The sequence below is a fragment of the Aquimarina algiphila genome (genome assembly GCF_007489275.1).
GTDB classification, from domain to species: Bacteria; Bacteroidota; Bacteroidia; order Flavobacteriales; family Flavobacteriaceae; genus Aquimarina; species Aquimarina algiphila.
In genome coordinates this window covers 1-98,229 of sequence record NZ_VLNR01000016.1, presented here as the reverse complement: position 1 = coordinate 98,229, position 98,229 = coordinate 1, and the positions used below count along the sequence as shown (strand labels likewise).

Annotated in this window: 98 protein-coding genes and 1 other RNA gene; 50 read left to right on the top strand and 49 right to left on the bottom strand. The window is 31.4% G+C overall.

Features of this window, described 5'->3' with window-relative positions:
• Positions 1–75 precede the first annotated feature (75 nt).
• The gene (locus tag FOF46_RS09965; RefSeq protein WP_143916357.1) at positions 76–1,560 is read right to left on the bottom strand and encodes an NADP-dependent isocitrate dehydrogenase; all 1,485 of its coding nucleotides are present in this window, start codon (positions 1,558–1,560) and stop codon (positions 76–78) included.
• A gap of 397 nt (positions 1,561–1,957) precedes the next feature.
• On the opposite strand from FOF46_RS09965, the gene FOF46_RS09960 reads away from it, so the two are divergent.
• Positions 1,958–2,194: a hypothetical protein gene (locus FOF46_RS09960; protein ID WP_143916356.1), complete on the top strand. Its 237-nt coding sequence runs from the start codon at positions 1,958–1,960 to the stop codon at positions 2,192–2,194.
• Between the two features lie 248 nt (positions 2,195–2,442).
• Here the strand turns inward: FOF46_RS09960 and FOF46_RS09955 are convergent, their stop codons facing one another.
• The 3 genes from FOF46_RS09955 to FOF46_RS09945 all read right to left on the bottom strand — a co-directional run bounded on the left by FOF46_RS09955 (position 2,443) and on the right by FOF46_RS09945 (position 6,741).
• Entirely contained in the window at positions 2,443–3,954 is a 1,512-nt protein-coding gene (locus tag FOF46_RS09955) for a serine hydrolase (protein WP_143916355.1), read from the bottom strand.
• A 107-nt stretch (positions 3,955–4,061) separates the two neighbouring features.
• Entirely contained in the window at positions 4,062–4,598 is a 537-nt protein-coding gene (locus tag FOF46_RS09950; protein ID WP_143916354.1) for a helix-turn-helix domain-containing protein, read from the bottom strand.
• Positions 4,599–5,022: 424 nt separating this feature from the next.
• The gene (locus tag FOF46_RS09945) at positions 5,023–6,741 is read right to left on the bottom strand and encodes a carbohydrate-binding protein (protein ID WP_143916353.1); all 1,719 of its coding nucleotides are present in this window, start codon (positions 6,739–6,741) and stop codon (positions 5,023–5,025) included.
• A 317-nt stretch (positions 6,742–7,058) separates the two neighbouring features.
• Between FOF46_RS09945 and FOF46_RS09940 the strand changes: the two genes are divergently transcribed.
• From FOF46_RS09940 to FOF46_RS09890, 11 genes are all read left to right on the top strand, one after another.
• Positions 7,059–7,373 carry an EF-hand domain-containing protein gene (locus FOF46_RS09940; protein ID WP_143916352.1) on the top strand — a complete coding sequence of 105 codons (315 nt, stop codon included), beginning with the start codon at positions 7,059–7,061 and terminating at the stop codon, positions 7,371–7,373.
• An 81-nt stretch (positions 7,374–7,454) separates the two neighbouring features.
• Positions 7,455–8,042, top strand: coding sequence for an RNA polymerase sigma factor (locus FOF46_RS09935; protein WP_200825180.1), 588 nt, complete (start codon positions 7,455–7,457; stop codon positions 8,040–8,042).
• Positions 8,042–8,350 carry a hypothetical protein gene (locus FOF46_RS09930; protein ID WP_143916351.1) on the top strand — a complete coding sequence of 103 codons (309 nt, stop codon included), beginning with the start codon at positions 8,042–8,044 and terminating at the stop codon, positions 8,348–8,350. Before FOF46_RS09935 ends, FOF46_RS09930 begins: the two co-directional genes overlap by 1 nt.
• Positions 8,351–8,361: 11 nt before the next feature.
• The gene (locus FOF46_RS09925; RefSeq protein WP_109439078.1) at positions 8,362–8,775 is read left to right on the top strand and encodes a hypothetical protein; all 414 of its coding nucleotides are present in this window, start codon (positions 8,362–8,364) and stop codon (positions 8,773–8,775) included.
• Between the two features lie 81 nt (positions 8,776–8,856).
• Positions 8,857–10,191 (top strand): YHYH protein, encoded by a 1,335-nt coding sequence (locus FOF46_RS09920; RefSeq protein WP_143916350.1) that lies wholly within the window; start codon positions 8,857–8,859, stop codon positions 10,189–10,191.
• 81 nt (positions 10,192–10,272) lie between these two features.
• A complete protein-coding gene (locus FOF46_RS09915) occupies positions 10,273–11,301 on the top strand; it encodes a hypothetical protein (protein ID WP_208746766.1) in 1,029 nt (342 codons plus the stop codon).
• 147 nt (positions 11,302–11,448) lie between these two features.
• On the top strand, positions 11,449–13,908 hold the full coding sequence (locus FOF46_RS09910) for a TonB-dependent receptor (RefSeq protein ID WP_143916349.1): 2,460 nt from the start codon (positions 11,449–11,451) through the stop codon (positions 13,906–13,908).
• 298 nt (positions 13,909–14,206) lie between these two features.
• Complete coding sequence (locus FOF46_RS09905) at positions 14,207–14,518, top strand: EF-hand domain-containing protein (protein ID WP_143916362.1); 312 nt, start codon at positions 14,207–14,209, stop codon at positions 14,516–14,518.
• Positions 14,519–15,073: 555 nt separating this feature from the next.
• Positions 15,074–17,170: a PAS domain-containing protein gene (locus tag FOF46_RS09900; RefSeq protein ID WP_143916348.1), complete on the top strand. Its 2,097-nt coding sequence runs from the start codon at positions 15,074–15,076 to the stop codon at positions 17,168–17,170.
• Between the two features lie 92 nt (positions 17,171–17,262).
• Entirely contained in the window at positions 17,263–17,799 is a 537-nt protein-coding gene (locus tag FOF46_RS09895) for an ATP-binding protein (RefSeq protein WP_167571786.1), read from the top strand.
• Positions 17,786–18,187, top strand: coding sequence for a response regulator (locus FOF46_RS09890; RefSeq protein ID WP_143916346.1), 402 nt, complete (start codon positions 17,786–17,788; stop codon positions 18,185–18,187). The genes FOF46_RS09895 and FOF46_RS09890 overlap by 14 nt, the downstream gene beginning before the upstream one ends.
• 307 nt (positions 18,188–18,494) lie before the next feature.
• Here FOF46_RS09890 and FOF46_RS09885 read toward each other — a convergent pair whose 3' ends face one another.
• The 3 genes from FOF46_RS09885 to FOF46_RS09875 form a co-directional block, all read right to left on the bottom strand.
• Complete coding sequence (locus tag FOF46_RS09885; RefSeq protein ID WP_143916345.1) at positions 18,495–18,854, bottom strand: hypothetical protein; 360 nt, start codon at positions 18,852–18,854, stop codon at positions 18,495–18,497.
• A 197-nt stretch (positions 18,855–19,051) separates the two neighbouring features.
• Positions 19,052–19,945, bottom strand: coding sequence for a YihY/virulence factor BrkB family protein (locus FOF46_RS09880; protein WP_143916344.1), 894 nt, complete (start codon positions 19,943–19,945; stop codon positions 19,052–19,054).
• 33 nt (positions 19,946–19,978) lie between these two features.
• Positions 19,979–20,392, bottom strand: coding sequence for an alkaline phosphatase family protein (locus FOF46_RS09875; RefSeq protein WP_244299601.1), 414 nt, complete (start codon positions 20,390–20,392; stop codon positions 19,979–19,981).
• A gap of 39 nt (positions 20,393–20,431) precedes the next feature.
• On the opposite strand from FOF46_RS09875, the gene FOF46_RS09870 reads away from it, so the two are divergent.
• The 6 genes from FOF46_RS09870 to FOF46_RS09845 all read left to right on the top strand — a co-directional run bounded on the left by FOF46_RS09870 (position 20,432) and on the right by FOF46_RS09845 (position 30,111).
• Positions 20,432–21,886, top strand: coding sequence for a CotH kinase family protein (locus FOF46_RS09870; protein WP_143916343.1), 1,455 nt, complete (start codon positions 20,432–20,434; stop codon positions 21,884–21,886).
• A gap of 199 nt (positions 21,887–22,085) precedes the next feature.
• Complete coding sequence (locus tag FOF46_RS09865; protein ID WP_143916342.1) at positions 22,086–22,658, top strand: M48 family metalloprotease; 573 nt, start codon at positions 22,086–22,088, stop codon at positions 22,656–22,658.
• A 53-nt stretch (positions 22,659–22,711) separates the two neighbouring features.
• Positions 22,712–23,935, top strand: a complete 1,224-nt coding sequence (locus FOF46_RS09860) for a Pycsar system effector family protein (RefSeq protein ID WP_143916341.1) — start codon at positions 22,712–22,714, stop codon at positions 23,933–23,935.
• 7 nt (positions 23,936–23,942) lie between these two features.
• A complete protein-coding gene (locus FOF46_RS09855) occupies positions 23,943–25,472 on the top strand; it encodes a GH3 family acyl-acid amido synthetase (protein ID WP_143916340.1) in 1,530 nt (509 codons plus the stop codon).
• A 12-nt stretch (positions 25,473–25,484) separates the two neighbouring features.
• The gene (locus tag FOF46_RS09850) at positions 25,485–29,195 is read left to right on the top strand and encodes a metallophosphoesterase (protein WP_143916339.1); all 3,711 of its coding nucleotides are present in this window, start codon (positions 25,485–25,487) and stop codon (positions 29,193–29,195) included.
• Between the two features lie 10 nt (positions 29,196–29,205).
• A complete protein-coding gene (locus FOF46_RS09845; RefSeq protein WP_244299600.1) occupies positions 29,206–30,111 on the top strand; it encodes a DUF6268 family outer membrane beta-barrel protein in 906 nt (301 codons plus the stop codon).
• 6 nt (positions 30,112–30,117) lie between these two features.
• Here FOF46_RS09845 and FOF46_RS09840 read toward each other — a convergent pair whose 3' ends face one another.
• From FOF46_RS09840 to FOF46_RS09830, 3 genes are all read right to left on the bottom strand, one after another.
• Positions 30,118–30,717, bottom strand: coding sequence for a porin family protein (locus tag FOF46_RS09840; RefSeq protein ID WP_244299599.1), 600 nt, complete (start codon positions 30,715–30,717; stop codon positions 30,118–30,120).
• A 279-nt stretch (positions 30,718–30,996) separates the two neighbouring features.
• Entirely contained in the window at positions 30,997–31,530 is a 534-nt protein-coding gene (locus FOF46_RS09835; protein WP_143916338.1) for a mechanosensitive ion channel family protein, read from the bottom strand.
• 71 nt (positions 31,531–31,601) lie between these two features.
• Positions 31,602–32,450 carry a universal stress protein gene (locus FOF46_RS09830; protein WP_143916337.1) on the bottom strand — a complete coding sequence of 283 codons (849 nt, stop codon included), beginning with the start codon at positions 32,448–32,450 and terminating at the stop codon, positions 31,602–31,604.
• 127 nt (positions 32,451–32,577) lie between these two features.
• Between FOF46_RS09830 and FOF46_RS09825 the strand changes: the two genes are divergently transcribed.
• Positions 32,578–33,762: a cation:proton antiporter gene (locus FOF46_RS09825; protein WP_143916336.1), complete on the top strand. Its 1,185-nt coding sequence runs from the start codon at positions 32,578–32,580 to the stop codon at positions 33,760–33,762.
• 407 nt (positions 33,763–34,169) lie between these two features.
• Here the strand turns inward: FOF46_RS09825 and FOF46_RS09820 are convergent, their stop codons facing one another.
• Both FOF46_RS09820 and cls read right to left on the bottom strand, forming a co-directional pair.
• Positions 34,170–34,772 carry a porin family protein gene (locus FOF46_RS09820; protein ID WP_143916335.1) on the bottom strand — a complete coding sequence of 201 codons (603 nt, stop codon included), beginning with the start codon at positions 34,770–34,772 and terminating at the stop codon, positions 34,170–34,172.
• Between the two features lie 153 nt (positions 34,773–34,925).
• Complete coding sequence (gene cls, locus FOF46_RS09815) at positions 34,926–36,347, bottom strand: cardiolipin synthase (RefSeq protein ID WP_167571785.1); 1,422 nt, start codon at positions 36,345–36,347, stop codon at positions 34,926–34,928.
• A gap of 390 nt (positions 36,348–36,737) precedes the next feature.
• Here cls and FOF46_RS31465 point away from each other — a divergent pair, with 390 nt between their 5' ends.
• Entirely contained in the window at positions 36,738–36,875 is a 138-nt protein-coding gene (locus FOF46_RS31465) for a hypothetical protein (RefSeq protein ID WP_167571784.1), read from the top strand.
• A 29-nt stretch (positions 36,876–36,904) separates the two neighbouring features.
• Here FOF46_RS31465 and FOF46_RS09810 read toward each other — a convergent pair whose 3' ends face one another.
• From FOF46_RS09810 to FOF46_RS09800, 3 genes are all read right to left on the bottom strand, one after another.
• A complete protein-coding gene (locus tag FOF46_RS09810; protein ID WP_143916333.1) occupies positions 36,905–37,240 on the bottom strand; it encodes a hypothetical protein in 336 nt (111 codons plus the stop codon).
• 235 nt (positions 37,241–37,475) lie between these two features.
• Complete coding sequence (locus tag FOF46_RS09805; RefSeq protein ID WP_143916332.1) at positions 37,476–37,655, bottom strand: hypothetical protein; 180 nt, start codon at positions 37,653–37,655, stop codon at positions 37,476–37,478.
• A gap of 21 nt (positions 37,656–37,676) precedes the next feature.
• A complete protein-coding gene (locus FOF46_RS09800; protein ID WP_101447995.1) occupies positions 37,677–37,841 on the bottom strand; it encodes a DUF1328 domain-containing protein in 165 nt (54 codons plus the stop codon).
• A 206-nt stretch (positions 37,842–38,047) separates the two neighbouring features.
• Here FOF46_RS09800 and FOF46_RS09795 point away from each other — a divergent pair, with 206 nt between their 5' ends.
• The 3 genes from FOF46_RS09795 to FOF46_RS09785 all read left to right on the top strand — a co-directional run bounded on the left by FOF46_RS09795 (position 38,048) and on the right by FOF46_RS09785 (position 40,746).
• Complete coding sequence (locus FOF46_RS09795; protein WP_143916331.1) at positions 38,048–39,091, top strand: helix-turn-helix domain-containing protein; 1,044 nt, start codon at positions 38,048–38,050, stop codon at positions 39,089–39,091.
• A gap of 177 nt (positions 39,092–39,268) precedes the next feature.
• Positions 39,269–40,288 carry an AraC family transcriptional regulator gene (locus tag FOF46_RS09790; RefSeq protein ID WP_143916330.1) on the top strand — a complete coding sequence of 340 codons (1,020 nt, stop codon included), beginning with the start codon at positions 39,269–39,271 and terminating at the stop codon, positions 40,286–40,288.
• A 146-nt stretch (positions 40,289–40,434) separates the two neighbouring features.
• Positions 40,435–40,746 (top strand): hypothetical protein, encoded by a 312-nt coding sequence (locus tag FOF46_RS09785; RefSeq protein WP_143916329.1) that lies wholly within the window; start codon positions 40,435–40,437, stop codon positions 40,744–40,746.
• A gap of 88 nt (positions 40,747–40,834) precedes the next feature.
• Here FOF46_RS09785 and FOF46_RS09780 read toward each other — a convergent pair whose 3' ends face one another.
• Positions 40,835–41,536 (bottom strand): SOS response-associated peptidase, encoded by a 702-nt coding sequence (locus tag FOF46_RS09780; RefSeq protein ID WP_143916328.1) that lies wholly within the window; start codon positions 41,534–41,536, stop codon positions 40,835–40,837.
• A gap of 239 nt (positions 41,537–41,775) precedes the next feature.
• Between FOF46_RS09780 and FOF46_RS09775 the strand changes: the two genes are divergently transcribed.
• The 3 genes from FOF46_RS09775 (at position 41,776) to FOF46_RS09765 (ending at position 44,774) form a co-directional block, all read left to right on the top strand.
• Complete coding sequence (locus FOF46_RS09775; protein WP_143916327.1) at positions 41,776–42,801, top strand: helix-turn-helix domain-containing protein; 1,026 nt, start codon at positions 41,776–41,778, stop codon at positions 42,799–42,801.
• Positions 42,802–43,013: 212 nt separating this feature from the next.
• Positions 43,014–43,595, top strand: coding sequence for a DUF3332 domain-containing protein (locus FOF46_RS09770; RefSeq protein ID WP_143916326.1), 582 nt, complete (start codon positions 43,014–43,016; stop codon positions 43,593–43,595).
• 147 nt (positions 43,596–43,742) lie between these two features.
• Positions 43,743–44,774 (top strand): DUF748 domain-containing protein, encoded by a 1,032-nt coding sequence (locus FOF46_RS09765; RefSeq protein WP_244299598.1) that lies wholly within the window; start codon positions 43,743–43,745, stop codon positions 44,772–44,774.
• Positions 44,775–44,869: 95 nt separating this feature from the next.
• Here the strand turns inward: FOF46_RS09765 and FOF46_RS09760 are convergent, their stop codons facing one another.
• From FOF46_RS09760 to FOF46_RS09725, 8 genes are all read right to left on the bottom strand, one after another.
• On the bottom strand, positions 44,870–45,319 hold the full coding sequence (locus FOF46_RS09760) for a ferritin-like domain-containing protein (RefSeq protein ID WP_143916324.1): 450 nt from the start codon (positions 45,317–45,319) through the stop codon (positions 44,870–44,872).
• Positions 45,320–46,052: 733 nt separating this feature from the next.
• Positions 46,053–46,205: a lmo0937 family membrane protein gene (locus FOF46_RS09755; protein ID WP_143916323.1), complete on the bottom strand. Its 153-nt coding sequence runs from the start codon at positions 46,203–46,205 to the stop codon at positions 46,053–46,055.
• 151 nt (positions 46,206–46,356) lie between these two features.
• A complete protein-coding gene (locus tag FOF46_RS09750; protein WP_143916322.1) occupies positions 46,357–46,785 on the bottom strand; it encodes a PepSY-like domain-containing protein in 429 nt (142 codons plus the stop codon).
• A gap of 64 nt (positions 46,786–46,849) precedes the next feature.
• On the bottom strand, positions 46,850–47,185 hold the full coding sequence (locus FOF46_RS09745; protein WP_143916321.1) for a four-helix bundle copper-binding protein: 336 nt from the start codon (positions 47,183–47,185) through the stop codon (positions 46,850–46,852).
• A gap of 239 nt (positions 47,186–47,424) precedes the next feature.
• Complete coding sequence (locus FOF46_RS09740) at positions 47,425–48,459, bottom strand: AI-2E family transporter (protein ID WP_143916320.1); 1,035 nt, start codon at positions 48,457–48,459, stop codon at positions 47,425–47,427.
• Between the two features lie 35 nt (positions 48,460–48,494).
• Positions 48,495–49,385, bottom strand: coding sequence for a mechanosensitive ion channel family protein (locus tag FOF46_RS09735; RefSeq protein WP_143916319.1), 891 nt, complete (start codon positions 49,383–49,385; stop codon positions 48,495–48,497).
• A gap of 17 nt (positions 49,386–49,402) precedes the next feature.
• On the bottom strand, positions 49,403–50,500 hold the full coding sequence (locus tag FOF46_RS09730; RefSeq protein WP_143916318.1) for a DNA topoisomerase IB: 1,098 nt from the start codon (positions 50,498–50,500) through the stop codon (positions 49,403–49,405).
• A gap of 91 nt (positions 50,501–50,591) precedes the next feature.
• Positions 50,592–51,167 (bottom strand): hypothetical protein, encoded by a 576-nt coding sequence (locus FOF46_RS09725; protein ID WP_143916317.1) that lies wholly within the window; start codon positions 51,165–51,167, stop codon positions 50,592–50,594.
• Positions 51,168–51,475: 308 nt separating this feature from the next.
• On the opposite strand from FOF46_RS09725, the gene FOF46_RS09720 reads away from it, so the two are divergent.
• From FOF46_RS09720 to FOF46_RS09695, 6 genes are all read left to right on the top strand, one after another.
• Entirely contained in the window at positions 51,476–52,195 is a 720-nt protein-coding gene (locus FOF46_RS09720; RefSeq protein ID WP_143916316.1) for a flavodoxin family protein, read from the top strand.
• Positions 52,196–52,228: 33 nt separating this feature from the next.
• On the top strand, positions 52,229–53,512 hold the full coding sequence (locus FOF46_RS09715) for a DUF2254 domain-containing protein (protein WP_143916315.1): 1,284 nt from the start codon (positions 52,229–52,231) through the stop codon (positions 53,510–53,512).
• 15 nt (positions 53,513–53,527) lie between these two features.
• On the top strand, positions 53,528–54,130 hold the full coding sequence (locus FOF46_RS09710; protein ID WP_143916314.1) for a DUF2652 domain-containing protein: 603 nt from the start codon (positions 53,528–53,530) through the stop codon (positions 54,128–54,130).
• A 226-nt stretch (positions 54,131–54,356) separates the two neighbouring features.
• Entirely contained in the window at positions 54,357–54,863 is a 507-nt protein-coding gene (locus FOF46_RS09705) for a Dps family protein (RefSeq protein WP_143916313.1), read from the top strand.
• Positions 54,864–54,898: 35 nt separating this feature from the next.
• Entirely contained in the window at positions 54,899–55,366 is a 468-nt protein-coding gene (locus FOF46_RS09700) for a hypothetical protein (RefSeq protein ID WP_143916312.1), read from the top strand.
• Between the two features lie 208 nt (positions 55,367–55,574).
• Positions 55,575–56,639 carry a helix-turn-helix domain-containing protein gene (locus FOF46_RS09695; protein ID WP_143916311.1) on the top strand — a complete coding sequence of 355 codons (1,065 nt, stop codon included), beginning with the start codon at positions 55,575–55,577 and terminating at the stop codon, positions 56,637–56,639.
• Positions 56,640–56,644: 5 nt separating this feature from the next.
• Here FOF46_RS09695 and FOF46_RS09690 read toward each other — a convergent pair whose 3' ends face one another.
• From FOF46_RS09690 to FOF46_RS09680, 3 genes are read right to left on the bottom strand one after another with little or no spacing between them, the layout of a single operon-like run.
• Positions 56,645–56,848: a DUF6327 family protein gene (locus FOF46_RS09690; RefSeq protein WP_143916310.1), complete on the bottom strand. Its 204-nt coding sequence runs from the start codon at positions 56,846–56,848 to the stop codon at positions 56,645–56,647.
• A 4-nt stretch (positions 56,849–56,852) separates the two neighbouring features.
• Positions 56,853–57,194, bottom strand: a complete 342-nt coding sequence (locus FOF46_RS09685; RefSeq protein ID WP_208746765.1) for a phage holin family protein — start codon at positions 57,192–57,194, stop codon at positions 56,853–56,855.
• 5 nt (positions 57,195–57,199) lie between these two features.
• Positions 57,200–57,529, bottom strand: a complete 330-nt coding sequence (locus FOF46_RS09680) for a YtxH domain-containing protein (protein WP_143916308.1) — start codon at positions 57,527–57,529, stop codon at positions 57,200–57,202.
• 187 nt (positions 57,530–57,716) lie between these two features.
• Between FOF46_RS09680 and FOF46_RS09675 the strand changes: the two genes are divergently transcribed.
• The 4 genes from FOF46_RS09675 (at position 57,717) to FOF46_RS09665 (ending at position 60,841) form a co-directional block, all read left to right on the top strand.
• The gene (locus tag FOF46_RS09675) at positions 57,717–59,078 is read left to right on the top strand and encodes an NAD-dependent succinate-semialdehyde dehydrogenase (RefSeq protein ID WP_143916307.1); all 1,362 of its coding nucleotides are present in this window, start codon (positions 57,717–57,719) and stop codon (positions 59,076–59,078) included.
• A gap of 21 nt (positions 59,079–59,099) precedes the next feature.
• Positions 59,100–59,252 carry a hypothetical protein gene (locus tag FOF46_RS31460; protein WP_167571783.1) on the top strand — a complete coding sequence of 51 codons (153 nt, stop codon included), beginning with the start codon at positions 59,100–59,102 and terminating at the stop codon, positions 59,250–59,252.
• Positions 59,253–59,452: 200 nt separating this feature from the next.
• On the top strand, positions 59,453–59,911 hold the full coding sequence (locus tag FOF46_RS09670) for a hypothetical protein (protein ID WP_143916306.1): 459 nt from the start codon (positions 59,453–59,455) through the stop codon (positions 59,909–59,911).
• A 69-nt stretch (positions 59,912–59,980) separates the two neighbouring features.
• A complete protein-coding gene (locus FOF46_RS09665) occupies positions 59,981–60,841 on the top strand; it encodes a mechanosensitive ion channel family protein (RefSeq protein WP_143916305.1) in 861 nt (286 codons plus the stop codon).
• A 423-nt stretch (positions 60,842–61,264) separates the two neighbouring features.
• Here FOF46_RS09665 and FOF46_RS09660 read toward each other — a convergent pair whose 3' ends face one another.
• The 8 genes from FOF46_RS09660 to corA all read right to left on the bottom strand — a co-directional run bounded on the left by FOF46_RS09660 (position 61,265) and on the right by corA (position 67,186).
• Positions 61,265–61,945, bottom strand: a complete 681-nt coding sequence (locus FOF46_RS09660; RefSeq protein WP_143916304.1) for a type 1 glutamine amidotransferase domain-containing protein — start codon at positions 61,943–61,945, stop codon at positions 61,265–61,267.
• A 26-nt stretch (positions 61,946–61,971) separates the two neighbouring features.
• Positions 61,972–62,271 (bottom strand): HPF/RaiA family ribosome-associated protein, encoded by a 300-nt coding sequence (locus FOF46_RS09655; RefSeq protein WP_143916303.1) that lies wholly within the window; start codon positions 62,269–62,271, stop codon positions 61,972–61,974.
• Positions 62,272–62,292: 21 nt separating this feature from the next.
• On the bottom strand, positions 62,293–63,111 hold the full coding sequence (locus tag FOF46_RS09650; RefSeq protein WP_244299597.1) for a formate/nitrite transporter family protein: 819 nt from the start codon (positions 63,109–63,111) through the stop codon (positions 62,293–62,295).
• 42 nt (positions 63,112–63,153) lie between these two features.
• Entirely contained in the window at positions 63,154–63,822 is a 669-nt protein-coding gene (locus FOF46_RS09645; RefSeq protein ID WP_143916302.1) for a nitroreductase family protein, read from the bottom strand.
• Between the two features lie 32 nt (positions 63,823–63,854).
• Positions 63,855–64,268 carry a hypothetical protein gene (locus FOF46_RS09640; protein WP_143916301.1) on the bottom strand — a complete coding sequence of 138 codons (414 nt, stop codon included), beginning with the start codon at positions 64,266–64,268 and terminating at the stop codon, positions 63,855–63,857.
• A 782-nt stretch (positions 64,269–65,050) separates the two neighbouring features.
• Entirely contained in the window at positions 65,051–65,548 is a 498-nt protein-coding gene (locus FOF46_RS09635; protein WP_143916300.1) for a Dps family protein, read from the bottom strand.
• Between the two features lie 18 nt (positions 65,549–65,566).
• On the bottom strand, positions 65,567–65,881 hold the full coding sequence (locus tag FOF46_RS09630; RefSeq protein ID WP_143916299.1) for a lipopolysaccharide assembly protein LapA domain-containing protein: 315 nt from the start codon (positions 65,879–65,881) through the stop codon (positions 65,567–65,569).
• 216 nt (positions 65,882–66,097) lie between these two features.
• A complete protein-coding gene (corA, locus tag FOF46_RS09625) occupies positions 66,098–67,186 on the bottom strand; it encodes a magnesium/cobalt transporter CorA (protein WP_143916298.1) in 1,089 nt (362 codons plus the stop codon).
• A 124-nt stretch (positions 67,187–67,310) separates the two neighbouring features.
• Here corA and FOF46_RS09620 point away from each other — a divergent pair, with 124 nt between their 5' ends.
• A complete protein-coding gene (locus FOF46_RS09620; RefSeq protein ID WP_143916297.1) occupies positions 67,311–67,832 on the top strand; it encodes a DUF3124 domain-containing protein in 522 nt (173 codons plus the stop codon).
• Between the two features lie 306 nt (positions 67,833–68,138).
• Here FOF46_RS09620 and ssrA read toward each other — a convergent pair.
• Positions 68,139–68,537, bottom strand: a transfer-messenger RNA (tmRNA) gene (gene ssrA / locus FOF46_RS09615).
• A 150-nt stretch (positions 68,538–68,687) separates the two neighbouring features.
• Here ssrA and FOF46_RS09610 point away from each other — a divergent pair.
• From FOF46_RS09610 to FOF46_RS09595, 4 genes are all read left to right on the top strand, one after another.
• Complete coding sequence (locus FOF46_RS09610; RefSeq protein WP_143916296.1) at positions 68,688–69,896, top strand: NAD(P)-dependent oxidoreductase; 1,209 nt, start codon at positions 68,688–68,690, stop codon at positions 69,894–69,896.
• Positions 69,897–69,925: 29 nt separating this feature from the next.
• Entirely contained in the window at positions 69,926–70,747 is an 822-nt protein-coding gene (pyrF, locus tag FOF46_RS09605) for an orotidine-5'-phosphate decarboxylase (RefSeq protein WP_143916295.1), read from the top strand.
• Positions 70,748–71,058: 311 nt separating this feature from the next.
• Positions 71,059–71,841 carry an ABC transporter substrate-binding protein gene (locus FOF46_RS09600; protein WP_143916294.1) on the top strand — a complete coding sequence of 261 codons (783 nt, stop codon included), beginning with the start codon at positions 71,059–71,061 and terminating at the stop codon, positions 71,839–71,841.
• A 149-nt stretch (positions 71,842–71,990) separates the two neighbouring features.
• Positions 71,991–72,770, top strand: coding sequence for an alpha/beta fold hydrolase (locus tag FOF46_RS09595; RefSeq protein ID WP_109437240.1), 780 nt, complete (start codon positions 71,991–71,993; stop codon positions 72,768–72,770).
• 10 nt (positions 72,771–72,780) lie between these two features.
• Here FOF46_RS09595 and FOF46_RS09590 read toward each other — a convergent pair whose 3' ends face one another.
• The 3 genes from FOF46_RS09590 to purU all read right to left on the bottom strand — a co-directional run bounded on the left by FOF46_RS09590 (position 72,781) and on the right by purU (position 74,733).
• On the bottom strand, positions 72,781–72,951 hold the full coding sequence (locus FOF46_RS09590; RefSeq protein ID WP_109437239.1) for a Lacal_2735 family protein: 171 nt from the start codon (positions 72,949–72,951) through the stop codon (positions 72,781–72,783).
• Between the two features lie 155 nt (positions 72,952–73,106).
• On the bottom strand, positions 73,107–73,817 hold the full coding sequence (locus FOF46_RS09585) for a DUF4197 domain-containing protein (protein ID WP_109437238.1): 711 nt from the start codon (positions 73,815–73,817) through the stop codon (positions 73,107–73,109).
• 61 nt (positions 73,818–73,878) lie between these two features.
• Positions 73,879–74,733: a formyltetrahydrofolate deformylase gene (gene purU, locus FOF46_RS09580; protein WP_143916293.1), complete on the bottom strand. Its 855-nt coding sequence runs from the start codon at positions 74,731–74,733 to the stop codon at positions 73,879–73,881.
• A 282-nt stretch (positions 74,734–75,015) separates the two neighbouring features.
• Between purU and FOF46_RS09575 the strand changes: the two genes are divergently transcribed.
• Positions 75,016–78,450 (top strand): methylmalonyl-CoA mutase family protein, encoded by a 3,435-nt coding sequence (locus FOF46_RS09575; RefSeq protein ID WP_109437236.1) that lies wholly within the window; start codon positions 75,016–75,018, stop codon positions 78,448–78,450.
• A 233-nt stretch (positions 78,451–78,683) separates the two neighbouring features.
• On the opposite strand, the gene FOF46_RS09570 is transcribed toward FOF46_RS09575, so the two are convergent.
• Positions 78,684–78,896, bottom strand: a complete 213-nt coding sequence (locus tag FOF46_RS09570; RefSeq protein ID WP_143916292.1) for a hypothetical protein — start codon at positions 78,894–78,896, stop codon at positions 78,684–78,686.
• Positions 78,897–79,099: 203 nt separating this feature from the next.
• Between FOF46_RS09570 and FOF46_RS09565 the strand changes: the two genes are divergently transcribed.
• The 4 genes from FOF46_RS09565 to FOF46_RS09550 all read left to right on the top strand — a co-directional run bounded on the left by FOF46_RS09565 (position 79,100) and on the right by FOF46_RS09550 (position 84,458).
• A complete protein-coding gene (locus FOF46_RS09565) occupies positions 79,100–80,218 on the top strand; it encodes a helix-turn-helix transcriptional regulator (protein ID WP_143916291.1) in 1,119 nt (372 codons plus the stop codon).
• A 93-nt stretch (positions 80,219–80,311) separates the two neighbouring features.
• Positions 80,312–81,865 carry an alanine/glycine:cation symporter family protein gene (locus FOF46_RS09560; RefSeq protein WP_143916290.1) on the top strand — a complete coding sequence of 518 codons (1,554 nt, stop codon included), beginning with the start codon at positions 80,312–80,314 and terminating at the stop codon, positions 81,863–81,865.
• Positions 81,866–81,930: 65 nt separating this feature from the next.
• Positions 81,931–83,259: an amidohydrolase family protein gene (locus FOF46_RS09555; protein WP_143916289.1), complete on the top strand. Its 1,329-nt coding sequence runs from the start codon at positions 81,931–81,933 to the stop codon at positions 83,257–83,259.
• On the top strand, positions 83,256–84,458 hold the full coding sequence (locus FOF46_RS09550) for an alpha/beta hydrolase (protein ID WP_143916288.1): 1,203 nt from the start codon (positions 83,256–83,258) through the stop codon (positions 84,456–84,458). The genes FOF46_RS09555 and FOF46_RS09550 overlap by 4 nt, the downstream gene beginning before the upstream one ends.
• Before the next feature lie 8 nt (positions 84,459–84,466).
• On the opposite strand, the gene FOF46_RS09545 is transcribed toward FOF46_RS09550, so the two are convergent.
• Positions 84,467–84,850 (bottom strand): hypothetical protein, encoded by a 384-nt coding sequence (locus FOF46_RS09545; RefSeq protein WP_109437230.1) that lies wholly within the window; start codon positions 84,848–84,850, stop codon positions 84,467–84,469.
• A gap of 216 nt (positions 84,851–85,066) precedes the next feature.
• Here FOF46_RS09545 and FOF46_RS09540 point away from each other — a divergent pair, with 216 nt between their 5' ends.
• Together FOF46_RS09540 and FOF46_RS09535 are read left to right on the top strand one after the other, a co-directional pair.
• Entirely contained in the window at positions 85,067–85,531 is a 465-nt protein-coding gene (locus FOF46_RS09540; RefSeq protein ID WP_109437229.1) for an Lrp/AsnC family transcriptional regulator, read from the top strand.
• 250 nt (positions 85,532–85,781) lie between these two features.
• Complete coding sequence (locus FOF46_RS09535) at positions 85,782–87,260, top strand: hypothetical protein (protein ID WP_167571782.1); 1,479 nt, start codon at positions 85,782–85,784, stop codon at positions 87,258–87,260.
• A 432-nt stretch (positions 87,261–87,692) separates the two neighbouring features.
• Here the strand turns inward: FOF46_RS09535 and FOF46_RS09530 are convergent, their stop codons facing one another.
• Positions 87,693–88,445 carry a DJ-1/PfpI family protein gene (locus tag FOF46_RS09530; RefSeq protein ID WP_143916286.1) on the bottom strand — a complete coding sequence of 251 codons (753 nt, stop codon included), beginning with the start codon at positions 88,443–88,445 and terminating at the stop codon, positions 87,693–87,695.
• Positions 88,446–88,468: 23 nt separating this feature from the next.
• Entirely contained in the window at positions 88,469–89,683 is a 1,215-nt protein-coding gene (locus FOF46_RS09525) for an MFS transporter (protein ID WP_143916285.1), read from the bottom strand.
• Between the two features lie 136 nt (positions 89,684–89,819).
• On the opposite strand from FOF46_RS09525, the gene FOF46_RS09520 reads away from it, so the two are divergent.
• A complete protein-coding gene (locus FOF46_RS09520) occupies positions 89,820–90,434 on the top strand; it encodes a DUF1684 domain-containing protein (RefSeq protein ID WP_109437225.1) in 615 nt (204 codons plus the stop codon).
• A gap of 71 nt (positions 90,435–90,505) precedes the next feature.
• Here the strand turns inward: FOF46_RS09520 and FOF46_RS09515 are convergent, their stop codons facing one another.
• The 4 genes from FOF46_RS09515 to FOF46_RS09500 form a co-directional block, all read right to left on the bottom strand.
• Positions 90,506–91,642, bottom strand: coding sequence for a porin (locus FOF46_RS09515; protein ID WP_109437262.1), 1,137 nt, complete (start codon positions 91,640–91,642; stop codon positions 90,506–90,508).
• A 303-nt stretch (positions 91,643–91,945) separates the two neighbouring features.
• Positions 91,946–92,284: a P-II family nitrogen regulator gene (locus FOF46_RS09510; RefSeq protein WP_109437224.1), complete on the bottom strand. Its 339-nt coding sequence runs from the start codon at positions 92,282–92,284 to the stop codon at positions 91,946–91,948.
• Between the two features lie 15 nt (positions 92,285–92,299).
• On the bottom strand, positions 92,300–92,665 hold the full coding sequence (crcB, locus tag FOF46_RS09505) for a fluoride efflux transporter CrcB (RefSeq protein ID WP_109437223.1): 366 nt from the start codon (positions 92,663–92,665) through the stop codon (positions 92,300–92,302).
• Positions 92,666–92,726: 61 nt separating this feature from the next.
• Positions 92,727–93,761, bottom strand: a complete 1,035-nt coding sequence (locus tag FOF46_RS09500; protein WP_109437222.1) for an SRPBCC family protein — start codon at positions 93,759–93,761, stop codon at positions 92,727–92,729.
• 93 nt (positions 93,762–93,854) lie between these two features.
• Between FOF46_RS09500 and FOF46_RS09495 the strand changes: the two genes are divergently transcribed.
• Positions 93,855–95,906 carry a dipeptidyl-peptidase 3 family protein gene (locus tag FOF46_RS09495; protein WP_143916284.1) on the top strand — a complete coding sequence of 684 codons (2,052 nt, stop codon included), beginning with the start codon at positions 93,855–93,857 and terminating at the stop codon, positions 95,904–95,906.
• Positions 95,907–95,974: 68 nt separating this feature from the next.
• Here the strand turns inward: FOF46_RS09495 and FOF46_RS09490 are convergent, their stop codons facing one another.
• Positions 95,975–96,601 carry a response regulator gene (locus FOF46_RS09490; protein WP_109437220.1) on the bottom strand — a complete coding sequence of 209 codons (627 nt, stop codon included), beginning with the start codon at positions 96,599–96,601 and terminating at the stop codon, positions 95,975–95,977.
• A complete protein-coding gene (locus tag FOF46_RS09485; RefSeq protein ID WP_143916283.1) occupies positions 96,598–97,335 on the bottom strand; it encodes a sensor histidine kinase in 738 nt (245 codons plus the stop codon). Before FOF46_RS09485 ends, FOF46_RS09490 begins: the two co-directional genes overlap by 4 nt.
• Between the last annotated feature and the right edge of the window lie 894 nt (positions 97,336–98,229).

Genomic DNA, 98,229 nt, shown 5'->3' with positions numbered 1-98,229 from the left:
ACAAGTTATTTAATACACACACTTTTGGGGGTGGGTCAATTTAAACAAGAATAGGTGGGTCAGTTTAAATAGGATTTACTGGGTCAATATAATAGGAATAGGTGGGTCAGTTTGGCAAGAATTTCCACTATGTAACTTAGACAAAAGAGCTATGATTTGTTCGTGATCAATAGCATTATAAATTGGAATTGTTTTCAGTATTTCAGCGTCCACAGCCACAAATCGACATCTCCAATGATCTGTACAATATGTTTCTTCTAAACCGTTTGGGTATACTTTCACTCCGCGATTTGTAATCATTTTCAGTTTTAGATTATAGGAATTAATTATAGACAAAGCATCTCCAATTTCTTTCGGGTCAGAACCTTCCCAATCAATAAATACGTCGACACCTACTAATACTTTCTTTGATTTTTTTCTTTTGTACTCGAAGGTTTTCATAACTCCAGAACCTTCGGTCAATTTGCTAGTGATTAAATCTTTTGGAGCGGTTCCTAATCTAGCGATTACTTCATCTGCAAATTCTTGTGTTGATACCTTTTTCTTGCTTTTTCCTTCCTGATAAATATCTGCTGTATGATATCCTTGTTCAATTGTTGTTAACCAGGCATTTTTAATTTGATCAGCGATTTCTAATTGACCTAAATGTGCTAACATAAGTACAGAAGCATTTATAAGTCCTGAAGGATTTGCAATATGTTGTCCGGCAATATCAGGAGCAGAACCATGGATCGCTTCAAACATAGCGACATTAGTACCAATATTTGCAGAGCCTGCCATCCCCACAGATCCAGCTATTTCGGCTGCAATATCTGATATGATGTCTCCATATAAATTTGAGGTCACAATAACATCATAGTTCTCTGGATGAGCGGCTAGTTTTGCAGATCCTATATCGATAATCTGAGATTCACTTTTGATATCTTCATATTCTAATGCGATTTCATTAAATACTTGATGAAATAATCCATCGGTCAGCTTCATAATATTATCTTTCACCATACAAGTGACTTTTTTTCTTCCATATGCTTTTGCGTATTCAAAAGCATATCGAATTATTCGCTCACAACCTGGTCTTGTAATTAGTTTTAAACATTGTACTACATCTTGTGTTTGTTGATGTTCTATTCCTGCATATAAGTCTTCTTCATTCTCACGGATAATAACCACATCCATATCAGGGAAGTGAGTTTGAACAAAAGGGTGCAAGGCGTTAACCGGACGTACATTGGCATATAATCCAAGTGATTTTCTCAGAGTCACATTTAGACTCTTATACCCCTTACCTTGTGGAGTAGTAATCGGTGCTTTCAAGATTAATTTATTGCGATTTATGACCTCCCAGGAGTTCTTACTAATACCAGCTGTGTTTCCCGATAAGTACACTTGTTCTCCAAGATCTATGAACTCAGGCTCAATATTCGCTCCTGCAGCTGTTAAAATTTTCAGCGTAGCAGACATTATTTCGGGACCTATACCATCACCTTGAGCTACAGCAACTTTTATTAACTTATCCGACCTATTTATATTCTTGTTTTGAACTAAAGTGTTGTGCTTCATCTTTATTTTATTTTTGATTAAAGCAAAGATGCAAATTACATATCATAAATTTTTATTTATATATTTTATTAAAATCATTAATAAATTTAATGAATTGATGTGATGTCTCTTAAATCTGAAGGTTTATATCTGGTAGACTCTAAAGGAGCATAGGTTTTTTTATTGTATAAAAATAGTTAATACTAATTATTATAAGTATAAATAGAGAGTTAATGATTTTTCTATGTTAACTTTGAAAATAGAACAGTATACATATATAAATATGAAAACCATAAGTCAATTTGTATAAATGCCTTGGTTGTACATTTAAGCTATTTTTTATAGATTGTTTTGTATAGTATTTTGTCTGTTTTTCATTTTCCTATTTAGAATTTTAAAGAAAATTAAAAAAAGAACTGTGGCAATAATTTCAAGGATTATAAATACAATAATTCTATTAATTAAAGGTGATGAATCAGAAAATATTACAAGAATTAGCACACTTGAATGTAGCATAAAACTTACGATAAGGAAATACTTTAAAAATACACTCTCTTTAAATAGAAAAGAAAGGGAAAAGTTAATAAATATATTGGCAATTAGAAGTGTAAATCCAAAACCCATATCTCTTCTTCCAAATCCATTTAAGGCTTGAAATAAAATGAATAAAGACACTATTATATTTACTATCAATATTCTTATTTCTCTTGAATTGCTTTCTTTTTTTTCTATCATAATTTCTTACACTATTTAGTGTATCCACAATTTATATATCAAAGTGCAAATTTTGGAGTAACTTGTGATTCTATCTGATATTGTGCATAATATGCTTTGTATGGTAGATTGTGGCCTAAAAAGATGTATATGTAATATACAAATTGTTGTGTATTCGATATGATTCTTCTATTTCATATTTCTACTCATTATTTCTGCCCCAAAATTCGGTAAATATTCATTCAATAATTTATTCCATAAAATCATTCCGTTTTCAGAATTTGCAAATACAACTAATCCTTTTTTAGATTTTAATGAAATAATAGCAAGTGTTTTGGTTCCATAATCTCCTCCGGTATGCATTAACACAGTTTCGTTTTTGTTTAAGTTGGGTAATATTTGTATTCCTAAGCCCCAAAATATTCCTTCTTTTTCTTTAGACTGTGGTTTGATGAATTCTTGATATAATTCTCTGGAAATTCCCGCACCATTTAAAATATGAACTAAAAATTTAGAATAATCTTCTGTAGTTGTTAGTAAGTTTGCTGCAGCATTAGTTTTAGTATATTTTTTAAAGGCAATCTTTTTACCATTTTCGTCGTGTTCTACGGCATATAGATCCTCGTTAACATCTGATGTCCAATAAAATGAAGTGTTTCTCATTTCTAAAGGAACAAACAGTAATTCTTGAGCTATTACTTCTAGAGGTTTTTGGAGTTTACTTTCAATGGCTTTTCGTAAATATTCAAACCCTTCTCCAGAATACTCCCATTGGATACCAGGCTCTCTTAGAAAACTTAATTTTTTATTTTTTGTTAAATATCTCCAATTAGGTAAACCAGATTGATGTGTTAATATGTTGCGTGCGGTTAATTTAGTCAAAAATGGATGTCCTTTTAAATCATTATCAACATAGTATTTGGATAGTGGTTCATCAAGGTTTAGCTTATTCATATCTACCAGTTTTAGTACTACATTGGCGACAACAGGTTTAGTCAATGAAGCCACTTTATAAATACTATTAATTCCAGTTTTTATGGTATCTTGTTGAAAACCAAAAGTTCTTATTTGACTCACTTTACCTTGCTGGATTAAGCCAATTGATATAGATGGGATTTTATGTTTTTTTAATAGTGCTTCTACTTCTTTATCATTCTCAAATAATGGTATTGGGTAATTTGCATTAAAGCCAGATCCGTAATCTGCTTTCGGTTCTTTGTGATCATAACTTAAGACTCTGGATAGTTTCCATTGCCCATTTTTGATATTCCAAACAGATGTAAATTTTGCAATATTAGTAAGATACATTCGTTTATTAGGTTCTTTGATATAAAATAGATGAACACCTTTTTGAATAGCTCCGTATGTTTCTCCATTGTTTTTTAATCTAAAAACCTGGAGACTTTCTTTAACTACTTTTCTGATTGGCTTCTTTTCGGTATTTGAACAAATACTTTCTTTAAAACCTTTTATAAACTGTTCTCTGTTTTGTACACCGTTTTCATCATGATAAAACTCAAAATCTGATGGGATATATTTTTCTAGTATTTGAAAGTTACATTTATTAAAGCCTTCCTCAAAGAATAGACTATCAACACTTTTTAACTCTTTAAAAAATGTTGAATTTTTAGAAACTTGTGACTGAATATTTTTAGAAAGAAGAATTAAGATTGTAAAAATAAGTAGATTGAATTGCTTCATTGTTATTGATTATAATTTTGGTTAAACAATGATGCAATACTCAGTAAATTAAAAATAAATTAGTAGGAAAACACCCCGATAAAATCCCGACAAATTCCCGACATTTTTTATATGATGCTAAATTTCAGGTGTATACGAAGACTTTTGTTTTTGTCTAATCCTATAGCATTTATTAGGATTATTATAATGTTTAATAAAATAGAAACTATCAGGACAGGTAAGGTAAGTCTAATATCTGATGTAAATACTCTATTGAAAAAAGGGCTCAATAAAAATAAAGTACCTGAAACAATAGTCCACATTATTTGAACTGAAATAATTTGTTTTGTCAATGAATTATATTCTTTTTTAAAATAAATAATAGCAGCTGGAACGAGTATGTTTGCAAAGGGAATTGCAACAAATGGTAACGAAGATAGATTAATCAATTTTACAAGCTTAAGATCCAAAGTTTCTTCACTTTTTTCTTTGACTAATTCTTCTTTACTAATATTTAATGCTTCAGAAATAGCATTTAAAGTATGTCCTTTTAGTCTAGCTCCAGCTTCAATTCTCTGTATCGTTCTGACAGAGATTCTTGATTTTTCTGCCAGTTCTTCTTGGGTAAGATTTAATTTCTCTCGATATTCTAGAAGTTTGGACATTTATTATATTATATAAAATTATGATTTGGTTAGTCTTTTTTCTAGTAGTATATATACTATGTTGATATTGGTAGTTTTAATCTATAATATTTATTTCATTAGCTTCAATTTTAGTTTGTTTATAACATTGTATATATAATGTACATCCTTAAGGCTGCATATGCAATATACAAATTGTTATCACTATTTTATTTTTTTTGTAAACTACTTAGTTTAACATTTACGTCACATTTCTTCTTCTCATAATCGGAATGAAAAGTGTCCTGAAAAAGAACAATGTTATCTCAATTTAAAAAGCTTTTATAATCTTTTGATGAATAATAGTATTAATCAACTTTTAATTTTTCCAAAATTTCAAATTTGGTTTCTGCTTTTTTAAAAAAGTCGAGCGACAGCGTATTCAATTCCAACTATCGAGTTGGTGTTATGGTTTTGCAATAAACTCCAAATAGTCGAGGTTTATACACCAGCGACTTGTAGTGAAAAACTTAACACGCAGCACATGTTCTCCAGCTTCCAATTTTGTGTTAACAGAATATTCAGCCCAATCCGAAAACCAATCGTCTGATGGTGTTACACTAATTTTATCGGTTAAAGCTTTTCCATCCAAAAAAAGATGTAAACCCTTTTGTTCCATAGCATCATTACGTGCAGTAGCCATTGCTTTAATCATATATTCGCCTGTGTTTTTTACCTGTATGGTGTATTCTAGCCATTCATTATCTCTTGTCCAGCTTATTATATGTCTGTTTGATTGGTTTGGTTTTGTTTCAATCTCAACATCCAAATCTTGTTCACTCCGGTAATTGGTTTCTGATTTCTTATTGGTATTAACTTCATGAAAAGCAATACCTTCTCCTCCTGTGTCAAAATCTTCAGCCTCAATTCGTCCAGGAATAGTATGAACTTCTTTAAAAGGTTTTTGCTTATCCTCAAGATTACTTTCAGAAGGTAAGTTATGCACCATAGCCTGACCAATATAAATAGATGTTCCGTCCGGTAATTTCGTTACTTTTAGTTTTGCGGTATGCTGTCCAACCTCTTGTTGTTTGGCATAAAAGAATTTTGAAAAATATACATTTCCTGAGCTTTGCTCAAAAGTAAAGGTCTCGGGTGCACCGTTGTCAATGATAATTTCAACTTCCATGCCTTTACCTTGAGGAATGGTTGTGAAGCAAATTAAATCTCCTTCCCAGTTAAATGTCAGAGTTTCATTCACCTTTGAACACTTAAGTGCATCGCTTAACATACTGTTAGTTCTATATCGGTCACTAATATAAACAGCATCTGTATTTATGTCCACACTTTGCCAACCTGAACTTTTTATGACATTGTGGACCGATAACAATGAGCTGTTTGAAAAATGATTGTACACAATGGGATTAGGAATTGTATGCGGTCCACTTTCACCTATTTCATGCATAGACAAAATAGATCGAATGGCTATATCACTATATATTTTGTGGCCATCAGTATTTGGATGCACGCCGTCTTTAGAAAATACTACTTTGCCCTCAACCGGATTGGAATTTTTAAAAACCAGCTGATTGGCTTTTAGTTGTTTCACTACTTCGACTCCAAAATCAATTGAAGGGATGCCGTATTTATTGGCCATTTCCTCTATAATAATACCAAAACCGTATTGTTTACCATTCATTAACCTATCTAACATCCATTCTCCTACGGTATATACGAAGCAGATATCGATATTTGGATCTGTTTCCCATATTTGGCAGATCAAGCCTTCAATGGCACGTGCTTCATATCCACCTCCACCGTTTACACGATATTCAATAAAAACCACATCAGGTTTATGAATGAGTAAATTATCCTTTACTCGACTAGCTGCAAAATCTGCTCCTGTGCCAGGAACTGCTGCATTTATTTCGGTAAAACTAATATCCTTATATTGATTTTGAAACCAGGTAAATACATTATCACTCCAGCCGGTTTGTCGAGTAATGCTGCCCCCAATAAACCCTATGGTAATATTACTTTTATTGTTTGTTTTTTTGAATAAATTAGGCATCCCGTCCCTCATACGAAGTTCTTCAGATATATTGGGATCGAACGATTGGGGTAGTGAAGCGTAAGACAGGAAATGAAAGAATAACGTAGTGGTAACCCAAAAAATTTTGCTCATTATATAAAGTTTAATTTGACCTATGCTTTTGCTACTTGATTATTTGAACCTTAAGCTTAAAGATACTAAAAGGTTTAAACGTAGGTCATAAAATAGCTTGCATCAGTATTCTTTTTGTTTTTTAAATAACACAAACAGGAGACAAATTAAATGAGAGGTTTCCCAAAAATGGGCTCAAAACGAATAAGTAAAAATTGGTTTGCAGAGCCAAAATTTTCATTCACTGAAAACTTTGTTTGACTCACTGAAAACAACATCTTTTTTCTTCACTTTTCCCAAAATTCATAGTCTTATTTAATAAACAAAAAATGTTAATTATGAAAAGCAATATGCTAAAATTATTGATCGTATTGATGGTGTCATCATTTGTTTCATCTTGTAAATCTACTAATGAAACTACAAATTCGAAAGCAAGAGGTAAAGGAAATCAAGGGCCTCCTAATATAGATCAGATTTTTGAAACTATGGATGTAGATAAAGATGGTAAACTATCAGAAACAGAAGTCAAAGGTCCTTTAAAAAATGATTTTTCTAAAATCGATACTAACAGCGATGGTTTTCTTTCAAAAGAGGAAATAGAAAAAGCACCAAAACCTAATCGACAAAGACCGCAGCAGGGAAGAAGGCAATAAAAGAATAAATAAGGTAAAAAGATACTTTTTATAGATAAGGTATAGCGAGTTATTGTAAAAGTACTGTTCTGAAAAAAAAGAATACAACAAAGGTTAACCATAATTTGTAAGCATATAGAAACTCGGCTTCTTAAAAAAATAGCACAAGGTAATCACAGGGCATTTCATCGGTTATATGTATTGTATAAGGATAAAGTATACCATACGGCAATTGGCTATTTACAAAATATCGAGGAGGCCGAAGAGATTACACAAGATGTTTTTTTAACTATTTATAATAAAGCAGAAACATTTAGAGGAAAATCTAAAGTAAGTACTTGGATCTATAGAATAACTATAAACAAAGCACTTAATCAGTTGGAAAAAAGAAAGAGGTTACCCTTGTCAGGAAGTGAAATCCAAGAATCACATAGTGTAGATTTTAATCATCCTGGAATTCAGCTAGAAAACCAAGAAAAAGCCTGGTTTTTGCTTACTGCGATTGATAAACTTCCAGCCAATCAAAAGACCGCTTTTATTTTGAGTTATATTGAAGGGTTGCCGCGACATGAAGTAGGTAATATAATGGGGGTTACTCTAAAATCAATTGAAGGTTTGTTACAAAGGGCAAAATCTCAATTGAGAAAACAATTAATTTCTATTTACCCCGAAGGAAAATCAAAAAAATAGTGTCTAAAGGAAGTAATTTTAAAGTAATGGGTAAAAAAGAACAATGGGTAGATGAGGTTTTAAGAAGTTTTGATAATGCAAAACGTGCTATTCCTAAAGATGGTTTATTTAATGAAATAATTGCTAAGATTCCGAATAATAAAGAAAGTAAAATTATTCCATTGGTTCATCTAACATGGATAGCTGCTGCATCAATAATTATTGTTATAGTAAATGTATATGCATTGAAACTACAAAATGATAATATAAAGAATGTATTAGAGAGCCACAATAATGAAATCTCTTTACTATCAGATTATACTTTTTAAAAACATAAAGAATGAAAAAAGAACTACTGTATAAAACTGTCGTAATTATTTTATTAGTACTTAATATAATACAGGTTGGTTATACCTTATGGGTAAAAAAACCATTGGATAAATCTAACAGACCTTCCAAACCTGATGCCATAGAAATTCTGCATTTGGATCAAGCTCAAGACATACAATTCAAAAAAATTAGTAGAAGGCATGGTAAAGCCATGTCTGAATTAAGAAATAAACAAAAGCAATGCATTCAAGAATATTTTCGGGCTCCGTCAAACTCTTTTTTAGATTGCATAAAAGATATTGAAGCTCAAAAAATAAAAATTACAGAAGAGCATTTTGAAGCTATGAAATCCGTTTTAAGAAAAGAACAACTGATTCAATATAAATATTTTAAAGACAAAGCAGTGAAATTCATACTTAGATAAAAAAACTTTAAAAAAAACTCAAAATCTGCGAAGGATTTGATCTTGGTTCTTGTCAAAAGATAAACTCAAAATTATTTTATTATGAAACCATTCTCATTTTCACTTTTAGCAGTTTTTTTAATATTTAGTATAAATATATCTGCTCACCCAGAAGGACATGGATCTAAAAATGGTACAAAATGGACAATCGATAACAAAACTATTGAAGCCTCTTTTTTAAAATCAGAAGAAGGTATCGTGTTTTTGGAGACAAAATCAGGAAAAATTGTAGCGTATCATATAAGTTCATTCTCTTATGATGATCAAAAGCGTATTGAAAAAAGGGTTGCATTTATCAATGCCATCAATCATCTTGGCCATTATGATCAAAGTGGTAACAAAAATCAATCTTGGCTATCGATAGAAACAACAAAAAAGAAAGTTCTAGCAGGACTATTTTTTTTATCTGTTGTACTCTTTTTTCTTTTTAAAAAGAGAAAGCAATTGATGGTGAATACATTATTTGCTATATTGGTTTTGATCTTGCTTGCTTGTGATAATTCTACAGATGATTCTACAAATGAACCAATATCTGTCCCAGCAAACGATATTATAGCATTAGAAGCATATTTTGGACATTTTTCTGATGTCACAACAAACTCAGATGACACCTTTTTTTATGTTTCGTCAGCAGGAATTCCTGAGCATAGCATGATGGTTGGTATTACAAATTGGCAGCAACAAGTTCCAATAGATCAAAATTATACAGGAGAAAATAGCTGGGCTTTCCCATTACAACCTGTGTTAGCAGAAACCCCATTGTTGTCTTCAGAACATTTTATGAGAGGTGCTATTGCTGTAGCAGTTAACGGAATCCCAATTTTTAATCCTCTAAACAACCGTGGAGAAGACGCATTGATTATTGGTGAATTAGATAATTGGGGAGGACATTGCGGAAGAGCAGACGATTATCATTATCATATTCCTCCAACACATTTAGAAGCGATTATAGGCTCTGATCAACCTTTAGCATACGCACTTGATGGTTTTCCAGTTTATGGAAAAACGACAGATGAATTGGACGAATATCTGGGAAAGTTTAATGAAGATGGTTCATACCAATATCATACCACGGATACATTTCCATATTTTATAGCAGGGATGCGAGGTGAAGTAGCATTAGATCCAAACACGACTGCTCCTGAAGATCAAATCTTGCCACAAGCTATGACCCAAGAGGTCAGACCTGCATTAACACCATTACCAGGTGCAGTAATTACTGGATTTACTTCAACAGGTACTAATGCATACTCCCTAGAATATCAAATTGAAACTGATTTATATTATATCAATTATAGCTGGGATGAAAACAATTTATACACTTATGAATACATTGACAATGAGGGGAATGTAATGATTGAAACTTATCAGAGATAAGGATTCGATTGTTGAAAATAAATTGGAGGTACTGAAATCTCAGCAATGATAATTAACTCTTTAATCCATAAATAAATAAAAATGAAAACTAGTAGATATATGTATATGATGATTCTATGGCTTATGGCCTTATCTTGTTTAAATTGTGATAACGACAATTCTGATGATAATAATACAGATTCAGATGATGATAACCCAGTTACTGGTGAATATTTAGGTACAGCTTCTGTATCACAGGGTTTGGCAACTACAACAATAGATAACTTATATCTTCCAGGCCAACGAGTGGCCGGAGTTGGAACGATAACCGCGGCAGACAATTCGGTTTGGACTGTACCGGCAGAAGTAAACTATAATAATAGTGTTTTTCCATTTGCTCCTGATTTGTTTAATCCTGATGGCATTCAATATTCTACAGCAACAGAGGCCTTAGCAGCATTTGATGACAATGATATTATAGAAATTGATACTGATGGAGAAGTTATTACCGGATACATTTTTGCTGATAATTATTTCGAGCTTTACATAAATGGAGAGTTTGTAGGTAAAGACGCCATACCATTTACTGAATTCAACTCACATATCGTAAAGTTTAGAGTGTCGCGACCATTTACAATTGCTATGAAATTGGTGGATTGGGAAGAAAATTTGGGATTAGGTTCAGAGAACAATCAAGGTAGTGATTATTATACTGGTGATGGTGGTATGGTGGCTGTTTTTAAGGATGTTTTACAAAATATAATAGCTACTACCGGAAGTGAGTGGAAGGCACAAACATTTTATACGTCTCCTATCAAAGATTTAAGCTGTCCTACTGAAAGCGGAACGACAAGAAGTTCATCTAATTGCGATACGGCTAGTGAGAATGATGGGACTTCATTTTATGCCTTACACTGGGAATTACCTAGTACTTGGATGAATGAAAATTTTGATACTTCTGATTGGCCTGATGCGACAACCTATACCAATGAAACTATTGTCGTGAATAACAAACCATCATATACGAACTTTACTGATATTTTTGACGATCCAGAAAATGATGCAGAATTCATATGGTCTACCAATGTTATTTTGGACAATGAAGTGATTGTTAGCTATACTGTTCAATAAAATATCTTTCACAATATTACTTACTGAACCGCAATTAGAGTTTAATGAAAAGCTATGTCTATTGGCTGAAATTAGCTTTTGTTAACATCATATTCCTTTAAGTTTAAGCAATAAATATTCGATTTAATACAATTCTGCTAAAAAAATATGAATTTCAAGGGCTTTATACTGTTATTATTGTTTTTCAACTTTTATCTGGCTTCTGCCCAAAGAAATACTATAGATATAAAAGGGGTTGTTTTGGACGAAGCAACTGATGAACCTCTGGAATACGCAACTTTAGTGCTTCAAAATTTAGATAATCCGGGTGTGGTTAATGGAGGGATTACAGATGCAAGTGGAAAGTTTAATATAAAAACCTCACCCGGAAACTATATCATACGCGTAGAATATATTTCTTATAAGCCCTATGTCCTTGAAAAACAAAATTTACAAAGTTCAATTGACTTGGGAGCTATTACTCTTACCATCGATACAGAGGCATTAGATGAAGTAACAATAATTGGAGAAAAAACTACCGTAGAACTTAGGTTGGATAAAAAAATCTACAACATAGGTAAGGATCTTACTGTAGGTGGTGCCAATATAAGTGATGTCTTGAACAATGTTCCTTCGGTAGCTGTGGATGTAGATGGTACGATAAGTTTAAGAGGAAATGAAAATGTTCGCATACTGATCAATGGTAAACCATCTGCCTTAGTGGGATTTGGATCTAGTGATATTTTACAGCAATTACCAGCTGATGCCATAGAACGGGTAGAGGTAATTACAAGTCCATCGGCAAGATACGATGCAGAGGGAACAGCAGGGATATTAAATATTATTCTTCGAAAAGAAAAGACTCTTGGTCTAAATGGATCTATCAATACTAATATTGGGTATCCCACAGCAAGTCAGATTACTACTAACTTTAATTTACGTTCGGATAAATTCAACATTTTTAATACTCTTGGTTATTTTTATCGCGAACCGCCCGGAAGTGCATTTTTTGACAATTCATATACCAATGGGACTTATACCAGGATTATTGAAGAAAGAGACGTATCTCGTGAAAATTTGGGATTTAATGTCAATTTGGGTATGGAGTATTATCTAACCAAAAAATCTTCACTTACCGGAAGCATTTTTGCACGCTTTTCTGATGAACATGAAACCACAGAAAACAATAGTCAACGATTTGCTCAGAATGATATTAACGATATTACATTAAGAAATGAAGATCAAAGTGAAGATGATAAAAGTTATCAAGCTTCTTTGAATTATACCAATAATTTTAATGACGAAGGTCATCAACTTACTGCTGATTTTCAATATGGATATAATAAAGAGGAGGTAATTACTACTATTGATGAGAATATTATTATTCCTGATAATCAGTTGCTTAGTGAAGAGGCGGTTTTTGAGACCGAAACACAGAATGAGTTTCTGTTACAGACGGATTATGTATTGCCTATTGGGGATAAGCAATTTGAGGCAGGGTATCGAGGTGATTTTGAAAAAGAAGTTACAGTGTATCAATTGGATACCCTTAATCTTAATACAGGAGAATTTGAGATCAATCAAGATCTTACCAATCAATTTAACTATACAGAGAACATCAATGCATTGTATTCTCAATATGGTGATAAAACTGGGAAATTATCTTTTTTGTTTGGGTTACGCCTAGAAAACACTCGTTTAAAAGGTGAGGTTATATCAGAGTACGATGCAGATGCATTACAGGAACTGTTAGGAGAGGATGTTGATCTAAATTTTGATAAGAATTATTTAGGTCTTTTTCCAACAGTAAACTTAATATACGAATTAGCAGAGGATGAGAATATTTCTCTTGGTTATAACAGGAGGATTAATAGACCCAGAGGGTTTTTTATTAATCCGTTTTCTTCGAGATCTAGTGTTATCAATATATTTCAGGGAAATCCGGATCTTGACCCTGCTTATGCTAATGCTTTTGACTTAGGATATTTAAAACGTTGGGAAAAGCTAACGTTGACATCATCAATATACTATCAAAGGGAAACAAATTCTTTTGAAGTAATTCAGGAAGAAACCGGACAAACTACAGCTGATGGGATATTTATTATTCGCTCCATACCTGTTAATTTATCTACCAACAAACGTTATGGAGCAGAATTAGGAATACTATATAACCCATCCAGAAAGATACGATTCAATTGGAGCTTCAACCTCTTTAAATTCGTCTCAGATGGAATTTTTAACGATGTAGACTATGGGACTGAAAATACAAGTTGGTTTTCTCGTTTTAGTTCAAATATTAGACTTCCTGGAGAAATACAATGGCAAACCAATGCCAATTACAGAGGTCCCAGGAAGAATTCACAAACAAAGTATGATGGTATCTTTTTCTTAGATCTGGCCTTTAGTAAAGATATTTTGAGTGAAAAAGCTTCTGTTACCCTGAATGTAAGAGACTTACTAAACTCCAGAAAACGGTTATTGTCAACCGAAACAGATTTCTTTACCTCTGAAGGAGAACTGCAGCGGCGTGAAAGGCAAATCACTCTATCTTTTATTTATCGTATCAATCAAAAAAAGGAAAGAAACGGACGTCAAAAGCAAAATAATGAAGAGGAAGAAGGATTTTAAAAATAACTAAAAATGTATAATTCTGATAATCAAATTTATAGTCTTCCTAAAGGAACCAGAGAAATTATTAAATATCAAGGGTTCCGGTTTTATGAATGTAATGGGATCATATACAAAGAGATTAAAAATAATAATAAAACCTGTTATCAAATAATTAATCGATTAGAGAAGAATTTATTTAAATAATGATAAAAAAATTTCGCTTAAAAGAGTATAGGATTTATTTAAAATACTCATAACAAGAACAACTATTGTTGAAATTTTTGGTCTAAGAATAAATAACATAAAAACAAAAACAATGAAATCTGTTATGATAAAACTGATGTCACTATCCATTATGTTTACACTACTAAGCTCATGGGAGGCAACAAGCCAACACTTAGGCAATAGATCGAAAACTGGCACACTTCCCAAATGGGAAAAATTATTTAATAAATTTGATAAAGACGGAGATGGTCTACTATCGATTAAAGAAGTAAAAGGTTCAACTAATAAACACTTTTACAGAATAGATATAAATAAAGATTATTTTATCTCTATGGAAGAATTTGAGAAATTTCTAATACCAAAGAAAGATCTGGTATGTAACAAAAGAAATTGTAAAATTTAGGCATATAAAAATCATAGTCAAATTATAGAAAAAGATTACAAATCGAAAAACAAAGAAACTACCTTTATTTTGTGTTAAATTTCGGTGGAATTGAAGAGAGTTGAACTGCTAAGAATTGATCCAGTGGATCAATTTAACAAAAGAGCCAGTTGACGCATTGGCAGAGTCTCCTGAATACAGAAAATCCTGCCGTAAGACAGGATTAAAGTGGAGTCGGAGGGTCTAACCGATAGTTTTTAAGATATTGAAAATCAAAATATTAAATATGAATTTCGAAATACACGCACCGAATTACGCACCAATCAGGATTTTGTGTATTTTATATAGTTATTTTATTTCTGGATCTAGTTTTAGGATCATGGGGTTAATTTTTCCGAAAAAATAGCTGTCTACTTGTTATATAATTTTTTGTTAGATTTTGGACTCGAATAACGATGTTTTTATATTTTAAGGTAAAAACGTAGTAAATTTGAGGTTTACGCGTGTTGTTAATCAATATGAAATCCTTAATTTTATGTTAACATAAAAATTACCCCCCAATATGAAATTAACTATATGTACCAAAATTCTAAACAGTCTTTGGGAACTGTTGAATATGATGAAAATTATTTAAAAGAAGAATTATATAATTTATTAAAACAAGATAAATCAATTTTTGATTTTATCCAAAACTCTGCTTTAGATGGTTTGTGGTTCTGGGATTTAGAATATCCTGAAAATGAGTGGATGAATCCTAAGTTTTGGATTACTTTGGGTTATGATCCTAATCAAATGCCACATCTTTCTTCTACATGGCAGAATATTATTAATCAAGACGATCTCGCTCTAGCACTGGACAATTTTAATGATCATTGTGAGGATCCATCATGTCCGTACGATCAAATAGTTCGTTATACGCATAAATTAGGTCATACAGTATGGATTCATTGTAGGGGTATTATAATACGTGATAGTAAAGGAAAACCTACGAGAATGTTAGGAGCCCATACTGATGTAACAAAGCTTAAGAAAACAGAACTTAAATTAAGGCACCAAGTAGAACGTTATCAGCATATTATAGAGAGTACAGATCTTGGTACTTGGGAATGGAATATGCAGATTGATCGTTTGATTTGTAATGAACGTTGGGCAGAAATTTTAGGATTTACCTTACTAGAATTAGAACCGATTACAATGGATACATTTAAAAAAAGTATTCATCCTTCTGATCTAGAAAAATTTGAAAAAAATGTGGCACAACATTTTATTGGAGAAACACTATTTTATAAGTTTGAGGTTAGAGTAAAGCATAAAAATGGAGAATGGATTTGGGTTTTAAATCGAGGTAAAATAGTTAGTTGGACAAAACAAGATGAGCCAGAATGGATTATTAGATCGTTGCAAGAAATAACTCAAAGCAAAAAAGATCTTGAGAAACATAAATTATTTATCGAACAAGCTCCTAGTGCAATTGCTATGTTCGATAAGAACATGTGCTATATAGCTCATTCTAAAAAATGGAAAGTCGATTATAGTATTAGTGAAGAGAATATTATAGGGAAGTCACATTATGAAATTTTTCCAGAGATTGGAGAGAATTGGAAAAAAGATCATCAAAATTGTCTTTCAGGAAAAATACTTAGTTCTGATGAGGATAGATTTGAAAGAGAAGATGGATCTGTTCAATGGTTATCTTGGAAATTACATCCTTGGTATAAGAGCAATAACGAAGTAGGAGGAATAATTATGCTTACCACAGATATCACAAAGATAAAAGATACTGAAATCCAATTAAGGTTAAGTGAAAAGAAATTTAGGGAAAATTTTGAAAATGCTGCTATAGGTATGGCCATTTTAGATTTAAAGGGTAAATGGTTAGAGGTAAATGATACGCTTTGTTCCATTGTTGGTTATACTTCAGAAGAACTTTTGGGTTTAACTTTTCAAGATATTACTTATTCAGATGACCTTAGTAAGGATTTAGAATTGTTTCAAGAATTGTTAGATGGAGATAGATCTTACTATCATATGGAAAAAAGATATCTCCATAAAAAAGGCCATATTGTCCATGTGATCCTTTCTGCTTCTATAATTAGGGATGAAAATGAGAAACCGTTATATTTTATTTCACAAATAACTGATATTACCCTTAGAGTTAATGCTAATCAAAAACTGAAGGAAACATTGGCGCAATTAGAGGGGGTATTAGAAGCAAGTACACAAGTAAGTATTATAGAAACTAATCTTGAAGGTGTTATAACTAAATTTAATAAAGGAGCAGAAAATTTATTAGGATATAAACGAGATGAAGTTATCAATAAAGAAACTGTCAAGCTAATTCACTTAGATGAGGAAGTGCTTGAATATGGTTATGAATTATCAAAAGAATTAGGTAAGGAAATCAATGGTTACGATATTATTGAAACTCCTTTGAATAGGCAAAAACATTTGAACAAAGAGTGGACCTATGTGAAAAAAGATGGAACAAAGTTCCCAGTTCAACTAGCTACAACTGCAATAAAAATTAACAATTCTATTACAGGTTATTTAAGAGTTGCTACCAATATAAGCGAAATTAAGGAAGTAGAGAAAGAAATAAAATCTCTATTGCAAGTAGCAATGAACAAAACGAGAGACTCAAAAACTTTGCTCATATCGTATCTCATAATCTAAAATCACATTCGGGTAACTTTAATATGTTGTTAGATCTCTTCATTCAGGAAAATCCTGATTTTAAAAATCATGAAATCATAAAACTATTTAATATGGCTTCAAATGATCTAACTGAAACTATAGGACATTTAAATGAGGTAGTTTTAATGAATACATCAGTAGATCAAAATCTGGTTGGAATAAACCTTTGCGAAGCTATTGATAGGGTAGTTAATAGTGTTGCTATGAATGCTAAAAAATTGGGAGTGAGAATAATAAATGAAGTGGAAGAGCACGTTACTATATTGGGTATACCAGCTTATTTAGATAGTATACTTCTTAATTTTACTACAAATGGAATAAAATATAGATCACCAAAAAGAGATAGTTATTTAATCTTTAATACTTATTTAGAAGGTGATTTTATAGTATTAAATATAGAAGATAATGGTTTAGGAATAGACTTGAATAAACATCATGCCAAACTTTTTGGTATGTATAAAACTTTTCACAGAAACAAAGAGGCAAGAGGAATAGGACTATTTATAACAAAAAATCAAGTCGAAGCTATTGGTGGCAAAATTGATATAGAAAGTCAAGTAGATAAGGGCACCACATTTAAAATATATATACAAAATGAAAAAAATTGATATAGCATGTATTATTGATGATGATACAATTTTTATTTACGGTGTTAAAAAAGTAATGCAACTTACAGAGGTTTGTAATAATTTTTTGATATATCGTGATGGAAAGGAAGCTTTGGACGCCTTAACATCCTTAGTTACCTCGAATGAAAAATTACCAGATATTATACTGTTAGATCTCAATATGCCTGTTCTTGATGGATGGCAGTTTTTAGAAGAATTTGTAAAAGTTCATGTGCCAAAGAAGATATTGATTTATATTGTTTCTTCGTCGGTTGATCCTTCGGATATTCTTAAGGCAAAATCTTATGAAATTGTAAGTAATTATATTGTGAAACCAATCACGATGGAAAAGCTTGTAAGCTTAGTAGAAGATTTTGAAAATGCATAAAAATAGGTATATGAAGATTTTTAAATCTTAAAAAGGTATACCTAATTCGTTTGTCATATTTTTCCGATGAATTAGGTCTGTATGTTTTATCTTCATTGATATATTTCTATTATATTAATCCTTTTCATTTTTTTTGTTTCATGGCATCTAATGGTTTTATATGTTGTTAATTAAGTGCTTATTTGATCAATACAAACTGAATATAAAATTCCCGAGTATTTTCTTAACTAGGTTTTCAATAGCAAATTAATTTTATATGGTGCTATGATTTTGTTTTTTTTATTCTTGTTTGATTTTTGTGAAGCTATCAAAATGGGGCATTCTCATTTACTTTTGATAATAACCATTGAATATCGTCTTCAATAATATCCTCAATATTATTGAATTTGATGTGTTTGGCGTGTTTACCTTTCTCACTATATTTTAGTCTATCATGTTTAAGCTTGACCATGTGGTGTATATAAAGCATACAAGAGTCATTATTTCCTTCCTGAATTCCGCATAATACATTATTCTTCCCATTCCTTGAGTATAAAACCAATTTTACTTTTTCTCCACCAATAATGTTCCATTCAATATTATCAAAATTAGATTCGATGATTTCCTTTAATTTGTTTCCTATTTCATTTGCTTTTGAGCTTTTGAATATCTGATTGAAATTTTTCATATCAATTATATAGATTATTAATGCATCGCAACGTGAGAAGTATGTGTTTTAGCATAAAAAATAATACGAATTTTTTCGTTTTTTTCTACGCATTGGTTGCTAAACTTTTTCTTTTGAGGAAGTATTGCTCCTTATCAAGGATACAATAATCATTCGATTTATCATATCATTAGAGTATTTGTTCAATTTTATTCTTTTTAAGAAACTTTCTCTGCATACGAAGAAGGTTTTATTCCTGACCCATATTTTAGAGCGAGTACTTGAGTAAACTCTGCTCCAAAAAATAAAATAAGACTAGAGTATGAAACCCATAATAGGATTAATATTACAGATCCTGCTGCGCCAAATGTAGATCCAGGATTCACAGTTCCAAAATAAATACCTAAAGTAGATTTACCAATACTAAATAAAATTGTAGTTACAAAAGCGCCTAACCAAACATCTCTCCATTTCATTTTTACATCAGGTAACACTTTAAATATCATTGCAAATAATACCGTGGTTAAAACAATAGATAACACATAATTGATAATCTGGATCACATAAATGATAAAATCTGGAAAATGTTGACCAATCCAGTCAGTAGTCGCAGTGATCAAAGTTGTCAATACTAAAGAGGTGAGCAATAAAAATCCAATCATGAGGATCAATCCTAAAGAGAAAATTCGGTCTTTCACCATTTTTAATATTTCACTTTTAGGTTTTGGTTTTACACCCCAAATTGTATTCAAAGATTTTTGTAAAGCAATAAACATTCCTGTTGCTCCATAAAGTAATGTGACAATACCGATGATGATTAACAGGGTAGATTGTTCTTGATCTATAGCATTTTTAAGCATTATTTCGATGGTTTTAGCTACGTCTTTTCCTAAAACATCGGTAATCTCGCTTATAATTTTTCCTTTAATCTCATTTTTTTCATAAAACAGACCTGTTGTCTGAATAATGATAATTAACAATGCAGGAAAAGAGAATAATGCGTAGTAGCTTACTGCTGCGCTCATCTGAAAAGGCTCATTAGCATTCCAATTTTTATAGGTGGTTCTTATAATCGTTAAGAATGCTTTTATAGATATTGTTGTGTATTTCATAATACTTAAACATTAGTAAGTCAGCGACTTTATTTAATGCCACGGTTTTGAGGAGTAGCCCCTGTAAATAAAAGTATTTTCGCTCTCAGTAGTGGTCGGGATGTAAGTAAAAAGATGATTTTTATAGGAAAAACTGGCTCTAATCATTTTTTTAAATTCACCTTCCTCAAATTGATCATAAAAGCGAGTGAGATAGTCATAATGCATTTGATCAACTACAATACCCACAAAAAGTTTAGGTTTTATTTTTTTGTCTTCGTTTTCAACTCTTTGACGAACGCCTATATATGAAAAAAAGAGGAAGATTATAATTATTAATTTGTACATCATGTATTCTAATTCAGAATAAACCTCAAAGTAGTCAAAAAGTGTGTAACTTAATAGTGATTTATGGGTACAGTCAAAACTTATAGGGATTGAGTTACATTTTGGAGCTATTTGTTTCAATATTTGTATTTTAAAAATAATGTTTACTAAATAGACTTAATGAAGTTAAAAAAATACGTATTACTTACATATATATTGACATTTTTATGTCATTTACAACTACAATCTCAAGATATAGAAACGATAACTCCTAAAAAAGAGTATTATGGTATTGACCAGAACCGTAAAATTATTGTATGGAATTTTAAGATACCAGATGCTTCAAATTCTAACGGTAACAAGCTAAATATAATTTTTAGAAATGATTATATATTCTCATTACCATCAGATAGTTTATCATATACAAGAAGTTATGATGTGAACCATAATGGTGAAATATTTAAATTATATATTACACAATTACCCATTATTCAAATAACTTCTAAAGAAGCTATAAAAGATGATCCAAAAATTCCTTCTCAATTTACATTTGCTCATCAAGATACTGTTAAGAGTGCTTTAGCTGGTATTGAATTGCGAGGCAATATTTCATTAAAATTCCCAAAAAAATCCTACGACTTAGAGTTTTGGGAGACTCCTAAAGAAGAAATTTCAACAGATATGAAGTTTGGAGATTTAAGAGAAGATGATGATTGGATCCTAGATGGTTTATATAATGAACCTCTACGTTTACGATCCTATTTATGTAATAAACTATGGTTGTCGATCCACAAACCTCAATATATAGATCAGAAAAAAGATGCAAAAGGTGGTATAGATTTAATGTATACAGAAGTCTTTTTGGATTCGAAATACATAGGTATTCATGCCTTAACAGAACAAGTAGACCGAAAACTTTTACAACTCAAGAAATATAAAAAAGGAAAAGTAAGAGGTGAGTTATTTAAGGCAGGTAGTCATAATGGAGCTCCTGCTTACATGAAGGTACCAAAGTATAAAAATATTTTTCCTCATTGGGCGGGTTACGAGATCGAATATCCTTTTGTAAACTACAAAACACAATGGAAATATATACATCATTTTACCAAATTTGTGATTAAGTCTAAAGATTCTATATTTAAGAGGAAGGTAGCTACAAAGTTTGATCTGGATAATGCCATTGATTATTTTTTGTTCATTAATCTTGTTCGTGCTACAGATAATCTAGGGAAAAATTTTTATGTTGCCAGATACGATAAGAAAACGCCTTATTTTAATGTACCTTGGGATTTGGATGGTGTTTTAGGAACTATTCAGGATGGAAAAAGAATTTCGACGACAAATGATATTTTAAGCAATGGGCTATTTGATAGATTACTCAATGTAAATCCTGATAATTACCGACAACGATTAAAAGCCCGATGGTTTTTACTGCGAAAGCAAGAGTTTAGTAATGCCTCTTTATTTGAAAATATTAGAGCTACATATGATTTTTTTGAAAAGAATAAAGTATACGAAAGAGAAGCATTAGTTTGGCCTTCAGATGTAACGTTACCTGGGCATCTAGATTATATGGAGTCCTGGCTAACCGATCGTCTTCAATATTTGGACACTTATTTTGATGAATTACCTTAGTCTTTTGGTTGTAAAATCCAAAAATGTACTCTTTTTGATAAAAAAATAACCAAATCCATTAAAAGAGTTACCCTTTCTATCATATGCATTAATGTCTCTATGATTTCTAATCTATCTTGCCAATAGTAAAATGCAATATTCACAAATTTTTAAAACGATTCTAATTATTAGTCTTTACACAGGGACTATAAATCAAATTATGGCTTCACTTGATACAATACAATTTAAGAACAAAATTATTCCTTCACTAATTATTAATGAGGCTGGGACAGCATTGTCACATTATCCCGAATTAGAGGAAGTTTCAATTGAGTTTAAGTTTAAGCCTTCTTTGAAGAGGTCGTTTATGAAAGCTCAACCAAAGTTCTCTTCAATTTTTAGATCAAAAAAGAAAAGAACTTATGTGATTTTGATGAGTAAGGTCTTTAAAATTGATGGAATGGAACTACCCATCCAAGACATCCCAAAAAATGTATTAATAGGTTGGTTGGGGCACGAGTTAGGTCACATTATGGATTATCACACAAGAAGTAGCTTAAATCTGATGCTTTTTGGGATACAATATTGGATTTCTCCAAATTATATCAAAGAAGCAGAGCGCATGGCAGATACTTATGCGATAACACATTCGATGCAAGACTACATCTTAGCCACCAAAAAATTTATTCTTACTCATAGCTCTCTATCAGAAAAATATAAGGCGCGTATCAGACGATTATATTTATCTCCTGATGAAATATTATTATTGGTTAAAGAGCAAGAAATGAAATAACCAAGATTATAAATATACTCAACTAACCATTATTTAATTAAAAAAGAATATCAATGAAAGCTATACTGGAAAAAGCGGAAAATTACATATTTGAACTCTTTAAGGAAAAATTACCCAAAACGTATTTATACCATAATTTCCTTCATACGCAAAGGGTTGTAGAAAGTGTGCAAGAGATCATTGAAAAAACTGATATCAACGATGAAGATTCAGAAGTTGTTCAGATAGCAGCGTGGTTTCACGATACGGGATATATTAAAGGTGCAGAAAACCACGAAAAGGAAAGTGCAAGAATAGCAAAGAGATTTCTATCAGAACATCGAATAAGCGATAAGAACATAGAGATGATACAAAACTGTATTCTAGCAACAGAGTTTGGAAAAAAACCAAATACTATTCTTGAAGAAATTATCAAAGATGCTGATAGCTCTCACTTGTCTAAAGATTATTTTATAGAAGTAAGTGAGCTTCTACATCAGGAATTAATACTTCAAGGTATTTCAGAACTCTCTGGAAAAGAATGGAGAGCAGAAAACGTGAAATTATTTTCTGAACAACATCAATATTATACCAGATACGCAGTAGAAAATTGGGAGCAAAATAAAAATAAAAATTTATTGAATCTTCTTAAAAAACAGAAGAAGAATAAAAAAAAGCAAAAAAAAGAGGTTGTTAAAGCAAAACTTAAGGCAAAATATAAAAATGAAAGCCCTGAGAGAAGTATTCAAACTTTGTTTAGAGTTACCCTAAGAAATCATATTAAATTAAGTGATATAGCAGATACCAAGGCCAATATTTTACTATCTGTAAACGCGATTATTATTTCATTGGCCCTGGCAAATCTAATTCCCAAACTCGATGCTCCTTCAAATAGGCATCTAATGATACCTAGTTTGATATTGGTATTGTTCAGTGTGGCAGCTATAATCCTATCCATTATGTCGACCCAACCTAAGGTTACCGGGGGAGAGTTTACTAAGGAACAAGTAAATAAACGGAAAGTGAACTTATTGTTTTTTGGGAATTTTTTCAAGATGCCTTACGATAGATACCAAGAAGCAATTGATGCAGTAATTAATGATAAAGAATATGTGTATAAAATGTTAACCAAAGATCTCTATCTCCTTGGTGTGGTTTTGCAAAAAAAGTACAAACTTTTGAAAATCACGTATATAGTTTTTACTATAGGAATCATACTTTCCGTAATCGCATTTATTTTCGCATTTGCTAACGTCGAACTTGCCGAGAAGGTGGTAGAACCAATCATTTCAAAATAAAAAATCTATGGAAATTATAGGAAGTATTATAAAAGGAGCCATAAACTTAAAGGGAGCTCTGACTTCAGAACCAAATCACCTTGATGCGCAACAAAAAGTTCTTGAACAGTTGTTAAAAACTGCTTCGGAAACTGACTTTGGTAAGAAATATGGTTTTGAGAGCATATTGAAGTCTAAAGATGTTCAAAAAGAATTTGCAAGTAAGGTTCCATATTTTGACTATCATCAATTGTTAGAACAATGGTGGCATCGCGTAATTGATGGAGAAGAGAATGTCACGTGGCCCGGTAGTCCTGATTATTTTGCACTAAGTTCTGGTACAACCGGAAAGAAAAGTAAGCGTATTCCAGTGACTAATGAAATGATCGAATCTATTCGTAGTGCAGGAATAAAACAGGTCGAAGCGCTATCTAATTTTGATTTACCGGCTTCATTTTTTGAAAAAGAAATCATGATGTTGGGTAGTTCTACTGATTTACAAGAAAAAGATGGACATCTCGAAGGAGAGATCAGCGGTATCAGTGCAAGCAACATTCCTTTTTGGTTTGAAGGGTTTTATAAACCAGGTAAAGAAATAGCACAAATAGATGATTGGGACAGACGCGTTCAACGTATTGCAGAAAAAGCAAAAGATTGGGATATAGGAGCTTTAAGTGGTATCCCATCTTGGATGGAACTAATGCTTCAGAAAGTTATTGAGTATCATAATGCCGAAACTATACATGATATTTGGCCAAACTTGCAAGTGTATACTTCTGGAGGTGTTGCTTTTGCACCGTATGAAAAAAGCTTTAATAACTTATTAGAAGATCCTATCACCGTAATTGACACGTATCTAGCTTCAGAAGGATTTATAGCGTATCAGGAACGTCCCGAAACCGATGCAATGAAATTGATTACTGATAACGGTGTTTATTTTGAATTTGTTCCTTTTCAATCAGAATTTATCAACCAAGATGGTTCTTTAAAGCAGGATGCTCCATCGATCACATTGGCAGAAGTCAAAACTGATCAGGATTATGTTTTATTAATAAGTACTGTTTCTGGTGCATGGAGATATATTATTGGCGATACTATAGAGTTTACTGATGTAGCAAGAGCCGAAATTAGAATTACCGGGCGCACCAAGTTTTTTCTAAATGTAGTTGGTTCACAATTATCGGTAAACAAAATGAATGCTGCTTTACGAGAAATTGAGGAAAAATTTGACCTCGAAATCCCAGAGTTTACGTTGTCAGCGACTCGAATTAATGACGAATTTCATCATCATTGGTATTTGGGCACAGAAACTTCAGTAGAAAATTTCGTTTTGGCAGAAGCGCTTGATGAGGTGCTCAAAAAAACGAATAAAAATTATAAAGTTGCTCGAAACAAAGCACTAAAAGGGATAAAAGTGACTACTGTTCCATCATCAACTTTTTCAGAATGGAGTGGTTCACAAAAGAAAAAAGGCGGGCAGGTAAAAATGGAACGTGTAATGTCTGAAGAAAAGTTTGCTGAATGGGAAGCTTTTGTGTCAGAAAATATTTCAAACTAAAACGATCGACATATGAACTACAAATACATGGCACTTATTATACTTACCGTTTTAGTGTCGGGCTGTGCGCTGTATGAACCAAAATACAGAGAACCTTTTGATGAATCTGTTATTCCAAAAGGAGGTGAAATAGAAAAAACCTTTTATCTAATTGGTGATGCTGGATATGCAAAAACAGGTCAGAGTACCCCTGCACTATTAGCTTTAGAAGAATATTTAGAAAATCATAAACAAAAAGGCAATTACACGATCTTCTTAGGTGATAATATCTATCCCGACGGGATGCCAAAAGAAGGGGAGAAAGACCGAGATATTGCAGAACATCGCTTAAATGCCCAAATAGATGCTGTCAAGAATTTTGATGGACAAGTATATTTTATACCAGGTAATCATGATTGGTATAATGAAGGCTTAAAGGGTTTGGAGCGTGAAGAGAAGTACTTTGAGAAGAGATTGAAGGATAAGAAGGTATTTAGACCTTCAAAAGGATGCGCTCTAGAGAGTATTGAAATTACAGATAATATTCAACTCATCATTTTAGATTCACAATGGTATTTAGAGGATTGGGATAAGCACCCAACAATCAACGATAACTGCCCTGAGATCAAGACCAGAGAGGCTATGTTTCTTGAAGTTGAAAGTGAGTTTAAAAAAAATCAGGATAAAACAATCCTTTTTACATTACATCATCCCTTATACACAAATGGGGTTCATGGTGGAAAATATGCACCAGTTAAACATTTATATCCATCCCAAAGAAAAGTACCTTTACCTATTTTAGGGTCATTAGCTATGCAAATTCGTACAGCAGGAGCTATTTCTACTCAGGATAACCAAAACAAGCAGTACAAATCGTTAGTACGAAGATTAGAAACATTGGCTAAAGGAGCAAACAGAATTATTTTTGCTTCGGGTCACGAACACTCTTTACAATATATAGAGCACAAGGGAATTAAACAGATTGTATCTGGGTCTGGTGCAAAAAACTCGTATGCTACCTTAAGTAATGATGGTTTGTTTGCCTACGGAGGCCAAGGGTTTGTAAGATTGGATGTTTACAAAAATGGTACTGTATGGGCTTCGTATTACGGTGCAGAAAATAATGAACCAAAATTATTGTTTAGAAAAGAAATTTATAAAGAAATTCCAAAGTATGATGTAAGTGTTATTCAAGAAATAACTCAACAAACTATATCTGCTTCAGTCTATGAAAAAGAAAGTACAGATAAAACTGAATTTTATGAAAGCATATGGGGTGACCATTATCGCGATTTATACGGAAAGAAAATTCAGGCTAAAGTTGCTATTTTAGATACTCTCCATGGGGGATTGGAAGTAGTTAGAAAAGGTGGAGGGCATCAAACTCGATCGTTACGACTTCAAAGTAAAGAAGGTAAGCAATATAATATGCGAGCACTGAAAAAAAGTGGTATCAAGTTTCTGCAATCCACAATTTTTCAGAACAACTATGTGGAAGAATCCCTTGAGAATACTATTTCAGAAGATATTTTACTCGATTTTTATACAGCTGCACACCCTTATATATTTACTGTCATTCCAGAGTTGTCTGATGCTGTTGGTGTTTTTCATACCAACCCCAAAGTGTACTTTGTCCCAAAACAAAAAGCCCTTGGGAAATATAATAGAGATCATGGAGGGGAGCTCTATATGATAGAGGAACGCCCAGAAGAAAATCATAAAGATTTAGCTTCTTTTGGAAAGCCTGACGATATTGAAAGTACCTCTGATGTTTATGAAAGGCTACGTAGAGACGAAAAATATAAAATTGATGAATCAGCTTATATAAGAGCCAGAATATTTGATATGTTGATAGGAGACTGGGATCGTCATCAGGATCAATGGCGATGGGCAGAATACGAACTAGAGAATGGTGATCACATTTTTAAACCTATTCCCAGAGATCGCGATCAGGCATTTTCTAATTTTGATGGTGGTTTTTTGGGTACGTTAAGAGGTTTTATGGGATTTGCGAATCAGTTTCAGGTCTATGATGATGAATTAAAAGATGTAAAGTGGATAAATGCATCTGCGACAAGGTTGGATCGTACACTTATCAAAAATAGTGGAAGAGAAGAATGGTTAAATCAGGCAAAATTTATACAAGAAAACCTAACAGATGCAGCTATAGAAAGTGCTTTTCAGAATATTCCTTCTGAAGCAGAGGGAGAAGATTTGAATACGATAAAGAGAAATTTGAAGGGAAGGCGACAAAATATAGTGGAGATAGTAAATCGGTACTATGATTATCTCACAACTTTAGCCATCATTACAGGAACAGATAAGGATGATCTTATTCATATCGAACGAATGAAAAAAGGAAAAACTAGAGTAACAGTTTCTAGAATCAAAGATGGAGAAAAGGGAGTTGTTGTAAGCGATAAAACATTTGATAAAAAAGACACTAAAGAAATTTGGATTTATGGTCTTGATGATGATGATGTATTTGAATCTAGTGGAAAAGTAGATAATCCTATTCACATAAATATTATAGGAGGACAAAACAATGATATTTATAGATTTAAAAAAGGAAGAAAGATTACGGTTTATGATCATAAGAGTAAGCCCAATACAATAGACAAAAAAAGTGGAGCAAAAATTCGATTTACAGATAATTATCAAATTAATAATTTTGATAAAAATGAAGGCGTAATAACCTCTTCTTCCGTACTACCTGTTATTGGTTTCAATCCTGATGATGGAGTACGTATTGGACCTATGGGGGTATACACTATCAATGGGTTTCATAGAAATCCTTTTTCAAGTAGTCATAGTTTTTCTGGGGGATATTATTTTGCTACACAAGGTTTTGATATTGGATACAGAGGAGAATTTGCAGGAATATTAGGAGATTATAATCTTTTAATTGGTTTGAAATACACCAGTCCAAACTTTGCTGTGAACTTTTTTGGATTCGGAAATGAAACTGAAAATAATCAAGATGAATTAGATTTTGATTACAACCGAGTAAAGTTAAGTACATATAGTGCTTCTCTTGGGGTAGTCAAAAATGGACGTTTAGGTAGTTATTTTGAATATAAGGGTTCTATAGAGGGAATAAAAATTGACGATACACCAGATCGTTTTATTACTCAGGAAGCTAACTTGGAAGATCCAGAAGCCTTTGATCGTAAATGGTTCTTAGGGTTGGATGGAACTTATCGCTATGAAAGCTATGATGTAGTCGTAAATCCAACTAGAGGGATGAAATTTGAAGTTAATATTGGGGGGCGTATGAATGTTGACGATGCAGAAAGGACTTTTGGATATATCAAACCCCATCTTGGATTTTATAATGCACTAACCCGTAATCGTAAACTGGTTTTAAAAACCGCAGCTCAAGGACAATTTAATATCGGGGAGAATTATGAGTTTTATCAGGCTGCTCATTTAGGTGATGAAAACTTATTAAGAGGCTATAGAACCGAACGTTTTACAGGGCAATCTTCTCTTGCCGGAAGTGCAGATATTCGATATAGTTTTAACCAATTTAAAACACGAGTTTTACCGTTACAAATAGGAATATTTACTGGAGTAGATACCGGAAGAGTCTGGATTGCTGATAATGAGACATCAGATAAATGGCATAGTGACTATGGTGGAGGTTTTTGGGTAAATAGTGCTAATGCTATGAGTGGAACTTTTAATCTTTTTACTGGAGAGGACGGAGCTAGATTTTCATTTTCCTTTGCTTTTAAGTTTTAAAAATTGAAATATGTCATATCATTATCATTATGGTCTACTTCTTGCAATGTTAATTTTTACAACCACTATTCGGGCTCAAGTATCAGATCTATCCAGAATAGAATATACTTTTTTTCCACAACGTAATAGTGATAATTCATTTAGAAGGTTACGCATATTCGCCAAGTATCCTGTAAAACTTAATGATAATGAAAGTTATCTTGTACCGGGTATTGAATATCGCAATGTGAATTTTATATATCGAGATGAAACTACTTTTGATATTAATGGTCTCGAGCGTTTTAGTTCTCTTGAAGCAAGCCTGGCTTATACTTTTAAATTAAAAAACAATTGGCGATTTGCTGCTCAAGCTGGAGCCATCGCTGCGTCTAATTTTGAAAAAGAGGGTTTAAACTCCGAAGATATATTATTTACCGGTTCTTTTTATTTTGTGAAAAATAAAAAAGAGGATCCAAATATAAATAAACCTTGGAGACTTATTCTTGGGTTACGATATTCTACTAATGCAGGGAGACCTTTTCCATTACCTTTTATAAATTACTATCGAGAGTTTCGTTCTAATTGGTCGTTTGTATTAGGAGTCCCAAAATCTAATGTTAAGTATGTCTTCAAGAAAAAAAATGCTTTACAGGTTTTTACTACACTAGATGGTTTTTTTGCCAATATTCAAAATAATCGAAACTTCTTTGATTTAGTAACTTCTGAACAGAAAACAGCTAGTAATATCTCTATGACTATTGTACTTTCGGGATTAGGCTATGAAAGGTATTTAACAAATCATTTGATGTTATATAGTTATGCAGGATTTACAGTTATAAACGATATACGATTGCGTGATAACGATCAAGAAGACGTATTAACCATCAATGATCAAAACAGTTTATATATTAGAGCTGGCTTGAAACTAAAGATATAAGTAAGTCTAATAAAACATAAACCCAATCCCAGCTGATAGTACAGAGTTGTGTATTTCTGAATCATTAATAATTTCTGAGAGGCCATAACTGTATCTTACTTGCATAAAGAACCCATTTTTGAATTTGTATTCAATCCCAGAGGCCAATTGAAAATCGAAACTTTTTATAGCATCTGATTCTAGATCCATGTCATTTACTAATAAACTATCATCAATTTCTCCATTGAGTTTAAATCCTAATTGTATTCCTCCTTGTATATTTAACCCTTCTAATAAGTAAGCTTTGACTAAAATAGGTACTTGGATATAATTAATTTTAACTGTTCTTTTTTCTCTGAATTGATGTCGGATTTCAAATCCTTGTCTAGAGTATAATGTTTCTATTTGTAACCCAAATTTTTCTGTAAGCATTGCTTCAGCAGCTAACCCAACATAGAAATCGGTTCTAAAATCTGGGCTATCTAGGTTTTCTGTACTAACTGTTGCAAAATTTAGACCCCCTTTGAAACCTAACAAAGCAGATTGTAAAGGATCATCCTGGGTAAATCCAGTTGCACATAAAAATATAACCACTGTTAGTGATAAGAATTTTTGTCGTATTCTCATGATTCTATAATTAGATTTTTGAAATTAATAACAATTGTATTGATTGGTTAACTCAAATAGCCGATTCTTTAACCCTTCTGAGATTTTAAAAAAGCCATCAATTACGAATACTAAATTTTATAGAAAAAGTGTAATATGTTCTTTATGAAAAATATAATATTAATATGGCTATAGAAGCCTTTATAATTAGGTGTAATCAAAATTAAAATTCGGAAATTGAAAAAAGTTAAAGACCTAAGAAAGCAGCTTTAATTTATTCTATGGTGTAGATTTATATTCTTAATATTGGTTAGCTTCACTTTCCTTAATGTGAGAATTTTCAGTCTTAAGGATTTCTATACCCTTTTGCATAACCAATGATGTTGGAAGAGTAATATCACGTTCATCATCGGTTTTCATAAAAAGATAGAATCCCGTAATATCTATAACCTTACCGGTCCATTCAAAGTCCTTATCTAAAACTCTAATTCTATCACCAATGCGCATGGGATGACTAAAAAACAAGATCACACTTGCTGTTAAATTAGATAAAATAGACCATTGCGCAAAAAAGCCTACACCTAAAACAGCCAAAATGGAAGAAATAAATAACGCAAACTGTCTATGATCTACACCCCAAATAATAGCTAAAAAAGAACCCCCTGTAATATATATTAAAAGATAACTTAGATTGAATATTATTTTTCTTCGATTAACATCAATAGCTTTAACAAAACTAAATCTTCGAATAGCTCTCTTAGTAATAAATATTACTAAAGTCATAACAGCAAAAACTATTATAGTAAGAAATAATTCTTGTTTGTAAATTAACATAAAGGATATTTTATAGTTTTTGTAAAATTATTTTTTTATTCAAACATATTAAGAAAAATAAAAAGATATTCTCATTTGGCTGTTTCTTTTAATTTTAATTCAGGTAATATTAATAAGGGTAGAGGGCTATTAAATGTTATTTTGTCTACTACATCTTCTTCCATTAATTTTTGAAAGAAATTATGTTTATGATGTACTAAAGCAATTAAATCACTTTCTGTCTGTGTTGCAAACTCTTTTAATGCATTAGTTTCTGATGTTTCAACATCTATTTTGCAAAAAATATAATCTAAATCTTTAAATAACACTTTAAGAGTTTCTTTGTTTACTTTTTGATAATCATTTAAATACTCTTCTATCATGATTCTAGCAATATTAATTTTTGAATGATTAGATAAAGCAATGTCAATAAGTGGATTTAATTCGTCTTTAACAAAAGTTCGTTTAAAGTTGGTCGAAAATGCAATAAGTGAAGGCTTTTTAGGGATATAACTTTGAGGGACCACTAATAAAGGACAGTTTTCAACTCCGTTGATCACCTTTACAGTATTACTTCCTAAAAACATGCCTTTAGTTCCTTTAGCCCCCATTGTAATAAAATCGATTTTTTTTGTATTTAACATATGGTTAATTGCGTTAACTAAAGTATTCGCTCTGGAAACTATTTCAAAATTATGGTGGTTATTATCATTTTCTTTATTAGTTTTATTTAGTAATATTTTGAGGTTTTTTTCAGATTCTTGAGACATCTCAGTCAAAATCGAATCATTATATTCTTTACTTAATAAATTAGAAGGATTACTGATATAAACATTTAACAGATAAAATGTGCAAATTTCAGAACTGAATAGGGTTTTTGCATACTGTAATGCATTATTTGAATTGTCAGAAAAATCAATAGGAACCACAATCTGTTTCATTTACATCAAGTTTAAAGAGTTTATTAAATATACTAAATATTGTAAAGTGAAATATTTATAAGATTGATTACGATTTTTAAATAAAAAGAAATAGTAACTTGGTATAATTACATGCAAACAGATATTTATGACACTTTTAATTTCTAATATTGAACCTATTGTACAACTAATCTCTATCGTAGCAATATTGGTTATTATTCTTAGTATTATTTTAAGAAAATTGAATCAAACGTATATTATTGGGTATATCTTAGTGGGAATTTTTCTTGGTGAACATGGTTTGAAAATTATAGATGATAAAGAATCTGTCCAACTTTTGGGTGAACTTGGTGTAATTCTTTTATTATTTTTTATTGGAATGGAAATCAATCTTATTGATTTTTTGAAACGATGGAAACTTGCAGTGCTAGGTACGTTGTTACAAATTATGTTGAGCGTGGTAATGGTATTTTTAATCGGATATTTTTTTAACTGGAGTTTAGCCAGATCTGTCGTACTTGGATTTGTAATTGCTCTAAGCAGTTCTGCAGTAGTAATTAAACTTCTTCAGGATAAGAATCTTATAGAGACAAAAATTGGTAAAAATGTACTGAGTATTTTATTAGCGCAGGATGTAGTTTTTGTGCCTTTGTTAATTATTATTTCTCAGTTAGGTGGAAAAACTGAATCTACAGAGAATGTTATATTAATGATTATTGGAGCCATCATTATTGTATCCGTACTAGTATATATTTATATTAAGGGATCTATTCTTCTACCTTTTTCAAAAAGGATATATAGAGATCATGAACTTCAAGTTTTTATGGCAATTTTTCTATGCTTTGGCTGCGCTTTGGCTACATCATTTTTCGGAATCTCTCCCGCCTTAGGGGCTTTTGTAGGAGGAATGATAATTAATGCCGCTAGAGCAACACATTGGATACACGACACCTTACATTCATTTAGAGTATTATTTGTTTCCTTATTTTTCATAAGTGTTGGACTGCAAATTGATTTGGGTTTTGTAAATGATAATCTTTGGATCATCCTTTTGGTTATTTTAATAGTGTATATAACCAATCATTTGTTGAACACACTGATCTTAAAAGTATTTTCAAATAGTTGGAAAGAAGCTTTTTTAGGAGGAGCCCTTCTAGCTCAAATAGGAGAGTTAAGTTTTTTAATTAGCTCCACGGCGCTTGGTTTAGGTATAATAGAAGATTTCTCTTATAATTTTACTATAACTCTTATCTCCTTAACTTTAATAATAAGCCCTTTCTGGATTGCATTGTCAGAAAAACTAATTCGTTCAAAAAAACAAAATGATGAATAAAGCGTATCTTAATCACTTGTGTTTTTTTAATTACAAAATCGTATGAATTTTAATAAATAGATTAAAACCTTTTTGTAAGTTCAACAATCATAAGGATCTGAAAAATTCCATATGACTTTTGATTAGTTTTAGTGATATCATACGAATTAAATAACCATTTTAGTATTAAGAAAAGAATGTTTAGGAAAAGCTTCAGCTCGAATGATTTTTCAGGATGAAATTGAAAAAAATTATTTCGAGAATATCTTTTTTGATCCAAAAATTTTGTTTTGGATACACTTTTTCCCTATGTCGAATTGAATTGATAAGTTTTAATAAAAAAATCAAAATGCACAACAATTTAATAAACAAAGGGCTTGCTTTACCTGCAAGCCCTTTGTTTATTAAATTTTCTTTTAAAAACTTTTTTAGAACATAAATCCAATACCAGCTGAGAAAGTAGAATTATGCGCATCGGTATCTTCTACAATTTCAGAAAAGCCATAGGTATATCTTGCCTGGATAAAAAAGCTTTTAGTTAATTTAAATTCTGCACCAGCTGCCAATTGAAAATCAAAATCTTTGATACGATCAGTGTCAAAATCTCCACCGTCTCCTGTTGGATCAGTATCTAGCTCTTCATTAATTTTGAAACCAAACTGCGGACCTGCATGAATGTTAAATCCTTCGATCAAATAGATTTTTGCCAAAAGTGGCACTTGAATGTAATCTATTTGAAATTCTGCTTCAGGAGTTACAGTCACACCGGCAAAAGTTGTTTCTTCTATGTCAAACCCTTGTCCAGAGTAAAATACTTCTCCTTGAAGAGCAAATTTTTCTGTTATAAAAGTTTCAGCTACAAGACCTGCATAAAAACTAGTTCTCGAATTTGGTTCTTCAAAATCATCTCCTGTAACTGTTGAAAAGTTGACACCAGCACGTGCTCCGAATTGAAATCTGTTTTCAACTTCTTGTGCTAATAGGGTCGCACTGCAGAAAATAAGGCTTAAGAATAGAGTTGTTTTTTTCATCATTGTATGTTTTTGTTTTTAATTTTTATTAGGCCAAAACTACAATGAGTAAATAGGAGAGATTGACTCAAAAAACTGAGTTTTTAACTCATTTCATCAGAGGAATATAATTTAACAGAATTTAGGCAATTATAAAGAATAGTTTGATGTCTACTATAGCAAAGGACTAAAGAATCGTGCAATACCTTCAGACAATTTTCTTTTTATCCCCCTTTGTTTATAGGTTTCATAGTCTAATAATACACTCTCCCCACAATCTGTGATAAAATCTTTACAAATACTTTCTGCAATTGGAGAGTCATAGATCAAAGCATTAGTTTCAAAATTGTGTTCAAAACTTCGGTGATCAAAATTACCTGAACCTACAGAAGCAATTTCCCCATCCATTACAATAACTTTGCTGTGTAAGAAATCATCTTTTTGTTGGTAGATCTCAATTCCTAGAAATAATAATTCTTCAAAAAATGAAAGCATACTATATTTTGCCAACCAGGAATCTGATTTTTTTGGGACCAATAATTTGATAGTTACTCCGCTTAGAGCTGCTATTCTTAAAGCTTCAAGCATCGCATTGTTTGGAATGAAATAGGGGTTGGAAATATAAATGTATTCTTCGGCAAGGTTAATCATAGTAATATATTGCTGCATAATCGAAGGATGATCAGCATCAGGCCCACCCGCTACAATCTGTACTTTTACATCTCCATGTTTTTCAATTTCGGGTAAGTAATCATTGGTTAGCAATAACTCTTGGTTACTTGCAAAATAATAATCCTTTATAAACACTCGATGTAGACTGTCTACTGCTGGACCATTTAAATATAAATGTGTGTCATCCCAAATACCAAGTTCTGATTTTGGATTGATATATTTGTCAGAGATGTTGACCCCTCCAGTAAAACCAACTTTGCCATCTACAATAATAATTTTTCTATGATTACGATAATTTAAAGTAAACAAAAAACTTCCAAAATGTAATGGCATTATTGGGTATACACTTGCCCCAATGTCTCTGAATTTTTTAATTGCTTTTTTTCGTAATGAATAGCTACCTATTGCGTCATATAAAATTCGTACTTCAACATTATTTTCTAGCTTTTCTTTTAGTAGGAAATATAATCTGTCAAATAATTCTCCTTCTTCAAAAATATAGTATTGCAGATGTATGAATTTTTCAGCTTTTTGTAGTTCTTCAAAAATGATATCAAAAGTCTTTTTTCCATTTTGTAGCACTTTAACTCGGTTTGCTGGTTGAGTAACAAAATTTGAACTGTTTCGCAATAGTGTGGATAACTTGGCACTTTTCTTATTTTCAAATTCAATTTTTTGTTCTTTGATTAATCGATTTCGAAAATTTTCATCATATAAGCGTCTTCTAACGGTCTGTTTAAGTTTAAAAAACTTGAATCTTCTTCGGTTAATACCAAAAATGATATATAAAATAATACCTATGAATGGAAATATTAAGACAATAAGAAGCCAGCTTAAGGATTTTGTTGGTCTAGAACCGTAAAGAATAATATGCAGAATAGCTAAAAGAGTGAGAGTGCTATATAAACCAATTGCAATGATCATATTAATAATGTTTTAAATGAGTATACAATTGCTATAGTGTTTTAAGTGAGTTACTATTTATAATTGGGCTGCTAAATTCGATAGTGTTTTTTATTTTTATTAAAAGTAAAAATTTAAACATTATAGGCATCATTTCTAACGATAAAAATAAAATTACACTAATTTATAACTCTGGTACTTCATTAGCAGGTAAACTTACAGTTACGTATGCAACTCTGAAAAAGATATTTTGGTTATTGGCACTTAAAAAACTAATGTTACAAGAGACAATGGTTGGAAGTCGCAGATGGTATTGATTTGGAAATTTCAGACTTGACCCAGAAAGAATTTCCAACTACAGAAAGTTGTATGATCCACAAGTTGAACTCAAACCAGAAAATTAGGATAAAAATGATTAAAAATCATCCAGAGGTAGTTTTATTTCCTATTATAACTGTAGGAGATAAGTTTTATCAAATTAAAAACCCTTCTGATTTTATGAGCATAACTGATTCTGATATGGCAAGTATTTTCAGAAGTTTATTATAAAAACAATGTATTTAATTTTTTATTCTGAATTAAAGTAAATTATCTTCTTTCGAGATGTTTTTCTGAGGTATTTTATCAAAGAAGCTTACTGCCAAATCTCGGTCTTTTTTTAGATTATTTCTTTGTAAGAAAGTACCTTTCGATCCGCTGATAGTTTTTAGTATGTATAAAACAGAAGTATCCGTCGGATTTTTGATTCCTTCAAACAGGTATCTTGCGACTACATAAACTTCATGGGGTTTAAATTCTTTCGAATCTGAAACATCGACGAGTTTATTTTGATGTAATATATAATTTGACGTATATCCTTTCTTTTTATAAATTTCTTTATATTTATTTTCGTTGGTATCAAAACTTGATTCCATTAATTTATTATTAATTATTCTGGGATGTTAAAAATGATTAGAAAGTAGAAACATATTAAGAAAAATAACAGAAAAAAGAAAAAGATAGTATGGATTGTTATTTTTTTATACCCGAAGTTATAACGAAACACCTTTTCTAATCTTGACATAACTCTCAATTTATACAAAGAATAGTTTAAACAGGTAATCCATTAAGTAATTACCTGTTTGTAAGTAGTGCATTGATCGATTAAGATTAATTATCATCAGTAACATCTTCAACGGCATCTTTTACCTCTTCTGCACCTTCTTCTACTGCATCACCTACTTCTTCTACTGCATCTTCTACTTTTTCTCCTGTGCTTTTCTTTTCTCTACAACTAGTGCTAGCAACAATTAAGCAAAGTGCTGCAAATGATAATATTATTTTTTTCATGATTATTAAATTAAAAGTGAGTTATGCTTTGAATCTTTTACCAAATATGAGAGATAAAATAAACAGTACGATAAATATAAAAAATAAGATTTTGGCAATACTGGCAGCTCCTGCTGCAATACCTCCAAAACCGAATACTCCTGCAACAATTGCAAGAATTACAAAGATAATAGTGTAACGTAACATGGTAATTGTTTTTAATTAGTAATGGCTCTTTACTCTAGAGCAATTTGATTTTCAAATTTTTACACTGTAAATTTCTTAAAATACTAAGTATTCTATTAACTGTATCACTAAGATTGTTAACTCCATTACAGTATATGAGTTTTTTTTCTTTAAATTAATTAAATTAAAAGTACCTTTATACTTATTCCTGTCAATAATAAAGGTAGATGAAGAAAAAAATAGAAGCACAAGACCATCATGTGAAAAATTTGGTTATTGATTTGGCTGATAGTCTTGGTATAGATTATGAGAATTCTCATCACGAATATTGTGTGCGATTACCTGAAGAATTTGGTTCTGGATATATGCGATCTTATCAGTTTGATTTTGGAGTAGGGGTTATCGAAACAGATTATTTACTAAAAAAAGAGTTTCATTTTGAATTAAAAAAAGGAACTATTCACCCTCTAAAAATTATGTTCAATAGAGAGTCAGGTTTTTATCATAAGTTTGAAAATAGTGATGAGTTTAGTGAAATAAGGCGACTAGAAAATGTTATGCTTTCTAGTACATCAAAGAATAATCATCTTTTTAAAATTCCTGCTAATACTCCGATTTGTATTTTTAGTTTAGAGATCAACAGAAAACTTTTTGAGGAAAAAATAGAATCTTTTTTACCTAATATGAACGAAGATCTTATAGAGTTGTTTAGAGATGTAAATGGGATCAATCAATTTTACTACAAAAATTATTATAGTCTGGAGATTTCTAAATTTATTTCAGAATTTACAGAATGTGAGCTCACTGGTTTTATGAGACAAGTATATCTGGAAGGAAAGGCATATGAAATATTAACTCATCAATTACAACAATATCTTGATGACCTTAATGAACCAGATAAAAGATTAATTCTACGACAAGCTACTATCGAAAGTATAGAAGATGCTGTATCTATAATTAAAGAGGAAATTGATAGTATAGGCAATATTATAGATATAGCAAAGCGTGTAGGACTGAATCAAAATACATTGCAAAATGGGTTTAAACAACTTTATAAAACATCAGTAAACGAGTATATCAAAAACTTTAGAATAGAAACCGCTAAAGATTTGCTTGAATCTTCTAATCTTAATATTACCGAGATAACTTATAAAGTAGGGATTAATTCCAGAAGTTATTTTGCAAAACTATTCAAAAAACGTTTTGGTGTAAATCCAAAACAATACTTAAATCAGGTGCGAAATAAAAAAGAGAAGTCTAAATCTGCATAAATGTGGTCAAGGTTAATAAAATATTTAATAGAACTCTTCTGATCTTCTAAAATTCACTATTTATAGGATGTAAACTGATCAATAGTGTTAGTATATGTTTCAAAATTGTTAATCTGTTTACTCTAAATCTAATTTCTTTGCACAAAGTATAAAGTACAGCATAGAATTTGTAAGAGAATGCAGAAAATTGAGATACATAGTATAGATGGTGTTGAAATTTTAGAACAACTAAATGTTCATTTGAAAGGAAAATTAACTAATCAATGGGGAGAACACGTTTTGGAGTTTGATAATGAACTAGGAAAAGGAATTGTACGTAGTATTGCCTTTGATTGGGGAGTTTCGTTGGTTGATTATGATGTTAGTTTTGTCCAAGACACTAAAATTGTATTTACTATTGGAAAAGCCAATCCAATAGAATTTATTTTTATATCAGAAGGCAAACTCAATTACACTAATAATACAGAGGAAAGACCATATACTTTTGAGCGTTATCAAAACATAATTATATCAACACAGAAATTTTCTAAAGAAACCTATGTTTTTCCTAAAACAGCTACTGTTAAAGTCAATTTTATTTATGTACTACCAGGTGAGTATGCTAAGAAAAAGAATAATAACTTATCTTATTTAAGCAAAAGTTTATTCTCTGCTTTTAATGAAGAAAATGAAAAATCGCCATATAAACATTTTGGTAATTATAACCTTAAGATAGCGGATCAGGTTAAACAACTACAAGAAAGTTATGAAAGTGGTATTGTACGTACACTTTCGATTGAGGGGCAGCTCAATCTGATTATGGCAATGCAGATGTTGGAGCATAACAATTATGAAAACGGCTTAGCATTGCCTGAATCACTTTCCAAAGAGGATATCAAAAAAATTCACAATTTGTCTGGTTATATTATTGATAATATCTCAGAGCCATTATCAGTACAATCTTTGGCAACGAAAGCTGCCATGAGTTCTAAGAAATTACAACTTGGTTTTAGAGTTCTGTATTCAAAATCTGTGAATGAGTATATAAGGCAGTTAAAACTTGAAATTTCAAGAGATTATATAAAAAATACTAACGATTCTATTTCAGAAATCGTATACAACATAGGATTCAAAAGTAGAAGTTATTTTTCTAAGATTTTTTTTGAACGATATGGGATTTTGCCTACCGATTATAGAAAAAAGATCAAAACAAAGTAATAACGTTAATAAATTACTCTTTTGAATTAAATACATATCTGTTTTCTATTTTAATTTATTTCTTAAATGTAAACCCAATAGTATAAAATACTATCAGGTTTTGATTAAAAGATAAAATTACCCCAATCTAAATCAGAACTATATAAATGCAAAACGAAAAAGTAATTATCAACCTTAGGTTTAAATCAATCTTATCCACAGAAGAAATTTGTAAATTATCAGATGATAGAAAATATTTATTGAAAAATACAAAAGGATTGATCTCACTATTTTGTTATATTAATGAGGAAACTAATACTATCGGGGGAACCTATATTTTTAGAAATATGGAACTAGCACAGCATTATCTTGGACTTTTTTTAACGGAAGGTCTTGGTCCAAAATACGGAGTCATTCCTAAAACTTTAAAAATAGATATTGGTTGTTTGAAAGATGAAATACATGGGAGGAATGCATAATAATAATAATAATAATAATAATAATAATAATAATAATAATAATAATAATAATAATAATAATAATAATAATAATAATAATAATAAAATGTTATGGTAGGGGGATGTCCTTATAGTATATAGGGTCAAGCATAGAATCATATAATATATCATTCTTAAAAAACTCTTTGGCTATAGGATGCGCTTTCAATTCCAAAGTATTTTGATGATTTAGGATATGACTAATTTCATCCATATTAGCATGAGAGTCTAACCAAGTATCATATAAATTCTCTGAGATAATAACAGGCATATTTGTATTTAAGTTTTGGATTTTATTTACGATTCCAGTAGCTTTTGTCATCAACATAGAGCAGGTAATAAAACCATCCTCAAGTATATTATAAATTCCCGCTAGATAAAAGGGCTTTTTAGAAGCCAAATATACATAATAAGGATATAGAGAACCATGAGATAAGTGATAAATAAAAAATCCAGTAACAATAATAACGCAACGTCTATTATGATAGGGTTCCTGAAATATTCCATTAGAATTTAAATTCTCTTTTGAAACACTTAGTGTATTTAGTACCTTTTGAAAATCAGACCAATCATCTTCATAATTATTAGGTAAAAGTCCCCAAATTGCGTACGATATATTGTTAGGGTCATCTATTGTAATTACTGATAATGTGGCCTCTTCTGTACCATCAATAATAGGATTAGGAGTATATAGTTTTGGGAACTTATACTTGATGCCTAGTTCTTTTTCGATGAGTTCTCTCTCTGCAATATTTGAAATTTTTTTATACATTATTCAGAATTACTCGTGCAAGTAAACAAAAAATCAATAACTACCTTACCTCGTACCGTTTAAATAGTAACGCATTTGAACGTTATAACGGTTAAAATTAGTAATTGTTTAATTTTTGTGCAAATGAGGTATAGAAAACACCAAAAACGTTAAACTTATGAGTCAATACCTATTAGCTTTGTAAGAATTCAATTGGTTAACTGATTGAAAATCAAAATTTAATATTCTAAAAAAGATGTATGGAGAATTTGACTAAAAATTTTGATTCCGCTCCTTTAGAGCTTTATGCTCTCAAAGATTTATTCAAAGGAAAAATCACAAAAGAGCAAGATATATATGTGCTCACTTTGGGGCAGCAATTTGGTTATGGAGAGGTGCGATATACAGGTTTACAAAAAGGATTAAAAGCTTTTGATTTTAATATTTTGACAGTTGATGATATAGAATTTCCAATAAATTCTTTTACTACCGATTCATTACAATTTCTATATTGTTTAGATGGTTTCTGCTCTTATAAGTTTGAAGATGTTGATGAAATACATCAAATAGATCAATTTCAAACGGCAGTGGTTCATAGTCGAAATGGATTGCAAAATCGAATCTTAATTCCTGGAGGAAAGCGATTGGTATTGAATATTATCTTTGTCAATAAAAGGGAGTATTTTGATAAGTTTAGCAAAAAGCCTAATCAATTTGGTGAAAAACTTCAGGAATTGTTACAGCATATTGATAATACACCTAAACATTTTCACTCTGGAAGTTACAGCCTAAAAATTGCAGAACAGCTCAAGCTACTTATTGGTATAGAATATACAAACGAAATATCAGAATTATTATCTCAAAAAGGAAGGTATTATCTCATCTTAGCAAAACAAATAGAAAAATTTTGTTTAGAAATCGATAATAATTTAAATACCAGTGGTTTATTAAAGAATGAATTAAAAATGATCTCAGAATTGAGTGATTTCATAAAAAGGTATCCAGAAATACAGCATAGTATTAAGACTTTATGCCATGAATCTGGTTTGTCACCTGCAAAACTGCAGGAAGGTTTTAAATTTATGTTTGAAAGAACTGTTTCTGATTTTGTAAGAAATGTGCGTTTAGAAAAAGCAGAAAAACTCATTCAGTCTACTGATTTAACAATTTCAGAAATCGTATATTCTGTAGGGCTTACAAGTAGGAGTTATTTCTGTAAGATCTTTAAAAAGAAATATCACTATAGTCCTAAAGAGTATAAATCAAAAAAGACAAGTACAAAGTAGTAGATAAAATATTTTGACTTTTATGTTTGACTTTCAGAATAGTTCCAGACCATAATTCTGAATCTGAGTTATTGAAAACTTCCCAAATGTTATTCACCCTACGGTTTTTCAAATGTTATTAAACAATATGTAAATGAGTTATTCAAATACTTATATGAGTTAATCTGGGACTACTGTAGTATTAATTTTGTATAAAATTTAAATTTCACGGTATGAAAAAAATAACAATATGTCTTGTATTATCGGCATCAGTTCTGTTTTCAAGTTGCTTAGGTTCGTTTAGTGCTTTTAATGGATTAAAAGATTGGAATAATGATATAAGTGATAGTAGATTTGTAAATAATCTTGTATTTTGGGGGTTAAATATTATACCTGTTTATGGTTTGTTCGTTCTAGGAGATGTAATTATCTTTAATGTAGTTGAGTTCTGGAGTGGTTCGAATCCACTGGCAATGAATGAGGGGAATGAAGAAACACAAATTGTTAAACATGGCGGAAGCACTTTTGAAATGAAGGCAACCAAAAACAGATTACAAATTAATATCATTGATGGTCAAAGAAAAGGAGAAAAACTTGATTTAGTATACAGTCCTTCTCTAAAATCCTGGAGTGCCATTAAGTCTAATGGAGAAGTAATTAAACTTTCTTCTTTTGAGGAAGGGTTTTTTGTTGTTCATCTTCCTGATGGAGAAAAAGTTAAAATAGATCCAAATATACCTCGTAATGAAGGGTTAGTTTTGTTAGATCACAAAATAGTGTCATATCAAGATTGCTTGCTTGCAGAAAATAATTAAAATTAATTTCGAATTATTAAAAAGAGATTGTTTTAGGCAATCTCTTTTTTTGGTTTTAAGGATTTTAATCTTATTTAAAATATGAAAGAGACTAAAAAGAGAAGTTTATATAAAAATAAAAGGTTTGTTATACCAGTACTTATTACAATGATATTAATTATAGGTAGATTGCTATTGCCTTATTACGTAAAAAAGTATGTAAATAATGTATTAGCTGACATCCCTGGATATTATGGTCAAGTTACGGATATCGATATTTCATTGTTAAGAGGAGCTTATGTGATTGATGGCCTGTATCTAAATAAAATTGATGTAGGATCTCAAGTTTCATTTTTAGATTTTGAGAAAACAGATATTTCAATCGAATGGAGATCAATATTCAAAGGGAAAATTGTGAGTGAGATTATATTAACGAGACCAAAATTCACATATATATTTGAGGATCATAAAAAAAATAATTTGGAAGATCCAGAATTAAACGATTGGACAAAGGCATTAACAGATTTAGTTCCTATTGATATTAATAGATTAGAAGTTATTAATGGTAAAGCAGCATTTGTACAATTATCTGCCAATCCTAATATAGATTTACATTTAGATCAAATTGATTTAGAAGCAAAAAACTTACGTAATATTGCTCGTACAGATAAGGAACTACCTTCTTCAGTAAAAGCGACTGCAGTTTCTATAGGAGGTGGGACCGTAAAGCTAAATGGAAAAATGGATCTTGTTAAAACAATTCCTGATATAGACATATCTTTTTCGTTAGAAGAGGCTAAGGTTACATCGTTAAATGATTTTACAAATCATTATGCAGGTATTGATTTCAATAATGGAGAGTACAGTGTTTATAGTGAAGTTGCTATTGCTGATGGGTTTTTAAAAGGATATGTAAAACCAATGCTCACCGATGCTAGACTTATTGGCAGAGAAGATGGCTTTCTAGATACTTTGTGGGAAGGATTTGTTGGTTTTTTTAAGTTCGCATTAAAAAATCATAAAACTAATACATTGGCAACCAAAGTACCTTTAGAAGGAGATTTAAATACAGTAGAGAGTAATATTTGGGTAGCGATATTTAACATTTTTGAAAATGCTTGGATAAAAGCTTTTAAAGGGATGACTGATAATTCTGTAAATTTTGAAGATGCAAAAAAAGCTGCGGATAAAGCGAAGTAAAGAAAAGACCTCTCAGAAAAGTCTGTTTCACCCAAGTAAACCATTACTTTGATTGTGGCCATCCCGAGAGATCTTTTTGTAAGAAATAAATAATCTTAATTTAAGTCTTCTAATCTTTTTATAGAAGATAAACCATCTACAATTCTATTTTTTTGTTGCATTAGTATAGTTTGTGTGCTTGTTGGTAATGAGGTTTGAGAAAGAACTTCACTATATTCTTTGACGGCAGCCTCTTCTCCTCGTATAGCTTCTTCTAACATAGATTCTGCATTATCTGCAGATACAAAAGCTTTGACATCCATCCAAGTACGGTGTAAAGAGCCGGTAAGACTTCCTCCTTTGTCTACTTCTTGTCCAAACGCTTTAATTTCAGACTTTAATTCATGTCCAAAGCTGTTACGTTCTTGAGATTTCTGACTGAAATAATTCTTTAATCCAGCATGATCTGAATTCTCTGCTGCCTTTTTAAAGCCTTTTTCGGCATCATAGGTTTTCTCTAATAAATCATTCAATTTGTTTCCAACTTCTTCAGAATACGTTTTCATAAATATTTTTTTTAATGAACAGTAATTATTTTGAGATGCTTACTGATTAACATCTTATTAGCTATATAAATAGTAACTAATTACTATTGTATATAAAGACTACTTTCTATTTTTTTTCTTTAATATACTTCTTGTGACTACTAGGATGACTCCAGAAGCAAATCCGCTTACAAGTAAGTGTAGAAATTGTAACATCATCTTTTTGTTGTGTAAATTCAAAACAAATATAATTCTGTAATAAAGCTTTTATTTGCTCAGATAAGTCAAATTTTAACTCATTTAAATTTTAACTTTTTATTGGCTAAATAGTTTGTTTTTAGCAGATTAAATAGCAGAAAAAACAGTGGTTATGTTATTAAGGCTAAAATGTAATTGTCTTTTTGTTTTTCAATTTTTCACAAAGTTGTTCTAAAAAAATAGATTAATTTTAAGATTGTATTTAATATATCCAGAGAACATCTAGTTGGGTTATCCTATTGATAATCTTATATTTTTTGTTGAACAATTCTTTTATGTATTTTGATAAATCTACTTAAACTAAAGTTTCTGAACTCTTTACCCATTTTTGAACTTAGATTTTATAATCAGTAGTAGGGCGATCTTCAATGGTTTTTCTTATCAGTATAATTTTACAATTAAAGGAAAAACCTAATAAAAACATACATAGTCCAATACTGAATTAACAAGGTAGACCAGTATGGGTTGATTTTTTTATCAAGTTTTAATATATGTTTTATAGTTTTTTACCAATGGAGAGTCTATATATCACTGCAATTATAGCAATTACAAGTAGTGCGTGTATCAAGTTGCCCACAGGAAAAACCAAAAAGCCTAGAATCCATCCTAGGATTAAAATTACTACTAGTAGCCAAATAAGATTTTTCATGATTTTAATTTTAAATTATTAGTATTAGCTTTAAAAGTGATTGAACATCTTTTCATAGCATTAAACTGTCATATTAAAAGTATAGAAAATCAATATTGTTTATTTACTATATCGCTACAGATCTAAACTGATTTAAATATATACTATGCTATTAATTAAGGATTTGACCGTTTTCATCAAATTCAATATCCTTTTTTTTTCCTTTTATTTTTAATTCTACATCATAAAACTTTCCTTTAGCATGATGATCTACTTCTTCTATTTCTACAATTTTGTAATCATCAAAATCTGATTTGATCTTATCTTTAATTTTTTTAGGTAAATCTTTCTTTTTAATGTTTCGTTCAGTTTCAACCCATTGACCAGACACATCAAAATCTGCCCTATAATGTTCTCCTTTGATTTTAAAATTTGATTCATAATACCCATTTTTATCTTTATGCCAGTCAGGATCATTTTCTCCTGGGTATTTTAATTTAAAAGTTTGTTTTACTTTTTCAGGAATATTGTTTTGTGCAACAGATTGATAACTGATACCAAAAAATAGAGAACACATGTAAAAGAATAAGGGATATTTCATAATATTGAGTGAGGTTGTATTTGTAAGTATTTAAAAATCATTTTTTTTGTAAAAAGGGATCTAATTAGTTGATTTCCATCTCGACGAGGTGAATATTACAAACATCAATACATTTTTCACATGCTGCTGCACATTTTTTGAAGTAATCGTATTCCAGTTTTTCGCACTCTTTTGCACATTTTTTGCACGAAGTTTTACATTCCTTTAGTAAATACCTCATTTCACTTTCAGTACAAGCTGGTAACTCAGAAGCATACTCACATATTTCTGCACAGATCAGAGTATTTGTAATAGCTTCTTGTAATTCATTTACGTTTTCTTCCTTTAAGGATAAGTATGCGCAGTTTCTGCAGTGCGCAGCACAATTTATCAAGGCTTCAATTATATGAATATTTTCCATTTTCAATGCTTTTTGGATTTAAACTCAATATAAGTGATAGTAGAATATTTTATTTGCTCATATGCAATTGCATTTAACTATATCAAAACTTTGATTCCATGAAGAAGATTTAATAACTAAAGACTTATCTCGAAAACAACACACAATTATTTAAGTTTACTTTGTGGGATTGCTCTGGGAGTATTGATTCATATCCTAAAAATAATAGACTTCTTTTTATTAAAAATATAAAGTGATTATTAAAGCAGTTTTTCATCTTTTTGCAAACTAGGTTTACCATATTCTGCTTTATAGATTTGTACTACAATAAGAAAGAGACTTATTAATAATGGACCAAATATTAGTCCTATAAATCCGAATAAAGGGACACCCACAATAACTCCAATCAATGTTATAATAGGATGAACATTGTCTAATCGTTTTAAAGTATATAATCGTACTAAATTGTCTGATGAACCGACAATGACAAGACCGTATATTAAAATACCCCATGCTTGAAAAGTATGACCAATAGAATGTGTAATTATAAAAACTGGCAATATGGCTATCAATGTACCTATAAAGGGAATCATAGATCCCACCGTAACAATTACAAACCAAAAAAATGGATCTTCGATACCAAAAATCAAAAAACCTATAAGAGCTACAACTCCCTGTATGATAGCAACTAGTGGGATACCAATGGCATTAGATCGTACCATTTTCTGGCTTTCATTTCCTATGATTTTTAAGTTATTTTCGTTAATAGGGATATATTCAAAAAGAGATTCTCTCAATTTTCTTCGGTTTGTAAACATATAATATAGTAAAAAATACATTATTCCGATAGAAATAAATACATTAAATGTACCTCCTGCAAATCTTTGTAAATTCTCCGTAACCCAAGAAGAAATAGCATCTGGATCCATTTGAGAACTAATATCATAACCTAATTGATTTTCCCAGGTATTTAGCCGTCCTTTCAAGGCAATAATGATTTTTTTAGAGTTTTCAGTGACATCACCAATTTTATTTCCCAACATAAATAAGACTCCGGTCACAGGCATTAATATACCTACAAAAGAACTTATCATCAAGGTAATCGCTGCAAGGTCTGGATGCCAGCCGTTTTGCACTAATTTCACCATCCATTTACGCAAGATTACATAGATGGTGATGGCTCCTAGTATACCTGAAAGATAAGGTAAAATTTCTCTGAAGATAAGCCCACCGATTAGGAATATAAGAAGTAATACAAAAATCTGCCGTATAATGTTTGGGCTAATACTTTTCATTACTAGTTAGGGTTTTATTCTTTGAAAGGTTGTTATCATGCTACGACTTCTTCTTTCTTAACTAAACCTAATCCATTGGGGAAATCCAATGTCCGAATTGGGAAGGGAATATTGATATTATTCTTATCATATGCTTCTTTCATCAACATGATGGTCTCGCTTTTAGCCTTAGCAACTTCTAAAGCGGATATAGAGTTAATCCAGAATCGAAGCTCATAATTGATCGCACTATCGCCAAATTCTCTCCATAAAAACAAAACATCATCTTTTTTTTGTACAGCTTTAAAATTAGTGACTATGGTTTCTTTTGTGAGTTTTTCTACAAATCGCAGATCTGATTCATATCCAACTCCACACTCAAGAATGACGCGAGATTGAGCCGTTGTAGAGTAGTTTTTTATTGGATTGTCAACTACTAATTTATTAGGTATATAGACTAGGTTATTATCAACTTGTTTAATCGTAACTGCTCGTAGATCGATATCAATAACTTCTCCCTCATAATCATTGGTCTCTATCCAATCCCCAAATTTTAGATTTTTTATATAGGATAGGATAATTCCTGAGTAAGTATTGGCTAAAGCGCCCTGTAGAGCCAAACCAACAGCTAGACCAGCGACTCCTGCACCGGCAAGAATAGTATTTAGAGCTTTGTCAAGATTCAAGATTCCTAAAATCAGAAACAATCCAAAAATGATTACTAGCGCAGAAGTTATTTTGGCAATTAAGTTTTTCATAGATCTCTGTAGACTGCTCTTGCCAAGTATTTTTCTAATTAATTTGCTAATATATTTTGAAGCTATAATCACTACGATAAATACAAAAATAGCGATCAAAATGTTTGGTAAGTTCACTACAATTGCGTCTACCCAAGATTCTAGTTTTTCATACATCTTATTCCAGGCATTGATTAGTTTATCATTCATTTTTTTATTTTTTTTTATTATTCAATATTTTTTAAAAATGTAGGTGTGTAGTTTTCTAATAATTTTGAAATTGCATGTTCTGAATGGGTGAAATAATTCCCTAATTGATCAGAATTATCTATTTTATCAAACACCTTTTTTATAGAACTATCTTGGTAAGATGATACTACGAAGGGATGTACATAATATTTGCGACACACATTTCTAGTGTTCCCCAGACTAGTCGCAGCAACATCATATGCTTTTAAAATATTCTTTTGTTTTTCTTTTTCTATAGTACTAACTCCTAAATCCATCAGGGTTTCAAAAAAAACTGTAGTTGCTGCCCATGTTCTGAAATCTTTTGCCGTAAAAAGATCGCCACTTATATTATGAAGGTACTCGTTAACCATACTACTTTCAATACTGTGCTTTTCTCCCCGTTCATCATAATATTGAAACAATTCCCAACCTGGTATTTCTTCACAACGATTGACTAATCGGATTAGTTTTTTATTACGTAGAGTTACGGAATGTTTCTTCCCTTTTTTACCTACAAACTCAAATTTAAGTTTGTCCTTTTCTATGTTAACATGCCGTGTTCTCATCGTGGATAAACCATAAGTTTTATTACGTTTGGCATATTGCTCGTTACCAATACGGATGTGGGTTTCTTCCATTAAACGAATAATAAGTGCCAATACTTTTGTTTTTGGCCAGCCTTCTTGTTCCAGATCTTGATCTACTTGTTTTCGTATTTTAGGAAGTTGCTTCCCAAAAGCAGTCATCTTATAAAACTTTGTTTGGTTACGTATTTTATTCCAGAGAGGATGATATCTATATTGTTTTCGGTTTTTCAAATCTCTTCCAACAGCTTGTAAATGCCCATTATCTATAGCAGCAATTTTAACATGATTCCAAGCAGGAGGAATTACAAGACTTTTTATTCTATCTAAATCCTTTTTGGTTGATATCTGGATTCCGTTTAAAAGATATCGAAAACCTTTCTTATGTTTTGACCGAGTTATCGTCAATTTTTTATCATTTACATATACCAAATCTAATTGATCAATAACCATTTTGGGTTCTTTGATAATTTGTGTGAAAAATTTTGGATTTGTAAAATCTGTTTTCATTATGGTATATTTTTAGAATAAAAATGACCTCTCAAATATTTCTAAGAGGCCATTTCGTCAAACTAACCATATCTATCTGGAATTAGATATATTATTTAGTGAAAATCACCTTAGATTTTTTTAAGCCAGATTTAAAGGCGTTAATATCCTTTACATATTTAAATTGATCGTTGAATACTCTATTTGGTTTTTCACCCATAATAATATGTTTTACGTTGAGGTCAGGAGCATTTAGAATTACACGATCGGAAACTCTTAATTTTTTGTCACCGAGGTCTTGATCTAATTCTTTCAATCTAGAAATTACATACAATTTGTCATTAGAAGCAATGATCTCTTTTATATCGATAGAATGTTCTTTACCAGTTACTTCTGCCTCCACAGTCAATGTCAATTCTTCTTTCTCTCCACTATTTGGCATATCAACATCCACATAAGGTACTTCTACCTCTACTTCTTCCATAACCACAACAACTTTAGGAATTTTAACCATTTTAGTTCTGGTTCCTACATTCACATCTGCCCAATCTACATCGTATGTAGGAAGTTGCCCCGCTTCTGCATCTATTTCTACATCTACATCAGGTAATTTTGCTTCTTTTTTTTGTTGCACATCACAACTACTTACTAAAAGGATAATCATCAATAATCCTATAAAATTTTTCATAATAAAAGGTTTTTTTGTTTAGGAATTATAAGGGCTACCGTGTGTTAACACATCACATTTGCTCTAATGATATATTTTTTACGTTTTAAGACTGTAAGCAGCCCCTATTTTCATACTCCAAAAGTAAGGTCGATATTTTGATAAGTTGTGCGCATATACAATTTTCATTGACTGTTTTGATAGTCAAGTTAGAGGATATGAAGAATATTATGAATAGGTATTGAGTTAATAAACGTTGCAATTGCGCACCACCAATAAAGATTAATTCCTCAAATTGTACTTTATAATACCTTTAAAACTAAAATGATATGAGTCCTAAGAAAAAACCTGATTTTTCTAACTTGAAAGCATTATGTATTAATTGCACACTAAAAGGCTCAGACCAAAAAAGTCACACCGAAGGGCTAATGAATGTGTCTATGCAAATTATGAAATCTGAAAATGTAATCGTAGAATATTTTCGATTAGTAGATTATGATGTTGCTTATGGATTGATGCCTGACATGAAGCAAGAAGGAAAAGAAAAAGATGATTGGCCAGAAATCTATAAAAAAATAATGTATGCTGATATTCTAATTATAGGAACACCTATCTGGTTAGGAGAAAAATCATCTGTAGCCACAAAATTAATTGAAAGGCTATATGGTATGAGTGGTAAAACCAATAAAAAAGGGCAATATGTTTATTATGGAAAAGTAGGAGGATGTGTCATTACAGGTAACGAAGATGGGGTAAAACATTGTGCAATGAGTATCTTGTACGCCTTACAACATTTGGGATTCAGTATACCGCCACAGGCTGATTGCGGATGGATTGGAGAAGCAGGGCCAGGGCCAAATTATCTTGATAAAGAGTCTGGTGCAAAGAACAATGTCTTTACGAATAGAAACACTACTTTTATGACTTATAACTTACTCCATCTAGCTTTTATGTTAAAAAATAATAATGGATATAATTCATATGGTAATTCTAGAGAAGATTGGGATGATGGTACAAGGTGGAATTTTAGAAATCCTGAATATCGTTAATCTATCATTTTTAAGAAAAACAGATAGACTACCATGAAATCTACGTTGAAGTTTTTAAAAAGAGTAAAAAGTACTGTCTTTCATAGTATCGCATTTTACCCTGTATTAATTAGTGCAGGATTCTTTTTTTTGGCAATCACCCTGCTATTTGTAGAGAATCTTGAGGTTATAAATGCATTAAAAAAAGAAGTGCCTTATCTTTTGGTACAGGATAATGAAACTGCCAGAACGATTCTTTCTACATTATTTGGTGGAATATTGTCATTGACCGTTTTTAGTTTTACCATGGTAATGGTAGTGTTAAATCAAGCTTCTTCTAACTTTTCTCCTAGACTTCTACCAGGGTTAATATCTAATAAAAAGCATCAAATCATATTAGGGTTTTATATAGGAACTATATTATATACAATAATTGTTTTGATGTCATTGGGAGCTTATGGTTCATCTACAGATGCCGTAGGATTTTCTGTGATGGTGGCAGCAATACTAGGAGCATTCTGTATTGGGTTGTTTGTGTATTTTATTCATAGTATATCTCAATCAATACAAATACATAATATTATAGATAAGATTTATGCATCCTGTACTAAATTGCTTGAAAAAGAAAGAGCTGATCAAGGAGATAATGATGTTGAAAATCAAAATGTATCGAATCAATATTGGAAAATTCTAAATAGTGAAAAAACAGGTTATTATAGATCATTTGATGTTACATTATTAAAGAATTCTTTGAAAAACAGAGAAAATATAATAGAAATTATACCTTATGTAAATCAACATATCTGGAAAGGAGATCCTGTACTTGGTATCAGTGAACCTATTTCTGAAGAGGAATTAGCATCCCTACATATTTGCTTATATATTTTGTCAAATCGCCATGAAGATGATAGTGGTGTTGGTGGTATGATAAAATTAACTGAGGTAGCCGTAAAAGCATTGTCACCTGGTATTAATGATCCGGGAACTGCTATCAATGCTATTTCTAAATTAGGTCAATTAGTACACCAGATATTAAAAATTCAACCAAAAACTATTGAGGGTATAGTTGATTGTGAAATCACTATTATTCATAATAAAATAAGTGCTTCAGAACTGATGCGTATTGTGATCGAACCGATTCGTGTATACGCCAAGGGGGATAGTACAGTTTCCTATGAACTTTTGAGCGCTTTGATTTTTGTTAGAAATAGTAAAGATATATATCCCAGGTATGTAGAGGCTTTACAAGATGAAATTATGTCACTAAGCAATGACCTAAAAAAAAATATAAGTAATAATCGAGATCTAAAACGTATCTTAGAGTTATTAGAGTCTTAATTTTTTATTCAATTTATGAAAGCAACACCGACATTACTCTGTATACCTGATATAAGCGGATTCACTAAATTTATGAGTGATACCGATATTGAATTAAGTTCTAAGGTTATTCCTGCATTACTCAACAAAGTAATATACGCAAATAAATTAGAACTTAAAGTATCTGAAATTGAAGGAGATGCTATCTTGTTCTATAAAACAGGGGGCTTACCCACTTTTACAGAATTGGTTTATCAATGTAGACTATTTTATACTGAGTTCTATGTACAATTAAAAATTTTACAAAAACAATATAAAAAAAATAAAGAGGTTGACAATATTCCTGATATGTTGGGTCTAAAAATAGTTTTACACTATGGAAAAGAAATTAGTGCCGTTCCTATTGGTAAAAAGATTAAATTGATGGGTGAAGATGTGATTATAGCTCATCGGTTACTTAAAAATGAAATCCCTTTAGAAGAATACATATTGATTTCTGAAGCTCTGCTTTCAGAATATAATATAGACAATATTGAACGTAATTTTGAATGGGGAGAACTTCGTGAACTGGAAGCTGAGTATAAACATATCGGCGAGATCAATTATAGTTATATTGGCTTAAAACACCTTGAGGATTAGTAATTCTTATGTGTTACTTTCATAAATTTTTTAGAATATAATATTAAGAACATTTTAAGTAAGCTTAATTATACTTCTATAAAGCACCTTCATTACAATAGAGTTAAGATAAATAGTATATGAGCAAAAGATGCCCTTTTGCTCAAAGTATCTTTGTACAGAACAAAAAGGGTAATGTAATCCTGTTGTTCGACTTCAATATATTATTAATTTTAAAAAAATTGCTATGAATTATTTGAACATGAATGAGAAAAAGCTTTTGCCCGTTGTACTAGAGTTAAATATACTTTTAGCTGATTACAATATATACTATCAAAAATTAAGAGGTTTCCACTGGAATATTTTAGGAAAAAACTTCTTTGATCTTCATAATAAATTTGAAGAATTATATAATGATGCTAAAATCAAGATAGATGAAATTGCAGAGCGTATCTTAACATTACAGCATCACCCGGTAAGCCAATTTAAAGAATATATAAAAATGGCTACAGTAGAAGAGATTATACCATTAATGAAAGATACAGAAATGGTAGAAGAACTTCTAAGGGATCATAAAAAAATATTAGCCCAAATGCGTATTATACTAATGCATGCCGAAGAGGTAACAGATGAAGGAACTATTGATATGATTGGGGCTTATATCGGAGAGTTAGAAAAATCGAGTTGGATGTTAAATGCCTGGTCAAAGAATACATCTGATCAATTAGATACAAGTATGATCAAGCAAGTATAATATAAAGAAATAATAACTTTTTTAAAACTTATAAAATGAAAACGATAAATTTTTTAATTACGCTACTAATTACTTTTACTATGACGGGTGTTATTGCGCAGGATAACACACAAATTATAAAAACAAGAACTACTAAAACGTTCAATTTTAAAAAAGATGGTAAGACCATACCATATAGAATCACTGTGTATAAAACTGGAAGATCTAAAGTTATATTAGATGAATCTGACAAAGGGAAGTTAAATCAAGACAGACAAACTTCTCCTCAAGAGGTAACAAAACTAATATATGTAGATAATGATATGTATAGCGATTATGATAAGTATATTGTATTAAGATATACCAAAGACGCTAATGATAGTTTTGAATTGAAACCAACAGAAAGAGGCTTCAAGGTGATAGTAGATAAGAAAAACGTAGAATATATATTTGGGGAAGGAGTATATTTTGTGAATAATGAAGATAAAGACTTCTTCTTTGTTGATGAATTTGATTCTATCTAATAAAAAAGTAATATTTTAACTACATCAAATTAAAAAGACTCCTTAAGAAGGGAGTCTTTTTAATTTGATGTAGTTAATAAAACTAGTAATACCTCATTTTTATATGTATATTAACAAAATCTTTAAAAAATGAGAGCAGAAAAACATTTTTTGTTTATTATTTTTGAAATTACTTTAGACAGTTTTTCACATTCAAAATCATTTTACTATGTACGCTGAACCAACGACTGCAATAGAGATTAATATCACGGCTAAAGATACTGAGGGTACCGTTAGGCAAATTCAGGATATTATAGGAGGGAAAATTGAAGAGAGATGGGGAGAATATATGCTCACAGTTAATAACTTAAATGCGCACGGTACGATTCGGTTTATTACATTTGACTGGGGAGTCAATTTGTTAGAGTATGATATTATATTTCATAAAGAATTTGTACTAGTTATGGATGCTTCAGAGTATAATCCTATACATTTTGCATATTGTCTTACGGGACATTGTGGACATCGTTTTGGATACCAAAAAGAGATACATACTTTAGAACAGTTTCAATCCGTGATTATTACTAGTCGAGATGGTGGACATAACTATGGCTATTTTCCAAAGGAGGAGAAATTAGAAATTAATGTAATACAAATTGCCAGGAAAAAATATCTACAAAAAAGGCTCAATAATGTATCACAGCTTAATGAAAAACTATATAAGGTTTTTATGGATGAAGATCACGAGAAAGCTTTCGCATATTTTGGTACCTTTAATCTTAAACTAGCTGATCAGATAGGTGCTTTGCGAAAAATAAAACAAAAAGGAATGATACGTATATTACAAATAGAAGGTATGATTTACCAAATTTTGTCTATGCATATTCAACAACATGATCGTGCTATGAAAGAAGAAGTACTTCCAACAACACTTTTAAAAAGAGAATTAAGATTAATTAGAAGTTTGGCTAAGAAAATTATCAAAGATGTAGCCAAAGATTATTCTTTAGAACAACTCTCAGAAGAAACAGGGTTACCACAAGCTAAGCTTCAGGAAGGGTTTAAGTTGTTATATGCCAGGACAGTAACAGAATATATTCGTCACGTGCGATTAGAAGCTGCTAGAGATTTGATACGAACTACTGATATGAATATCTCAGAGATTGTTTATTCAATTGGATTTAGTAGTAGAAGCTATTTTTCGAAAATTTTTAAAGAAAAGTATGATATCAGTCCCAATGATTTTAAAAACAGAACTGAATTGCCTATAGAAGAATTTGTGGGCGTGTCATAATTATATTATTTAAAGAGCCTTTTGATTAAATAGAAGATTCCATATTTTTTTACTGCACTGAGTATTGTAGAAACCCATTGATACGGTTGTAAATCATCTTTGAACTCAGATCTCAGAAGTTTCATTTCTTCTAGACATATCTGACGTTGTAAATTCAGTTTACGTAAGTCTTGTTCTATCTCTTTAAAAGAGGTGTATGTTTTTTTCATAAGGTTAATCAAAAAATTCTTCAGACATTTTTTTTATAATGTTTTTGTCAATTTTTTTACGTAAAAGATATGATATTCCAGTAAAAACAAAAAGAGTTACAGCCATTACCAAACAGGCTAATGCAGTACTGCCGATAAATTGACCCAACCAAATTGCTCCGGATACAGTCAAAAAAATTAATGCTAGAAAAAGCAAGCCACCAATAATGGCCAACTTGCTTAAAAATGAAAATGCTCTCGCCAGTTGCTGGAAAGCTTTTAGTTTGTAATATTCCTGGGAAGCCTTAACATAAGTTTCTCCAGCATCAAATGCTTTGTTTGACGTTTCATTTATTGCGTTAATCACTCCCATTACGATTTCTGTAATTTTTTGTTCTTGGCTTTCAACTCACTTAATTTTTTTTCAAGAGAGGTAATTACATCGTCTGCTTTATAACTTGCATCAGAAACTAGAGATTCAATTTTGGTATCTAATGTTTCTTTTTGAGTAGACATAGTATTAGTAATTTGATGTTGAAGATTAGAGGCCTCTCTTGCTAAATGATCTTTTGTTGCTTGCGCTTCATCTGCTATTCTTCTTCTTGTATTTACTCCTTTATCAGGGGCAAACAATATACCTAAAGTAGCACCAATTGCGGTTCCTGCTATAATTCCTAAAAATGTATTACCATTATTACTCATTGTTTTTGTTTTTTAGTTTATAAAATATTTACTACAAAATTCATCAAAAATAGCTGTAAGCTTTAACTCAAACCGTAAGGATGTTAACGGATATGATTTTTAGGCAAACGAACTAACATTTATATCAAAAGCGTTCATCCTTTTATTGTTCTCGATCTATCTTTGATAAGTAGCTAAAAGACATCAAATGGCAAATACAATCACAACAACTTATCCTTTTACAGGAGAAGTTTTAAAAAAATACACCTTGTTTACAGACAAAGAAATTGATACTTCACTACATAAATCTGAGGAAGTATTTCTAAAGTGGAAAAAACAATCATTACAGAACCGTACCAGACTTTTGCAAAAATTGGCTGACGTGTTGAATCAACAAAAAAAAGAATATGCAAACTTAATTACCATTGAAATGGGTAAGCCTTATCGGGAAAGTGTTGCAGAAATAGAAAAATGCATTAGGTTAATTGATTTTTATGAAAAAAATGCAGAACAATTTCTTGCAGATGAACTTATAGAAACAGAGGCAAAAGAAAGCTTTATTAGTTATGACCCTTTAGGATGTATTTTGGCTGTCATGCCTTGGAATTATCCTTTCTGGCAGGTAATGCGCTTTGCCATTCCAACTATAACAGCAGGAAATACAGCTATATTGAAACATGCAAATAATGTCACAGGATGTGCTTTGGCCATTCAGGATCTTTTTGAAGCCTCTGGATACCCAGTGGGTTGTTTTCAAACTTTACTTGCTAGTCATAAACAAATAGAAAAGATAATAGAAAATGATATAGTGAAGGCAGTGAGCCTTACCGGAAGCGAAAAAGCTGGTCGTACTATTGCTGAAATAGCAGGAAAAAACCTTAAGAAAACAGTATTAGAATTGGGAGGTAATAATGCTTGTATTGTATGGGAAGATGCAGATCTTGATAAGTATATGGATACTATTGTAAAAGCCAGAATGCAAAACGCAGGTCAAAGTTGTATTGCGGCTAAACGCTTTATTGTAGTGGATGAGATTTATGACAATTTCTTAGAAAAATTTAAAGAAGCATTAAAAAATATAAAATTTGGGGCTCCATTAGATCCTAAAACTGAACTAGGTACATTGGCAAGGATTGATCTTGTAGAAGAAGTACAACGACAAATTGATGAATCTATAGAAAAAGGAGCTATAGTATTAGTAGGCAATAGAAGAAATAATACATTTTTTGAACCTACTATTCTTATCAATGTAAAATCAGGAATGCCAGCTTTTGATGAAGAAATTTTTGGTCCTGTAGCTGCCATAATTAGAGCAAAAAATAGAGATCATGCTTTTAAGTTGGCATCCCAATCTACTTTTGGATTGGGTATTATGTTATTTACACAAAATGTTGAAGAAGCAAAAAAACAAATTGATCATGTTGAGGATGGTACTTTTTTTATCAACGAAATGATAAAATCAGATCCAAGATTACCTTTTGGTGGTACTAAGGCTTCAGGATATGGTAGAGAGCTTTCCAGAGAAGGTATTTTGGAATTTGTAAATAAGAAAACAGTTTACATAAAATAATATTAATTAAAATAAACAAAAATGAAATTTGTAAAAGAAGAAGACGAAGAAAGAAGAGACTATATTTTTCAGAAAAATACAAAGACAACAATAGGAACAAAATTTATTGTGCTAGTATTGATTTTGTTAATTATAGGAGTTATTGCTTCAGGAGTATTTTTAGAATTCTTTTAATCATCAGTTAGTTATTGAATAGAATTTAATTATTGTATAAATTGCAAAGTTCTTTGAAAAATCTTGAAACAAGATAGAAAAATAAAACCCTTGGCGAGCCAATAATAGTTCGATAAGTGTGTTTAAGTGTGAGTGATTTTTTCAAAATGGGGATTCAGGAATTATTCAATCCTCATTTTTAATTTTAAAATAATTTTGATATGGCAAAGATAACAGAAGTAACCCTTGACAAAATTCCAGAATATGTTGCGGTAGATGATACCAAAACAAATAGAATAATCGTAAAAACCGAAATAGAATTTCATCCATTAGATATTTCTGGAAATATGGAGTATTTATTACATCTTTTTGTATATGATGTTCACGGAATCAAAGATGTTCCTGTATTGATTTCAAATTGGGATGATACCAAAGTATTACGAGTAGTCAGAAATGAACGGAGGGATGATTTCTTATGCAAGGAAAGTGTTTTGATAAGATCAGAAGATGCAAACAAAAAAAATATGAGTATTAAAATACCCATGAAGATCAAACTAGGGAAACTACAAGACAATACTTCGATATATACCAGAAAATTTGAAGTTTTTGCTACACTTATTCCTGCAGTGGATAGAGTATCAAAGTGGTCAAAGCCTTTTGAGTCGCAGCTGGTTTTTTAAATTGATAAGCTTATCAATTTCATTACTTTTGGAACACATAAATTATTAAACACTTTTTGAAATTATATTATGGAAAAATTAGGACTAACAAAAGAAAATTGGAAACAATTTGTAGAATGGATTTGGGATTTTATCCCTGGATTGATTTCTGCTATTGTGATTCTTTTTGTGGGAATGTGGGTAATTAATATTTTTAGCCGAATGCTTCGTAAATTTTTTCAGAAAAAAGATTATGATGAAACCTTAGAGAACTTTTTATATGAAATCATTAGTATTGGACTCAAAATACTATTACTAATTTTGGTGATTACTCAATTAGGTGTTCAAACCTCTTCTTTAGTTGCTATCTTAGGAGCAGCAGGATTAGCTGTTGGGCTTGCGTTACAAGGTTCTCTTGCAAACTTTGCTGGAGGCGTACTCATTCTGTTTTTCAAACCTTTTAAGATAGGTGATTTTATTGAAGCACAAGGAATATCGGGAACCGTAAAAGAGATTTCCATCTTTACTACCAAACTTAACACTTTTGGTAACCAATTAGCAATTATTCCGAATGGGAAATTATCTAATGATAATATTGTAAACTACTCTTCTGAAGGAATACGACGTGATAAAATTGATATTGGAATATCTTATACTAGTAACATCAAAGAAGCAAAAGATATATTACTTGATTTAATTAATAGTCAGGAAGAAGTTTTGAAAGACCCTGTGCCAGAAATTTATGTTTCTGATTTAGGGGATAGCGCAGTAACATTATCTTTACGTTATTGGGCGTCAAATGAAGATTTTTGGGCAGTTCATTTCTACACTATTGAAGAAACTAAAAAGCGTTTTGAAGATAAGGGTATATCAATACCATTTCCACAGAGAGAAATTCGTATACTTTCAAATGCTATGGAATTGCAAAACACATTAAAAAAAGAACAATAAATTAAGATAGAAATAATTAAGTATAAAATTAGAGGTTCAACGAAGCGCTACCAGAGAGAGGCTATAGCAAAGAAAAACTGCTCAGATAGAAAATACTTCTTAAAACTGTAAAAAAGTTGTAAACCTTCAAAATATAGTAGTAGAATTAATATTGTATAAGAGCGAAGACAAAGTAGCTAATATAATATTTTCTCACTATAGGCAAAAGTAAAGTTAGTATAGCCAGAGAAAATAGGAAGACATAAAGATGAGAATAGGGAAATAAAAATAACAAGCAATTAACCTTAAGTCTTAAGTGTTTGTAAAACAACGTTTACAGCACTTTTCTTTTTACCACCAAACCGAATGAACTAATCTTTTAAATAAAATGCAGGATTCAATATTCCTGCATTTTATTTAAAGATAGTATTGGTAGTTAAAGAATCAATTTTTCAAGAGATGATATAATTTTTCAGCTACCTCTTCTGATGATGCTGGGTTTTGTCCTGTTATTAGGTTTCCATCTTGTACTGAATAGGAGTGCCAATCTTGAGTTTTGCTGAAGGTAGCACCATGTTCCTTTAACATATCTTCTACCAAGAAAGGCACTACATCGGTCAGTTCTACCGCAGCTTCTTCACTATTAGTGAAGCCAGTAACTTTTTTTCCTTTAACCAAATATTCACCATTAGTTGTTTTAACGTTTTTTAGAGCAGCCGGAGCATGACATACGAGACCTGTGGGTTTGTTGTTTTCATAAAATGATCGTATTAGATTTATAGAGTATTGATTATTACAAAGATCCCATAAAGGACCATGGCCGCCAGGATAAAATACTGCATCGTAATCCTTCTCATTTACTTTAGAAAGTTTAAGAGTTTGACTCAGTTTTTCCTTTAATTCTTGATCATTATGAAAGCGTTTAGTAGCCTCTGTTTGATTTTCTGGCTTGTCGCTACTCGGATCTATAGGAGGTTGACCTCCTTTTGGTGATGAGATTGTAATTTGAACTCCCTTATCCACTAAATAGTAATAAGGAGAGGCAAATTCTTCAACCCAAAACCCTGTTTTTTCTCCAGTATCTCCAAGCTTATTGTGAGACGTTAATACAAATAAAAATTCCATAGTTAATTCCTTTAATTTATCTTGTCTTAATAAGTTGACATCTTATCTTTTCTTCTTTCAAGTTGGTCGTTTAGATCTCTTATTGTTTCTGCAATAGCTTCTTCAAAACTTTTTTCGTCTGATGATGCAAATAGTCTGGGACCTGGAGCACTTAGGCGGATACCACAAACATGACCAGTTTCATCACTTCTATTTTCTTTTTTGAAAAATATATCTCCTCGTATAATAAAAGGATATTTATTAGCCAGATTGCTTAATTTTTCTTCTGTAAAAGATTCTAATCTATTACTTGCACTTACATTAGTGTATTCAAAAACTGTTTTCATTTATTTATAATTTCTGTTTTATTAGTTATTACCGTTGTAGGCAAAAGCTTTGTATTTTAATAAAGCTACAAATACAACTCCACCTATAGCATTTCCGATAATCGCAATTCCTTGAAAGGAAAGGTAATCTATTAATGTGATATTTTTTGATACGATTAGTCCTGAAAAAACCTCAATATTTCCTACAATACTATGGTGCAATCCCATAGCGCCGATTACTGCTGTAATGATATAAATTACTAAAATTCTACTAATCGTGCTATCTGAGGAAGTAAGTAACCAGGATAGCAAACCCATTAACCATCCTGCTAATATCGCACTTACGAATATCACAGTAAGATCACTATGTAGCACGTGTTCTGAAACTTTTTCAACAATTTTTATATCAAAAATCCCTAATTTGGGACCAATCCAAATGGCGACGATGCTTATTAATATTCCTCCAAAAATATTTCCTGTAAGTACTAATCCCCATAGCCTGAAAAGATCTATTATTTTTGATTTTTTATTCAGTACGGGTAGTGTAAGTAAAGATGTTTGCTCAGTAAATAACATAGATTTACCTAAAACAACGAGAATAAATCCAACTGGATACACTAATGCATTTATCTTCCATACTACCGCACTATTCGTTTCATCAATAAAAAAAGCGGTCATTACACAGATGAGTAGAAAACTAAATCCGATTTCTAACCCAGCAGAGAACGAACTCAATAGAATACTTGAATTTGTTTTGTTGTAAATAACCAATGCTTCCGATACTTGTTCCCGCAATATTTCAGAATGCGACATAGGTGAATTTTCTAAAATTTCACCTTTTATGTTTTTATCAATTTTCAATTCTGGATCTTTTATCAAATTATTTCAGCCAAATGCTTAATCTCAATTATTAATCTTTTTCATAATTTGTTCTTTAGATGAGTTTAACCCTCTTTCGGAAGAGTCTAACTCGGGTTCATTAAAATAATCTCCATTAAAAGTAAATTCCTGTTGCATCATTCTTGTTCTGTTTATAGGGTCTTCTTGATCTCTTAAATCTTTAGGCAAGTCCTCTATATTACCTCCATAATGACCTATAGCTACTGCTGTAGCTACATGATAATCTTTAGGAAAATTGAACTCTTTTTTTGCCTTTTCAAAATTGACTCCTGCCATTTGATGTAGTGCGATACCGAGATGCTGAGCCTGGGCACTAACATTTCCCATAAATAGTCCTAAGTCGTGTAATGCGAGGAAATTCTCTTCCCCTTTATCGGTTGTTTTCTTAAAACCATTTAATAATAAAACTGGTGCGTTACTCGCCCAGGACTGATTAAATTCACTTAAACAACTAAATATTCTATCATAGGTCTTGTTCCCTTTTATACCCCAGATAATTCTCCAAGGTTGCTGGTTATATGAACTAGAAGCCCATCTTCCGGCTTCAAAAAGTGATCTCAACTCAACTTCTGATAAAGGAGTTTTAGAAAATGTTCTGGGTGAATATCTTTCTTTTAGAATGGGTAATATTTCAAATTTGGTATCATTTTCTTTAGCAATTGTATTTTTCATATGTAAGTCTTTTTTGTTTTACACAATTTGTATTACTTTATAAGTCTTAAACTAAGTTCATTTTGTTTAGCCTCAACAATCTTAAATGACTTAAATATCTCATTATCTGAATTTTTTATTGTCAGAGTACTAGTTTTAGAATCATATTGCCAGGTTCCCGGTAGCATCCTATGAGCATCATTGGTAACTAAGGAAAGATAATTACATGATTGATTCTTCTTTAATTCCATTTTAAAGCGAAATCTTCTTTTTGGAGTTAAAGAGTTTTCTTTACAGGATTTGTAAATTATGGCTGAAGTTTCTCGCACATTTTTTTCTTCAAATGATTCAATCCAACAGCCAACTAAATCGGATTTAGATAATTGTGTTGTATATGCAGAATATATAAATGCAAGAATAATTGAAATACTGAGTAAAATAATCTTATCTGCTTGTTGCTTCTTCATCTTTCTCGAATTTTATTTTCTTAATTGAAAGATACTATAGGTATAGATCAAAAAGGTGCTATAATAGAAGATTGATTAACTCATATGGAATTTGAATTTGGTTAAGAGAATTATGTTTTGAAGGCTAACAAAAATGTATATTCAGTTTTTAAGGAAGATTAAAGAGGTGTTTTTTAAATTTCTAAAAATTAATCCATTGATAATAAATTAGGGTTATGAATTTCCTTAATTAGAACTGTTTGTTATTCTAATATTTATATGAAGTTATTGTTTTAATCCCTATTCATAATAAGGTTTTGTTTTGAGTTTTAAAACTCGAAAGAAAAATTAGAAAGAAAATGCTTTTTTAGGTTTAGTATTTTTTTTTATTCTTTTTTGCACACCTCTTAAATATGCTTTACTACCAAAAAATTTTTTCCGTAGACCTGGTCTTTGTATTGTGTGTTTTGATTTCATAGTTTTTTATTGAAGGTTGTTAATGGCTCATAGCAAACAATATAGCTAATCCATATAGAATAGTAGAACCTATAATCATTATTAATAAAGATTTTATTATTTTTTTTTTGAATTTGATTTTTATTTTAGTCATTGATTAAATTAATTTTGAAAAATCTATAATAAGTTTCCGCAATTAAATAATTTTAATGTTAGTTATTTCAATTTTACTTCATATAAAAAATATTAGTAATGTCATTATAAAAACAAAAACAGATGTTGTTGTTACTATTCTTAAAGAGCTTCCGCTATTGTTTTTCAAAAGTTAATTTCAATTGAGTTTATTTTTAAACCTTAGCCCAGGCAGTGAACATCCAATGTCTTTTTTCTAATCTTCTCATAAACTGAGTAATAATTTCTTCAGTTACTGTATCTCCTGATTGTAAAGATGCGTCTAAAACATCTAGCAAAGAGTCATGTATGATTCTAAAGTCATTAAGTGTTTCTTGTACCATTTCGATCGGAGCTAAATCTTTCTCTTGTTCTTTTAAATTAGCTATATTGAGATGTTGTTGTAAAGTATATCGAGGCTTTAATCCAAAGACTCTAATTCTTTCTGCAATAGTATCGGTTTGCTCTTTAACTGCATTATGTTCAATTTCAAACTGTTCGTGAAGCTCAAAGAAATCTCTTCCGTCAACATTCCAGTGAAATGTTCTTAGTTTATGATAGTGAACGGTGTAGTTAGCCAATAACTTATTGAGAGAAACAACAATTTCTGCAGTTTCTAAATAGCTAAATCCTAGTTTTTTAAAAGATTTTTGTTTTTTGATTGTCTCTGTCATAATCATTTTATTTTTATATTATTTTTCAACTTGTCCTTCGGCCATAATATTTTTTGCTTCAGGTTCTGATAATTTTTCACTTTCTTTTACCAATGATTTTACTTTTTTTTGAGATTGATCTCTAAGTTTTTTTAAGTGGTATATTGTTGGTATAATTGCTATAACCGTAATCAATATAGCTGTAGAGAATACAGTAAATAGAATCATTGATAGAGAAGCTTCTGCTTCCCAGAAGAGTAGTTTAATAACAACTATCTGAGAATTTTGTAATGTGAAAACGGTAATGCTTATTAATAATATTGCTGTTATAGTAAGCGTACCTAGTTTTTTCATTTCTATTGTTTTGAACCTAAACTATGTTTACCAATCAGTTGAATATTAGTTATAGTTAAATAATCTAGGTAATTTATATATACCACTAAGTAAATGAAATTTAATATGTTACATTGACGCATTTGATCCAAATGTTGTCTCAAATAGAATATACTACTATGAGTTGATAAATAGATAGATGTCCTACAAGTGATAATTAGGTAATATTATATGATGTTATAACCATTTCTTTTTTCTAAAAAAAATCAATAATGCAATAAAAATTAGAATCATAATACAAACTAGGGTATGATACCCATATTGGTATTTAAGTTCAGGCATATTTTCAAAGTTCATTCCATATATGCCCGCAATAAAAGTTAAAGGAATGAATATCGTTGCGATAATGGTTAGAACTTTCATAATACCGTTCATTTTATTACTGATAGTGGTCATGTACATGTCCATGAGTCCCCATATCATTTCTCGATAAACATCAATATTCTCTTGTATATGAATGATGTGATCATATAAATCTCTGTAATAGTCTTTATTTTTTTCTAGAATAAGAGCAGTGTCAGATTTAACAATCCTACCGATAACTTCTCTAAGTGGTAAAATACTTCTTCGAATACGTAAGATTTCGCGTTTAAGCGATTGTATTTCCTGTGTGATATTATCCCCTTCCTTTTCATTAAATAACTCTTCTTCTAATTGTTCTACTTTATCACCAAGGTCATCGATAACTACAAAATAATTATCAAAAATAGCATCAAGCAAAGAATAGGCAAGATATCCAGCTCCAGAGTTACGAATTCTACTTTGCGCATTGGTTATTCGAATTCTTACAGGATCAAAAATGTCTTCGTCAGATTCTTGAAAAGTAATGACGTGATCTTTCCCTAAAACGATAGAAATATGCTCTACAATAAATTCTTTTTCTTTATTGAAATACATCATTTTTAGCACCAGAAATATGTAATTTTCGTATTCATCTATCTTTGGACGTTGATCAGTATTTACTATATCTTCAAGAATTAAAGGATGTAATCCATAAAATTCACCAATACTGATAATTTCTTGGGTATGATTGAGGCCATTTATATTGATCCAGGTAATATGATCATTCCCTTTAAAGATAAATGCATCTTTGACATTGTCTGTTTCAGTAATATTGTGGGTGTCTCTGGTATAATCCTGAATTTCTATTTTAGTGTTAAGATGCTCCTTTTCGCCTATATAAACTACAGTTCCTGGTGCTTTTCCTAAACTTTGAGAGGATTTTGGTTTTTTACTTTTTTTATGAATAGGTTTGTTTTTCTTCATAGTGTAGTGCTTGTTCTGTAAATGTATTAAAAAGAATTTTTTTGTAAAATTTCAGTAACAATACCTAATTACATTCTAAAAAAAATGTAATTTCAATCTAAATTAATGGTAATTTTAATGTTTCATGGATATATGTAAAAGCTTTTGTGCTGTATCAGTTTTTTTTCTTGTTCTATCGGGTTGTATTAAACAAAACCCTAACAAACAATTAGAACAAGGAATACTTAAAGAAAACATAATTGAGGATAATGAAAACTTTAGTTACCCGATAAAACAGCAAATGTATGTGCCGATTTATTCTGACATTTATAATAAGAACAAAGATTATCGATTTCTGCTTACAGCTACATTGAGTATTAGAAATACCAGTCCAGAAGATTCATTATTTATAAAAAATGCAGATTATTATAATACTCAAGGAGATTTTGTGAGAAGTTATATAAAGAAACCTATTTATCTTAAACCACTAGAATCTATTGAATATGTGATCGAAGAGAAGGACACTTTGGGTGGAAGTGGGGCCAATTTTTTAATTACCTGGGGGGCTAATAAAACTATTAAGCCAATTTTTCAAGGAGTTATGGTCGGTATTTCTGGTCAGCAAGGTTTTGCCTTTACTACAGATGGGGTTGTGATTTCAGAATAGAAGTTTGATTAAAGCAAAATATAGTAAATAGGGCTAGCAAAATTTGCAGTCCCAAATTATAAGTAATTCCTAAGGGTACGTTTAATATTTGGGATATGTTAAATGGCTGCTAGATTTTATTTGAAAAAATAATTATTCTAGAAAAATTACACATAAACATACATAAATTAAAGTCTAATCCTGGATGACTTTTAACCTATATGAAGAATTTATTTGGTAGTAGATGATTTCATTTGATACTAAAAGAAAATTAAAAAGCCCATAAACATAGTATTTATAGGCTTTTGAAGGAATTTGATCAATTCTTAGTGGAGTCGGAGGGATTCGAACCCTCGTCCAAACAAGTAATACAACAGCTTTCTACATGCTTAGTTTTTGTTTAATTTTCGTCGATAGGAAAGACCAAAAACCGCCAACTTATCGCTTATTCTCAATTAAATTTCGAAATTATATCAAGATCCTATAATTTCTAGGTTTACTTTTACGATACCCCATAATCAATCGCCGTAAACCAAGGCTCTTGAGAGGTATCCTGCTTGTTCACCTTGTGAACCGAGGCACTATCCTACTAAAATTCAGATTATGCAGCTAGGGCGTAGTTATTCTCGCCGTTTAAAAAAGTGAAATAGATATTTACGAGCATTAACTTCATAGCTCGGCATGCTTACTATCCTATTAGTCTCGCTGTCAAAACCAGTCGACCCCAATAGCATTTGCTTTAATTTGATCATCATATATAAACAATATCTGTCTACTGTTTATAATTTGATTAAAAAATCAAAGGTCGGCAAAGATACGTATAATTGTCATATCTTTAGCCGCAATTTTAAATCACAAAAAACATACCAATTACATATGACCAAGTTCGGTATTATCAAAGAACGAAAAAATCCGCCAGATCGTCGTGTAGTTTTCTCTCCAAATGGCTTAAGATCAGTAGTGAGTAAGTTTCCCAAAGCTTCTTTTAATGTAGAACATTCTGATGTCAGAATTTTTAAAGATGAAGCATATACAGAGGCTGGTTTTACGGTTTCTGAAGATCTTTCTGATTGTGACGTGTTGCTAGGAGTCAAAGAAGTACCAATTTCTGCCTTGATCCCTAATAAAAAGTATTTTTTCTTTTCGCATACGATCAAAAAACAACCTTATAATAGGGATCTTCTTAATGCTATTCTTAAAAAAAATATTGAACTGTATGATCATGAAGTAATCGTTGGTCAAAATGGATTTAGATTGATCGGTTTTGGGAAATATGCAGGAATTGTTGGTGCATATAATGGATTTAGAGCTTGGGGACTTAAATATAATACGTTTACTCTTCCTAAAGCAGAAACCTTGAGTGATCAAAAAGCATTAGAATTAGAATTATCCAAAATTAAGCTTCCAAACATAAAAATAGTACTTACAGGGAATGGTAAAGTAGGAGGAGGAGCTAAAGAGATTTTGGAGGCAATGAACATCAGACAGGTTACAGTAGAAGAATACCTTGATACAACATTTGATGAACCAGTATATGTACAGATTGATGTTTTAGATTATAGTAAACGAAAAGATGGAAAAATTTTGGATAAGAATGATTTTTATAAAAACCCAGGAGAATATGAAGGAGATTTTATGCGATTTGCAAAAGTAAGTGATATGTATATAGCAGGTCATTTTTATGGTGATGGAGCTCCTTTTATTTTTACTAGAGATGATGCAAAATCCAGAGATTTTAATATCAAATTAGTGGCAGATATATCCTGTGATATAGATGGCCCCGTAGCAAGTACAATTAGATCCTCTACAATAGCAGATCCTATTTATGGATACAATCCAGAAACAGAAACAGAAATTGATTATAAAGATCCAAAAGCAATAACGGTAATGGCAGTTGATAATTTACCTTGTGAATTGCCTAAGGATGCTAGTGAAGGATTTGGGGAAATGTTTTTGACCTCGGTAATCCCTGCATTTTTTAATGAGGATAAAGATGGGATTCTGGAAAGAGCAAGAATGACTCAAGGAGGGAGATTGACCAAAAGATATAGTTATCTTCAGGACTATGTAGAGGGTAAAGAGTAATAATAAATAAATTGATTTAATACAGAGATATGACAACTCAGGAACTTGTAGCGCAAATACATAAGAAGAAATCGTTTTTATGTATTGGTTTGGACGTGGATCTAAATAAAATTCCGAAGCATATATTAGAAAAAGAAGACCCTATTTTTGAGTTTAATAAAGCAATTATAGATGCTACTCATCACCTTGCCGTGGCCTATAAACCTAATATAGCTTTTTATGAAGCTTATGGTATCAAGGGGTGGGAATCTCTAGAAAAAACCATTACTTATCTAAATGAAAATTATCCAGAAGTTTTTACAATAGCAGACGCCAAACGAGGCGATATTGGAAACACAAGTACGATGTATGCTAAAGCTTTCTTTGAGGACTTAGAGTTTGATTCTATAACTATTGCTCCTTATATGGGTAAGGATTCTGTGGAGCCGTTTCTGGCTTTTGAGAATAAACATACTATACTTTTGGCATTAACCTCTAATCAGGGAGCTTTTGATTTTCAGACAAAAGATGTTGAGGGGAAAGAACTGTATAAACAAGTTCTGGAAGTTTCTAAATCCTATGAGAATTCTGAAAATTTAATGTATGTAGTAGGTGCTACCAAGGCAGAATATTTGTCTGACATAAGAAAAATTATTCCTGAAAGCTTTTTATTAGTTCCAGGAGTGGGAGCGCAAGGAGGAAATTTGCAAGAAGTTTGTAAACATGGATTAAATAATCAGGTAGGATTATTAGTGAATTCATCTAGAGGAATTATTTATGCTTCAGATGGAATGGATTATGATAAAGCTGCAGCAAATAAAGCAAGTGAACTACAAAAACAGATGCAAGAAATTCTAAATACCGCAAAATAAAAAAAAGGAACAAGATGGATATGAATATGAAAATTCTTGTTCCTTTTTCAATGTATAGAACTAACGTCTATTTGCGTTAAACACTTGTTTGGCATATCCAAATAATCCATATGCAATAAAAACAATGAAAAATGGCATTATACCATAAAAGATAATGTTTGGTAATATTGAATTCATAGCCCCAAAATTTTAATTATTAATCTTCTCTAAGATAGGGAATTTGGAACTAAAAACCTATTTTAATTATCTAGTAATTAAGTATTTAATCTTTTTTTATGATTTGTTTATATTACGTTTAAGAATATTTGGATATGATTTATATAGATCAACTGGGGAGAAAAATAGAACTCTTGGATACTCCAAAGAGAATAATTTCTTTGGTTCCTTCTCAAACAGAACTGTTAGTTTCTTTGGGATTATTAGATAATATTGTCGGAGTAACAAAATTTTGTGTGCACCCTGTATCCATAAGAAATCAGAAGACCATTGTTGGAGGTACCAAAAAGGTTAATTTTGAAAAAATTAAAAAATTGAACCCAGATATTATCCTATGCAATAAAGAAGAAAATACAAAAGAAATTGTAGAGGCATTAGAAGACGAATATCCTGTTCATGTTTCAGATATTTATTCTGTGTCAGAGGCTTTAGAAATGATTAGACACTATGGAGAGATTTTTGATAAAAAAACAGAAGCTGATCAACTTACCTCTAGTATAAATATCCAGAAAGTATCTTTTGACGATTTTATAAAAAATAAACCCCAAAAACGCGTAGCGTATTTTATATGGAGAAAACCCTGGATGGCTGTAGGTAATACTACATTTGTCAATTATATGCTTAGTGTTAATGGTTTTATTAATGTTTTTGGCGATGAAGATCGTTATCCCGAAATTTCTGAAGAAAAGCTAAGCAAAATTAAAGATTTAGATATGATTTTATTATCATCAGAACCTTTTCCTTTTTCAAAAAAACATATAAAAGAGATAAAAGCCATTTCTCCTGATGCTAAAGTTATTCTTGTAGACGGAGAATATTTTTCATGGTATGGTTCTCGTTTGGCAGATGCATTTTCATATTTCAAGACGCTTCATTAACCTGTTTTTTCAGATAAATTAGAGTCAAAGAGGTGAACATTTCTGTATAGATTGTTAAGATTAAGTAAGATTTGATGCTTTATTTTGGATATGTACACCTATTATATAAAATAAGTTCATACTTTTGATGCTTTTAAAAAATATACTTATTGCTTAATTATTCAGTATACAAACATCCTAAAAGTAAGGTATGGGTAACTTTTGTTCATGGAGCAGGAGGTAGTTCTTCTATTTGGTTTAAGCAAGTACGAGAATTTAGAAAACATTTCAATATATTATTATTAGATCTTAGAGGACATGGTAATTCTAAACCGGTTCTTAAAGATGCTTTTAATTCTAAATATACTTTTGATTCGATAACAGAAGATATTGTAGAGGTTATTGAGAAAGAAAAAATTGAGAAATCCCATTTTGTTGGTATCTCCTTAGGAACAATATTGATAAGAAATTTAGCAGAAAAATATCCTGATCTTGTATCCAGTATGATTATGGGTGGAGCAATTATGAAATTAAATTTCAGGTCTCAGGTTTTGATGCGATTAGGAGTTGTATTCAAATCTGTAGTTCCATACATGATGTTATATAAGTTATTTGCTTTTATCATCATGCCTAAAAAGAATCATAAACAATCCAGGTTATTGTTTGCTAATGAAGCAAAAAAATTATATCAAAAAGAATTTATTCGTTGGTTTAGGTTAACTTCTGAGATTAATCCATTATTACGCTTCTTTAGAGCCAAAGACATTAATATTCGAACACTCTATATGATGGGAGAAGAAGATCATCTTTTCTTGCCTACTATAAAAAAAGTAGTATCAGTTCATAAATTTTCAGAATTACTGGTAATTAAAAATTCGGGTCATGTAGTAAATGTAGAACAACCAGAAGTATTTAATAAAGAATCCATAGCGTTTATTGGTCAGTTTTAAACAACCTCTGCTATTGCCCTTCAATTTGTTTTATTTGTGCCATAATTCTATCCGCTTTTTCATGTAATTCATCACTCTTGGATTTATCTTTGAGTGCCAATTTATATGAACTCTTCATTAGTTTACAATAATTACTTTGTAATTTTTGTAATTCATTTTTATTTCTAAACCAGGCAAACATTTTTTGTTCTCTTAATATTTGCTACAAAAGTACCGGTTAATAAAAAACATCATTCTTAATTATGAGTTAACATTATCTAAAGTTGTGATAAATCTAGATAAGTGTACTTTAACTCTTGTTTAATCTTTGAATATTTTTATAATTTGGGACAGGTATTAGTCCTGTAAAGCAAATACTTTTTTCAATAAATCTGTTGTTCTGGAACTAAGCTTGGTTCTAATATCTTTTTCTTCGACAGCGATCATAGTATACACTCCTTTAAGAGCTTCGTTTGTAACATAATCTGTTAAATCAGGATTAACATTATTTGTTAATGGTATCGCATTGTATTTTTGGATAATACTGGACCAGATTTTATCAGCACCTACTTTAGAGAATGATTTGTTAATTACCGGGTTGAACTTTTGGTAAAGTTGACTTCGAGTTCTATTTTTTAGATATGAAGTTGCAGCATTGTCATTCCCAAGAAGAATTTGTTTTGCATCTGTAAATGTAATTTGTTTTACTGCATTTACAAATATAGGTGTAGCTTCTTTTACAGCGTCTTCTGCGGCTCGGTTGAGTACTTTTAGCCCTTCATCAGCAAGTTTACTTAATCCAACATCTCTTAATGTTTTGTCTACCTTTCGTAATTCTTGGGGAAGTAAGATCTTTACCAGTTGATTTCTGTAAAAACCATCTTTTAATGTAAGTTTAGCAACTTGTTTGTCGATTCCGTTATCCAAAGCTTCTCTCAGTCCATTGGCAATATCGATATTACTTATTCCAAAACCTCCAGTGGTTTGGGGAAGGCTATTTACAACTTGCTGTAGTTCTGCACAGCTTGATAATATAAAGATACACAGTAAAGCAATAGACTTTTTCATAGATGATCGAGTTATGGGGTTAACATAGTGTTGTACTAGATGGGACTAATTTAAATAATAACTATGAAAAAATAACGGTTTTGTTATTATAAACTAAAACCTTTCTTTCAATATGATGTTTAATCGCTCGTGATAATACAATTTTTTCGAGATCGCGACCTTTTAGAATAAAATCCTGTACGTTATGAATATGTGATACACGAACGATCTCTTGTTCGATAATTGGACCTTCATCAAGATCTGAAGTCACATAGTGACTGGTAGCACCAATAATCTTTACACCTCTTTCATAAGCCGAATGATAAGGTTTAGCCCCCGGGAATGCAGGTAAGAAAGAATGATGTATGTTTATGATCTTATGAGTAAACCGATCCACAAAATTAGCAGAGAGAATCTGCATATATCTGGCAAGAACTATAAAGTCAATTTTATGCTCTCTAAGAATTTCTAACTGTTGTGCTTCTGCTTCTTCTTTGGTAGCTTTAGTAACCGGAATATGTTTAAAAGGAATATTAAAAGCTTTTGCTATAGGAGCAAGATCATTATGATTACTTATAATAATGGGAATCTTTACTTTTAACTCACCCGAAGCATGCCTTCCTAAAATATCATAAAGGCAATGATCGTATTTAGAAACAAAAAGAGCCATTTTAGGCTTTTTTTCTGTATTATACATTTCCCAATGCATATTATAGTTTTTTGCAACATGAGTATTAAATAATTCTTTAAATAAAGCTAATTTTTCTTCGTCTTGATCAAACTCACATTCCAGCCGCATAAAAAACTCCTTTAACTCACGATCGACATGTTGCTCTATATATATCGTGTTCCCCTTTTTTGACAGAATGAAATTGGTTACAGTAGCGATGATTCCTTTTTTGTCGGGGCAGTTGATCAATAAAGTGGTTTCTTTCATGAAGTTTGGTTTTTTTCTGATGATAAACTTACTATTATTGAGGCTATTTCTACAAACATTTTATCCAAAGGTTGACGGTTTTACTTTGTTTTTAATCAATTAGAAATAGATTGCTGTTATCAGTGCATATTTTTTAAAAAAACAACTATAATTAGTGCTAAATTTGAACTATGAATAATGTAAATACCAGACAGGTTAAAAAAATTATATAATTCTAAAAAAATAATCCTTTTCGCTGCATATTTCGTAAATTAGCGGCGTAAAAATCACTTTTTATTGTCAATGGAACAAATAGCACCGTATACACCCAAGAATAAAGTAAGAATAGTAACTGCAGCTTCACTATTTGATGGTCATGATGCAGCGATAAATATCATGCGTCGTATTATTCAATCTACAGGAGTCGAAGTTATTCATCTTGGTCATGATCGTAGTGTGGAGGAAGTAGTAAACTGCGCTATACAAGAAGATGCAAATGCTATTGCGATGACATCATATCAAGGAGGTCATAACGAGTATTTTAAATATATGTATGATTTGCTAAAAGAAAAAGGAGCAACTCATATCAAAATATTTGGAGGAGGTGGCGGAGTAATACTTCCAGAAGAGATTAAGGACTTAATGGATTATGGTATTACACGTATATATTCTCCTGATGATGGAAGAGAGCTAGGGTTACAAGGAATGATTAATGATCTGGTACAACGCTCTGATTTTCCTATAGGAGATAACCTTAATGGAGAAGCAGATCATTTAGCAGAAAAAGAAATAGGTGCAATTGCACGAGTTATTTCTGCTGCAGAAAACTTTCCTGAAATAGCAAAAGATGCTTTAGATAAAATTCATATCAAAAATAAAACCTCTAAAACCCCAGTACTTGGAATTACTGGTACAGGAGGTGCAGGAAAATCCTCATTAGTGGATGAATTGGTTCGTCGATTTTTAATTGATTTCCCGACAAAAACTATAGGATTGATTTCTGTGGATCCTTCTAAGCGAAAAACCGGAGGAGCTTTATTAGGAGATCGAATTCGAATGAATGCTATTAACTCCCCGAGAGTATATATGCGTTCACTGGCAACCAGACAATCTAATCTGGCATTATCAAAATATGTGGCTGAAGCAATAGAGGTATTAAAAGCTGCAGAATTTGATATCATCATTCTGGAAACATCAGGAATAGGACAATCAGATACCGAAATCTTAGAACATAGTGATACTTCTCTATATGTAATGACTCCCGAGTTTGGGGCGGCAACACAATTAGAAAAGATAGATATGTTAGATTTTGCTGATCTGGTAGCTATCAATAAGTTTGATAAAAGAGGTTCTCTGGATGCTTTGCGTGATGTAAAAAAACAATATATGCGTAATCATCAGTTGTGGGATATTCCACAAGATGAGTTACCTGTATACGGAACTATTGCTTCGCAGTTTAATGATCCGGGAATGAATACACTCTACAAGGCTATTATGGATAAAGTCGTAGAGAGGACAGGTGCAGCACTTCAATCAGATTTTCATATTTCTAAAGAAATGTCTGAAAAAATATTTGTGATCCCTCCAAGTAGAACCCGATACTTATCAGAAATTGCAGAAAACAATAGAGCATATGATAAAACAGCAAATACTCAAGTAGAGGTCGCTCAAAAATTATATGGAATTTATAAAACAATTTGTAGTGTTGCAGATATTCATTTTCTTGGTTTATCCAAAAATGGTATAGACGATGATGGGTTGAGAGATATAAAAGATGATGATAAGAAAGTATTCTTAAAATTACTTTTAGCAGAATTTGATAGAGTAAAACTTAACCTTGACCCTTATAATTGGGAAATTATTACAGGTTGGGGAACCAAAGTCAAAAAATATAAAGATCCTATCTACTCATTTAAAGTAAGAGATAAGGAAATAAAAATTGAAACACATACAGAATCGTTATCACATAGTCAGATTCCTAAAGTAGCATTACCCAAATATGAAGCTTGGGGGGATGTTTTAAAATGGTGTTTGCAAGAAAATGTTCCTGGTGAGTTTCCGTATGCTTCAGGGCTGTATCCTTTTAAACGTACAGGAGAAGATCCGACTCGAATGTTTGCAGGTGAAGGAGGTCCAGAACGAACGAATCGTCGTTTCCATTATGTAAGTTTAGGAATGCCGGCCAAACGTCTTTCTACTGCATTTGATTCGGTAACATTGTATGGAAATGACCCTGATCATAGACCTGATATATATGGTAAGATTGGTAATGCGGGAGTTTCTATTTGTTGTCTTGATGATGCTAAGAAATTGTACTCTGGCTTCGATTTAACTCATGCCATGACTTCGGTAAGTATGACGATCAATGGACCAGCACCTATGTTGTTAGGATTCTTTATGAATGCAGCAATTGATCAAAATTGCGAGAAGTATATTAAAGAGAATGACCTAGAGACAGAAGTAGCCGAAAAAATCAATAAAATTTATAAGGAAAAGGGAGTAGAACGCCCAAAATATCAAGGTGAATTACCAGAAGGTAATGATGGGCTTGGATTAATGCTTCTTGGGGTTACAGGAGATCAGGTTTTACCAGCAGAGGTGTATAACGAAATTAAGGCGACCACCTTAAATACTGTTAGAGGAACTGTGCAAGCAGATATTCTTAAAGAAGATCAAGCACAAAACACATGTATTTTCTCTACAGAATTTGCGCTTAGATTAATGGGAGATGTGCAAGAATATTTTATAGAAGAACAAGTACGTAATTTCTATTCGGTATCTATATCCGGATATCATATTGCAGAGGCAGGAGCAAATCCTATTACTCAATTAGCACTAACATTGGCAAACGGATTTACATATGTAGAGTATTATCTAAGCCGCGGAATGGATATCAATAAATTTGGACCTAACTTATCTTTCTTTTTCTCTAATGGTATTGATCCAGAATATGCCGTGATTGGTAGAGTAGCACGTAAAATTTGGGCAAAAGCCTTAAAACATAAATACGGAGCTAATTCTAGAGCACAAATGCTAAAATATCATATTCAGACTTCTGGTCGTTCATTACATGCTCAGGAGATTGATTTTAATGATATTCGTACTACACTTCAGGCATTGTATGCAATTTATGATAATTGTAACTCTTTACATACAAATGCATACGATGAGGCCATTACTACGCCAACAGAAGAATCTGTACGTAGAGCAATGGCAATACAGTTGATCATTAATAAAGAATTAGGGCTGGCTAAAAACGAAAACCCAATTCAAGGATCATTTATCATAGAAGAACTGACAGATTTAGTAGAAGAAGCTGTGCTAGCAGAGTTTGATAGAATCACAGAACGAGGAGGAGTATTAGGAGCTATGGAAACCATGTATCAGCGTAGTAAGATACAAGAAGAAAGTTTGTATTATGAAACATTGAAACACAATGGGGAGTTTCCAATCATTGGAGTAAATACATTTTTAAGCTCTAAAGGATCTCCAACAGTAACGCCAGGAGAAGTAATTCGTGCAACTGAAGAAGAAAAACAATATCAGATTACAATGCTAAACGAGTTGCAGAAGGGAAATACCGATGTTACAGCAGAATTGCTAAAAGATTTGCAACAAAAAGCAATCAGTAATCAAAACATCTTTGAAGCTTTAATGGAAGTCTGTAAAAAATGTTCGTTAGGACAAATCACAGCTTCCTTATTCGAAGTAGGAGGACAGTATCGACGTAATATGTAAGCAGACTCTCGCTTTTGCTTTGGCAAAAGCATAGAGATCGCTTATCCCAAACTTGTTTTGGGATCTATCTTAGTTAGGAGATTTCTTCAGTAAAATCTTAAAGATCAACTATCTCAAACTCGTTTTAGAATTTACAATGTTAGTATGATTAAGATGAATATAAATAGTGACGAAGTAATCTTTTTATAAGCAACAGATTACTTCATTATATTCACAATAATGATCATACTTTCTTAGAGTTTGTTTTTTTCTTCCATACATGATTTAGGCCTGCCAGGAACTTTATAACATTTCCTTGCATACAAGAATAGACTCCTTGCACCAATGTTGTATTTCCCGGCAGAAGGGAGACATACTAACCTTGCCGGGAAACCTAAAACCTGTGCAGGGGAGCATACTAATCTTACCGGGAAGCCTAAAACCTGTGCCGGGGAATATGAATACATTGCCGGGAAGCTTAAAAACTACTGTAGGGAGATGTTAAATACTTGCTGGGGTGAGCTATATCAGGATTTTTTGATTTTTATAAACTGCCAGACTTCTTTTGAACACAATTATAATCTGTATAAATTACAATACTGATCTCAACTTCCTTATAGATATTGATAATGATCAAAATTTCAATACCTTTAGACGTAAATGATAATCTGTGTTTAATACAATAGAATATACTGTAACGGCTATTGTTTGTCTTATTTCGGCAGTTGTAATTCAACGTATATTTAGCAAAGAAAAACTTAGAGGAGCTGATGTTAAAGCTATTCAAGGGATTATGTGGTTTGGTTTAGCCATATTTGTATGGGGTTTAGGAGCTTTAGTTAATCTGATTATGGTGGTAGCCTTGCAATGGTCACCTACGAATAAGGTTCTTATCTATTTTGGAGTACTAATTTCATTGGCGAATTCATTATGTATTATGCTATCACTCCCTTCTATAGAACATCCCAAAAAGCCAGGAATTATTGTTCGATTAGTAGAACGTTTTAGCGCGCGAGAATTTGTAAGTCTCTTTTGTGGTGTTTTAGGGATGATCACTTTTGTTTTTATAGCGGCTTCTTATGGTAATCCTGAAATAAGCAATAATTTTATCTGGTTAATCGATATTCCGATCTCTATATTAGTCGCAATATCATTACTTTATGAACTCAATAAAGCTTTTGTTGGTAGGCAAATGAAGTTTATGTATTTGCCAACATTTGCACTCTTTGTTCTTATTGTGATAGCAGTTTCACATCGAATGATTCCGCAGGATAGAGTTTTGCAATTTATAGATCAGGAGTTTTGGAGAACGCTTGGTAGTATTACAGCGATTTCATTTAAATTTCTTTTTATTCTGTTATTCTCAATACTGCTGTACAGTTGGAAATTTCTATCCGAAAAAGAACAACAGCAAAGTTTAACACAAAATCTGGAGGTTCAAAAGGCCAAACTTGTAAGAGATAATGAACAATTGAAATTAGCAAACGAAAGTCATTTGGATACCATTAAACGATTAAAAAATGACCTGAAAACTATTAAAGCTACCTCCAAGATAGAGCTTTCTGAACGACAAAAAGAGGTTTTAGGATATCTTGCACATTTTGGAAATCATAAGTCATATACCGAGATTGCCCAGGAAATGCATATTAGTACTGATGGGTTACAGACTCATATTCATCAAATCAAAAAGATGCTTAATATAAGCGGGGCGGGAGGTAAAGAGCAATTAATCGCCTTTGCAAAAGCAAATAGTTTTCTTAAGTATACTTCACTAAAAGACAATACGTAACCGCATGGTTAAGCATTTAGGAGTTGAATTTTGAATAGTGCTTAACCTTTTGTGGTGTTTATTTTTAGGGCAATTTGCTCTGAAAATTATTATATGTTATTTCCTTATATTATTTCAGAACAAAATTTAGATAAAAATATTGATCATGTCTTTGGAGAAGCTACCAGTTGGTTTGTAGATGCCATTTTAGCTGAAATACCTATAACATCAACAATTGGAATTCCTTGGGTTCTAGTGGTATTGATATTAGGTGCGAGTTATTTTACAATATATTTTAAGTTCGTTAATATCAGAAGTTTTTTTACTGCAATAAATGTAGTTAGAGGTAAATATGATGCTTTAGAAAACTCAGAACAAGAAATGTTTTATACACCTTCTCCTAATATATCATCAAAAGATACTAAGGCAAAAAATGATAATAAAGATACAAATGGAGAGGTAAGTCATTTTCAAGCATTAACTACTGCCGTTTCTGCAACTGTAGGACTTGGAAATATTGCAGGTGTAGCCATTGCATTATCTATTGGTGGTGCCGGAGCGACATTATGGATGGTAGTAGTTGGGGTATTAGGAATGTCTTCAAAATTTGTAGAATGTACTCTTGGGGTCAAATATAGAGAGATCAATAATGAGGGAAAGGTATTTGGAGGGCCAATGTATTATCTGACCAAAGGACTTAAAGAAAAAGGATATGCAAAATTAGGTAAGGTCTTATCAGTGCTATTTGCGGTTATGTGTATTGGAGGATCTTTTGGTGGTGGAAACATGTTTCAGGTAAATCAGGCTTTTAAATTGCTTAATCATGTTGTAATTTCAGATAATTCCATATTACATGGTCAGGGTTGGGTGTTTGGAGTTATTATGGCAATATTGGTAGGGGTTGTTATTATTGGCGGAATTAAAAAAATAGCAAGTGTTACCGATAAGATTGTACCTTTTATGGTATTAATTTACATTGGAGCAGTACTTACCGTTTTAGTACTATATAGCTCAGCTATTCCCGCTGCTTTTGGGGCGATCTGGGATGGTGCTTTTCATCCAGAAGGAGTGCTAGGAGGTTTTGTAGGTGTATTAATTCAGGGATTTAGACGCGGAGCTTTTAGTAATGAAGCAGGAGTAGGTAGTGCTTCTATTGCGCATAGTGCTGTAAAAACACGTTTTCCTGCGAGTGAAGGGCTCGTAGCATTACTCGAGCCTTTTATCGACACTGTGATAGTGTGTACTATGACTGCATTGGTTTTGATTATTACAGGGCAAATTCAAACAGGTGTCGAAATCAGCGATGAGCAAGGAGTTCTTCTCACTGCTTCTGCACTAGAGAGTGGTGTTTCATGGTTTCCATATCTGCTTACTATTGCGGTATTACTTTTTGCTTTCTCTTCTATGATTGCATGGTCATATTATGGTTACCAGGCCTGGAGCTATCTTTTTGGAAGAGGTAAACGAACAGAATATCTTTATAAGTTTATATTTTGTTGCTTTACGGTGATAGGTGCTGCTGCAACATTAAATGCAGTGACCGATTTTAGTGATGCCATGGTTTTTGCAATGATGGTACCTAATATGATAGGTTTGTTTTTGTTGAGTGATAAAGTAAAAGAAGAACTAAAAAGGTATAAGAAAAATATCAAAAAGATGATGAGTTAGTGATCATACTCAGTATGGTGGTATTTTTTTTGAATTTCTTTATCTTTATAGAAACACAACTCATCATGCAAAAATTACTTTTAGCGGTCTTCGTAACTACGATTTCATTTGCGCAGCAACAGCCATTAAAAGCTTTGGTAGGGGGCACTCTAATAGATGGATATGGGTCTACTCCAATACAAAATAGTGTAATCCTTATTGAAGGCGAGAAAATTAAAGCCGTAGGTTCCTTAAAAACATTACAAATACCAAAAAATGCAGAAGTGATTTCTACAGAAGGCATGTCTGTACTGCCAGGACTTTGGGATATGCACGTACATACAATGATTAATGGTCATGCTGATTATGCATATTGGGATAAGACATATCCGCCGCTGTTAGAAAATGTTATTATGCCTTCTTCTGCAGAGCAATTACTAATGGCTGGAGTAACTAGCGCCAGGGATTTAGGCGCACCACTAAAAGAAAGTATAGCTGTAAGAGATCGAATTAATAAAGGAGAGATTCCGGGAGCCACCCTTTATGTTTCAGGACCATTTATACAAAAAAAACCGTATCCCGGGACCGAAGCTTTTAGATGGGGAATAAATGGAGTAGAGGATGCCAGAAAAAAAATAAAAAAATTAGTCGATGCAGGAGTTGATTGTATTAAGCTTATAGATCAGGATCAAATGACTACAGCAGAACTACAAGCTGTGGTGGATACAGCTCATAAATATAAATTAAAGGTAGTAGCTCATGGTCATCGTCCACAAGAGATAAGAATGGGACTAAAGGCTGGTGTAGATTGCTTTGAGCATACGGGACTATCTTCAGCTCCAAGATATCCTGATGATGTGATAGAAGGAATTAAAGAGCGTACCGCTCAAATGAATCTTGGACCCATGTTTTGGTGCCCTACTGTAGAAGGATTATATAATTATGAATATGTTCGTGATAATGGAGAACATTTAGATAATGATTCCTGGCATAGAGGATTACACGATACGATTGTTGCAGACATAAAAAATAGTTTTACTCATAAAGATCGATTACCATATTTTCAACTCACTCCAATTCGTAAACCAACATTAGAAACTAAAGTTAAGCAATTGATGGATGCAGGAGTAGTGTTGATGATAGGAACAGATAGTGGTATTCCGATGAAATTTCATAGCCAATCAACTTGGAACGAATTAGATGTTTGGGTTAATGAATTCGGAATAGATCCAATGTATGCAATACGAGCAGCTACCTATTGGCCGTCATTATGGATGGGGGTTGCTGATAAAGTAGGAACTGTTACCGAAGGAAAATATGCCGATATCATTGCTGTAAAAGGTGATGTACTTCGTCATATTAATATATTACAGGATGTAGATATTATAATTAAAAAAGGGAAACGGTATAAATGAAACTAAAAGTATCTGTTTTTTTATTAGGTTTTATAGTTCTTGGAAATGCTCAGGACACCTTTGAAATTGGTAAAATTATTGATTCAATAAAGATTTCTGAAAGTACTAAAGAAACTTTTGCCCTATATCTTCCTCAATCTTTTAATCATACGCAACCGTCTTCTGTTGTGTATATTTTTGATCCCGCAGCTAGAGGTAAAGTAGGTATTAAACCTTTTATCAAAGCATCTGAGAGGTATAACTATATTTTAGTATGCTCTAATAATACAAGAAATGGTCCTTATGAACGAAATTTTGATATCACCGATAGATTATTTGATTTTACATTTTCGAATTTTCAAATTCGAGAAAACCAGGTTTTTTTAGCTGGATTTTCAGGAGGTTCACGATTGGCTTCTACTATTGCGGTATTAACCAATAAAATTGCAGGAGTAGTAGCTTGCGGAGCTGGTTTTTCTAGTAATCCCAATCATGTTCCTTCTACACAGAAGTTTTCCTATGCAGCTATTTGTGGAAATGAGGATATGAATTATGTGGAAATGATAAAAACAAAAAGATATTTGCAGAACTTTAATTTTACTCAGACTTTAATAACGTATAATGGAAATCATAGTTGGCCACACGAAGAAGAAATTTTAAAAGCATTTGATTGGCTGGAAATACAAGCATATAAAAAAGGTAAAAAAACAAAAACAGACGAACAGATTTATAAAAGTTATCAAAGTAATTATGCGGTAGCAGTAGAAGCAGAGAAAAATGAACGACGACTTCAGACCATTGAAAACTACCAACGACTCTTAGATACATATCAATCTTTTTATGATTTGGATAGTATAAAAACTAAGCTCAAAAACCTTAAAAAAGATAAGCTATATATCAAAACTATAAATTCATTGTCAAAAGTATTAGAAGAAGAAATAAAACAAACCGATAAATTTAACTTACGCTTTTCTGAAGATTATAAAAATCCCAAAAAGGTTAATTTTTCATGGTGGGAAAGAGAACTTGGTAAATTGAGAAAGTTAGAAAATTCTAAAGATTCTGAAATCCAAAAAATGGGAATGCGAATGCGATATAAAATCTTTGCTAGAGCTTATGAGAAGAGTAGCCCTAATCTTAACCAGGTAAATAGATTAGAAAACAATTTTGTGATACAATCCGTAAGATGGTTTATCCAGAATTTGATAAAAAATGGTTGAGATAATAGCTATAAGGTCATTAACCAATGATGTTGCAGACGTTTAAATTTTCTTAGTTCCTTACGTAATAAAACTAAAAATTCTTTACCATTACTTTCTGATTGTTCCAGGCGTTCACAATTTTTGTAAAGTCTATTAGTAATGTGTATTAAAGAATTAGCATGACGAATACGATCATCCTGAAAGGTTTGATTTTCTGCAGTTATAATTTTAGGGGCCAAAGCATCCGATTGTCGAATAATATCACCTGTAAAATAAATATGAGGATCTTCACTTCCATTACTTTGAAGGTGAGCTAAGTCATGAACAAGATAGCTTGAAATACTTCGCGAAAGCGTAAATATTTCTAAAGCCTTTTTATACAATCTCTTATTTCTCGGTTTTCGTCTCATAATATTTCGTTCTCCAAAAATAAAGTAATTTCTAATACTTTTTCTTTTGAAATTAAAGAGTAAAGGGTTATTTACCTTAACTATTAATTATAAATAGTATTTTTGATTTAAAATCAAAAATAAAGTAATGGAGTGTGTAATTATTACCAGGTATAGTAATCATTTTGATTGCAAATGTATAAAGGGAGTTCAAGCAAGAAATATTAAAAATACAGTATGAAAATAGATGCTACCAATTGGGGTATTTTACAATGCTTACAGAAAAATGCAAGGTTGTCTAATGCAGAAATAGGAAGAAAAGTTGGTTTAAGTTCTCCAGCTGTGGCTGAAAGAATCAAAAAAATGGAAGATTATGGTATTTTAAAAGGGTATAGAGCTGAAGTTTCATACACAAAAACAGGATACCAGTTAAAAGCTATTATTACACTACGTGCTTTTATGGGAAGATTACAACCTTTTTTAATTAAAGTGGCAACATATAAAGAAGTAATGAATTGTTATAGAATCACTGGTAATGAAAATATAATCATGGAGGTGGTTTTACGTGATCAAATGCATTTACAAGAATTTATTGATAGTCTTATTACCTATGGAGAAGTTAAAACTCATATCGTACTTTCTAATCTCATAGAGAGTAACCCTATTACTAATTCTTCAGGCTTAAATGAATTAGAAATTTAAATTTTTTGGCATGAGATTTGTGTATATATTTGTACGATGAACCATCTTTATCTTGTGTGAGGACATTAGTTAGGGAAACTAAAGAGAGTACAAGGGAAAGATAAAAAACGTCTGAAGGAATTTAGGCGTTTTTTTCTTTGAAAGTAATGTTGTTTAAACACTTGTTATAAAGAAAAGATATGGGTATTTTATTGAAAAAATCTGAATTCTTAAGTTGATACATTACAAAATTTTATAAATTACTACTAAAATGTGCATAAAGGCATCTTTTTTGCATTATTTTGGTATAAAACTTAATTATATCGTGCCGTTTTCTTTCTTGAAACAATATCTTATTCTTAGTATACTATGTCTTTCTTCACTGGGGTATGGACAAAACAAGCTTACACTTAAAAAAGGAATAGTAATGGATTCCTTATCCGTACCTTCTACAAAGGGTATGTTTAGTGTTTATCTCCCAAAAACTTTCGATACAAGCAAAAGTTGGCCTTTATTACTTGGTTTTGATTCTTCTGGAAAAACAGGAGGGATCACAAGATTATATAAAGCAGCTGCAGAAGAATATGGTTATATTGTGGTTATTGCAGATGTTTTAGAACATCAGAAACCAAAAGAAAAAGTTGAATATATGCTAACTTTTATGGACTATGTTCATTCTCTTTTTTCAATTCAAAAGAGAAGAGTCTATGTTACTGCTTTTGGAGATGATGCTAAAATTGTAAGCCTATTACCAGCATTATATTCTGATGAAATTGCGGGGGTTATTGCTATAGGAGATAGTTATTATTATAATTCGAGTGTAAGAATTAAAAAGAGTTTTTCTTATTTGGGTGTGGTGAATACTTCTAATTATAGATATAGAGACTTTTTTAATAATAAAGCATATCTTAAAAGTAAAGCAATTCCAGCAGATGTTTTTGTCTACAATGATACATCCAAATTACCTAATCAAAGGATTATAAATAAAGCACTTTCTACTTTTACGCTTCAAGCGATGCTCAAAGGTAGAATACCAAAGGATTCTATCAGGGTTCAGCGTTTGTTCAAAAGAGATTTAGCAGAGGTTGATTCCTATATAGGCAAAGGAGAGTTTTTATTCGCAAATGAAGAACTCAAGAGAATCCGAATTAAATACGGTATGTTTTTTAATACAAGTTATTTGAAAGAAGAACAAAAGGAAATTAAAAAGCGCAAAGAATATAAACGTGAAAAACGATTAGAGTCTAAATATAATTATAAAGAAAGGCTAATTAGAGAAAAATATATGTTTGCTCTTGAAGAAGATGTTGAAATAGAAGATTTTGAAAATCTAGGTTGGTGGAAATATCAAATGTCATTAGTCGATACATTGGTTCAGAATAAAGAAAAATATGCTCATGATACAGGGCTTAGGGCAAAGGGGTATTTAAAATATCTGGTGGATGCTTATAAAGCAGAATTATTAAAAGATAATAACAAATATCTGGTAAAAAGACTATTTCTTAATATACTGAGTACAATTGTAGATGAACAAGATTTTGAATCGTATAAAAAAATCATTTCTCTAAGTGCTCAAGATCAAGATTATGAAACTGCTTTATTCTATTTAGAAAAAATGTTACAAAATGGATATAAAGATGTAGATGCGCTTTATGTTATCGAAGGTACTCTGGCTTTGAAACTCTCTAAAGAATACAACGAACTCATAAAAAAATACCTCGGTACTTCTAAATATTTGTTTTCAAATTAAGCTGAAATCATAAAATTTTGTGTATTTCATCGATTTATTGTGTTTTTTGTCGTTATTTTTTTTGAATTAACAATTTTTTTACACTATATTTACATCATCAATAAAAAACTTTGATGTATGGCCAAAAACTAACATTTTAACTTGTATGACGATATAAATTAAAATATTAGTTTGGAATACATCAGGGTCGAATTAGGTGTGAGGACATTAGTCTAAAGACCCCAAATCTTGAAACTAAAGAGAGTACGTAATTTGCCCTAAAGACTGAAAGCGTTCATTGAACGCTTTCATTTTTTTTACCCACCTTACTCCTTTATTTAAATGTAAAAATACTGGTAAGAAAGTATGAATTATATATGTTCTCTATGATTTGTATGAATAGAAATGACTTCTGTTCTTGGAGTCAAGATAAATCAAATTATTTCTAAAGCTTTACTTATTTATTATTAGATGAGGTACATCTTCAAGTTTCCAATCAATGACTAAACCTCCTGCTAATGATTGTGCTATCTCAGGGCCGTATAAGAATTCACATAAGTAGAGAGCGGCTTCGAAGCTTTTAGCACCTCCTGCAGAGGTTATGTATTTTCCATCATGAACAAATAATACTTCTTTTCTGATATCCAATTTTGGAAACATGGCACGCATTTTATCAATATCACTAGGAAATGTTGTAGAAACTATAGTGTCTAAGACTCCTGCTTTTGCCAAAACAAAAGCTCCATCGCAATGTGAAGTCATAAATGTAGCTTTACTGTCCACTTGTTTTATAAATTCAATCATGGCATGATCATCTAAGTCGGTATCGAGGTGATGCTCTGCACTGGGAACTACCAAAATATCAATATGAGGTAAAGAATCTTTAAGATAATTATAATCAGGAATAATTTTTACACCTTCAAAGGTAGTTATTGGCAGATCAGTATTTGCTACCGTAAAAACATTCATTTGTTTAATATTCTTTCGATACTGTGTATGTTGAAAAATATCATAAGGAGCGGTGAATTCTGTATTGTACGTTCCGTCCATAATCAAAAAAGCAACGTTATATCGATTGGGTTCTAATTTTGGAAACGTCTTCTTTTCGGTTATTTTTTCTTCCTTGATGATTTGTTTTTTTTCTTGTTGTACCTGAGTACATCCAAAAAGAAATAGGGTAAGGAGAACCAAAATGAAATTTTTCATGAATCTAGATTTTAAATAGAAGTTTAATCAGTACTTTTTTCCTTAGTAATTTTTTGTTTTACAATGTAAAGTAAAAATGTTCCTAAAACGGCAATACAAGTCATAAAAATCCAGGTGTTGTTATATCCATATTGATTTATAAATTGCATTCCAGAATTATGCCCAAAAATATGAGCTGCAGAAAATGACATGCTATATAAGCCCATATATGCACCTTGTCTTCCTTTTTTTGCTCGATCCAATGCAAAAGCGTTTCCAAATGGAAAAGCAACCATTTCTCCCAGCGTAGCTATGATCATTCCCACAACTAGAATTCCTGCCCAAGGTGTAACTAATAAAAGAGCGAAGCTTATTCCGGTATAGATAAAACCATTGATTACATTCCCTATTTTTGAAAATCTAGATTTTTCTAAATACGCAATTAGAGGCATTTCAAAAAAGAATATAAGTGCACCATTTAAGGCGAGTAAAAGACCAATTTTTTCTTCAGATAACTTATGTATTTCTTTATAATATAAAGGTAACGTAGAGAAATATTGAACAAATATAAAACCAAATAAAGCAAGTGCAATTAAGAATATGATATAGATGCCATCCTTATAAGGTTTTATAGGGTTTTTAACAACAATTTCTTTGTCTTGCTCTTTGGCTTTTTTAGGGTTAAGCGTTTGTATCATTACAAAACCTGCTATAATGCAAGTGATTCCGTCTACCCAAAATAGACCGTTATATCCAATAGATGTAATGATAAGACCGCCAAGTGCTGGTCCTGCTGAGAATCCAAGATTAATAGCTAGCCGTATAAAAGTTAATGATCGTGTTTTATTTTCGGGTTTACTATAAGCGCTTAATGCAACAAAAAAAGCGGGTCTAGCCATATCAGCGATGGCAATAAGAATAAAGAAACCAATACAAATACTCCAGAAACTAGAAAAATACTGAATAGCAAGAAATGAAACCCCGGTTAACATAAGAGAGGTGAGGATGACTTTATAATACCCAATCTGATCACTTAGTTTACCTCCAAGCCAAGCTCCTGTAAATGAACCTAAGCCATAACTAGTCATGATCCAACCTACTTGTTCTAATGAAAAATCTAAATCATCGGTGAGATAGAGGGATAAAAATGGAATTACCATTGCTCCAGCCCGATTGATTAATGTAATTAATGCTAACCACCATACTTCTTTTGATAGTCCAGAAAAAGAATCAATATATTGAAGTAAAATCTTGCGCAATGAATTGATGATTTGTGTTGTTCCCTTGAATTTAAGGAGTAAAAGTAGCTTTTTATCTATTATTTGGGTACAATTTTATTAAAATTAATTAGTTAACTAATTGTAAATTGTACTTTTGCAAAAAAACAAAAGGGAAGTGTTTAGGTTATTATTGTTACTTATATTTTTCACAGGAAATACTATTGCTCAGGATTCTACGGCAATTAAAAGAATATTGTCTTTTCAGGAAAAGATCAATAGAGAGTTTTCTTCTGAAGAAATTTCACCATTAACTACAAAAGATTTTAAACGTTTTAAGAAACTAGAATTTTTTAAAATAGATACCTCGCTTTGTATTAAAGCAAAATTTGAGCGTACTCCTTATGAGACTCCATTTATAATGAAAACTACTACAGGGGCAGAACCTTTGTATGTAAAATATGGAGAAGCAAGATTTATACTTCAAGAAAAAGAATATGTATTGTGTATATATCAAAATCAGGGATTAAAAACTCAACCCGAATATGAAGACTATTTGTTTCTTCCTTTTACTGATTTGTCAAATGAGGAATCAAGTTATAGTGGAGGACGTTTTATAGATCTCAAAATACCCGAAGGAGAATCAATTCTAATTGATTTTAATACCGCTTATAATCCGTATTGCGCATATAATGATCGGTATTCTTGTCCAATCCCTCCCGAAGAAAATCATCTGGATGTGAAGATACTTGCCGGGGTTAAAAAATATAAGAAATATCCTGAAAATGAATAAAATAAAAAGCGTCCTGAATCTTCAGAACGCTTTTTGCTTTAAACAAATAATATATTGACTAAAAATATATATTAAAACTTATAGATCGCGCCTAACACAAAAGAAGAAAGACTTTTTGTAGCTTCACGATCATTATCCAAAAATGAATCTTCTGAAGCAGAATCTAATCTTAATTCTGGTTTAAGTGTTAAATCACCAATAGCATAACTTCCTGTTAATGTTGCTGCAATAACATCACCATCATTTTCTGAGTCTAATCCAATAACACCTGTTAATCCCCCATTATATACAGAGAAATATTCTCCTCTTAGTCCGATAGTAAATTTTTCTGAAGTTTTGTATTGTGGGTAAAGTGCTACTCCGTAGAAACCTGAAGCATCTCCATCTCCTTGTGGTTCGGTAGATAGGTATGTAGTATTTATACCAAGATAAAAATCTTCAGATACATCCCATCCTGTAGTAAGATCTACCTGAAAAGTAGGATCTACTTCATCTGTATCTCCTTCATTACCATATCTAAAGTTAAGAAATGCACTTCCACTATCAGTAGAGTATCCTAATTGTGCACCAACAATGTATGTGTCAAAAGGATTGTTTTCTGTATAATCAGTAGGATTCATAACAGCAAGCATTGCAGACCACTTTTCACTAAGTGCAAAATCTGCTTTTAAACCGGTATGAGAAAAAGGACCATATGAGAACATGTAAGAAGTAGAGTAGTTAAAGTTTCCTGTTGGAGAAATTACTTCATACCCTAGAAAAGTATTAAAGTTACCAACAGTAAGTTTAACTTTATCAGAAACATTCCAATATGCATATAATTGATTGACAATTTGCGCCGAACCATCAGAATTAAATACAGCATCTTCTCCTCTTTGTCCAAATACAAGATCAGCTACAAAACCAACTTTTTCACCTTCATACCCTAAAATCAGGTTAGCCATACCTAACGCAAAACCAGATTGATTTGCAAAAGAAGTTCCAGGAGCAATAAATGAATCGTCAGTACTAGCATCGCCGTCAAAATCATCTGACTCATTAGGAGCTCCGATATTATATCTAAAATATCCGTCTACAGATCCATTCACAGAGAAATTATCAAACCATTTTTTTTCTTCCTCTTCTTGTGCAATTGTGGTGAAGCTCACAAGAGCCAAAGCAACAAGACCTACTTTTCTTAAAAAATTTGTTACAGTTTTTGTTTTCATAATAAACATTAATTATTGTAATTGTTTTTAATTGGAACTGTAAAACTATGTCAAAAGAATTTTACCCCAATAAAAAATAGGGGGTATGCTTGTATTTTTATGCTTTTTTGATTTTTTACCCTAAAAAAATTAAGGTTTAATGTTTATTTGTGTAATTTTTAAGAATTTAAAAGTCTCTTTTTTGGATTTTTAAGAGTTTTTAAGGAAAATAAAGAGATAAGTAAATCTAATTATAACATTTTAGATGCTAAAAATTGTAAAAACTAAGATGAAGGAGATAAAATTATGAATAATTAGAAAAAATCAGCTTAGAGCTTGTTCACCTTTTTCTTCGGTTCTGATTCGATATACATTTTGTATGTCTGATACAAAAATTTTACCATCACCGACTTCGCCTGTTTTTGAGGCTTCAATAATGGTCTGAATCGTTTTTTCTTCAAATTCATCAGAGACAACAATAGAAAGGTATCTACGTTGGATATCAGAAGTACTGTAAGAAATTCCCCTGTATGTTTGTCCTTTTTTTTCGTTACCGACTCCAGTAACATCCCAATATGTAAAGAAATTTACTTCAATCTCATGTAGCGCATCCTTAACAGCTTTGAATCTTGATTTGCGGATAATAGCTTCGATTTTTTTCATGATTACAATATCGGTTTATTTTACAAGGAACATTCCTAAAAATACAAAAAGGAATCCAATAACAAAAGAACCAATTGTATATGCAAAGAAAGTAATGAAATCTCCAGATTTTAGTAACATATGGTTTTCATATGCAAATGTAGAAAAAGTAGTAAAGCCTCCACAGAAACCTGTTGCTAATAATGCAACTGCATTTTGGGATATGGCATTATTTTTAAGAGCTAGTCCTAAAATAATTCCAATTAATAGACTACCTAATATATTAGCTGTAAAGGTTCCATAAGGAATTCCGGTTGCTGTACTATTTAGATATTTACTAATTAGATAACGAGCTATACTTCCTGTGCCTCCCCCGATAAATACTAATAGTATTTGCTTCATTACTGGTAAAATTAAAACTGCATTTTACATCATTTGGTAAAATACAGTTTATATAAAGTTTTTATTTTATGGGAATATAAATTTCTGTAACCCATTCTGCAGGATTAGGCTGCAATGTTGGTTCTTCTCGATACACTTCAAAAGCCGGAGATTCTGTATTAGGTTCAAGACCATTTTCGGCGATATACTTGTAGCCAGCTTCCCATGCTTCTTTAAGATTTGTGTAGTCTCCTTTAAGTGTAGTTTTTACAACTTTTTGTTTAGGCAGGAAGTCACATTGTATTGCACCTTCTTCTGGAGTTACTACTTTGTCTCGTGTTGGAATAGCTGTTGAGAAAATGGCAGTACCTTGCTCTACATTATACTCATTGTATATCGTCAACGGCATTCCGGTTTGTGGAAGATTATTTTGTCTCATGTATGTGCTAACAGCAGGTATCATTTCTGCCATTTTTTCTGAAATTACGGCAATTGAAGATGTAGTTGCACTATACATATAAAATCCTCCTTCATGTTCTGTAACGCCGTCAACATGAATCGCATATTTTTTCATCTCACCATTTACATAAGCATCGAGCTTTTCTAGTCCTCTTGCATACATTGGTTTTATTGTTTGCGATAAACTGCTATCTTGAGTAGCCCAAAATGCTTTTTCCATAAAAGACTGCTTACCTTTCATTCCCCAGGTGACTTTTGTTTTTTTACCTTCAATTTTTTCAAACTTCCAGTATACATCACTTTTACTTTCTCCCATTGGAGTAATAAATGTGATTTTTTGATCTATACTGGTGAAGGGTAACACTTTTTTAGTTTCAATTTTACCATCACCTTGTGTCTCGCTTCTCCAGGTATAAGATCCTCCTTCACCACTTGTTTTTTCAGGGTATTCCATAACCAGATCATCAGATTCATCCATCCATGGACCCCACTTCTCCCAAGTTTTATATTCATTAATAGTACTAAATAATAATTCATCGGGAGCTTCTATTATTCTGCTTTCTTCTGCTTGGTATTCGCCATTAATTGTAGCGACATAAACCGCGCCACCAATGACTACTAGTAATAGCAGAAAAAATAAATACTTTATTATTTTCATGTTAGTTAGTTTTGATTGTTTGATCAGCTAATATAAACAAATTTAACATCCTTTTATTTTGTTACATTTGTCAAAAACAATAAAATAAAACAAATGAAACTCAATAGAATATTATTTTTTATTACTGTTGCGAGTCTGCTAATCGCATGTAAAAAAGATCCTAAAGTGACAGATCAGAGTGATCAGCAAGAGGATGTACAAGAGGTTGTAGAGGAAAAGTTTGATTATATGGTCGAGCAATTTGCTGACCTTAAAATTTTAAGGTATCAGATTCCTGGTTGGGATAATCTTACTTTAAAAGAGCAAAAGCTGGTTTTTTATCTTACACAAGCTGGATTGAGCGGTAGAGATATTATGTGGGATCAGAATTATCGTCATAATCTTACCATTCGAAAAGCACTAGAGAAAATTTATACCTCGTATGATGGAAATAAAACTTCTAAAGACTGGAAGGCTTTTGAAACATACTTAAAAAGAGTTTGGTTTTCTAATGGGATACACCATCATTATAGTAATGATAAAATCAAACCAGAGTTTAGTCAGGACTATTTAAGTTCTTTACTTGCTGCGACAAGTACAGAGATTTCTAAAGAGGTCTATGAAGCAATTTTTAATGATGAAGATGCTAAAAAAGTGAATCAAGCAAAAGGAATTGATAATGTAGCGTTATCAGCGGTTAATTTTTATGGCCCTGGGGTAACGAATGATGATGTAACCTCATTTTATGGAAAAATGAAATCTCCTGATAAAAATAAACCATTGTCATTTGGATTAAATTCTCAATTGGTAAAAGAAAATGGAACGTTAAAAGAGAGAGTTTATAAATCTGGAGGATTATATGGAGCTGCAATTGATGAAATCATTAAGTGGTTAGAAAAAGCGCAAGGTGTTGCAGAAAATAAAGCACAGGGAGATGCATTAGGTTTGTTAATCGAATATTATAAAACCGGGGATTTACAAACTTGGGATGATTATAATGTAGCATGGACAGCAGCTACAGAAGGTAATATTGACTATATCAACAGTTTTATTGAGGTGTATAATGACCCACTTGGATATAGAGGATCATATGAGACTATTGTACAGATAAAAGATTTTGATATGTCTAAAAAAATGTCTGTATTATCAGAAAATGCACAATGGTTTGAAGATAATTCTCCTTTAATGGATGAACATAAAAAAGATAGTGTCGTTGGAGTTTCTTATAAAGTGGTTGCTGTTGCAGGAGAAGCAGGAGATGCCTCTCCAAGTACACCAATCGGAGTTAATTTACCTAATGCAAATTGGATTAGAGCAGCAGTAGGTTCTAAGTCAGTATCCTTAGGAAATATTATAGGAGCGTATAATAATGCTGGAGGTTCTGGACGTTTAAAAGAATTTGTACATGATAATGAAGAGTTTGAACTAGAAGAACAATATGGACAGTTAGGAGATAAACTACATACTGCTTTGCATGAAGTTGTAGGACATGCGTCAGGACAATTAAACCCTGGAGTAGGTGAAACTAAAGAAACATTGAAGAACTATGCCTCTACAATGGAAGAAGGTCGTGCGGATTTAGTAGGCTTATATTATTTAATGGATCCTAAATTACAGGAACTAGGATTAGTAGAAGATTGGGAGAAAACTGGAAAAGCTGCTTATGATGGTTATATTAGAAATGGTTTATTGGGACAGCTTATACGTTTAAATCTTGGAGATGATGTTGAAGAAGCACATATGAGAAATCGACAGTGGGTGAGTGCATGGTCTTTTGAACAAGGAAAGAAGGATAATGTAATCGAAAAAGTAACCAGAGACGGTAAAACATATTATAATATTAATGATTATAAAAAGTTACGTGAAATCTTTGGACGTTTATTACGCGAAACCCAACGTATAAAATCAGAAGGAGATTATAAAGCTGCCGAAGAGCTGGTAGAAGGCTATGGTGTAAAAGTTGATCAGGCAATTCATGCAGAGGTATTAAAACGTAATGAACAATTTACTTCTGCTCCTTATAGTGGTTTTGTAAACCCTGTTTTAGTTCCTGAAATGGATGAAAATGGAGAAATCACAAAAATTAATGTTACTCAACCAGAAGATTTTGTATCTCAAATGTTGATGTATAGTAAGCATTATAACTTTTTGCCAGAAGTGAACTAGTAAATAATATTCAACATAAAAAGATCTCCTTTACCTAAAGTAAAGGAGATTTTTTTTGTTATAATAACTTAAAAATTATACTTTTTCTCGATTGCATAACGTAATAATTCTCCTTTGCCATGAAGTCCGAGTTTGCGAATAATGTTTTTACGATGAGTTTCGACGGTAGACACTGAATTAAAACGTATCGCTGCAATTTCTGATGAGGTTTTTCCTTGTCCGATGAGTTTTAAAATTTCTCTTTCACTTTTAGAAAGTAATTGCTTTTTGGCAGACTGTTTACCATCTTCGGAGAAAAGAGATATATCGATAGCGGCATCAAAATAGGTTTCTCCTTGTACTACTTGATGTATAGCACTCAACACTTCTTCCAGCGGTGAGTTTTTTAATAAATATCCAGATGCTCCGGCATCAACCATTTGCTTAATCGCATCTTCCTGATCAAACATAGAAAAAGCAATAATTTTGGTATGCGGAAATTCTTTTTTTATGATTTTGGTTGCAGCAATCCCATCAATTTTAGGCATTCTAATATCGGTTAACACTATCTTGGGTTGTTTTTTACGAACAATGTCCAGCAATTCTTCTCCATCGTTGGCCATTCCTACAATAGATATTTCTTCTTCATATCTTAAAAGAAGTTCTACCCCGTCGATAAGAGATTGGTGATCTTCAGCTATTGCAATAGTGATCATATCGGTATATTTATGATGATATTAGTTCCTTTTCCTATGGTCGAATCAATTTCGAAGGTTCCTTCGAGATGTTCTATGCGTTTTTCTATAGTTCTTAATCCCATACCGTCTTTTTGAGAAATCACTTTTGTGTCAAATCCTTTTCCATTATCCTCAATGATAATGTTTAACAGGGAATCATGATTGGTTAAAGAAATATGTACTTCTGTTGCGTTGGCATGTTTAATAATATTTGTAATTAATTCTTGTATCATTCTAAAGATTGAAATCTCTAAGGCATTATCCAATCGTTCTTCCAACCCATAATCTTGTACTACGATTTGCAACGCATCACCATTAGAGGCTTTTTTTGCAAATTTTTTAATGGCAGGTAATAATCCCTGATTGGCCATTACACCACTATTTTTTTCATGAGCTATGGTTCTTACTTTTTGATATGCTTCTTCTAGCAAATGATCTGTCTTAGCGTAGAGTTCTTCAAGGTTTTCTATTTTTGAGTTATTTCTATTTTTGGTCAAGTGCTGGAAATGAAGTTTGACGGTGGCCAATGTACTTCCTAGATTATCATGTAGCTCATTGGCTAAACGTTGTCGTTCTTTTTCCTGGCCAGAAATCATAGCATCAATAGCAGTAAGTTCCTGATCTTTGAGCAGTTTTTCTGTTTTTTGAATTTCAATTTGTCTTTCCTGTTCGGCTATACGTTGTTTACGTCTGGTGTTTTTGTAAATAAGCAATGCGATTATAAATCCTACGATAAGAATAGAAATAGAACCTATTAAAAAGTTTCGGTTTCGTATTCGGCTAGCTTCAGTTTTAAGGTTGGTATTAAGAAGTTGTACTATTCTTTTTTCTTTTTCTACTGTTTGGTATTTGGTTTCTATCTCATTTAGTTTTAGAGCAATTTCATATTCATTAAATTGTTTTAGAGCTTCTTTTTCCTTACTGATATAATGGTATGCACTATCAAAATTTTTGAGATTCTTATGAGTTTCAGCTATGGCTAGATATAAATAAGATTTTTTTAAGAAACTATTTTTAGGAATTTTGTATTTGTTCGCTTTCTCAAAATATTGTAATGCAATTTTTGGTTGATTACTATAATTATATGCAACTCCTAGGTTATTATAGATTCCAAATAGTTTTTCTTCTTTCTCTATGTCTAAGTCGGAAACTTTATTATATTTTTCAGTAGCTTTATTAAAATAATATATAGCACTATCATTTTTTTTATTAAAATGACTTTGTTGAATTCCTAAAATTTGATAAAGCGTTCCTTGTAATAAGTAATTTTTCTTCTTTTCGATTGATTTTAATGCCTTTTTATATTCTTTGATATAAGGTTTATTTGTTCGATATGAAATATTAGTATATTTATAATAATCATAATAGGCACTATCAGTAGGGGTTTTTAGATAATTATTATATATATCAAGATATTCATCTAGAAGCTCAAATAATTTTCGATTACCGAAAGTGAATTTTAATAATTTTCTGAATGTTGGCTATTTCGGAGTGACTGTGCCACCTATTTCGGTCAAATGGTGCCACTAAGAGAGATCTTGCAATAATAGTTAAATTTTGTTATTAGTCCTTTTTAATTTTTCCTTTTCTTAATGATTCCCCCACAA

Bases quoted from the DNA above. Each gene is read 5' to 3' on its own strand.
- FOF46_RS09965 (WP_143916357.1), bottom strand. From the start codon at position 1,560: ATGAAGCACAACACTTTAGTTCAAAACAAGAATATAAATAGGTCGGAT.
- FOF46_RS09955 (WP_143916355.1), bottom strand. From the start codon at position 3,954: ATGAAGCAATTCAATCTACTTATTTTTACAATCTTAATTCTTCTTTCT.
- FOF46_RS09950 (WP_143916354.1), bottom strand. From the start codon at position 4,598: ATGTCCAAACTTCTAGAATATCGAGAGAAATTAAATCTTACCCAAGAA.
- FOF46_RS09945 (WP_143916353.1), bottom strand. From the start codon at position 6,741: ATGAGCAAAATTTTTTGGGTTACCACTACGTTATTCTTTCATTTCCTG.
- FOF46_RS09940 (WP_143916352.1), top strand. From the start codon at position 7,059: ATGAAAAGCAATATGCTAAAATTATTGATCGTATTGATGGTGTCATCA.
- FOF46_RS09925 (WP_109439078.1), top strand. From the start codon at position 8,362: ATGAAAAAAGAACTACTGTATAAAACTGTCGTAATTATTTTATTAGTA.
- FOF46_RS09920 (WP_143916350.1), top strand. From the start codon at position 8,857: ATGAAACCATTCTCATTTTCACTTTTAGCAGTTTTTTTAATATTTAGT.
- FOF46_RS09915 (WP_208746766.1), top strand. From the start codon at position 10,273: ATGAAAACTAGTAGATATATGTATATGATGATTCTATGGCTTATGGCC.
- FOF46_RS09910 (WP_143916349.1), top strand. From the start codon at position 11,449: ATGAATTTCAAGGGCTTTATACTGTTATTATTGTTTTTCAACTTTTAT.
- FOF46_RS09905 (WP_143916362.1), top strand. From the start codon at position 14,207: ATGAAATCTGTTATGATAAAACTGATGTCACTATCCATTATGTTTACA.
- FOF46_RS09900 (WP_143916348.1), top strand. From the start codon at position 15,074: ATGTACCAAAATTCTAAACAGTCTTTGGGAACTGTTGAATATGATGAA.
- FOF46_RS09895 (WP_167571786.1), top strand. From the start codon at position 17,263: ATGGCTTCAAATGATCTAACTGAAACTATAGGACATTTAAATGAGGTA.
- FOF46_RS09890 (WP_143916346.1), top strand. From the start codon at position 17,786: ATGAAAAAAATTGATATAGCATGTATTATTGATGATGATACAATTTTT.
- FOF46_RS09885 (WP_143916345.1), bottom strand. From the start codon at position 18,854: ATGAAAAATTTCAATCAGATATTCAAAAGCTCAAAAGCAAATGAAATA.
- FOF46_RS09880 (WP_143916344.1), bottom strand. From the start codon at position 19,945: ATGAAATACACAACAATATCTATAAAAGCATTCTTAACGATTATAAGA.
- FOF46_RS09870 (WP_143916343.1), top strand. From the start codon at position 20,432: ATGAAGTTAAAAAAATACGTATTACTTACATATATATTGACATTTTTA.
- FOF46_RS09865 (WP_143916342.1), top strand. From the start codon at position 22,086: ATGGCTTCACTTGATACAATACAATTTAAGAACAAAATTATTCCTTCA.
- FOF46_RS09860 (WP_143916341.1), top strand. From the start codon at position 22,712: ATGAAAGCTATACTGGAAAAAGCGGAAAATTACATATTTGAACTCTTT.
- FOF46_RS09855 (WP_143916340.1), top strand. From the start codon at position 23,943: ATGGAAATTATAGGAAGTATTATAAAAGGAGCCATAAACTTAAAGGGA.
- FOF46_RS09850 (WP_143916339.1), top strand. From the start codon at position 25,485: ATGAACTACAAATACATGGCACTTATTATACTTACCGTTTTAGTGTCG.
- FOF46_RS09845 (WP_244299600.1), top strand. From the start codon at position 29,206: ATGTCATATCATTATCATTATGGTCTACTTCTTGCAATGTTAATTTTT.
- FOF46_RS09840 (WP_244299599.1), bottom strand. From the start codon at position 30,717: ATGAGAATACGACAAAAATTCTTATCACTAACAGTGGTTATATTTTTA.
- FOF46_RS09835 (WP_143916338.1), bottom strand. From the start codon at position 31,530: ATGTTAATTTACAAACAAGAATTATTTCTTACTATAATAGTTTTTGCT.
- FOF46_RS09830 (WP_143916337.1), bottom strand. From the start codon at position 32,450: ATGAAACAGATTGTGGTTCCTATTGATTTTTCTGACAATTCAAATAAT.
- FOF46_RS09825 (WP_143916336.1), top strand. From the start codon at position 32,578: ATGACACTTTTAATTTCTAATATTGAACCTATTGTACAACTAATCTCT.
- FOF46_RS09820 (WP_143916335.1), bottom strand. From the start codon at position 34,772: ATGAAAAAAACAACTCTATTCTTAAGCCTTATTTTCTGCAGTGCGACC.
- cls (WP_167571785.1), bottom strand. From the start codon at position 36,347: ATGATCATTGCAATTGGTTTATATAGCACTCTCACTCTTTTAGCTATT.
- FOF46_RS31465 (WP_167571784.1), top strand. From the start codon at position 36,738: ATGATTAAAAATCATCCAGAGGTAGTTTTATTTCCTATTATAACTGTA.
- FOF46_RS09810 (WP_143916333.1), bottom strand. From the start codon at position 37,240: ATGGAATCAAGTTTTGATACCAACGAAAATAAATATAAAGAAATTTAT.
- FOF46_RS09805 (WP_143916332.1), bottom strand. From the start codon at position 37,655: ATGAAAAAAATAATATTATCATTTGCAGCACTTTGCTTAATTGTTGCT.
- FOF46_RS09800 (WP_101447995.1), bottom strand. From the start codon at position 37,841: ATGTTACGTTACACTATTATCTTTGTAATTCTTGCAATTGTTGCAGGA.
- FOF46_RS09795 (WP_143916331.1), top strand. From the start codon at position 38,048: ATGAAGAAAAAAATAGAAGCACAAGACCATCATGTGAAAAATTTGGTT.
- FOF46_RS09790 (WP_143916330.1), top strand. From the start codon at position 39,269: ATGCAGAAAATTGAGATACATAGTATAGATGGTGTTGAAATTTTAGAA.
- FOF46_RS09785 (WP_143916329.1), top strand. From the start codon at position 40,435: ATGCAAAACGAAAAAGTAATTATCAACCTTAGGTTTAAATCAATCTTA.
- FOF46_RS09780 (WP_143916328.1), bottom strand. From the start codon at position 41,536: ATGTATAAAAAAATTTCAAATATTGCAGAGAGAGAACTCATCGAAAAA.
- FOF46_RS09775 (WP_143916327.1), top strand. From the start codon at position 41,776: ATGGAGAATTTGACTAAAAATTTTGATTCCGCTCCTTTAGAGCTTTAT.
- FOF46_RS09770 (WP_143916326.1), top strand. From the start codon at position 43,014: ATGAAAAAAATAACAATATGTCTTGTATTATCGGCATCAGTTCTGTTT.
- FOF46_RS09765 (WP_244299598.1), top strand. From the start codon at position 43,743: ATGATATTAATTATAGGTAGATTGCTATTGCCTTATTACGTAAAAAAG.
- FOF46_RS09760 (WP_143916324.1), bottom strand. From the start codon at position 45,319: ATGAAAACGTATTCTGAAGAAGTTGGAAACAAATTGAATGATTTATTA.
- FOF46_RS09755 (WP_143916323.1), bottom strand. From the start codon at position 46,205: ATGAAAAATCTTATTTGGCTACTAGTAGTAATTTTAATCCTAGGATGG.
- FOF46_RS09750 (WP_143916322.1), bottom strand. From the start codon at position 46,785: ATGAAATATCCCTTATTCTTTTACATGTGTTCTCTATTTTTTGGTATC.
- FOF46_RS09745 (WP_143916321.1), bottom strand. From the start codon at position 47,185: ATGGAAAATATTCATATAATTGAAGCCTTGATAAATTGTGCTGCGCAC.
- FOF46_RS09740 (WP_143916320.1), bottom strand. From the start codon at position 48,459: ATGAAAAGTATTAGCCCAAACATTATACGGCAGATTTTTGTATTACTT.
- FOF46_RS09735 (WP_143916319.1), bottom strand. From the start codon at position 49,385: ATGAATGATAAACTAATCAATGCCTGGAATAAGATGTATGAAAAACTA.
- FOF46_RS09730 (WP_143916318.1), bottom strand. From the start codon at position 50,500: ATGAAAACAGATTTTACAAATCCAAAATTTTTCACACAAATTATCAAA.
- FOF46_RS09725 (WP_143916317.1), bottom strand. From the start codon at position 51,167: ATGAAAAATTTTATAGGATTATTGATGATTATCCTTTTAGTAAGTAGT.
- FOF46_RS09720 (WP_143916316.1), top strand. From the start codon at position 51,476: ATGAGTCCTAAGAAAAAACCTGATTTTTCTAACTTGAAAGCATTATGT.
- FOF46_RS09715 (WP_143916315.1), top strand. From the start codon at position 52,229: ATGAAATCTACGTTGAAGTTTTTAAAAAGAGTAAAAAGTACTGTCTTT.
- FOF46_RS09710 (WP_143916314.1), top strand. From the start codon at position 53,528: ATGAAAGCAACACCGACATTACTCTGTATACCTGATATAAGCGGATTC.
- FOF46_RS09705 (WP_143916313.1), top strand. From the start codon at position 54,357: ATGAATTATTTGAACATGAATGAGAAAAAGCTTTTGCCCGTTGTACTA.
- FOF46_RS09700 (WP_143916312.1), top strand. From the start codon at position 54,899: ATGAAAACGATAAATTTTTTAATTACGCTACTAATTACTTTTACTATG.
- FOF46_RS09695 (WP_143916311.1), top strand. From the start codon at position 55,575: ATGTACGCTGAACCAACGACTGCAATAGAGATTAATATCACGGCTAAA.
- FOF46_RS09690 (WP_143916310.1), bottom strand. From the start codon at position 56,848: ATGAAAAAAACATACACCTCTTTTAAAGAGATAGAACAAGACTTACGT.
- FOF46_RS09680 (WP_143916308.1), bottom strand. From the start codon at position 57,529: ATGAGTAATAATGGTAATACATTTTTAGGAATTATAGCAGGAACCGCA.
- FOF46_RS09675 (WP_143916307.1), top strand. From the start codon at position 57,717: ATGGCAAATACAATCACAACAACTTATCCTTTTACAGGAGAAGTTTTA.
- FOF46_RS31460 (WP_167571783.1), top strand. From the start codon at position 59,100: ATGAAATTTGTAAAAGAAGAAGACGAAGAAAGAAGAGACTATATTTTT.
- FOF46_RS09670 (WP_143916306.1), top strand. From the start codon at position 59,453: ATGGCAAAGATAACAGAAGTAACCCTTGACAAAATTCCAGAATATGTT.
- FOF46_RS09665 (WP_143916305.1), top strand. From the start codon at position 59,981: ATGGAAAAATTAGGACTAACAAAAGAAAATTGGAAACAATTTGTAGAA.
- FOF46_RS09660 (WP_143916304.1), bottom strand. From the start codon at position 61,945: ATGGAATTTTTATTTGTATTAACGTCTCACAATAAGCTTGGAGATACT.
- FOF46_RS09655 (WP_143916303.1), bottom strand. From the start codon at position 62,271: ATGAAAACAGTTTTTGAATACACTAATGTAAGTGCAAGTAATAGATTA.
- FOF46_RS09645 (WP_143916302.1), bottom strand. From the start codon at position 63,822: ATGAAAAATACAATTGCTAAAGAAAATGATACCAAATTTGAAATATTA.
- FOF46_RS09640 (WP_143916301.1), bottom strand. From the start codon at position 64,268: ATGAAGAAGCAACAAGCAGATAAGATTATTTTACTCAGTATTTCAATT.
- FOF46_RS09635 (WP_143916300.1), bottom strand. From the start codon at position 65,548: ATGACAGAGACAATCAAAAAACAAAAATCTTTTAAAAAACTAGGATTT.
- FOF46_RS09630 (WP_143916299.1), bottom strand. From the start codon at position 65,881: ATGAAAAAACTAGGTACGCTTACTATAACAGCAATATTATTAATAAGC.
- corA (WP_143916298.1), bottom strand. From the start codon at position 67,186: ATGAAGAAAAACAAACCTATTCATAAAAAAAGTAAAAAACCAAAATCC.
- FOF46_RS09620 (WP_143916297.1), top strand. From the start codon at position 67,311: ATGGATATATGTAAAAGCTTTTGTGCTGTATCAGTTTTTTTTCTTGTT.
- FOF46_RS09610 (WP_143916296.1), top strand. From the start codon at position 68,688: ATGACCAAGTTCGGTATTATCAAAGAACGAAAAAATCCGCCAGATCGT.
- pyrF (WP_143916295.1), top strand. From the start codon at position 69,926: ATGACAACTCAGGAACTTGTAGCGCAAATACATAAGAAGAAATCGTTT.
- FOF46_RS09600 (WP_143916294.1), top strand. From the start codon at position 71,059: ATGATTTATATAGATCAACTGGGGAGAAAAATAGAACTCTTGGATACT.
- FOF46_RS09590 (WP_109437239.1), bottom strand. From the start codon at position 72,951: ATGTTTGCCTGGTTTAGAAATAAAAATGAATTACAAAAATTACAAAGT.
- FOF46_RS09585 (WP_109437238.1), bottom strand. From the start codon at position 73,817: ATGAAAAAGTCTATTGCTTTACTGTGTATCTTTATATTATCAAGCTGT.
- purU (WP_143916293.1), bottom strand. From the start codon at position 74,733: ATGAAAGAAACCACTTTATTGATCAACTGCCCCGACAAAAAAGGAATC.
- FOF46_RS09575 (WP_109437236.1), top strand. From the start codon at position 75,016: ATGGAACAAATAGCACCGTATACACCCAAGAATAAAGTAAGAATAGTA.
- FOF46_RS09570 (WP_143916292.1), bottom strand. From the start codon at position 78,896: ATGTATTCATATTCCCCGGCACAGGTTTTAGGCTTCCCGGTAAGATTA.
- FOF46_RS09560 (WP_143916290.1), top strand. From the start codon at position 80,312: ATGTTATTTCCTTATATTATTTCAGAACAAAATTTAGATAAAAATATT.
- FOF46_RS09555 (WP_143916289.1), top strand. From the start codon at position 81,931: ATGCAAAAATTACTTTTAGCGGTCTTCGTAACTACGATTTCATTTGCG.
- FOF46_RS09550 (WP_143916288.1), top strand. From the start codon at position 83,256: ATGAAACTAAAAGTATCTGTTTTTTTATTAGGTTTTATAGTTCTTGGA.
- FOF46_RS09545 (WP_109437230.1), bottom strand. From the start codon at position 84,850: ATGAGACGAAAACCGAGAAATAAGAGATTGTATAAAAAGGCTTTAGAA.
- FOF46_RS09540 (WP_109437229.1), top strand. From the start codon at position 85,067: ATGAAAATAGATGCTACCAATTGGGGTATTTTACAATGCTTACAGAAA.
- FOF46_RS09535 (WP_167571782.1), top strand. From the start codon at position 85,782: ATGTGCATAAAGGCATCTTTTTTGCATTATTTTGGTATAAAACTTAAT.
- FOF46_RS09530 (WP_143916286.1), bottom strand. From the start codon at position 88,445: ATGAAAAATTTCATTTTGGTTCTCCTTACCCTATTTCTTTTTGGATGT.
- FOF46_RS09515 (WP_109437262.1), bottom strand. From the start codon at position 91,642: ATGAAAACAAAAACTGTAACAAATTTTTTAAGAAAAGTAGGTCTTGTT.
- FOF46_RS09510 (WP_109437224.1), bottom strand. From the start codon at position 92,284: ATGAAAAAAATCGAAGCTATTATCCGCAAATCAAGATTCAAAGCTGTT.
- crcB (WP_109437223.1), bottom strand. From the start codon at position 92,665: ATGAAGCAAATACTATTAGTATTTATCGGGGGAGGCACAGGAAGTATA.
- FOF46_RS09500 (WP_109437222.1), bottom strand. From the start codon at position 93,761: ATGAAAATAATAAAGTATTTATTTTTTCTGCTATTACTAGTAGTCATT.
- FOF46_RS09495 (WP_143916284.1), top strand. From the start codon at position 93,855: ATGAAACTCAATAGAATATTATTTTTTATTACTGTTGCGAGTCTGCTA.
- FOF46_RS09490 (WP_109437220.1), bottom strand. From the start codon at position 96,601: ATGATCACTATTGCAATAGCTGAAGATCACCAATCTCTTATCGACGGG.